Here is a 109,406-nt window from a genome sequence, read left to right as displayed (position 1 = left end):
ACCGCCTGATGAGCCTCCCGTTCGATATCGCGGAAATCGCCGCGAGCTATGCCAGCAAATCCCCACAGGACATCCTGAAGCTTGCCTTCGAGCACTTCGGCGACGAGCTGTGGATTTCCTTCAGCGGCGCCGAGGACGTGGTGCTGGTGGACATGGCCTGGAAGCTCAACAAGAACGTCAAGGTGTTCAGCCTGGACACCGGCCGCCTGCACCCGGAGACCTACCGCTTCATCGAGCAGGTTCGCGAGCACTACGGCATCGCCATCGACGTGATGACTCCGGACCCGCGCCTGCTGGAACCGCTGGTGAAGGAAAAGGGCCTGTTCAGCTTCTACAAGGACGGCCACGGCGAGTGCTGCGGCATCCGCAAGATCGAGCCGCTCAAGCGCAAACTGTCCACCGTCACCGCCTGGGCCACCGGCCAGCGCAAGGACCAGAGCCCCGGCACCCGCAGCCAGGTCGCGGTGGTCGAGGTGGACAGCGCCTTCTCCACGCCGGAGAAACCTCTGGTCAAGTTCAACCCGCTGGCCAACATGAGCAGCGAAGAGGTCTGGGCCTACATCCGTATGCTGGAAATCCCCTACAACAGCCTGCACGAGCGCGGCTTCATCAGCATCGGCTGCGAGCCCTGCACCCGCCCCGTGCTGCCGAACCAGCACGAGCGCGAAGGCCGCTGGTGGTGGGAAGAGGCCACGCAGAAAGAGTGTGGCCTGCACGCCGGCAATTTGATCAGCAAGGCCTGACGCCCTACCCTTGGGCTGACAGAAATTTCCTTGTCAGCCCGCAGTCCAGGTTCGCACGCCTGCCTGCGGCGGAGCCGATCCCATGCGCATCACCCTGGTGAAAAAGGTCCTGGCCGATGGCCAGGACTGTCGCAAGTGCCGCGAAGTCCATGAACGCCTGGAAAAAGGCGGCTACCTGAACCGTATCGACCGCACCCTGGTGGCCGACGAGCGCAATCCCGCCAGCACCGGCTGGCTGGTCGCCGCGCAGTACGGCGTGGACACCGCGCCGTTCTTCGTCGTTCGCCACGATGACGGCCGCGAAGTCGTCTACACGGTGTTCATGAGTTTCCTTCATGAAGTGCTCGAAGGCCGTGGCGAACTTCCGCTGGATTCCCGCGAAGCCCTGGCCGAACTGGCCCGGCGCGACGACCTGGACCGTCTGTAAGCCCCACCCTTGACGCTTTCTTGATGGCAGCTCAGCCAGGCTGCTGTCCTCTCCCCCGCCGCACAAGGAAGCTCCCCCATGGCCGACGGTTCGGACCGCACGCGCCCGCGCATTCCCGGCACCGTCTGGGCGCTGGGCTTCGTCAGCCTGTTCATGGACGTGTCCTCCGAACTGCTGCACAGCCTGCTGCCGCTATTCCTGGTTGGCAGCCTCGGGCTGAGCATGGTCGCGGTCGGGCTGATCGAGGGCATCGCCGAAGCCACCGCGCTGATCGTCAAGGTGTTTTCCGGCGCCATCAGCGACTACCTCGGCCGGCGCAAGGGCCTGGTGCTGTTCGGTTACGGCCTGGCGGCGCTGTCCAAACCGCTGTTCCCGCTGACCACCACGGGCGAGACGATCTTCGCCGCGCGCCTGCTCGATCGCATCGGCAAGGGTATCCGCGGAGCGCCGCGAGACGCGCTGATCGCCGACGTCTCGCCAGCCGAGATCCGCGGCGCCTGCTTTGGCCTGCGCCAGTCGATGGATACCGTTGGCGCCTTCGCCGGCCCGTTGCTGGCCATCGCGCTGATGCTCTGGCTGGGCAACGACCTGCCCCTGGTGTTCTGGTTCGCCTGCATCCCCGCTGCCATCGCGGTGCTGGCCATCGTCTTCTTCGTCAAGGAGCCGGAACAGGCCGAAGGCAGCCACCGCTTCCGTTCGCCGATCCATCGCGAGGCGCTGCGCAGCTTCCCGGCGCGCTACTGGTGGGTGGTCGGCATCGGCGCGGTGTTCACCCTGGCGCGCTTCAGCGAGGCGTTCCTGGTGCTGCGCGCCCAGGCCATCGGCCTGCCCATGGCGTGGACGCCACTGGTGATGGTGGTGATGGCCCTGTTGTTCATGCTCTCCGCCTATCCGGTGGGCTGGTGGTCGGACCGTACCGACCGCACCGGGCTGCTGGCCATCGGCATGCTCCTGCTGGTGGCGGCCGACCTGCTGCTGGCCTGGGCCGACTCCACCGCGCTGATGCTGGTGGGCGTGGCGCTGTGGGGCCTGCACATGGGCTTTACCCAGGGGCTGCTGGCGACACTGATCGCCGATACCACGCCGGCCGACCTCAAGGGCACCGCGTTTGGCGTGTTCAATCTCGCCAGCGGCCTCGCCATGCTGCTGGCCAGCGTACTGGCCGGCTGGCTGTGGCAACGCTTCGGCGCCAGCTGGACCTTTCTCGTTGGCGCAGGGCTGGCCTTCGCCGCCCTGTTGTTGCTGCGCTGGCGCATTCGCTGAGGCACGGCGCCTTTGTAGGAGCGAGCTTGCTCGCGAACCGCCCAACACTGGTGTAGCCGGTGAACCCGTTCGCGAGCAAGCTCGCTCCTACAGGGTGCATTTGCGCCCCACCCTGGAAGCCAAACAAGAACGCCGCGTCTCCTTTCGGGAATCGCGGCGTTTCCTGTGAGCCCAGCGCCGAGAGAGCGGCGCCGTGCGATTAATAGATCGGCAGCTCGATGCCTTCGAACAGCTCGTCCAGCTCGGTCTTGTTGTGGCACTGCACCGCCTTCGACAACAGGTCGCGGGTCAGATGCGGGGCGAACTTCTCGATGAAGTCGCACATGAAGCCACGCAGGAAGGTGCCGCGGCGGAAGCCGATCTTGGTCACGCTGGATTCGAACAGGTGGCTGGCATCCAGCATCACCAGGTCGCTGTCCAGCTTCGGATCGACCGCCATGTGGGCCACGATGCCCACGCCCAGGCCCAGGCGCACATAGGTCTTGATCACGTCGGCGTCGGCGGCGGTGAACACCACCTTCGGCACCAGGCCACGCTGGTTGAACGCCTCGTCGAGCTTGGAACGGCCGGTGAAGCCGAACACGTAGGTGACGATGGGCTGCTCGGCGAGCAGTTCCAGGGTCAGCTTCGGCACCTTGGTCAGCGGGTGGCCCTGGGGCACGATCACGCAACGGTTCCAGCGGTAGCAGGGCATCATGATCAGGTCGCCGAACAGTTCCAGCGCCTCGGTGGCGATGGCGAAGTCGACGGTGCCGTCGGCGGCCATCTCGGCGATCTGCATCGGCGTGCCCTGGTGCATGTGCAGGGAGACGTCCGGGTACTGCTTGATGAAACCGCTGATGACGCCGGGCAGCGCATAGCGCGCCTGGGTGTGGGTGGTGGCGATGGACAGCGTGCCCTTCTTCTCGTTGGAGAATTCCTGGGCGATCTGCTTGATGCTCTCGACCTTGCGCAGGATCTCGCCGGCGGTGGTGATGATACGCTCGCCGGCCGGGGTAACGCGGGTCAGGTGTTTGCCACTGCGGGCAAAGACTTCGACGCCCAGTTCGTCCTCCAGCAGGCGGATCTGCTTGCTGATGCCGGGCTGGGAGGTATAGAGGCTTTGCGCGGTGGCCGAAACGTTCAGATCGTGGTGCGCGACTTCCCAGATATAGCGCAGTTGTTGAAGCTTCATGGACTTTCCTCGAAATGATGTCGCGACCCGCGATCAGGGGCTTGTCGTTTTATAACCATATTAATGGTTTAAGGAATAAAACTAGACGTTTTTTTTTGCCGTGCATGCCATTCGTCTAAAGCCCCACGGAAATTCCGGGCTTCATCGACGTATCGTCACAAAGCGTTCAACGATGCTGCAGCATCGGCACCAGGTACACCGGCACCTCGGCCAGCTGCACCAGGCGCGCGGCGGTGCGCCCCAAAGGCGTGTTCAGCCCGTCCCCATGGCTATGGCTGCCGGCGACGATCAGGTCGACGCCCAGGCGCTTGGCCTCGTCGAGAATCACCATCGGCGCATCCCCCTGCACCACGCGCACCGAGCGGATCAGCTCGGCGTCCGGGCGCGCTTCCCCCAGCTCGTCGCGGAACCCTTCCATCACCCGCTGCTCGATGCTGCCCATGACATTGGTCAGGCCATTGGTGCGCATCTCGTTCAGCGTGCCTTCGTCCAGGTAGGTCTGCAGCACGGACTCGGCGAACAGCCCCAGCGGCTCCACCGCATGCACCACGTACACCTCGGCGGAATACGCACGGGCCAGCGAAAGCGCGTGCTGAAGGACATAGGGGGCGTAAAGACCGAGGTCAGTGGCGTAGAGAATCGTTCGGATCATGCGGCCTCCTCGACTGCCTGCGCGGCGGGGCCTATCCAGCAGCGTAGCAGGAGAACGCGAATTGCTCCGCGAAGCCGGCTGCGGGGCCAGCCGGCTAGCCGGTGACCTTTTTCTCGTTGCTGACGCCGTGGGGAACATGGCCGGTCGCCACCACGTCCCGCGCCTTCTCGCAGTGCAGCGGCTGGTCGTCGAAGAACACGTCGGCGGCGAAGGCTTCGAGGAACGCTGCCTTGTTCAGTCCGCCCAGGAACAGCGACTCGTCGAGGCGGATGTCCCACTCGCGCAGGGTGCGGATCACCCGCTCGTGGGCCGGCGCGGAGCGCGCGGTGACCAGCGCGGTGCGGATCGGGCAGGACTCCTGCGGGAAGGCCTGCTGCACACGGTTCAGCGCCGCCAGGAACGGCTTGAACGGGCCGCCGCCCAACGGCTCGCGGGCGGACTCCCGCTCGTGGGTCTGGAAGGCCTCCAGCCCGCCCTGCTGGTACACCCTCTCGGAGTCATCGGAAAACAGCACCGCATCGCCGTCGAAGGCGAAACGCAGTTCGCCGCTGGCCTCCCGGCGGGTGCCGCCGGAGAGGATGGTCGCCGCGGCAAAGCCGGCGTCCAGGGCGTTGCGCACGTCCTCGATATGGGTGGAGAGGAACAGGTGGCAGTTGAACGCCTTGAGGTACGGATAAGGGCTGCGGCCGCCGACGAAGGCGGCGCGGGAAATGCCCAGGCCATAGTGCTGGATGGAGTTGAACACGCGCAGGCCGGTGTCGGCACTGTTGCGCGAGACGAGGATGACCTCCACCGGCGCACTGTCGGTGCCGCCGTTGAGGGCGAGCAGCTTCTGCACCAGGGCAAAGGCGTCTCCCGGAGGCAGGACGTCGTCCTCGCGGGCGATCTGGTACTGGCGATAGGCTTCGACGCCTTCGCGTTCATAAACCTGATGGCTTTCGCGCAGGTCGAACAACGCCCGCGAGGAAATCGCCACCACCAGCTTGTCGCCCAGCCCTTTCGCCATGCTTCCCCCCGGTGCTCGTCAGCGTGCCTGGTTGCGCGCGTCGATGAAACGCAGCGCGCGATACAGCGCTTCGATCTTCGGCAATTCGCGCCCTGCCCGGCGTGCGGCCTCCAGCGGCGCGGTGTAGATCGCGCCCAGCTCCAGCGGCCGGCGCTGGGCGAAGTCATGGTACATGCTGGGCAGGTAGTCCGGCATGGCGTCGGTGGAGCTGAGCATGGCGCTGACGATGCCCTGGGGCAGCGAGTAGCCGCAGGCGGCGGCGCCGGCGACGACCTCCTCCATCAGCTCCGCCGCCAGGGCGCGGCTGTCGGGGTTGTCCATGATCGCCCGCGTGCCGCTGTCCAGCAGCACCGAGAGACCGTTGTAGGGAATGTTCCAGACCAGCTTCTGCCAGCGCGCCTGGACCAGGTCGGGCATGGCCTTGGAGTCCAGGCCGGCGCTGCGGAACAGCGCAGCGCCCTCTTCCACGATGGCCTGGCGGGCCTCGGCCTCGAGCGCCGGGCCGCTGTGGTAGCCGAGGTTCACCCCGCCCAGGGCCTGGTGTTCGATGACACCCGGCTCGGCGCGGTGCACGCAGATGTAGCACAAGCCACCGAGCACATGCAGATGCTCGGGCAGCAGCGCACGCAGCTGGTCCTCCACGGCAAGACCGTTCTGCAGCAGCACGACCTTGGCGCCCGGCGCGGCGGCGCGCGCGATCAGCGGCGCGAGGTCGGCATTGCTGGTGGCCTTGGCGCCCACCAGCAGCCAATCGCAGGCCGGCATCTTCGCCACGTCGTCGTAGGCGTTCACCGGCGCCAGGCTCAGCGCGCCGTGCACCTGGCTGTTCAGGCGCAGGCCGTTCTGCACCACGGCGGGATATTCGCTGCGCAGCAGGAAGTGAACGTCATGGCCGGCGCGGGCCAGCATCAGACCATAGAAACCGCCAATGGCACCGGTTCCGATGATGCCGATTCGCAGACTCATCAAGGCAACTCCTCAGCAGGGCGCGCCAGGGCAGCGCGCAGGGCGTGAATCAGGGGTTCGGGGCGCAGCGGCGCGTGGACGGCGCCATGAAAATGGCCGTCGCGCACCAGGAACAGGGACGGCAGATGGAAGACTTCGTAGCGCTCGACCAGCCCGCCGCTGTGTCCGGCGTCGATCCAGCACAGACGATCCACCGGCAGGTCGAACTGCGGCAGCGCATCCTTCGCCCAGCGACAGGTGGAGCAGCCCTCGCCGGTGAAAATTAGCAGCGACACCCCCGGCAACTCCAGCAGCCGGCGGTCGGCATCCAGGTCGGTCAGCTCCAGGGCCGGCACTATACTCACAGTGCCACCACGATAAAGATTGCAGTCGGAGCGTTCCGTCATGCGTCAGTTCCTGCGCCACCCGTGCGATTTTCCGGTCGAGCTGGTCATCCGCAAGCAAACCTTCCTGCCGCGCCAGCGGTTGCACAATATCAGCCTCGGCGGCGTTGCGTGCAATTCACCGCGGGGCTTTCGCCGTGGCACCTCCATCGAACTGCGCATTCCCCTGCTGGGCGATGCCGCGCGTTACGCCGGCGTGATCGCCTGGAGCCGCAAGCAGGTGAACGACTACTGGGTGGGCATCGCCTTCATCGACGAAGACACGCTGTTTCGCGCGCGCATGGTCGAGCAGGTCTGCCGGATCGAGCAGTACCGGCGGCAGCGCGAACAGGCCAGCGGCGGCAGCCTGCCGTTCGAGGAGCTGGCGCTGGAATGGATCGCGCAGAACGCCGCGGACTTCCCGATGTTTTGCGCGGTCTGATCGGCGGCGGGCAGAAAGTCGCGCAAATCCCCGTGTTGCGGGCATTTTCCTCAAGCGAGCCATTGTCGAGGCGACGCCTGAACGGTTAAGGTTCGGGTTCCCCTTAGCGACACCAATGCCTGCGCCCCATCGCATGGGGATTTCTGGCGGCCGGCACCCGTGACCTGATTGAGTACCACGATGGCTGATTTACAGATCGACGACCTTAACGTTGCCTCCAACGAGACCCTGATCACGCCGGAGCAGCTCAAGCGCGAAATCCCCCTGACCGACGCCGCCCTGCGCACCGTCGCCCACGGCCGCCAGGTCGTACGCGACATCCTCGACGGCAAGGACCACCGCCTGTTCGTGGTGATCGGCCCCTGCTCGATCCACGACATCAAGGCCGCCCACGAATACGCCGAGCGCCTGAAAGTGCTGGCCGCGGAAGTCTCCGACACCCTGTTCCTGGTGATGCGCGTGTACTTCGAGAAGCCGCGCACCACCGTTGGCTGGAAGGGCCTGATCAACGACCCGTACCTGGATGACTCCTTCAAGATCCAGGACGGCCTGCACATCGGCCGCCAGTTGCTGCGCGACCTCGCCGAGATGGGCCTGCCCACCGCCACCGAGGCGCTCGACCCGATCTCGCCGCAGTACCTGCAGGACCTGATCAGCTGGTCGGCCATCGGCGCGCGCACCACCGAATCCCAGACCCACCGCGAGATGGCGTCCGGCCTGTCGTCGGCGGTCGGCTTCAAGAACGGCACCGACGGCAGCCTGACCGTGGCGATCAACGCGCTGCAGTCGGTTTCCAGCCCGCACCGCTTCCTGGGCATCAACCAGGAAGGCGGCGTCTCCATCGTCACCACCAAGGGCAACGCATACGGCCACGTGGTGCTGCGCGGTGGCAACGGCAAGCCGAACTATGACTCGGTCAGCGTCGCCCTGTGCGAGCAGGAACTGACCAAGGCGAAGATCCCGCTGAACGTGATGGTCGACTGCAGCCACGCCAACTCCAACAAGGACCCGGCCCTGCAGCCGCTGGTGATGGACAACGTCGCCAACCAGATCGCCGAAGGCAACAACTCCATCGTCGGCCTGATGGTGGAAAGCCACCTGGGCTGGGGCAGCCAGCCGATCCCGAAGGACCTGTGCCAGCTCCAATACGGCGTGTCGATCACCGACGCCTGCATCGACTGGGACACCACCGAGAAGGCCGTGCGCAGCATGCGCGCCAAGCTCAAGGACGTGCTGCCCAAGCGTCAGCGCGGCTGAAGCTTCAGGCACGAACGAAAAGCCGGGCAAATGCCCGGCTTTTTCTTTGGCTCTTCGAAGGACCGAGGGGGACGCCTAGTCCTTGCTGGCGAATGGAGTCTCCCACGGCACCGGCCTCAGCGGTTCGCGAGCCAGCTCGCTCCTACCAAAGAGCTGCCCATGAAAAAGCCCCGCATCAGCGGGGCTTTTTCATGTCGTACCTGTCAGAGCGCAGTATCGGTGTGGCGCTGGCGGCGCTCCAGGTAGCGCTCGACGTAGGAGCACGACGGAATGACGCTGTAGCCCTCGCGCTCGGCATACTGCAGCGCATGCTCGGTGAGGGCGGCGGCGATGCCGCGACCGCGCAGGCTGTCAGGAACGAAGGTGCGGTAAATGTCGAGCGTCTGCTTGCCCAGATCCATGTAGGCCAGATAGGCGCGATGACCATCCACCGTCGTGACGAACTGGTGGCTGGTTTCATCATGCTGGATGGACAACGACTCACTCACTTGCTCTCTCCTTCCGGGGGCTTACAACATGACCCGCACCTGATTGATCTTGTTCAGGCGGAGGAACATTTCTGCCGAACCCGTTCCCATCAGGACGGTGATATAGACTCGACCGTTCTCCACCTTGTGCAGCACACCCTGGTAATAGGCACCATCGTACGTGATGAACTGCAGGCGCTTGCCGGTGTACTGGGCAAGGCTTTCAACGTTAACGAACTCATATTGCTGCGTTTTGGCCTGCGACTCAACCGTTTCCGGGGCCGAAACCATTTGATATTGGCTTTCCGGCGTGATTTTTTTCTTCAGCGGGTCGACCCAGGCGAACCCCAGCGGTGTCACCGATTCCTGGTTGACCAGCACGACCGGGCGCAGCATCTGGATCACATCCTTGGGCTCGAAAAACTCCAGGCCGCCCCAGGCCATGCCTTCGGTAGGCGTCAGCTCCACGCGCAGCGAGCGCGGGTCGGCCAGGTAGCGCCCATAGGCATCGAGCAGCGGCTTGTCGAGGGCGATGCGCTGCAGGCGCAGGGCCTTGTCGAATTGCTCCAGCGCCATGGCGGTGTAGGCCTTCTGGTCCACGCCGAGCTTGCTCCGGCAGAACTCGCTGACGCGGCGCTGATACTGGTTGTCGTTCATCTCGACCACGACCTGGGACACACGCGGGGGATTCACGCGCATGTCGCCGGGGCGCTCGGACACGTTCATCAGCGTCATGCTGGTGTGCATGTCGAGCATGTCGCGGGTGTCGCTGCGCAGGTCGAAGGTCAGGGTCTGCGCGCCCGGCTGCAGACGGTAGGAGAACTCGATGTCCGACTCGAGCGTGCGGTAGCCCATCTGCAGGAGCTCGTCGACGCCGATATTGCGCACGCTGCCACAGGCCACTTCGCTCAACGCGGTGAAGGCGCTCTTCTCGGCAGGCTGCGCATACAGCGATTGCATGAACGGGCCGTGAATCTGCAATTCGACGCCCTTGAGGTCCACGGCCATCTGTTCCGGCAGCTTGCCCTCGCCCAGGCGCTCCTTGAAGCTGAGCAGCTCGCGCAGGCCATTGAACTTCAGCTGCGCATGGGCGACCTTCAGGCTGTCGTTGGCCGCCGGCACGCGGATCACCACGTTCTGCAGACCCACCCGGCCGTCGAACGACGAGGAGATGCCGCCATAGGTGATTTCCATGAACGGCGAGACGCGGGCGATGGCGTCATTCACCACGCTGCGAACGGAGAGCCAGAGCGACGCCTTGATGATCAGGGCGATCGCAACGACGGCAAACAGGGACCACTTGAGAAGCTTCGACATGGCAGGCACATCCTGGATTGTGCAAGAGCGGGACGCAGGGATACTGGCAGCTTAACAGTACGCCTCAGACCTCTCCATTGGAGTCGTCGGAATTTGCGTGCACAGCGCACAGAAATTGCCCGATTTCTATGGCATGCGGCTGACTTACCAGTCAGTCAAAACGCTTTACGCCCCGGGCCTGCGCCAGTATGTTCTGGCCCACTTTCAACCCACGGCTTCCAACCCAGGACTCTCTGCCATGAGTGAGCTGATCAGCTACCAATTCGAAGACGGCATCGCCACCCTGACCCTGAACAACGGCAAGGTGAACGCCATCTCCCCGGCGGTCATCGAAGCCTTCAACCAGGCCCTGGACCAGGCGGAGAAAGACCGCGCCATCGTCATCGTCACCGGCCAGCCGGGCATTCTCTCCGGCGGCTACGACCTCAAGGTGATGACCTCCGGCCCGGAAAACGCCGTGAACCTGGTGGCCGCAGGTTCCACCCTCGCCCGCCGCATGCTCTCCCACCCCTTCCCGATCATCGTGGCCTGCACCGGCCATGCGGTGGCCAAGGGCGCCTTCATCCTGCTCTCGGCCGACTACCGCATCGGCGTCGATGGCCCGTTCCAGATCGGCCTCAACGAAGTGGCCATCGGCATGACCATGCACCACGTCGGCATCGAGCTGGCCCGTGACCGCCTGCGCCGTTCCGCCTTCACCCGCTCGGTGGTGAACGCCGAGATGTTCAACCCGCGCGACGCCGTGGACGCCGGCTTCCTCGACAAGGTCGTCCCGGCCGAACAGCTGCACGCAGCCGCCCTGGAAGCCGCGCAGCACCTGAAGAAGCTGAACATGACCGCGCACCGCAACACCAAGCTCAAAGTGCGCAAGCACCTGCTGGAAACCCTCGACAAGTCCATCGAGCTGGACAAGCAACACCTGGCCTGACCGTCCGAACACAAAAAGCCCGGCCATGTGCCGGGCTTTTCTTTTTACGACTGTTACCTAAAGGGCAACACTGATTAAGCCTATTTGCTCTTTTTCGAAAATTATTACGCATTAACCTATGGATGAACCCAAAGCAAACCAACCGGAGGTGTTCATCATGAAACTCAACATCATTGCCGCCAGCGTGCTGGCCGCCGCTACCGCTTTCGCCGCCCAGGCCAGCTTCGCCGAGGAATCCTCGCTGATGCAGGACCGCATGGTTCACATGACCCAGGCCGCTATCGGGCAACAGCAGGCCGAGCAGTCCGCCAGCCAGGTGAACGTCGAAGCCGCCGCCAAGCAGGGCTGAAACCTTCACATCCCAGCCGCCGCCCACCGCAGGTGACGTCATGCAGTCCCGCCCGACGCGAAAAGCCCGGCGTGATGCCGGGCCTTCCAGGGACGATGACGCAGGCTCAGAGTTTTTCGGCGGCCGCTATCCCACGGCGATAGGTCTCATAGACCACCACGTTGATGTCCAACTCGCCCAGGTAGCGCTCCACCAGCGGCTTGACCTCTTTCCAGTCCAGCCCGCCGACACCGGTCGCCAGGCAGGGCAGCGCCACGCTGCCGACACGCTCGCCCTTGAGGTATTTGACCAGCTCCTTCAGGCAGTGGCCGACGTTCTCCAGCGTCGCCCCGGCCGGTTTGGCCGCGCGCCCGTCGCCCTGCATGCCCTGGGTGAGCAGGTTGGCGATGCAGCGAGTCGAGCCATCGGCATCCACGCCCGACCAGATCCAGATCGAGCCCGGCTTCGGCGCGTTGGAATGCGAGGCGTGGCGGTAGTCGCGCACCATCGACGGCCAGCGTTCGCGCAGCTCCAGCGCCAGGCCGCTGTCGAAATGGTCCTGCGGCGCAATGCCGTGCGCGATGACCTGGGCCTTGCTCAGCAGAATGTCGCCTTCAACGTATCGAATCATGGGAAGTTCCTTGCGTTCGGGAAATCCGTGGCAGCCTCGCGCCACCACCTGATTTCCACGCTACGCCGGGCAGTTTCCCCCTCCTTGACGAGGGTCAAGCAGCCATGAAGCCCGCCAGAGTCCCGGAAACATCCGACAGCCTCCCGCTACCGCCCCTGCGCCTGGTCAAGGCGAAGCCATCTATCAATTTGCCTGATACCCGGAAGCAACCGGCATCGTTATTCAATCGAAATGACCAAAGCGACACTGGGCCATCACTTCCCCGGACCCGAGTTGCCAGCATGAACCGTCAAGCCCACCGCTACGCCCGCAATGGCGCCCTCGCCGCCCTGGGGCTCTACACCATCGTCATCCTGGTGGTCACCGCCCTCAGCGCCGGCTTCGACGGTGCGCGCCATGCCCCGGTGGACAACGTCGACCGCAGCGACCTGTTCCAGCGCTTCAACCAGGCGGTCCCCGTTGCGCTGCAAGGGCTGCAGGACGCCCTCACCCCGCACTCCTGATGCGAGCCCCGCTGGCGCGTTGCGCCAGGCTGTCCAACACTGAACCCTGCACCAGGACCCCAGACTCCATCGCCGCAGGGTGGGCTTCGCCATGGGCCGAGTCATCGCTTCCGCCGTCTACAGCAAGGGCCGCAAGGTCTCCGACATCGCGCTGGAGGACGGCTATCGCTGGGCCTGCCAGCCCGACCACTTCGTCTGGACCGGCCTGCAGGAGCCGACGCCAGAGGAAATGTTCAACCTGCAACGGCAGTTCAACCTTCATGAACTGGCCGTCTCCGATGCGCTGGAAAAGCACAGCCGGCCGAAACTGGAGACCTTTGGCGATGCGCTGTTCATCGTCATCTATTCGCCAGTCCGCGCCGATAACCGATTGATGTTCGTCGAAACCCACCTGTTCGCCGGGATCGGCTACATCATCAGCGCGCGTCACGGTTTCTCCCAGTCCTACGCCCAGGTTCGACAACGCTGCGAAGCGCGCCCGCTGCTGCTGGCCCACGGCACCGACTTCGTGCTCTATGCCCTGCTCGACTTCGTGATGAGCAACTACGAACCGGTGGTGGAGGCTATCCGCGGGGAAATCGAGGAGGTGGAGCAACAGGTGCTGCGCAAATCGCTGACCCAGGAGCAGATCGAGAAGATCTACGGCCTGCGCCGCGAGGTACTGCGGCTCAAGCACTACGCCGCCCCGATGGTGGAGATCTGCCAGGAGCTGCAAAGGCTGGACTTCCCCTTCATCGACAAGCAGATGCGCCCGTACTTCCGCGACGTGGCGATCCACGTGAACCGCCTGCTGGAAGACCTCACCACCCTGCGCGACGTGGCCAGCCAGACCATCGAGGTCGGCCTGGCGCTGGAGTCGTCCCGGCAGAGCGTGGTGCAGCGCAAGTTTGCCGCGTGGGCAGCGATCCTCGCCTTCCCCACCGCCGTGGCGGGCATCTATGGGATGAACTTCGAATACATCCCGGAGCTGCACTGGCACTACGGCTACTTCCTGATCATGGGGCTGCTGGCGCTGGGCTGCGTGGGGTTGTACATCAGCTTCAAGCAGGCGGACTGGCTCTGACAGCAACCACTCGAGGAGCCCAGGAACCTCGACGTAGGATGGGCGGAGCGCAGCGATACCCATCGATTTCGTGCACCGACAGCATGGGTATCGCTGCGCTCCACCCATCCTACAAAAGCGCTTTGGCGAGACCGCCTCGCGCAAACGAAAACGCCGCTCCTATGAGCGGCGTTTTCCGTCAGCACGGCAGGAATCAGGCCGCGCTTTTCTTCTTCTCGTCACGCCCTTGCTGGACGAAACGCATCATCCATTCACCCACCGCGGTGCCCTGGTGCGGGCGCGCGAGGCTGTCGATGCCCGACTGGAACACCGGCTCGCTGAAGATGTGCTTGCGCAGCTCGAGGATCGCCTGGGAATAGTCGCTCTGGAACTCCGGGTGGCCCTGGAAGCACAGCACCTGGTCGCCAATGGCGTAGGCGGCGTTGGGGCAGAAGTCGCTGGAAGCGATGCGACGCGCGCCGTGGGGCAGTTCGGTGACCTGGTCCTGGTGGCTGACCAGCAGGGTCAGGCCATCGCCCAGCGACGGGCTCATCCATTCCGGCTGCTCTTCGATGCGGTAGTCGTGGATGCCCACGCCCCACCCCTGGCTGGCGCGCTCGGTCTTGCCGCCCAGCACCAGCGCCAGCAACTGGTGGCCGAAGCACACGCCCAGCAGCTTGTCGCCGCGCTGGTAGAGCTTGAGCACGTAGTCCTTGAGGGTCTGGATCCAGGGATCAGTGCCGAAGGAGTCCGCCTTGCTGCCGGTCACCAGGTACGCATCGAACCTTTCATCGTCGGGCGGGTAATGCCCTTCCACCACGTTGTAGACCTTGAACTCGGCCGGAACGGGTTGCTTGGCGAACAGTTGCTGGAACATCCAGCCATAGCCCTTGTACTGGTCGATGAGTTCGGGGCGGAGGATGTCGGTTTCCAGAATGCAGATGTGCAACGACATGCAGGGGTGATTCCTGGGGGGTTAGCGGCTGATAAGAATGGTTATCCTGACACTGATGAAACGCGCGTGAAAATTACGCCCTATTTTTTCACCACACAAGATGCCAAGGCGAATCTTGCGTAGGAATTTCAGGGGAAATACCGGAAAAATCGACTTCCTTCAATTGCACGGATGCACAGGGGTGACGGCCGGTTGGCAAGGACTCAGCCCAAAGGCAGCCGTTGCCGCAGCGCGTCCGCGGTGAGTACCTGCGCATATTCGCCCTGCAGGTTGGCCAGGGACATGGCGTGGACCTCCTCGGCGCTGCGCTGCACGCCGTTGAAATCGCGCTTGGCGAACGCGAAACAGGCGTCCGCCACCACCTGGGTAGCGAAGCCCAGGTTGCCCGCCGTGCGCGCCGTGGCCTCCACCGAGTTGCTGGTGCTGACGCCGCAGATCACCACGGCCTCGATGCCTCGCACGCGCAGCCAGCGCTCCAGGCTGCTGTTGATGAAGGCGTCAGGGACGTTCTTCTCCACCACGTGCTCGTGCTCCAGCGGCGCCAGGGCGTCCTGGAACTCCGCGCCCGGCTGCCCGGGCCAGAACGGCGAGCCTGGCGTGCGCGAGATGTGGCGGATATGCACCAATGGCCAGCCTTCCCGGCGCCAGGCGGCCAGCAGCTCGCCGATGCGCTGCTCGGCCTGGGGGTTGTTGCGCGGCTCCAGGCTGTCACGCATGCCTTTCTGCTGGTCGATGATCAACAGGGCGGGAGGCGTCATCGGGCATTCCTTGCGGGAAAGAAAGCGCCATCCTACGGCCTGCAACGGCAAGAAAAAACCGGCCACGTGAGCCGGTTCTCCAGAGCGACGATTCTTCTGTAGGAGCGAGCTTGCTCGCGAACAGCCCCGCTGCGGAGCCGGCTTCGCGAGCAAGAACTAGGCGCCCCCTCGCTCCTACAGAAGGGCCCTTCAGAACGTCTCGTTGCGCGCGGCCTTCTCCAGCAGCAGCGCCGGCGGCAGGAAGCGCTCGCCGTACTGCTCGGCCAGGTATTGGGCGCGGGCGACGAAGTCCTTCAGGCCGTACTGGTTGATGAACTGCAGCGCGCCGCCGCTCCAGGCGGCGAAGCCGATGCCGAAGATCGAGCCGATGTTGGCGTCGGCGGTGGAGGTCAGCACGCCCTCCTCCACACAGCGCACCGTCTCGATGGCCTGCACGAAGAGGATGCGGTCACGCACGTCCTCGGCGGAGATCTGCGCGTCAGCCTTCTCGAAGCGCTGCTTCAGCTCCGGCCACAGGTGCTTCCTGCCGCTGGCGGGATAGTCGTAGAAGCCGGCGCCGGCGGCTTTGCCCGGGCGCTTGTACTCGTTGACCATCACGTCCACCACGGCAAAGGCCGGGTGCGCGGGCAACGGCTTGCCCTCGGCCTCCAGGTCCTTGCGGGTCTGCTCGCGGATGTGGGTCATCAGGCTCATGGAGACTTCATCGCTGATCGCCAGCGGGCCCACCGGCATGCCGGCCTGGCGCGCCTGGTTCTCGATCATCGCCGCGGACACGCCCTCGCCCAGCATGGCAAGGCCTTCGTTGGTGAAGGTGCCGAACACGCGGGAGGTAAAGAATCCACGGCTGTCATGGACGACGATCGGCGTCTTCTTGATCTGCAGGACGTAGTCGAAGGCGCGGGCCAGGGTGGGGTCGTCGGTCTTCGCGCCACGGATGATCTCCACCAGCGGCATCTTGTCCACGGGGCTGAAGAAGTGCAGGCCGATGAATTTCTGCGGCTGCGCCACGGCTTCGGCCAGGCCGGTGATCGGCAGGGTCGAGGTGTTGGACGCGATCACCGCCTCGGGCAGCGCGGCGGACTCGGCGGCGGCGCTGACCTTTGCCTTCAGGCCACGGTCCTCGAACACGGCTTCGATGATCAGGTCGCAGCCCTCGAAATCGGCGTCGCTGGCGGTCGGCTTGATCCGCGCGAGGAAGGCGTCGCGCTTCTCGGCAGTCATCTGGCCCTTGCCGACCTTCTTGTCCAGCAGGCCAGCGGAGTAAGCCTTGCCCTTCTCCGCCGCTTCGAGTGAGACGTCCTTGAGCACCACCTCGATGCCGGCGGCGGCTGAGACGTAGGCGATGCCCGCGCCCATCATGCCGGCGCCGATCACCCCGACCTTCTTCGTCTGCTGCGGGGCGATGCCCTGCGGGCGGGACTTGCCGGCGTTGATCTCGTTGAGCTGGAACCAGAAGGTGCCAATCATGTTCTTCGCCACCTGGCCGGTGGTCAGCTCGGTGAAGTAGCGCGCCTCGATCAGCTGCGCGGTGTCGAAGTCCACCTGCGCGCCCTCGACGGCGGCGCACATGATCTTCTCCGGCGCGGGGAAGCAGCCCTTGGTCTTGTCGCGCAGCACGGACGGCGCGATAGCCAGCATCTGTGCCACGGCCGGGCTGGAGGGGGTGCCGCCGGGGATCTTGTAGCCGGCGCTGTCCCACGGCTGCTTGGCGGCCGGGTTGGCGGCGATCCATTCGCGGGCCTTGCTCAGCAGCTCCTCGCGGCTGGAGGCCAGTTGGTGGATAAGGCCCGCCTTGAGCGCCTGGTCCGGGCGCACCTTCTTGCCTTCGGCCAGGTACGGCAGGGCTTTCTCCAGGCCCAGCAGGCGCACCATGCGCACCACGCCGCCTCCGCCGGGCAGCAGGCCGAGGGTGACTTCCGGCAGGCCGAGCTGCACGTGGCTTTCGTCCAGGGCGATGCGGTGATGGCAGGCCAGGCAGATTTCCCAGCCGCCACCCAGCGCCGCGCCGTTGATGGCGGCGACCACCGGCTTGCCGAGGGTTTCCAGGCGGCGCAGCTGGCCCTTGAGCACCAGGATGCCTTCATAAAAAGTCTGGGCGTCGGCCTTGGTCACCTTGATCAGTTCGTTCAGGTCGCCGCCGGCGAAGAAGGTCTTCTTCGCGGAGGTGATCACCACGCCGGCGATCGAGTCCTTCTCGGCTTCCAGGCGCGCCACGGTGGCGGCCATGGCCTCGCGGTACACACCGTTCATGGTGTTGGCGCTCTGGCCGGGCATGTCCATGGTCAGGACGACGATGTTGTCCTGGCCTTTCTCATAACGGATGGCGTCAGTCATGTTGTTCTCTTCCCAGGGTGGGAGACCTGTAGGAGCGAGCTTGCTCGCGAAGCTCTGGGCGGTTCGCGAGCAAGCTCGCTCCTACGAAAAGTCAGATTCGTTCGATGATGGTGGCGATGCCCATGCCGCCGCCCACGCAGAGGGTGGCCAGGCCGTAGCGCAAATTGCGCCGCTCCAGCTCGTCCAGCAGGGTGCCGAGGATCATGCAGCCGGTGGCGCCCAGCGGGTGGCCCATGGCGATGGAGCCGCCGTTGACGTTGACCTTGCTCTCCGGCACGCCCATGTCCTTCATGAACTTCATCACCACCGAGGCGAAGGCTTCGTTGACCTCGAAGAGGTCGATGTCCTCGGCCTTCAGCCCCGCCTTGGCCAGGGCCTTGCGGGTCGCCGGCGCGGGGCCGGTGAGCATGATGGTCGGGTCGGTGCTGGTGACCGCGGTGGCGACAATGCGCCCGCGGGCCTTCAGCCCCAGCTCGCGGCCCTTGGCTTCGGAACCGATGAGCATGGCCGCGGCGCCGTCGACGATCCCGGAGCTGTTGCCCGGCGTGTGCACGTGCTCGATGCGCTCCACCTGGCTGTATTTGCGCAGCGCCGTGGCGTCGAAGCCCATCTGCCCCATCATCTCGAAGCTGGGCTTGAGCGCGCCGAGGCCCTCGAGGGTGGTATCGGCGCGGATGAACTCGTCATGGTCGAGCAGGACGATGCCGTTCTGGTCGGTCACCGGTACCAGCGACCTGGCGAACAGCCCTTCGGCGCGGGCCTTGGCGGCTTTCTGCTGGGAACGCAGGGCGAAGGCATCGACGTCGGCGCGGCTGAAGCCTTCGAGGGTGGCGATCAGGTCGGCACCGATGCCCTGGGGCACGAAACTGGTATGCAGGTTGGTTTCCGGGTCCAGCGCCCAGGCACCGCCGTCGGAGCCCATGGGCACGCGGGACATGGATTCCACGCCGCCGACCACCACCAGGTCCTCGAAGCCAGAACGCACCTTCATGGCGCCCAGGTTGACCGCCTCCAGGCCCGAAGCGCAGAAGCGGTTGATCTGCACGCCGGCCACCTGCTCGTCCCAGTCGGCCACCAGCGCGGCGGTCTTGGCGATGTCCGAGCCCTGGTCGCCCACCGGGGTCACGCAGCCCAGGACGATGTCGTCGACCTGGGCGGTATCGAGCTGGTTGCGCTGCTGCAACGCACGCAGGACACCGGCCATCAGGTTGACCGGCTTGACGCTGTGCAGCGCGCCGTCCTTCTTGCCCTTGCCGCGGGGAGTACGCACCGCGTCGTAAATGAATGCTTCGGTCATGGCGTTCTCTCTTAGAGTTGTCGTCACGCAGGCGTGGCGTGTCGGCCTACCTTAACGGCGTATCGGCCGGGAGCAATGACCGCAGCGCTCAGCGCAATTGACCGCCACGCTCAGCCACCGACCGGCGGCGAACCGCCCGAAGGCTCTGGAAAGGGCCTGTCGGCGCGGCCGGACGAACGGTCGAAATGCTGAACAGAGCTGTCACGGCCCGGTCATATAGAGGGAATATGCCTGGAGCTGCGGGACTTGCTGCCAGATGGTCTAAGCCCGCGCGGCACTAGGCTTAGACTCAATCAGGCAGAGACTGCGAAGAGTGCCGTTGCCGGGTTTTGCCGGCTCGGCTCGAATCACCAGAAGCCAAGGCATGCGCGACACTATCAACAGGCCGTGAGTGAGCCATTGCCAAGAACAAGAAAGGCGGAAGGACATCATGGACAAACAATCGAGAAAATGGCGTCAGGCTAGCCTGATCGTCTTCGCAACCACCGTCGTGCTGATCATCCCCAATCTGAGTCGTCTGGTCGGCTAGGGCCAACCCTCGGTCATCCCGCCGCTGCGTACCGCGTGCCGCCATCCGCGAGCCACGGTCAACGCAGCGCGGGAGCCACCTACCTCCTGCAACGCCCCCGGCTCTGCTAATGTTCCGCGGCCCTCTCCCGCCACGGATGCGACCATGCGCCCACTGCTGCTGACGCTGCTTCTGCTCTGCCCCACCACCTTCGCCGCCACGCTCACCCTGGAGCTGCCCGACGGCAAGCACGACTTCACCACCGAGCAACTGCTGGCCAACCCCAAGGCGCAGGACATCGAGATTCCCGCCGACGTCTCCTACAACCGCAGCATGCACTACCGCGCGGTGCCGCTGGCGGCGCTGCTGCAGGGCGTGAAGCCGGCCGATCACCTGCAGGCCGTGGCGCTGGACGGCTTCGCTGCCGAACTGCCGGCCGCGCCATTGCTGGCCGGGAAAGGCTCGCGCGCCTGGCTGGCCATCGAGGAGCCGAACAAGCCCTGGCCGCCGCTGGCCGAGGGCAAGCCGTCCGCCGGGCCGTTCTACCTGGTGTGGACCGACCCCAAGGCCGCCGGCATCGGCCCGGAGCAATGGCCTTTCCAGGTCGCCAGCATCCGCTACCTGAAGCCACTGGCCGAACGCTTCCCGGCCCTGCTGCCGGCGAAGAATGCGCCCAACGCCGTGCAGCAGGGCTTCGCCCAGTTCCAGAAGAACTGCCTGGCCTGCCACCGCCTCAACGGCGCCGGCGACTCGCAGTTCGGCCCGGACCTGAACCTGCCGCACAACCCCACCGATTACTTCGCGCCGGGGTACCTCAAGCAGTACATCCGCGACCCGCAGAGCCTGCGGCACTGGCCGGAGGCGCGGATGAAGGGCTTCGCCGTCGACGTGGTCAGCGACGCGGAGCTGGACCAGATCGTCGCCTACCTGAAACACATGGCGGGGCGGAAGGTGAAGGCCGGAAGCTGATCTCCCGCCGGAGTGAACCTGTAGGAGCGGGCCATGCCCGCGATTGCGCGCCGGGCGCGCTCCTGCAGGGTGTGGCGACCTTTCGGTCGATGGGAACCGGCAAGACCGGCATGGCGATGGTTCACGAGCAAGCTCGCTCCTACGAAAAGCACGCCCCGAGCACCGAATTCAACCTGTAGGAGCGGGCCATGCCCGCGACCGCGCGCAGGGCGCGCTCCTACAGGGTGCGGCGACCTTTCGCGGTCCGTGGGAACCGGCAAGACCGGCATGGCGACGGTCGCGAGCAAGCTCGCTCCTACGAAAAGCACGCCCCGAGCACCGAACTCAACCTGTAGGAGCGGAGCTTCTCCGCGAAATCCCGGCGCAGCCGGGACATAAGGCGCAGCCGGGACATAAGGCGCAGGCTTGAGCGCCGAGCTGGCGCTCGGCATCGCGGATAAGATCCGCTCCTACGACGAGCACACGCCCTGCCGAACCCGCCCAAGCGCTCCAGCGAGTGCACTGCGCTCCGGAACCTGCCGTCAGTGCCAGTAATCCCCCGGCGGCGCCGGCAGTTCACCCAGCAGTTGGCGCAGCCCGGCGCCCCACTGGTTGCGGATGCCTTCGAAGTACGGGTCGCCCTCCTGGATGCGGTAGCCCGCCGGCACTTCCAGGCTGCCCTCGCGGTACACCAGCAGGTCCAGCGGCATGCCCACCGAGAGGTTGCTGCGGATGGTCGAGTCGAAGCTGATCAGCGCGCAGCGCAGGGCCTGCTCCAGCGGGGTGGAGTAGCTCATGGCGCGGTCGATGATCGGCTTGCCGTACTTGCTCTCGCCGATCTGGAAGTAAGGCGTGTCGCGGGTCGATTCGATGAAGTTGCCCTGCGGGTAGACATTGAACAGGCGCGGCACTTCCGTGCCGACCTGCCCCCCGACGAGGAACGAGCTGCCCAGGTCGACGCCCTGGTTCTGGCCGATGTTCTCGTCGTGGTCGACCACCTCGCGCAGCGTCGAGCCTACCAGCCGGGCGGCTTCGAAGAGGTTTTCCACCGTGCCCAGGTTGGGCCCGTCGCTGCCCATGCGCTGGCGCAGCGTGCTGATCACCGACTGCGAGGTGGCCAGGTTGCCGGCGCTCTGCACCACGATCAGGCGTTCCCCCGGCGTGCCGAAGACATGCAGCTTGCGGAACACGGCGATGTTGTCGACGCCGGCATTGGTGCGCGAATCGGAAACGAAGACCAGGCCCTGGGCGAGGTTCATGGCGACGCAATAGGTCATGGCGATCTCATGCTGGCAGGAACTGGCACCGATCTTAAGCCGGTGCCAGGGCTTGTGCCACGCCTCCTCACTGCTGCGCCTGCTGCATCTGCTGCAGGTGCCCCGGCGCCACGGTGACGCGGGCGTGCATCTGCTCGCCACCGCCGCCCCGGCGCATGCCGCGCACCGGGCAGGCGTCGAGGTAGTCCAGGCCCACCGCCAGCTTCAGGTGGCGCTCGGGGCGGTCCAGCACGTTGGTAACGTCGAAGCTGTACCAGGCGTCGTCCAGCCAGGCCTCGGCCCAGGCGTGGCTGGCCAGGTGTTCCTCGACGTCGGTGTACAGGTAGCCCGAAACATAGCGCGCCGGCACGCCCAGGTAGCGCAGGCAGGCGAGGAAGGCGTGGGCGTGGTCCTGGCAGACGCCCTGCCCGGCCGCGAAAGCTTCGGCGGCGGTGCTGTCCACCTGGGTCGAGCCGGGCACATAGGCGATGCGCTCGTTCAGAGCCTGCATCAGCTTGATCATCGCCTTGCGGTCGCGGCGCTCGGCGCACTGGGCCCGGGCGAACTCCTGCAGGGCGCCGTCGGCCTGGGTCAGGCGGGTGCCGCGCAGGAACGGCAGCGGCGACAGGTGATCGTGCTCGCGCTCGTTCTCCTCGTCGATTTCCACGTGACCGTGGGCGGCGATGACGATGGCCTCGTGGGGCTCGTCCAGGGTCAGCACGTGGAGGATGTTGCCGTAGGCGTCGCGCTGCGGGTGCGCCGGGCGCGGCAGGTGCAGTTGCCAGTCGAGCACGTGCTGGCGCTCGCTTTCCTGCGGGGTCAGGCGCAGGTACTGGATGCTCGCGCGCACCTGGTCTTCGTAGCGGTAGGTGGTGTCGTGGCGGATGGAGAGTTTCATGCGGCCTCCAGGTACGAGCTGTGAATGGCGTTGGCGAGCTGGCGCACCAGCCCGATGTGGTCGGTGATCCAGGGGTGCAGGCCGCTGCCCAGCACTTCGTCGATGCCGGTGTAGCGCACCCGCGCTTCCAGTTCGGCGGCCAGGCGCTGGGCCGGGCGACCGTTGATGCCGGGCAGGCTGGCGAGGATCTGGCGCAGCTCCTCGGCGCAGGCCAGCAGCGAACGCGGTACGTCCTCGCGCAGCAGCAGGAGTTCGGCGATGTTCCGCGCATTGAGGGCGTCGCGGTACAGCTCGGTGTACCCCTCGAACGCCGACAGCGCGCGCAGCAGCGCGGTCCACTGGTAGTAGCCGCGTGCCGAGCCTTCGGCGGGGCCGGCGCTGTGCTCGCCCAGCACCTGATGCCGCGCGTCGAGCAGGCGCAGGGTGTTGTCGGCGCGCTCGATGTAGGTGCCCAGGCGGATGAAGTGGAAGGCGTCGTTGCGCATGCTGGTGCCGAAGGTAGCGCCGCGGAACAGGTGCGAGCGGTCCTTGACCCATTCGCAGAAGTGGCTGATGCCGTAGCGCAGCAGGCCCTGGTGGGCGATGTCACGCATCTCCAGCCAGGTGGCGTTGATGTTCTCCCACATGTCGGTGGTGATCCGCCCGCGCACCGCATGGGCGCCGGCGCGGGCGGCGCCGAAGCAGGAGTAGATGCTCGCCGGGTTCTGCGCATCCAGGGCGAAGAAGTTCAGCAGGCGCTCGGCGTGCAGCTCGCCGTGGCGGGCGAGGTAGGCGTCGAGGTTGCCGGTGATCAACAGCGGCATGGCCAGTTCTTCCAGGCCGTCGCCACGGCCGTCCTGGGGCATCAGCGACAGCGAGTAGGACACGTCGAGCATGCGCGCGAGGTTCTCGGCGCGCTCCAGGTAACGCGACATCCAGTACAGGTCGGAAGCGGTTCTACTGAGCATGCTTAGTCCTCTACTACCCAGGTGTCCTTGGTACCGCCACCCTGTGACGAGTTGACGACCAGCGAGCCTTCGCGCAGCGCCACGCGGGTCAGCCCGCCGGGCACCAGGCGCACGTTGTCCGGCGCGGAGAGCACGAAGGGGCGCAGGTCGATGTGGCGCGGGGCGATGCCGTTCTCGACGAAGGTCGGGCAGGTCGACAGGCTCAGGGTCGGCTGTGCGATATAGGCCTCCGGGCGCGCCATCAGGCGGGCGCGGAAGGCTTCGATCTCGGCGCTGCTGGCGGCCGGGCCGACCAGCATGCCGTAGCCGCCGGAGCCCTGGGCTTCCTTCACCACCAGCTCGGGCAGGTGCGCCAGCACGTGGGACAGGTCCTGCGGCCGGCGGCATTGCCAGGTCGGCACGTTGTGCAGGATCGGTTCCTGGTCGAGGTAGAAGCGGATCATCTCCGGCACGTAGGGGTACACCGACTTGTCGTCGGCCACGCCGGTGCCGATGGCGTTCGCCAGTACCACGTTGCCGGCGCGGTACGCGGCCAGCAGGCCGGGCACGCCGAGCATGGAGTCGGGGTTGAAGGCCAGCGGGTCGAGGAAGTCGTCGTCCACCCGGCGGTAGATCACGTCCACGGGCATCGGGCCGGCGGTGGTGCGCATGTAGACGCGCTCGTCGCGGACGAACAGGTCGGCGCCTTCCACCAGCTCCACGCCCATCTCCCGCGCCAGGAAGGCGTGCTCGAAGTAGGCACTGTTGAAGCGTCCGGGCGTCAGCACCACCACGCAGGGCTGCTCCACCTGGCTGGCCTGGCGCAGGGTGTCGAGCAGCAGGTTCGGGTAGTGGTCGATGGGCGCGATGCGCTGGGCGCCGAACAGCTCGGGGAACAGGCGCATCATCATCTTGCGGTTCTCCAGCATGTAGGAGACGCCGCTGGGGGTGCGCAGGTTGTCCTCGAGGACGTAGTAGGCGCCGTTGCCGTCGCGCACCAGGTCGATGCCGGCGATGTGCGCGTAGACGTTGCCGGGCACGTCCAGGCCCTGCATGGCCAGCTGGTACTGGTCGTTGGCCAGGACCTGCTCGGGCGGGATCAGGCCTTCCTTGAGGATGCGCTGGTCGTGGTAGAGGTCGGCGAGGAACAGGTTGAGAGCCTGCACCCGCTGGATGCAGCCGGCCTCGATGATCTTCCATTCGCTGGCGGGAATGCTGCGCGGGATGGTGTCGAAGGGGATCAGGCGCTCGGTGCCCTGGTCGTCGCCATAGAGGGTGAAGGTGATCCCGGCGCGGTAAAACAGCAGGTCGGCCTCGCGGCGACGCTGCTGCAACTGTTCGCCAGGCATGTCCGCCAGCCAGCGGGCGAACTCCGTGTAGTGCGGTCGGCAGGCGCCAGCGGCGTCATGCATTTCGTCATAGAACACCCGAGCCATCTTCCACTCCTTGTTGCCGCTCTTCCCGGCATGCTCTTCATAGGCAGGAGGGCTGTCGCAAGGCCCGTGCCAGAGGTCGATTTCCTGTCCATTCAATGACTTGCAAAGGCTGTTGGCGCCGGCCGCACTGCCATGGTGCGAAACCGCGGCACACCTCGCGCGGCGCGCCCCGTTTGGGGCCACAGGCCGCGCCAGTGCTGGCTTGTCAGCCTCCGGGGGCAGAACTACGCTGCAAGAGCGTGGCCATTTGCTATGGACCCGCAGCGGTCAACGGAGGTGCCATTTATCTGCGCGCTGGTTCCGCAGTGGCTCCCACAACGAAGAACAACAGGAGTCCGTCCATGTCATCCGTGCATTTGTCTTCAGTGAACGTCGCGGCGCTGACGTTCGCCGCCATCAGCCTGCTCGGCAGCGGCTCGGTGCAGGCCGCCGAGGCACTCAAGCAACTCGGCAACCCCGAAGGGGCGCTGGATATCATTGCCTGGCCGGGCTACATCGAACGTGGCGAGAGCGACAAGAACTACGACTGGGTCACCCAGTTCGAGAAGGACAGCGGCTGCAAGGTGAACGTCAAGACCGCGGCCACCTCCGACGAGATGGTCAGCCTGATGGCCAAGGGCGGCTACGACCTGGTCACCGCCTCCGGCGACGCCTCCCTGCGGCTGGTCTATGGCAAGCGCGTGCAACCGATCAATCTCGCCCTGGTGCCCAACTGGAAGAACGTCGACAAGCGCCTGCAGGACGCGCCCTGGCACACCGTGGACGGCAAGCACTACGGCACGCCCTACCAGTGGGGGCCGAACGTGCTGATGTACAACACCAAGGTCTTCCCCCAGGCGCCGAACAGCTGGAGCGTGGTGTTCAGCGAGCAGAAGCTGCCCGACGGCAAGAGCAACAAGGGCCGCGTGCAGGCCTACGACGGGCCGATCTACATCGCCGACGCGGCGCTGTACCTGAAGACCGCCAATCCCAAGCTGGGCATCCAGGACCCGTACGAACTCAACGAGGAGCAGTACGCCGCCGCCCTCAAGCTGCTGCGCGAGCAGCAGAAGCTGATCCACCGCTACTGGCACGACGCGACGGTGCAGATGAGCGACTTCAAGAACGAAGGCGTGGCTGCCTCCGGCTCCTGGCCCTACCAGGTGAACGCGCTGGTGGGCGAGAAGCAGCCGATCGCCTCGACCATCCCCGGCGAAGGCGTCACCGGTTGGGCCGACACCACCATGATGCATGTGGACGCCAAGCACCCGGTGTGCGCCTACAAATGGCTGAACTGGTCGCTGGAGCCCAAGGTGCAGGGCGACGTCGCCGCCTGGTTCGGCTCGGTGCCGGCCGTGCCCGACGGCTGCACCGGCAGCCAACTGCTGGGCGAGAAAGGTTGCGCCGCCAACGGCTACGACCAGTTCGACCGCATCGCCTTCTGGAAGACCCCGCAGGCCAAGTGCGACCAGGGGCAGTGCGTGCCGTACAGCCGGTGGACGCAGGATTACATCGCGATCATGGGCGGGAGGTGACCAAGCCCCGCTTCACTGCTGACCTGTAGGAGCGAGCTTGCTCGCGAACCCGCCTCCGCTGCGGGGCCATTCGCGAGCAAGCTCGCTCCTACCAAGAGCATGTCCTTCCCGAGCGCCCTTCCCCCCATGCGCTACCTTTTCTGATGCAGCCCCGCCCTTCAGGTAGCCAGCAGCATGACCACAGCCGTCCAGTTCACTGACGTCAGCCGTCACTACGGCGAGGTGCGCGCCGTCGATGCGGTGTCCATCGAGATCCGCGACGGCGAATTCTTCTCCATGCTCGGCCCTTCCGGCTCGGGCAAGACCACCTGCCTGCGGCTGATCGCCGGTTTCGAGCAGCCCACGTCCGGCTCCATCCGTATCCACGGCGCAGAAGCGGCGGGCCTGCCGCCTTACGAGCGCGACGTGAACACGGTGTTCCAGGATTACGCGCTGTTCCCCCACATGAACGTGCTGGACAACGTCGCCTACGGCCTGAAGGTGAAAGGCGTGGCCAAGGCCGAGCGCTACCACCGCGCCGAAGAGGCCCTGGGCATGGTCGCCCTGGCCGGCTACGGCACGCGCAAGCCGGCGCAGCTCTCCGGCGGCCAGCGCCAGCGCGTGGCCCTCGCCCGCGCGCTGGTCAATCGCCCGCGCGTGCTGCTGCTGGACGAACCCCTCGGCGCGCTGGACCTGAAACTGCGCGAGCAGATGCAGGTGGAGCTGAAGAAACTGCAACGCCAGCTCGGCATCACCTTCATCTTCGTCACCCATGACCAGAGCGAAGCGCTGTCCATGTCCGACCGCGTGGCGGTGTTCAACAAGGGCCGCATCGAACAGGTCGACACCCCGGGCAACCTCTACCGCCGTCCGGCCACGCGCTTCGTCGCCGAATTCGTCGGCACCGCCAACGTGCTGCGCGGCGACCTCGCGCAACGCCTGCTGGGCGAGTCGCGCCCGCACTCGCTGCGCCCCGAGCACGTACGCTTCGGCCGCGCCGGAGAGGGCGAACTGGAAGTCAGCGGCACGCTGTTCGACGTGCAGTACATGGGCGCCAGCAGCCGCTACGAGATCGAACTGGACCACGGCGCGCGCCTGGTCGCCGCCCTGCCCAACGGCGAGCGCGAGGAGCAACGGCCGAAACCGGGCGATGCGGTGACTGCCTGCTGGGCCCGCAGCGCGCTGGTGCCGCTGCGCGAGGAGTCGGCGCCGTGAGGGCGATCTCCAGCTTCCTCTACCGGCGCAGCACGCTCTACCTGCTGATGCTGCTGATCCCGCCGCTGCTGTGGTTCGGGGTGATCTACATCGGCTCGCTGTTCGCCCTGCTCTGGCAGAGCTTCTACACCTTCGACGACTTCACCATGGCGGTGACGCCGGACCTGACCCTGGCCAACTACCGGGCGCTGTTCAACCCGGCCAACTACGACATCGTCCTGCGCACCTTCAGCATGGCAATTGCCGTGTCGGTGGCCAGCGCCATCCTCGCCTTCCCCATCGCCTACTACATGGCGCGCTACGCCGGGCCGAAGGAGAAAGCCTTCTTCTACATCGCGGTGATGCTGCCGATGTGGGCCAGCTACATCGTCAAGGCCTACGCCTGGACGGTGATCCTGGCCAAGGGCGGCATCCTCTACTGGGTGATCGAGCGCCTGCACCTGCTGGGCCTGCTGGACCTGTTGCTGGGCGTGCCGGGCGTGGGCGGCAACACCCTGTCCACCTCGCACCTCGGGCGTTTCTGGGTGTTTACCTACATCTGGCTGCCGTTCATGATCCTGCCAATCCAGGCCGCCCTGGAACGCCTGCCGCCGTCGCTGCTGCAAGCCTCGGCGGACCTCGGCGCGCACCCGCGGCAGACCTTCTTCCAGGTCATCCTGCCGCTGGCCTTCCCCGGCGTGGTGGCCGGCTCGATCTTCACCTTCAGCCTGACCCTGGGCGACTTCATCATCCCCCAGTTGGTCGGCCCCAGCGGTCTGTTCATCGGCACCATGGTCTACGTGCAGCAGGGCGCGGTGGGCAACATGCCGCTGGCGGCGGCCTTCACCCTGGTGCCCATCGTGCTGATCGCCGCCTACCTGTCCATCGCCAAGCGGCTGGGGGCCTTCGATGCGCTCTGACGCCCATTCCACCGATCGGCCCTCCTGGTTCCTGCGCCTGGCGGCCTGGGGCGGGCTGGTGTTCCTGCACTTCCCGATCCTGGTGATCCTGCTCTACGCCTTCAACACCGAGGAGTCGGCCTACAGTTTCCCGTTGCAGGGCTTCACCCTGAAGTGGTTCAGCATCGCCTTCGCCCGCGGCGACGTGCTCGATTCCATCTGGCTGTCGGTGAAGATCGCCTGCGTCGCCACGCTGATCGCCATGGTCCTCGGCACCCTGGCCGCCGGCGCGCTGTACCGCCGCGACTTCTTCGGCAAGGAGAGCATCTCGCTGATGCTGATCCTGCCCATCGCCCTGCCCGGGATTATCACCGGCATCGCCCTGCTCTCGGCATTCAAGACCCTCGGCATCGAGCCGGGCTTCCTGACCATCGTCATCGGCCACGCCACCTTCTGCGTGGTGATCGTCTACAACAACGTGATCGCCCGCTTCCGCCGCACGTCCTTCAGCCTGATCGAGGCGAGCATGGACCTGGGCGCCGACGGCTGGCAGACCTTCCGCTACATCATCCTGCCGAACATCGCCACGGCGTTGCTGGCCGGCGGCATGCTGGCCTTCGCCCTGTCGTTCGACGAAATCATCGTCACCACCTTCACCGCCGGCCACGAACGCACCCTGCCGCTGTGGCTGCTCAACCAGCTGACCCGCCCGCGCGACGTGCCGGTGACCAACGTCGTCGCCATGCTGGTGATGCTCGCCACCATGCTGCCGATCCTCGGTGCGTACTACCTGACGCGCGGGACCAGCGATGTGGCGGGGAGTGGCAAGTGACTCCGTGCCAAACGCCCCCTCCCTAGCCCTGGCTGCGCGCCCCGCCCCGAAGGGAGAGGGAACCGGATCGGCGCCGGCTGAAACCGTGGTGTCAGCCGGCACGAACAGCCCCCTCTCCCTCTGGGAGACGACTGCATGGATGCAGGAGTTAGAGCGACGCAGGATGCCAAAGCCGAGGGTTGGGGTGAGGGAAACCCGCTCACGAAGAGGAGCCCGATATGCAAACCAAACTCCTGATCAACGGCCAGTTCGTCGCCGGCGAAGGCGCCGCGCTGGACATCCTCAACCCCGCCACCGGCACGGTGATCGGCCAGGTTGCCGAGGCCAGCGAAGCCCAGGTGGACACCGCCGTGCGCGCGACCGATGCGGCCTTCGACGGCTGGTCGCAGACCGCCCCCAAAGACCGCGCCCTGCTCCTGCTGCGCCTGGCCGACCGCATCGAGGAACACGCCGAGGAGTTGGCCAGGCTTGAGTCGGACAACTGCGGCAAACCCTACGCCGCCGCGCTGAATGACGAAATCCCGGCCATCGCCGACGTGTTCCGCTTCTTCGCCGGCGCCTGCCGCGTGCTGCCCGGCTCCGCCGCCGGCGAGTACCTGCCCGGTTTCACCTCGATGATCCGCCGCGACCCGGTGGGCGTGGTCGCCTCCATCGCGCCCTGGAACTACCCGCTGATGATGGCCGCGTGGAAGCTCGGCCCGGCGCTGGCCGCCGGCAACTGCGTGGTGCTCAAGCCTTCCGAGCAGACACCGCTCACCGCCCTGCGAGTCGCCGAGTTCATCGCCGAGCTGTTCCCCGCCGGCGTCGTCAACCTGGTGTTCGGCCGCGGCCCGAGCGTGGGCGCGCCGCTGGTCAGCCATGACCTGGTGCGCATGGTCTCGCTGACCGGCTCGGTGGGCACCGGCAAGGCCATCATCAAGAGCGCCGCCGACAGCGTGAAGCGCCTGCACATGGAACTGGGCGGCAAGGCCCCGGTGATCGTCTTCGACGACGCCGACCTGGACGACGTGATCGCCGGCATCCGCACCTTCGGTTTCTACAACGCCGGCCAGGACTGCACCGCGGCCTGCCGCATCTATGCGGGCAAGAAGGTCTACGACAACTTCGTCGCCGACCTCGCCAGCGCCGTATCGAGCCTCAAGACAGGTTTGCAGAACGACCCGAACACCGAACTCGGCCCGCTGATCACCGCCGCCCAGCGCGACCGCGTCTCCGGCTTCGTCGAGCGCGCCAAGGCCAGCCCGCACATCCAGATCGCCACGGGTGGCAAGGTGGTCAGCGGCAGCGGCTTCTTCTACGAGCCCACCGTGGTGGCCAACGCCCAGCAGGACGACGAAATCGTCCGCCGCGAAGTGTTTGGCCCGGTAGTATCGGTGACCCCGTTCAGCGACGCGGACGAAGCGGTGCGCTGGGCGAACGACTCGGACTACGGCCTCGCCTCGTCGGTGTGGACGAAGGATGTCGGCCGCGCCTCACGGGTGGCGGCGCGCCTGCAGTACGGCTGCACCTGGGTGAACACCCACTTCATGCTGTGCAGCGAGATGCCCCACGGCGGCTTCAAGCAATCCGGCTACGGCAAGGACCTGTCCATGTATGGCCTGGAGGACTACACCGTGGCGCGGCACATCATGTTCAAGCATTGAGCCGCCGCATCGGCATGTAACCGCGAACGGTTGTATGCCGTACGGTCGAGCCAGCTTGCGCAGCAAAAACTGCCCTCTTCTGAGAACCCGTGCCTGGGCTTTCCCTCTCCCCCGCCCTCTCCCTGAAGGGAGAGGGAGTAGATTGTGCCGGCTGAAGCCACAGTTTCATCCTGCACCGGACGGTACCCTCTCCCTTCAGGGAGAGGGTTAGGGAGAGGGCAGGCCCGCGCGAAGAAATATCTCGTAGGAGCGGACTCCGTCCGCGATGTCCCAACCGCCGCGCCGAGATCGCGGATGAATCCGCCCTTACAGAAGCGAATCACGTCGAGCCGAACACGCGATTGCATGCCGTGATAGGCGCGGCTCAGACCAGCCCCGCCAACTTCAGCCAGTGCTGGTAGAACCCCTCCGCCACCCGGTTCATCGCAGCCACCTTCTGCGGCAGGTCGGCCAGCATCGCCTGGGCGCTTTCCTGGCTCGGCTGGCTGGGATCCTGGTATTCCGGGAAGCCATTGACCCAGCCGCTCACCAGCTCCTCGGTCATCTCCGGATGGCCCTGCAGGCCGAGGATGCGCTCGCCGAAGCTGAAGGCCTGGTTCTCGCACCAGGGGCTGGACAGCAGGCGGGTGGCGCCTGGGGGAATATCGAAGGTATCGCCGTGCCACTGGTAGATCGGGAACTCCTCGGGCAGGTGCGCCAGCCAGGGGCTCTGCCCTTCCTGGCGGCGCATCGGCTGCCAGCCCATTTCGGTATACGGCAGGCGATGGATGTCCGCGCCCAGCGCCTTGGCCAGCAACTGTCCGCCCAGGCAGTGACCGATCATCGGCACGTCGCGCGCGATGAAGCGGCGGATCGCAGCGATCTCATCGCGCAGCCATGGCAGGTCGTCGTTCACGCTCATCGGCCCGCCCATGATGGCGACGGCTTTCGGCCGTTCCAGGTCGTAGCCTTCCAGCTCGCCGAGGTCGGCGCGGCGCACGTCGAATGGCAGTTGCAGTCGGTCGAGCAGCGCGCCCAAGTGGCCGGGCGGGCAGAAATCGACGTGGGTCAGGATCAGGATATCGGTCATGGTCACCTCCGCGCGGCAGTCTGCCGCATCGGGGGCGCTGAAGAAACCTGGCGTGTCCGCAAGCGCGTGGTTGCACGGCTGCCGCCCAGGGCACGCTGCCCAGCGAAGAAAGGCAACGAAGAAAGGCGCGCCGTCACCGCTGGCGACGGCACGCTTTTTCGTGGCTTGCGGGTAAAGACGCGGGTAGAAGATGGGCCGTCCTGCGACAGCTCAACGCTGCGTTGCGCTCAACGCAGGGAGGTGACCTCCTGGGTCACTCCCCAGCCATCGAGAATACCGCCCAGTGGCACCACGACTTCCTCAAGGTCGTGCTCGAAATCGCCGATGGCGGCGTGGGTGGCGAACATCACCTTGCTGATCTGCAGGTTCCAGCCGCCATCATCGCGGGCTTCGACCTGGGTTCTCAGCGACTCTCCGCGAAACTGCCGGGCAGCTTTTCGGGCGTTCTGTTCATCGGAAAAGATGGCGAAAAAATCGATGGGATGAATGCGAGCGAAATCGAAGCCACCTTCCTTCATCCGGCGCAACACGTTGACGCTGATATCCTCCGAGAGGGGCTTTTCCATGGTACGCACCTCCTGTCGAGACGTTCAGAGTGTATTCCCCGCCAACGAACACGCCCTGGGCGGGCATGTTCCGGGCACTTCAGTGTGCCGCCGGGAAACGTCAAATGACGCAACGTCCCCCGAAATGGTGGCCAACTCCGCCGAACGCGCCGAGCGGCGCAACGGAAATTTCCCGGCCACTTCCTCAGAGTAGCGCCTGGCGGCAGCCCGCGCCGCTCCTTACATGCTTCCAACCGTTTGGCGGCGACAGGCGGCAGTCGGGGGAAAGCCTGCGCCACTAGCCGCCCAGCGCGATGCACAGGCCGGTCATGGCGACGCCCAGCGCCGTAAAACCCAGCGCGCCCGGCCAGGGCGAGTCGCCGGACCAGCGGCTGAGCAGCCAGCCCAGGCCGAACAGCATGGCGACGCCGATGCCCTGGGCCAGACGCAGCGCCAGCAGCTCGTCCGGCACCAGCCACAGCGGCAGGATCAGCGGCAGGGTGATGCCGGTCACCAACAACACGATCAGCAGCGCTGCCAGCCAGACCTCGGCTCCGCCATGGCGCAGCGGCCCGGTGCCCAGTTCGGAGCGCATCAGGCGCTGGCGCAGCCGCCAGACCTCGTCCGGCTGCAGCGCGGCCACCAGTCGTGGAGGCAGGAACTCGCCGAGTCCGTCACGGAAATCGCGGTCATCGGATTTGCCGCGCAAAGCGCGCAGGCGACCGTGCTGGTGCACCCGCTCGACCCTCAGACGCACCAGCAGCATCAGCGCATCCACCAGGCCCCAGGCGAGGTTGCAGCCCAGCGCAGCGACGATCAGGTCCTGCCGGCTCGCCCCGCCGCTGGCGGCGGAAATCACCGAGATGATGGTCAGGGTCATGATCACCCCGTAGGTCATCTCGCTGATGCGGTCGAACGGTGAGGTGATGTCCTGCAGCACACGCTGCCAGGCCGATGGCTGAGGTTCCAGGATCTGCTGCATGGGACGGCCTCCTTCGCCGCCCCTGCAGTTTACTCAGGCGCGGCTGAGCCAGGCCATCACCCAGCGGTTGAGCGCCGGCGGCGACAGCTGGCCGGACCAGTACATGGCGCGGAACATGGCGCCGATGGGCCGGTGCACCCCGCTGCTCTGGGCCTGGCGCCAGGCGGCGCGGGCGATGTCCTCCGCCACCAGGGTCACGCCCAGGCGGCGCAACACGGGCGGCTCGAAGGTCTGGCTGGCGACCATCGGCGTGCGCACGAAGGGCGGCATCAGGTCGGCGACGCGAATGCCCAGCTCGCGCCACTCCAGCTCCAGCGCTTCGGTCAATCCGCGGATGGCGAACTTCGACGCCGAGTAGCTGGCCATCTGCGGCACGCCGTACAGCCCCGAGGCGGAGCCCATGTTCAGCACTTGCGCGCCCGGGGTGCGCTTGAGGAACGGCAGCGCGGCATAGCAGCAGTTGAGCACGCCCTGCACGTTGATGGCGATGATGCGGTTGTGCTCGGCGAGGCTGATGTCCTCGAAACGGCCGAAGCGCAGGATGCCCGCGCAGTTGAACAACAAGCGCAGCTGTCCGGCGTTGGCCTCGGCGAACTCGCGCACCGCCGCCGTTACCGCGTCGGCGTCGGTGACATCCAGCGCCCGCTGCCAGGCGCCGTCCAGCTCGGCTGCCAGCGCCGCCAGCGGCTCGGGGTTGAGGTCGAGCAGGCCGACACGCCAGCCACGCTGGTGGAACAGCTTCGCGGTGGCGGCGCCGATGCCCGAGGCCGCCCCGCTGATCAGGATGGTGTTCATCGCGGCGCTCCTTGCGCAGTGGCAGGTTGCACATGGCTGGCAACAAAGCGGGCGACGTCCTGCAGGGCGCGGTCGGCCACGTCCAGCAGGCCGGCGTGGGCCTGGAACACATGCCAGCAACCGGGGAAGCGCTGCAGATGCACGGTGTTGCCATGGCGCCGCGCGGCGTCGGCGAAGCGCAGGCTGTCGTTGCGCAACACCTCGTCCTCGCCGACCTGGATCAGCAACGGCGGCAGCCCGCTGAGGTCGGCATACAGCGGTGACAGCTGCGCATCCGCGCGCGGTAGGCCCGGCGGGCAGAACATCGCCATGGCGCTGTCCATCCAGGCGCGGGTGATCAAGGGGTCGCCCGCCGCCGGCGCGTGCAGGTGTTCGTTGGAAAGATCGGTCACCGGCGAGAAGGTCACCAGCGCCCCCGGCGCCGGCAGGCCCTGGGCCCTGGCCTGGAGCGCGAGTTGCAGGGTCAGGTGGCCGCCGGCGGAATCCCCCGCCACCGCAATGGCGCGGGCCGGGACGCCTTTATCCAGCAATGCCCGGTAGGCCGCCACGGCGTCCTCGCGCTGGGCGGGGAAACGATGCTCCGGCGCCAGGCGGTAGTCGATCACCCAGACCTCGGCCTGGCACAGCCGCGCCAGGTTGGCGGTGATCGCCCGGTGGGTGGCCGGCGAACCGATCAGGTAGGCGCCGCCGTGCAGGTAGAGGATCACCCGGCCCTCGCTCGCGCCCTGCGGCCGCCAGACCTCGGCGGGCACGCCGCCCAGGCTCGTCTGTTCGCGATGCACGCCTCGCGGCGTCAGCGTGGCGGCCGTCAGCCCACGCAGCAGCGCACGCTGCGCCTTCACCGGCAACGGCGGGCCCATCAGCCCGCGGAACAGCAGGTTCAGCGTGCCGCGCAGGGTGGCCGTCAGCAGCTTCTGGCGAGTCGACAGCGGCAGTTGCGGTTCAACGGATGCAGTCATAGTCGGCGAACTCCGGCTGGCGGGTCTGTTGGCGATAACGGAAGGTGAAACCCGGCCAGTTCACGGTGTTGCGTCCACTGGCGGTCTTGTACCAGCTGCTGCAGCCGCGCTCCCAGATGGTGTGTTGCAGGTCGTGCTGCAACTGGCGGTTGAAGCCCTGCTGCACCTGCGGCTTGAGGTCCAGGTATTTCAGGCCGTCGCGCTGGATGCGTTGCAGGCAGCCGAGCACGTAGGGAAACTGGCTTTCCAGCATGTAGATGATGGAGTTGTGCCCCAGGTTGGTGTTGGGCCCGTAGAGGATGAAGAAGTTGGGGAAGCCGCTGACGCTGATGCCCTTGTACGCCTCCGCGCCATCGCTCCACGCCTGGTTCAACTCGCGGCCGGCAAGGCCGGTGACGCGCATCGGGGCGAGGAATTCGGTGGCGGCGAAACCGGTGCCGTAGATGATGGTGTCCACCGGGTGGCACACGCCGTCGCGGGTGACGATGGCGTCCTCGGTAACCTCGCGGATGCCGCTGTCCACCAGCTTCACGTTGCGGCGCGCCAGCGCCGGGTAGTAGTCGTTACTGATCAGGATGCGCTTGCAGCCCATGGGGTAGTCCGGCTCCAGCCGGGCGCGCAGCTGTGGGTCGGCGATGCTCTTGCGCATGTGCCGGTGGAAGCTGATCCGCATGACGTTCATCAGCGGCGGAAACACCGTGAAGGCCAGCGCGCGGGCCTCGTGCTGGATGTACTTCAGGCCCCGGTCCAGGCGCTGCAGCCAGGGCAACCGCGCCTTGAGACGGCGTTCCCAGTCGGCGTAGGGGCGGTCCGGCTTGGGGATGACAAAGGCGGCGCTGCGCTGGAACAGCAGCAACTCGGCCACCTTCGGGGCGATCTGCGGAACGAACTGGATGGCGCTGGCGCCCGTGCCGACCACCGCGACGCGCTTGCCCTCCAGCGGCGCATCATGGTCCCACTGCGCGGAGTGGAAGGCCTTGCCCCGGAAGCGATCGATGCCCGGCAAGGTCGGAATCAGCGGGCGGCTCAACTGGCCGAGGGCGCACACCAGCGACTGGGCGCGAAACTCCTCGCCGTCGGCACAGGTCACGCGCCATTCGCCGGCCGCCTCGTCGAAGCTCGCCTCGCGCACCTCGCAGCGGAAGCGAATGCGCTCGCGCAGGCGGTACTTGTCCGCGCAGTGCCGCGCATAGTCGAGGATTTCCGCCTGGGGCGCGAACTTGCGCGACCAGTCGGCCTTGGGTTCGAAGGAAAAGGAATACAGGTGCGAAGGCACGTCGCAGGCGGCGCCCGGATAGACGTTCTCGCGCCAGCAGCCACCGACGTCGGCGGCCTTCTCGAGGATCAGGAAGTCCTGGATGCCGGCCTTCTGCAAGCGGATTGCCAGGCCCAGGCCGGCGAAGCCGGCACCGATGATCAGCACGCGCGGGGCGGCCGGTCGACGGGAAGGTGTTGTCATTGTTGTGCTCCCGGTTCTGAAGTCCGCACGGCGGCGGATGACGACATCCTAGTGCGACTTCCCACCCAGGGTTATGGCATAGTCGGACATAAAATTGTGACTTTCGGTCACCCCTGATTTTCGGTCACCCTGCCATCCGAGGTCCCGATGCCTGCCACCCCGCCCTGGTCGCCCCGGCGCAGCGCCATCAGCGTGCAGCTCATGACCCAGTTCGGCCTCGACCACGGCATGACCCTGGAGCAGTGCCTGGACGGCACCGGACTGGACATCGGCGTGCTCGCCGACCCCGGCGCCGAGGTGGAAGCCAGCCAGGAGCTGGCGCTGCTGCGCAATATCCAGCGGCAGATCGGCCAGCGCCCCGGCATCGGCCTCAAGGCCGGCCTCCGCTATCACCTCAATACCTATGGCATCTGGGGCTTCGCCCTGCTCAGCAGCTCGACCTTCCTCAGCGCCGCGCACCTGGGCCTGCGCTACCTCGACCTGACCTACGCCTTCCACCGCATGACGCTGGAGGAACACGACGGCGAGGCGCACCTGGTGCTGGACGATTCGGCGGTGCCGGAAGACCTGCGCGACTTTCTCATCGACCGCGACGGCGGCGGCGTGCTGCGCATCCAGCGCGACCTGACCAACCAGCCGCCGCCGATCCGCCAGGCGCTGTTCCGCCGCGAGGCGCCAGCCGACCTTTCGCCCTACATCGAGCACCTGGGGGTAATGCCGCTCTATGGGCAGGCGGAAAACCGCATCGTCTTCGACAGCCGCATCCTCGACATGCCACTGCCCGGCGCCAACCCGGAAGTGGCGCGACGCTGCGAGGAGCAATGCCGCGCCCTGCTCGCCCGGCGTCAGGTGCGCACCGGGCTGTCCGGGCTGATCCGCGATCGTCTGCTGGGCACGCCGGGACGCCTGCCGGACATGGAGCAACTGGCGAACGAGCTGCACATGACCTCGCGCACGCTGCGCCGCCGGCTGGAAGCCGAGGGCAGCAGTTATCGCGCCCTGCTCGATGAGGTGCGCCAGGCGCTGGCCGAGGAGTTGCTGGCCACCGGGGCGATTCGTCTGGAGGAGATTGCCGAGCGGCTCGGCTATGGCGAGGTGTCGAACTTCATCCACGCCTTCCGCCGCTGGAAAGGCGTGACGCCGGGGCGTTTCCGCCGCGGCTGAGCGCTCTGGGAAACCGGCGCTTAGAAGACCAGCTTGTAGCCGATCATGGCCAGCATTACCGCCAGGCACGGGCGCAACACGCCGTCGGGGATGCGGCCGGCCAGATGGCTGCCGATGTAGATGCCCGGCAGCGAGCCCATCAGCAGGTAGCCCAGGAGGCCCCAGTCCATGTTGCCCATGCTGGCGTGGCCGAGGCCGGCGACCAGGGTGAGCGGTACGGCGTGGGCGATCTCGGTGCCCACCAGGCGCCGGGTGGCGAGGAACGGATAGAGGATGAACAGGGCCACGGTGCCCAGCGCGCCGGCGCCGATGGAGGTCAACGCGACCATCGCGCCGAGGATGGCGCCGGTGACGACCGTCAGCGCGTTCAGCTTCGGGCCGCTGAAGTGGAAGCTGTCGCCCGCATGGCGCTGGGCGAAGGCCAGCACCTGCTTCTTGAACAGCACGGCCAGCGCAGTGAGCAGCAGCACGACGCCCAGGGCGTTCTTGATCACCGCGTTCATCGTTGCGGTATCGGCGTGCAGGCTGTGGAGGAACAGCAGCGTCAGCGCCGCCGCCGGAACACTGCCCAGGGCCAGCCAGCCGGTGATGCGCCAGTCGATGTTGTCGTTCTTGCGGTGAACCAGGACGCCGCCGGACTTGGTGATGGCGGCATAGAGCAGGTCGGTGCCCACCGCGGCAGCGGGGTTGATACCGAACCAGAGCAGGATCGGCGTCATCAGCGAGCCGCCGCCGACACCGGTCATTCCAACGATAAAGCCAACGACAAGACCCGCGACTACGAAACCGATATTGCCAACATCCATCTACGCGTCCTGACTGGCGAAACTGATCACCTCGTGGTGTGGGCGGCAGGATAACGAGTTTTCTTATAATTCATTAGATCGATATCGTCTTACTTTATAACTTGCTTTAACCATTTTTTCCGCCGCTCCGCAGCGTCTGGCATGCACCCTGTAGGAGCGGGCCATGCCCGCGAACCGCCGGTAGGACCGGCGTGTGCGCCGATATCAAGGGACAGATTTCCTGCTTCGGCGTGGGTGTCCCAGCGCCGCTTTGGCGTACGAGCGGACTCCATGTTTCGCCCCCTCGGGCGAAATCCTGAGAGCCAGATCTGGAGTGGTGTACAGCGCTGAGGCAGCAGCCCATCGTAGCGAGCTCGCTCAACAACCGTACGGCGCCAATGTGTCGTTGCAAGAACGATACATCAATCAATCCTCGGGAATGAAAAAGGGGCCCGCAGGCCCCTTTTCACTTACCGCTCGATCACTTCACGTCGGGCTTGCCGTCGACCACGCCGGTCTTGTTGTCCAGCAGGGCCTGGGTGGCGGTCTGGATGAAGGATTCCAGGCGGCCCTTCATTTCCGACTGCTCCGGGGTGTCCTGGACGCGAGTCGCGCCGAAGTCCTTGCCGAGCTTGTAGTCATAGACGCGGATGTCGCCTTCCTTGGGCTTGATCAGGATGCGATTGCCATAGACCAGCGCCACGTCCTGGCCACTGCCCGACGGTTTGATCATGCCGAAGCCCTTGTCGCCTTCAGGCAGGTTCAGCAGATCGCGGCCCCAGCACTGGTGGCGGGCCTCGCCGCCCAGGCGGCCCATGATGGTCGGCACGATGTCGATCTGGGTGCCGACGGTGTCGCGGGTAGCACCGAACTTCTCCTGGATGCCGGGAGCGATGATCAGCAGCGGCACGTTGAAGCGGAACAGGTCCATCTCGGTCAGTTGCTCGGGGGTACCGAAGCCGTGGTCGCCGACGACGACGAAGATGGTGTCCTTGTAGTACGGCGACTTCTTGGCCTTCTCGAAGAACTGGCCCAGCGACCAATCGGAGTAGCGCATGGCCGTCAGGTGCTCGTCCAGGCTGCCGTAGCCGGTCACCGGCTGTACCGGCAGATCCTTGGGCAGCGCGTAGGGCACATGGTTGGACAGCGTCTGCAGCAGCGCATAGAACGGCTTGCCGGTGGCGTGCAGCTTGTCCAGTTCTTCGTTGCCGCGGGCGAACATGTCCTGGTCGGACACCCCCCAGGTCGGGTCGGAGAACACCGGATTGACGAAGTCGTTACGGCCGATGAAGGAGGTCATGCCCTGGTTGGCGAAGAAGCCGGACTGGTTGTCCCAGGCGAAGTCGCCGTTATAGACGTAGACGTCCTCGAACTTGCGTGCCGACAGCAACTGCGGCAGGCCGGAGAACTTGTGGCCGCCTTCGGGCGTCTGCATCAGGTACTCGAAGCCCGGCAGGTTGGGGAAGCACGCCATGGTGGCGAACATGCCCTGGTGAGTGTGGGTGCCGTTGGAGAAGTACTGGGTGAACAGCAGCCCCTCCTTCGCCAGCTTGTCGAAGGACGGGGTGATGTTACCCGGAGCGCCCAGCGCGCCGACGTAGTGACCGGCGAAGCTTTCCATCAGGATCACCACGACGTTCTTCACCGGCAGGGTGCCATCGGCCGGCGGCGTGTAGTCGCGGCGAACCGGCGCGTCATCGGCGTCGACCAGCTTGTCGTCCGGCATCACCAGCATCTTGCGCACGGTGGCCAGGGCCTGGTCCTGCGGCAGGGTGGATTTCCAGATGTTGTCGCGGTCTTCGGAGAAGCGGCTCTCGGCGGCCTTGATCAGGCTCAGGGTACCGTTCAGGCCGAGCTGGTTGGCGAACTGCGAGTCGGTGGTGAAGGCATCGCCCCAGCGCAGCGGCGGGCCCTGGCGCAGGGTGCCGCGGGCGGCGACCACGCACAGTGCGATCAGCACCAGCAGCGCCGCCACGCGCAGGTACCAGGCAGCGGCCGACGGACCGCTGGCGGCCGGGCGGGTGGCGCGGTCGATGCCACGGAACAGCAGGTACAGCAGCCAGGTGGCGATGGCCCAGGCCAGCAGGTAGCGGACCACCGGATAGCCGTACCAGATCATGCTCATGACCGTCTTCGGGTCTTCTGACATGTACTGGAACACCAGGCTGTTCAGGCGCTGGTGGAACTCGCGGTAGAAGTCCATCTCCAGCACGCCCAGGAACAGCGTGATGCTCGCGGCGATGGTCAGCCAGGTTTTCCACAGCCAGCGCCAGCCCATGGCGCGCACGCTGACGACCGCGAAGACCAGCGGAGCGACGATGTAGACCACGGCGCGGATGTCGAAGCGCATGCCGGTGAGGAACGCCTCGACGAAGGTGGAGGCCGGGGTGTTGCCGATCAGCTCGCGGTTGTAGATGAACAGCGCAAGGCGCAGCAGGGAGAACATCGCCATCAGCGCGACGACGCTGAGCGCGGTGAACGCCAGGTGGCTGGACACGGTGGGCCGCGTGAGGCTTGCACCGGTCTGGCGGTTGGTCAGGACTTCTGATTGGCCCATGTCTTGGTTCCGTTGTGAACGTTTCGGGTTCGAAGGCGCATCGCCATGGCCGGGCAGCAGGGGTTGCCCGCGCGAGCGCGAAAAGGCTGCGGCATTACACCGCAAAAGCAGCGGCGGCGCATTCTATTGTGTGCCGCTTAAGCAGACCTTAAGCCTGGCCGGGGAATCGTTTCGAGATGATGCGAACGAGAACCGGCGCGGCACTGCACCGCCTGAGGGCGGCCATGGTGCAGGGCGGGGCGTGAAGAAAATGTCGCGGAGCGAGCGAGGGCGCGTGGTGGGCCGCGCCGCCAGGCGACGGCGCGGCGCCCTCCCCCGATCAGTCGTTGGCCGGCTTGCCGATGGCTTGCAGCACGTACTGCGGCAGGGCGAAGGCGCCCTGGTGGATGGCGGGGTTGTAGTAGCGGGTCTGGATGCCGCTGGCGGCAAAACGCTGGGCCAGGGTGCCCACGTCGACCTGGCGCAGCGCCGGGTGGGTCGAGCCCCAGGCGAAGGTCATCGAGCCGCCGATGTAGGTCGGCACGGCCGCCTGGTAGAAGTGCCAGTCGGCGAACAGGCCGTTCATGCGGCCAGCGGTGTTGCGCACGGTGTCCAGCTGCATGAAGGGCGTGCCGTTCTGGGTCACCAGCACGCCGCCGTCGTTCAGGCAGCGATGGCAGGCCTGGTAGAAGTTCTCCGAGAACAGCACCTCGCCCGGGCCGATCGGGTCGGTGGAGTCGGAGATGATGACGTCGAACTTCTCTGTGGTGGTGGCGACGAAGCGCATGCCGTCGTCGATCACCAGGTTCAACCGGGCATCGTCGAAGGCGCCCTGGGAGTGGTTGGGCAGGAACTCCTTGCACATGTCGACCACGGTGCCATCGATCTCCACCATGGTGATGTGCTCGACGCTGGCATGCTTGGCCACTTCACGCAGCATGCCGCCGTCGCCGCCGCCGATGATCAGCACGCGCTTGGCAGCGCCATGGGCGAGGATCGGCACGTGGGTGAGCATCTCGTGGTAGATGAATTCGTCGGCTTCGGTGGTCTGGATGACGCCGTCCAGCGCCATCACCCGGCCCATGCGCGCATTCTCGAAGATCACCAGGTGCTGGTGCTCGGTGCGCACCTCGTGGAGCATCCTGTCGACGCTGAATCGCTGGCCATAGCCGTCGTAGAGGGTTTCCTGGTAATCGTGCATGCAATGGGCTCCCGTCGGGACAAGACACTAGGAGGGGACGGCCGCGCCGCCCCGAAAGAGGCGCGCATTCTACGTGCCGGACGATGACAGGTCGAACCCTGCCGTCGGTGCTTTCCGATAAAGCAGGGTTCCCGCTGGGGTTTGAAAGCCAGACGCGGGACGACAGCCCAGCGCGCAACAGGTAAGGTCGCTGCATGACGAATACTGCCCTCGATTCCCGCCTCATCCGCCTGCCCTACCACGCCCCGTGGGACTGGCAGCAGTTCCACGACCACTTCGCCCTGCGCAGCCTGGCCGGCGTCGAGTGCCTGTCGCCCCGGCGCTACGCCCGCAGCGTGCGGCTGGGCGCGGAGTGCGGCTGGTTCAGCGTTGCACCGCTGGAGGGCAGCGCCGAACTGGAACTCGAACTGCACCTGCCGGCCGCCCATGTCGAGGCGCTGACGGCGCGGGTGCGCAAGATGTTCGACCTGGACAGCAACCCCGCGGTGATCGCCGACCACCTGGGCGACGACGCGGTACTCGGCCCCCTTCTGCAGCAAGCCCCCGGCCTGCGCCTGCCCACCGCCTTCGATCCGTTCGAACAGGCCGTGCGCGCCATCGTCGGCCAGCAGGTCACGGTAAAAGCCGCGGTGACCATCGTCGGGCGGCTGGTGCAGCGCCTGGGCGAAGCGCTGCCGGGCGCGGTGGACGGCCAGCCCACCCGCCTCTTCCCCACACCGGCGGCGCTGGCCGACGCCGACCTCGCCGGCATCGGCATGCCCGGCAAGCGCGTGGAAACCCTGCAGCGCTTCGCCGCCGCCTGCGCCAGCGGCGCGCTGGCGCTGCACGTCGACGACGGCGCCGACGACCTGGTGAAGCGCCTCTGCGCCCTCCCCGGCATCGGCCCGTGGACCGCCGAGTACGTCGCCCTGCGCGCCTTCGGCGATCCGGACGCCTTCCCCGCCGCCGACTTGGGCCTGCTCAAATCGCCGGTCTGGGGCAGCGACGGCATCACCGCCCGCGAGTTGCAACGCCGCGCCGAAGCCTGGCGGCCCTGGCGGGCCTACGCCGCCGTCTATCTCTGGCACGCCTACTCCCAGGCGGGCCGCACCGGAGGATGAGCATGCACTACCGCTACCACGACAGCCCCACCGGGCGCCTGCTGCTGGCCGGCGACGAAGGCGGCCTGCGCATGCTCTACATGGACCTGGAGACCCGCCACTACCCCGAGCCGGACTGGCGCGAGGGCAGCCCGCTGCTGGACGAGGTGGCGCGCCAACTGGACGAGTATTTCGCCGGCAAGCGGCGGCGCTTCGACGTGCGCCTGAACACCGGCGGCACCACGTTCCAGCGTCAGGTCTGGCAGGCGCTGGTGGATATCCCCTATGGCTATACCACCGTCTACGCGGAACTCGCCCGGCGCATCGGCCGGCCCACGGCGATCCGCGCGGTGGGGGCGGCCAACGGCGCCAACCCGATCAGCATCATCGTGCCCTGCCATCGGGTGATCGGCAGCAACGGCAGCCTCACCGGCTATGCCGGCGGATTGCCGCGCAAGGAGCTGCTGCTGCGCCTGGAGGGCGCGCTGGAGCCAGCCTAGAAGTCGAAGGTGGCCTGCGCCGCCTGCGGGTCCTCGTAGCCTTCCAGCGCCAGCATGCGCATTTTCGAGGTACCGCCGCCGGGCGCAGAGAAGCCGCCGGTCTTGCCGCCGCTGGCGAGCACACGGTGACAGGGGATGATCAACGGGATCGGATTACTGCCCATCGCCTGCCCGACCGCGCGGGACAAGCCAACGTCGCCCAGGCGCCGGGCGATCTCGCCATAGGTCGTGGTTTCGCCGCGCCCCAGTTGCAGGATGTCGGCGTAGACGCGACGGTGGAAATCACTGACGGCGGAGAGATCCAGCGGCAGCGTGTCGAAGCACACCGCCTCGCCCCGCGCGTACCCCAGGATCAACTGCCGCGCCTCGTCGATGAACGCCGGCCAGTGCGCGGTTTCGCTGGCGAACCTGTCGAAGCGCTCGCGCAGGCTGTGTACCGGATCGCCCGGCAGGTAGGCGCGCGTGATTCCGTGCGGGCTCCAGGCGAGCCCGAACCAGCCGAGGTCGGTGTCGATCAGGCAGTAATGCATCTGGCGAGTGTCCCCCACGAACACTTATCCGGCAACCCTTTCGGCCTTCAGCACCAGTTCGCACCAGCGTCGCAGCTCCGCGCCGATAACGCCGGCGGGGTCGCCCTGGCGCTCGAAGGCCCACCATATCTGGGCGCCCTGCCACTGGCTGGCCATCAAGCGCCCCAGTATCGGTTGGCGCTGCGGGTCGTCGCTCAATCGCCGCCCCAACGCCTGGGCCAGCGTCACGCCCCACTGCGCACCGCGCTCGCGCAACGCTGCGTCGCGCATGTCCTCGCGCAGGATCAGCAGGCCCTGCGCAAAATCCGTCTCGCCCTCGCCCACCGGGAACATCGCCACCAGCATCTGCACCGCGCCTTCCGGGCTCAGCTCGGCGCTCGCGTCGAGCTGTGCGGTCTGTTCATCCAGCCGATCCCAGGCACGCAACAGCACCGCGCGCAGGAATTCCGCCTTGGTCGCGTGCCGCTGCACCAGCGTGGCGGCGGACAGCCCGACCTCACGCCCTACCGCCGCGAACGTCACTGCCTCCGGCCCTTCGCGCACCATGAGCGCCATGGCGGCGTCGAGTATCGCTTCGTCGCTGACCGTCCGGGTTCGAGCCATGCTGCCCTCTTTTATAAATGAACGTTCATTTATATATTGGCACAGCACTCATCCAGGAGACACCCCATGGCGATTCTCGGCTACATCGCCAGCAGCCTCGACGGCTTCATCGCCACCCCGCAGCACGGTCTGGACTGGCTGTTCAAGCACGACCAGCTGCAATTGGGCGAACACGACTACAACCTGTTCCTTGAGCGCATCCGCACCGTGGTCATGGGCCGCGCGACTTACGACTTCCTCGCTGGCGACCCCAACCCCTGGCCCTACGGCAAGCAGCGGGTGCTGGTGGTGACGTCTCACCCTATCGACGAACCGAAAGGCCCGCTGGAAACCCGCAGCGATCTCGACGCGCTGATCACCGAACTGCGTGCGCTGGACGATGGCGATGTGTGGATGCTCGGCGGCGGCCAACTGCAGATGGCCTTCCTGGAGCGCGGGGCGCTCGATGAGCTGGAGATCTACGTGATGCCGGAGATCATCGGCGGCTGTCATCCGCTGTTCCCCGCCACCGGGCTGCGAGCGTCGCCGACATTGCTGTCGGCCAAGGTCATCGAGCCGGGGTGCGTGCGGATGCATTATCGGTTCGATTGAGCGGCGGCCGGGCGTTGAGGTGCGGTCGGCGGGATTTCGCGGACAAGGTCCGCTCCTACGGGCATGACCATGCCGTGCGGTTCGCGAGCAAGCTCGCTCCTGCAAGAAGCCCATGCCTCCGGTTTGGCTTCGTAAGACTTCCAGAGAAATACCCGCACACTCCGAACGCCCCGTTCAGGAGGCCGAGTGGAAGCGGAGTTTCAGGGATTGAGCGGCATGGATGCCGCGAGAGCTGCGATGGGCCAGGGATGGCCCTTCGCAGCGTGCCCCTGAAACGCCCCTTCAACGAGGGAATTTTTCGCCTAAGCGAAAAACCGGATGTCCGGGGCAAGACCTTTGGTTACTTTGCGTCGTTTGGCAAAGTGACTCGCCCGAGGGGGCGAAACCAGAGATCCCAGCGCACGCCGAAGCAGCGCTGAAATACCCAAGCTGAAGCAGAAAGAACCTCCACCTTTGGAGCCAGGACAAACGCCGCCCTGCCGGGGGATCGCGGGCATGGCCCGCTCCTACAAGGCGTTAGCCCCTCACATTCCCCCGCGGCCCGGCGACGGCCCAGATGATCAGGCCCAGCACCGGCAGGATGACGATCACCAGAATCCAGATGATCTTCAGCCCCATCTCGGCGTTGCTTTTCACCACGTTGATGATCGCCCAGATATCCAGGGCGAAGATGATCAGACTGATCAGGCCACTCAGGGTCGAACCCATGTAGAAAATCCCTTTGGATGATTGAGGTCTGATCAGCATAGCCGCCCGCGCCGCATTGGCACGGGCATGGCTTCAGACCCGCGCCGGGTCGATCACCGCGAAGCTGGCCACAGTGTCGTGACCTTCCAGCACGCCACCCTCGCGAGCCAGGCCAATGGTCTGCAGGCCAGCCTGCTGCGCGGCGTCCAGCTCCTGCACCACATCGGACAGGAAGAGAATCTGCTCCCCCGGCAGACCGATGGCGGCGGCGATGCGCTGGTAGGACGCCGCCTCGCGCTTGGGCCCGCTGGTGGTGTCGAAGTAGCCGGAGAACAGCGGCGACAGGTCGCCAGCCTCGGAACAGCCGAAGATCAGCTTCTGCGCCTGGATCGAGCCGGACGAATAGACGTACAGCTGGTAGCCCTCGGCGTGCCAGTGGCGCAGCGCATCGACGGCATCGGGGTAGACGTGCCCCTTGAGCTGGCCGGCGCGGTAGCCCTGCTCCCAGACCATGCCCTGCAACGCCTTGAGCGGCGTGGCCTTGCGGTCCTCGGCGATCCAGCCCAGGAGGATCTCGATGCAGCGCTCGGTATCGGCATTCGCCTCGCCGCTGTCGGCGCGCACGGCGGCCAGTTGCTCGGCCACGGCGGGCTCGGTGGCGTGCTCGCGCACGTAGTCCGGCAGGTGCGCGGCGGCATAGGGGAAAAGCACGTCGAAGACGAAGCTGACCGCGCTGGTGGTGCCTTCGATGTCGGTGAGAATGGCTTTGATGGGCATGGGAACTCCAAATGCCCGCTGCTGCGGCGAGCGGACGGTGTGACCCTGTAGGAGCGAGCTTGCTCGCGAACCGCTTCCGCTGCGGAGCTTGTTCGCGAGCAAGCTCGCTCCTACGAAGAGCGCAGAGCAAGGGATGCCCTACAGCTGCGTTTCAGTCTTCCAGCAACGGAAACCGCTTGGCGATCTCGTCGCCGGTGAACTTCGCGACCCAGCCCTCGGCGTTGTTGAACAGGCGGATGGCGACGAAGTGCGGGCGCTCGCCCATGTCGAACCAGTGGCGGGTGCCGGCGGGCACCGAGATCAGGTCGTTCTTCTCGCACAGCACGGCATAAACGTGATCCTCGATGTGCAGGGTGAACAGGCCACGGCCGGCGACGAAGAAGCGTACCTCGTCCTCGCCGTGGCGGTGCTCGTCGAGGAATTTCGCGCGCAACTCGTCCTTCTGCGGGTGATCGGCGGTCAGGCTGACCACGTCGACGGTGACGTAGCCCTCCTCTTCCTGCAGGCGGCGGATTTCGTGCTGGTAGGCGGCGATCACTTCTTCCTGGCTGGCGCCGGGGGCGATGGGCGCGTTGGCCGCCCAGCGCTGGAAGCGCACGCCCAGCTCGCCCAGGGTGGAGGCGATGTCCTCGGCGTGGGTCAGCAGCTTCAGCGGCTGCTCGGGGTTGGATTCGTGGTAGACGGTCAGGCTGCTCATGGTCGGTATCCTTCTGGGCTTTATCCGCAAAAGCGGGCCGGATTCGCTCAGCGTGTGCCGCCGCGAAGGCTCAGTACTTTCAGTTCGCATTCGAAAAGGAATTCGAAGGCTTCGATCTGGCGCAGGGCATCGGCCATGCGTGGCCCCCAAGTGTACAGGCCGTGACCACGGATCAGGTACCCGGGGCAATCCGGATGCGCTTCCAGCCAGGGCTGCACCTGCGCGGCCAGGCGGGCGATGTCCTGGTCGTTGTCGAAGATCGGCACGGTGACGCGGCCTTCGTGGGTGGTGACACCGGCGAAGGCCTTCTGCAATTCGTAGTCCTCCAGCTCCAGGCAGTCGCCGGGTGTCAGGCGCGAGAGCACGGTGGCGTTGACCGAGTGGGTGTGCAGCACGGCGCCGATCTCCGGGCGCCAGGCATAGAGCTGGGTGTGCAGCAGGGTTTCCGCGGACGGCTTCTTGCCCGGTTCCAGGCTATTGCCGGCCAGGTCGGTCTCCAGCACGTCGTCCTCGCCGAGCTGGCCCTTGTGCTTGCCGGAGACGGTGAGCAGTGCGCGGTCGGCCGCCAGGCGCGCCGAATAGTTGCTGCTGGTGGCCGGCGACCAGCCGCGGCCGTAGAGGAAACGTCCGGCCTCGATGATCTGCTGGGTCAGTTGTTCACGGTTGGCGTGCATGCGGGTCCTCGTTCAGACGGGTCCAGATGATGAGAGCGGCCGCCAGCGCGGCAAGGCTGGCAATGGCGAAGGTCCAGGCCGGGCCAAGGCTACCCCAGCTGTAGCCGGAGTAAAGCGCGCCGAGTGCGCCGCCGGTGCCGGCCAGCGCGGCGTAGAGCGCCTGCCCCTGGCCCTGCTGGCGCGCCTGGAAGCTGCGCTGGACGAAGTGAATGGCGCCCGCGTGGAAGCTGCCGAAGGTCGCCGCGTGCAGCAGTTGGGCGAACAACAGCACGCCCAGGTGCCCGGCCAGGGTGCCCAGCAGCAGCCAGCGCAAGGCCGCCAGGAGGAAGCTTGCCACCAGCACCTGGCGAAGGGAGAAGCGCGTGAGCAGGCGCGGCATGACCAGGAACAGCAGAACCTCGGCCACCACGCCCAATGCCCAGAGCTGGCCGATCAGCCCGCGGGCGTAGCCGAGCGATTCCAGGTGCAGGGTCAGGAAGGTGTAGTACGGGCCGTGGGACAGCTGCATCAGGCACACGCACAGGTAGAAGGCGAGGACGCCGGGCTTGAGCAGTTGCTGGCGCAAGCCGCCGGCGGTGGCTTCGTCCTGCCGCGCCGGCGGCTGGGCGTTGGGCACCCACCAGCTGGCACCGACGATGCCGAGCATGATCGCCAGCAGCGCCAGCGGGTAGGCATCCAGGCTGGCGAACTCGAACAACCTGCCCAGGCCGACCACGGTGCAGATGAAGCCGATGGAGCCCCACAGGCGAATACGGCTGTAGCGCTCGGTGCGCCCACGCAGGTGCGCCAGGGTGATGACTTCGAACTGCGGCAGCACCGCGTGCCAGAAGAACGCATGCCCGGCCATGACCAGCGCCAGCCACGCATAGCTATGGCCGAGGAAGATGCCGGCGAAGCACAGCGCCGTGCACACCGCGCCAAAGCGCACGATGGCCAGCCGCTGGCCGCTGCGGTCGCCCAGCCAGCCCCACAGGTTCGGCGCCACGCAGCGCATCAGCATGGGAATGGCGACCAGCTCGCCGATGCGCGCGCTGGAAAAGCCCAGGTGATGGAAATACAGCGCAAGGAACGGCGCCGTCCCGCCCAGCAGGCAGAAGTAGAAGAAGTAGAAGCTGGACAGGCGCCAATAAGGAACAGGCATAAGCGGCAAGCGTGAGGCGGCAGGCGAAGAGCCGGGCGGCTCAGCGCTTGCCGCTTCTGGCTCAGAGCTGGCCGAGAATCGGCGTGGTGACCTTCACATCCGCGTTCTGTGCGCGGTGGCGCAGCAGGTGGTCGAGCAGCACGATAGCCATCATCGCCTCGGCGATGGGGGTCGCGCGGATACCCACGCACGGGTCGTGGCGGCCCTTGGTGATCACGTCCACCGGGTTGCCGTCCACGTCGATGGAGCGGCCGGGGGTGGTGATGCTGGAGGTTGGCTTGAGCGCCAGGTGGGCGACGATCGGCTGGCCGGAGGAAATGCCGCCGAGGATGCCGCCAGCGTTGTTGGACAGGAAACCTGCCGGGGTCAGCTCATCGCGGTGCTCGGTGCCGCGCTGGGCGACGCTGGCGAAACCGGCGCCGATTTCCACGCCCTTCACCGCGTTGATGCTCATCAGCGCGTGGGCCAGTTCGGCGTCCAGGCGGTCGAAGATAGGCTCGCCCAGGCCCGGCGGCACGCCTTCGGCGACCACGGTGATCTTCGCGCCCACCGAATCCTGGTCGCGGCGCAGCTGGTCCATGTAGGCCTCCAGCTCAGGCACCTTGTCCGGGTCGGGGCTGAAGAAGGCGTTTTCTTCCACGCTGTCCCAGGTCTTGAACGGGATTTCGATCGGGCCGAGCTGGCTCATGTAGCCGCGCACCGTGATGCCCATGCCCCCCAGCACTTTCTTGGCGATGGCGCCGGCAGCCACGCGCATGGCGGTCTCCCGCGCCGAGGAACGGCCGCCGCCACGGTAGTCGCGGATACCGTACTTGTGGTGGTAGGTGTAGTCGGCGTGGGCCGGGCGGAACAGGTCCTTGATCGCCGAGTAGTCCTTGGACTTCTGGTCGGTGTTGCGGATCAGCAGGCCAATCGGGGTGCCGGTGGTCTTGCCTTCGAACACGCCGGAGAGGATTTCCACCTCGTCGGCTTCCTGGCGCTGGGTGGTGTGGCGGCTGGTACCGGGCTTGCGGCGGTCCAGGTCGCGCTGCAGGTCTTCCAGGGAAATCTCCAGGCCGGGCGGGCAGCCGTCGACGATGGCGACCAGCGCCGGGCCGTGGCTTTCGCCAGCGGTGGTGACGGTGAACAGCTTGCCGTAGGTGTTGCCGGACATGCGAGGCTCCGCGAAAAGACTGGGATTCGAAAAGGCCGAGCAGTATACCTGCGTCAATCCGCCCTGCGAACCTTCGCGCCCCGTTAGGATCAAAGCGCCATCAGCCCTTGCCTGAAGTCCTCGATGCGTCGTCTCGCCCTGCTCTGCCTGTCGTTCATCGCCGCCCTCGCCCAGGCCGCGCCCACCAGCATCCTGCAACGCCCCTATGACCTGGATACCGGCCATGGCGTCCTGCGCGGCACCCTGCTGCTGCCGCAAACCGCCACGCCACCGCCCGTGGCCCTGCTGATCGCCGGTTCCGGCCCCACCGACCGCGACGGCAACAACCCCGAGGGCGGGCAGAACGCCTACCTGCGCAAGCTGGCCGAGGCGCTGGCGGAAAACGGCATCGCCAGCGTGCGCTACGACAAGCGCGGCGTGGCCCGCAGCCTTCCGGCGGCGCCGCGGGAGGAAGAGCTCAGCGTCGAGGCCTACGTCAGCGACGTGGTGGCCTGGAGCGACAGGCTGGCCCACGACCCGCGCTTCGGCCGGCAGATCCTCATCGGCCACAGCGAAGGCGCGCTGATCGCCAGCCTGGCTGCGCCGGACACCCACGCCGAGGCGCTGGTGTCCCTGGCCGGCAGCGCCCGCCCCATCGGCGACGTGCTGCGCGAGCAATTGCAGGGCCGCCTGCCGCCTCCCCTGCTGGCCCAGGCCGACCAACTGATCGACGGCCTGCAGGCCGGGCGCCTGCAACCGCGGGTGCCGGAGCCGCTGAAGGTGCTGTTCCGCCCCAGCGTGCAGCCCTACCTGATCTCGCTGTTCCGCCAGGACCCGGCCCGCGCCTTTGCCGCGCTCAAGCTGCCCACGCAGATCCTGCAGGGCACCAACGACATCCAGGTCGGCGTCGAGGACGCCCAGGCGTTGCAGCGCGCCAAGCCCGACAGCGACTTCCACCTGATCGCCGGGATGAACCACATCCTGCGCATCGTTCCGACCAGCGGTCCGCAGCAACTGGCGTCCTACAACAACCCCAACCTGCCGCTGGCTCGCGAGCTGGTGGAGCGACTCACGGCGTTCATCCGGCACGCGCAGACCCTGCCCGGTGGCACGCTGGCGGAATCTGGAGCGAGCGTCTCAAGAAATTCGCCGCTGCGTCGATAAACCACGGAAGAAGCCTGGTCACGCCCGCCAGGCCCGAGGTGGATCCCCATGACCGAAGCCGAACAGACCGCCGTCGCCGCCGACGAGAGCGCCGCCCGCCCGCATCCCTGGGCGGAGCTGGCGCCGGAACACTATCGCCTGCTGCGCCTGGCGCCGCTGCCCACCGACCGCACTACCGGCGCGCGGCCCTTGCGCTTCGTGCAACTGGGCCGGGTGGAGCGGCACAACGCCGAGCAGAGCCTGCTGCGCCTGAGCGTTCAGGTGCCGGGCCAGGTGTTGCGCAAGGAGGTGAACCTGCTGGAGGTCTGGGCGGACCACCGCAACAAGGAAGTGCGCTTCGGTGCCGACTCGGGCTTCGCCACCGAGCCGCTCAACCGCGGCCTGGGCCGCTTCCTGCTGGCCCAGGGGGTGGCCTGGGCGAAAAAGAAATGGTCGCACTACCGCGTCGAGGGCGGCGCGCTGGCGATGAAGGACGCGCCCAACGAAGAGGCCCGGCAACGCCGCGACCACTTCCTGCGCGCCCAGGGCTTCGATGTGATCTATGAGGACTCGCGGCTATTGAAGGCGCGCTATAGCGTCGGCCGGGTCAGCGAGCTGTACGACGACTGGCACAAGGACAAGGTGCAGATACTGCCGCTGCTGGAAGCCGGCTCGATGCTGGAACAGGCCGACCAGAACCTTGCCAGCCAAGCCAACGAAATCCGCCGGCTGGAGCAACGCATCGAGACCTTCCGCCGCGACGACACCAGCTTGCGCTTCACCATCGCCTGCCTGACGGTGTTCGCTGTGTTCCAGGCGGGATTGCTGATCTGGATCGCCACGCACTGAGCCATCGCCCCGCCGACACATCGGCGGGGCCGCCCGCTTCTACACGAACCACGCGCCACCTGTAGGAGCGTGCCATGCACGCGATCGCGGACGAAGTCCGCTCCTACCCAAAGCTCGCCCTCGCGTAAGAGCAACTGTCTTTATTTGTACCTGCGATTTCCCTCTCCCTGACCCTGGCTACGCGCCCCGCTCCGAAGGGAGAGGGGACTGGATCGGTGCCGGCTGAAACCACAGTGTCAGCCGGCATGGATAGCGCCCTCTTCCTTCAGGGAGAGGGCTGCCCCGCACAGAAATTCGCGTAGGAGCGGACTTCGTCCGCGATTGGCCAAGCCCCGCGCTGAACCCACCCGAAGCCGCTTTTCGTAGGAGCGAGCTTGCTCGCGAACCGCCCAGTCTCGTCGCGGCCGGTGAGCACTGTTCGCGAGCAAGCTCGCTCCTACAGGTTCGGATTCAGGCCTTTACGCGGGACTTGAACAGCGCCTGGTGCTCGCGGCACTGCTGCGCCGAGAGCAGAAACACCCCGTGGCCGCCGTATTCGAAGTCGAGCCAGGTGAAGTCCACTTCCGGATAGAGCGCCGCCACGTGCACCTGGCTGTTGCCCACTTCCACCACCAACGTGCCGCGCTCGCTGAGGTGGTCCGCGGCCTCGGCCAGCATGCGCCGCACCAGGTCCAGCCCATCGTTGCCACAGGCCAGGCCCAGCGCCGGCTCGTGGTGGTACTCGGCGGGCATGTCGGCGAAGTCTTCGGCGTCGACATAGGGCGGGTTCGACACGATCAGGTCGAACCGCTGGCCCGGCAGGCCGGCGAAGCCGTCGCCTTGCACGGTGTAGACGCGCTCGCCCAGTTCATGGCGCTCGATATTGATGTTGGCCACTTCCAGCGCATCGAACGACAAGTCGCCCAGCACCACTTCGGCCTCCGGGAAGGCACTGGCGCAGGCGATGCCGATGCAGCCCGAGCCGGTGCACAGGTCGAGGATGCGTGCCGGGTCCGCCGCGAGCCAGGGCTCGAAGCGGCGTTCGATCAGTTCGGCGATGGGCGAGCGCGGCACCAGTACGCGCTCGTCCACCACGAAGGGCATGCCGCAGAACCAGGCCTCGCCCAGCAGGTAGGCGGTGGGCACGCGCTCCTCGATGCGCCGGCGCAGCAGGTGCATCAGGTACTCGCGCTCCTCGTCCTCGAGGCGGCAGTCCAGGTAGGCATCGGCCATTTCCCAGGGCAGGTGCAGCGCGCCCAGCACCAGTTGGCGGGCTTCGTCCCAGGCGTTGTCGGTACCGTGGCCAAAGAACAGTTCCTCGGCGTGGAAGCGGCTCACGGCCCAGCGGATATGGTCACGCAGGGTCAGCAAACGGGATTCGGTCACGGCAGTGTGTCCTCGCAGCTCGCAAAAAGGGGCGCATTCTAGCTCAGCAGGGAGGCGCTGGGGCGCCTCCAGCCAGTTCCGGGAAAGAATGCCAATACCACTTTGGCGCGAGTTCGCAAAGATTCACAGCAGACGCGTTACGGCCCACAATGAATGAACATGCATTTACAGGAGTCCAGACATGTCCCATCCGCTCAGCATGCTGCAGATCAGTGGGCGCGGATATCCGCCGGCCACCCTGCGCCAGAGCACTCTGTTGATCATCGACGCCCAGGAGGAGTACCGCAGCGGCGTACTCGCGCTGCCTGACCTGGACGCGGCGGTGGCGCAGATTCGCCTGCTGCTGGAGACGGCCCGGGCCATGGGCACTCCCATCGTCCACGTTCACCACCTGGGCGTAGTCGGCGGCCTGCTCGACCCGCAGGGCCCGCGTGGCCGCTTCCTGCCCGAGCTGGCACCGCTGCCGGGCGAGGTGGTGGTGGACAAGCGCCTGCCCAACGCCTTCGCCGGCACCGACCTGCATGACCGCCTGCAGGCCAGCGGCCGCCTGGACCTGATCGTCTGCGGCTTCATGACCCACTCCAGCATCAGCACCACCGTGCGCGCCGCCAAGGACTACGGCTATCGCTGCACCCTGGTGGATGCCGCCTGCGCCACCCGCGACATCCCCACCCCCGAAGGTGGCGTGCTCGCCGCCCGCGACCTGCACCGCGCCGAAATCGCCGCCCTGGGCGACAACTTCGCCGCCGTGGTGGCCCAGGCCCAGGCGCTGGTCTGAGGCCATTCGTCCCGACGGACGGCGGCGACAAGCGCCCGGGGTTAGGCTCAGCTTAGGCGCGAAAGTGTGCGAACCCGCTCACACTGCGGGTTCGCAGTACTTCCCGACCCTGGGGTTGGAACCCCACCCATCCCCACCGGTCATAGCCTCGTTCATATAGATGAGGAAGTCGGGATGAAGATGACGGACAATTTCGATCCACGCAGCCTGCGCCCCAAACGCCCGGGCCGCTGGCGCTGGCGCTTCGCCGCCGCACTCGCCGCGGTGATTGCCACCTTCGGCATCCTCTCCGCCATGGCCGGTGTCGCCGCCCTGCTGCGCCGGCAGCCGGCGGTGGGCGTGATGCACATCGAGCCGGGTGCCGGCGCGGTGCTGCTGGTGATCGGCCTGCTCTGCCTGTGGCTGGGCATCATCTTCTGGCGCGCTGCGCGCCGCCGCGCCCGTGGCCGCGACGGCCTGAGCCTGTCTCCGCGGTTGATGAAGCGCCGCGACTAATCTCCTACAGGCCAGGTGGCGAATTTCCGTAGGACCAGTTCGATCCGTTAAACTGCGCGGCTCTTTCAGGAGGTGCGCATGCAAGACGACGACTTTTCTCAATTCGCCCGCGAGATGCGCGGCGTCAAGCGCATCACCGTGGACCAGGCCGATACCGGCAAGCCCAAGGCCGACCGCAAGCAGCTCAAGGAGCTGCGGCAGAACGCAACCGTGCGCACTGAGAACATTCGCGTCGATGGCCTCTCCGACCAGTTCGTCATCGACGTCGGTCCCGAGGACGAACTCTACTGGGCCCGCGACGGCGTCCAGGAAGGCCAGATGCGCAAGCTCAAGGCTGGCCAGATCGCGTTCGAAGGCAGCCTCGACCTGCACGGCATGAAGATCGAAACCGCCCGTGAAACCCTCTGGGACTTCATCGCCGAGGCCACCCGCTTCGAAATCCGCTGTGTCCGCGTCACGCACGGCAAGGCTGCGCGCATCGACGGCCGCAGCCCCATGGTGAAAAGCCACGTCAACACCTGGCTGCGCCAGCACCCGCAGGTGCTCGGCTTCGCCTCCTGCCTGCCGCGCCACGGCGGCACCGGCGCCATCTACGTGATGCTGCGGCGCACCATGCTCGAAGGCCGCGACGAGTAAATCCGCCGGGGCAGCTGTGGCACGGCGCCTGGCGCCAGAGCGCCCGGCATAACGCGCCAGCCGGCAGCAGGCGCTTGCCAGAGGGGACCGCGCGCCCTACCCTGCGCCACGGTTCTTATTTTTGTCATTGCCACAGGTAGATCATGTCCCTGGAACAAAACTACTCCGCGATCCTCAGCCAGCTCGGTGAGGACGTCACCCGCGAAGGTCTGCTGGATACGCCCAAGCGTGCCGCCAAAGCCATGCAGTACCTCTGCCGCGGCTACCAGCAGACGCTGGAGGAGATCGTCAACGGCGCCCTGTTCAGCTCCGACAACAGCGAAATGGTGCTGGTCAAGGACATCGAGCTCTACTCGCTGTGCGAACACCACCTGCTGCCCTTCATCGGCAAGGCCCACGTCGCCTACATCCCCAACGGCAAGGTGCTGGGCCTGTCCAAGGTCGCGCGCATCGTCGACATGTACGCCCGCCGCCTGCAGATCCAGGAAAACATGTCGCGGCAGATCGCCGAGGCCGTGCAGCAGGTCACCGGCGCGCTGGGCGTGGCTGTGGTGATCGAGGCCAAGCACATGTGCATGATGATGCGCGGCGTGGAGAAGCAGAACTCCTCCATGGTCACCTCGGTGATGCTCGGCGAGTTCCGCGAGAACGCCGCCACCCGCAGCGAGTTCCTCAGCCTGATCCACTGAAGCGAACCGCCGCCATGAAAAAACCGGCCCCAAGGGCCGGTTTTTTTCTGCCTGCGGCACAGGGCTCAGCGGGTGTAGTAGCCCACCGCGACCAGATAGTGTCCGGCCTTGCGCAGGAAGGCGTGCTTGTTTTCCACCTTGCTGGTCACCGGGTTGCGCCACTGGTAGTCGAACTCGGCCTCCCCCTTGGACTTGGCCAGCTCCAGCATGGCGTGGCCCACCGGGTTGCCGCCCGGGTCCTTCAGCGATTCGAAATCGGTGCCGACCATCCGCGTATTGAAGCCGTGGGCGACGAACCTGGACGTATCCAGGTCCACCACGAAGACGTAGAGGTCGTCCTCGATGAAGGACTTGTCCAGCGCATTGATCTTCTTGAAGGTGCCTTGCGGATCGGCCTCGACGGCTTTCACCGCCTTGTCCAGCATCGCCGCCGCCTGCTGCGCCGAGGCGCGCGGGATGTAGTAGCCCACCGCGAGGAAGCGCTCGCCGACGCGCTGGTAGTACACGTGCTTGCGCTCGACCTTGCCGTCCGCCCAGTTCTTCCAGCGGTAGTCGGCCTGTTGCACCTTGCCGGTTTCCGGCGACTTCAGCGCCTTGGCGAACTGTTCCTTGAGCGAGGGATCGAGGGTGGACGAGACATCGCGGTCGATCAGCACTACCGACGGCCCGCCGCTGGCGAGCATGGTGCCCTTGCTGTCCACCACGAAGACGTACAGGTCGCCATCGACGAACTCGCCCTGCCGGCTGAACGCGGCGAACGCCTTGTCACCGTCCTGCTTGTAGGCGGCCACCGCCTTGGCCAGCAGCGCCTTGGCGCGCTGGTCATCCGTCTGGGCGGTGGTGCTCGACTGGGCGGCGAACAACGGGAAGGACGAAAGGAATGAAAGCAGCAGCAGTGACTTCAACAGCGTCTTCATGCGCGAATACCCCCTGGCATTGCTTGTCGTTGTGCACAGAGCATAGTCAGCCAAGGCGGATTCGCGCCGGCATTCACCGCCGAAGTGGCTGAAGATTCAGCCGAAGAATCGCTTCATCGAGCGCGACAGCCAGCCGCCATGGCTCTGGTCGCGGGTCAGCTCGTGCATGGTCGCCTTCACCGCGTCGACGTAGTTGGCGTCGTCGTTGCGGATATGGTTGAACAGCCAGCGGCCGAGCAGGCCCTTGAGCTCCTCGGCAACGTCCTCGCCAGCGTCGAAGCGCAGGTGGTAGTCGGAAACGCGCTTGATGAACAGTTCGTGGACCTTCTTGTGCGCGCGGGTGAACTGGTAGCCGGAGTCCTCCAGCAGGGTTTCCTCGAAGGCGAAATGGGAGATCGTGTAGTCCACCAGTTCCTCGATCACCCCGCCGAGCATGGCTCGGTCGTGCTGGGCCTGGGCCTCGTGCAGTTGGTTGATCATTTCGACGATGCGCTTGTGCTGTGCGTCGATCACTCCGATCCCGGTATCGAGATCCGCCTGCCAGACCAGATAGGCCATCTTTCCCTCCCCATGCCGGACGACGACACTGCCTGCCGCTCGCGTCCGGCCACATCGGTACATCCCGCATGGCAGCGCGATCAAGGGTAGGGAGGGCGGCAAAACGCCGCCATGATGCCGGTCAACCCCATAGCGCCGAAATCCGCAATTTAGAGGGGTTTTTCGGATCTATCTGATAGCAATTTGCCGGTTTTCACCACTCGCCTGGAGAAACTGTGCGTAGGAGCGGACTTCCTCCGCGATCGCTTGCCGACGGCTCCGAGCTGGCCGGTCCCATTGCGGACAGCGTCCGCTCCTCCCGCGATAGCCCTGCGCCGGGCCCAGCCCTCTCCCTCTCCCTGAAGAGAGAGGGCGCCGTTCGGCATGCGCGGTCATCACCGAGCTCATCGGCAGACACGGAAGATCGCTCGGCACGGATATCCCCTCTCCCTTCAGGGAGAGGGTTAGGGAGAGGGGAAAATCGCCAGCACGAGGCTTCAGATAAAGACAGTTGCTCCTACGCCCCCGGCAGCCCAATAAAAAACGCCGCTTCCGGGGAAGCGGCGTTTTCAGGGGCGGGGTTTGAGGATCAGTCCTGCATCCCCACATGCCGCGGATGGTCCGCCACCCGCGCCAGCCAGTCATTGATCGCCGGGAAGTTCGACAGGTCGAAGCCGCCCTGGTGCGCCACGTGGGTGTAGGCGTACAGGGTGATGTCAGCGATGGAGTAGGTATCCCCCACCAGATAAGGCGTCTGCTCCAGCTGTTTCTCCATCACCTTCAGCGCCTTGTAGCCGCCCTTGTGGCAGCGCGCGTACTCCTCGCGGCGCTCCTCCGGCAGGCCCAGGTAGAACTCGATGAAGCGCGCTACCGCCACGTAGGGCTCATGGCTGTACTGCTCGAAGAACTGCCACTGCAGCACCTGGGTGCGCAGGCGCGGCTCGCGGGGCAGCAGCTCGCTGCCATCGGCGAGGAAGTTGAGGATGGCGTTGGACTCCCACAGGCAGGTGCCGTCTTCCAGTTGCAGCACCGGCACCTTGCCGTTGGGGTTCATCGCCAGGAACTCAGCGGTCTGCGTCTCGCCCTTGAGGATGTCGACGTCGCGCCACTGGTACGGCAAGCCGAGCAGGTGCAGGGTCAGCTTGACCTTGTAGCAGTTGCCGGACTGCCGATCGCCATAAACGGTGTACATGCTCATCTCCTCATTGAGCCTGGGCGTCGCGGATCACCGCGGCCAGGCGACGCAAGCCTTCGCCGGCGCGCTCGGGCGCCACGTGGCTGAAGTTAAGCCGCAAATAGCCGGGGTTGGCATCCGGCTCGACGAAGAACGGCTCGCCGGGCATGAACGCCACGTTCTGCGCCAGCGCGGCGTCCAGCAGCGTGCGGGTATCCAGCGGCTGCTTGAGCTTGAGCCAGAAGAACAGCCCGCCCTGGGGCACGTTCCACTCCGCCAGGTCGGCGAAATGTTCCTGCAACTGCGCCTGCATGGCGTCACGGCGCAGGCGATAGAAGTCGCGCAGTTCGGCCAGGTGGCCACGGTAGGCTTCGGTGCCGAACCACTGCAGCGCCTGCCACTGGCCGACGCGGTTGGTGTGCAGGTCGGCGGACTGCTTCAGGCGCAGCAAGTGCGGGAACAGGTCCGGCGTGGCGATCAGGAAGCCCACGCGCAGGCCTGGCAACAGCGTCTTGGACACGGTGCCAGTGTAGATCCAGCTGGACTGTTTCAGGCGGCTGACCAGCGGCGTCGCGGCGCCCGCGTCGAACACCAGCTCGCGGTAGGGTTCGTCCTCGATCAGGGTCACGCCGAACTCATCGAGCACCGCGGCCACTTCATCGCGGCGCTGTTCGCTGTAGCGCACGCCGGACGGGTTCTGGAAAGTCGGGATGAGGTAGGCGAAGGCCGGCTTGCTGGTCTCCAGGCGCTGGCGCAACGCGGCAACGTCCGGCCCCTCGGCGCCCAGCGGCACGGTCAGGCAGTTCGCCCCGAACAACTGGAAGGCCTGCAGCGCGGCGAGATAGGTCGGCGCTTCGAGCAGCACCTCGGTGCCCGGATCGATGAACAGCTTGCTGGCCAGGTCCAGCGTCTGCTGCGAGCCACTGACGATCAGCACCTGGCTCGCCTCGCAAGGTACGCCCAGCGCGCGTGCCTCGGCGGCGATGGCCTCGCGCAGCGCCGGCTCCCCTTCGCTCATGCCGTACTGGCCCATGCTCGCCGGCATGGCGTCCCAGTTCACCTTCGGCAGCATCGGCTCGGCCGGCAGGCCGCCGGCGAAGGACATCACCTCCGGGCGCTGCGCCGCGGCGAGGATTTCACGGATCAGAGAGCTTTTCAGTCGGGCGATGCGTTCGGAGAAGGCCATGGGGTCACCGGTAGCGGGAGCACGGAAGAATGAGTCAAACTGCTTGACCGAAGCTACGACGCCCGAGACGGATACGTCAATATGCCTGACCTAACAAAAACAACCCTGCAACTCCAGGCCATGGAAGCCTTCTTCTACAGCTACCGGGCCTTTACCGCGAAACCCGACGAAATGCTGGCACGCCGCGGCCTGAGCCGCGTGCACCACCGCATCCTGTTCTTCATCGCGCGCAACCCGGGGCTCTCCGTCAGCCAGTTGCTGGCCGCGCTGGGCGTGACCAAGCAGGCGCTGAACGTGCCGCTGCGCCAGTTGCTCGAGCGTGACCTGATCCGCAGCGAAGCCTGCGACAACGACAAGCGTCGGCGCCTGCTGGAGCTGACAGCCGAAGGCGGCAAGCTGGAAAAGGCCCTGCGCCAGGAGCAGGGCCGCCTGCTGCAACGCGCCTTCGACGAGGCCGGGGAAGACGCGGTGCGCGGCTGGTTGGCCGTCAATCAGGCCATCGCCCACTCGCAGGACGAGGGCTAGCGGGCGGAGTCGTCCAGCTCGCGCGCCGCGCGCAGGAACATCAACGCCAGCGGCAGGAGGCTGGCCATCGCCAGGGCGGTGCCGGGCAGGAACAGCACGACGCTGATCAGGCACACGCCGGAGGCCACTTCCAGCCAGCCCATGACCTTCACCGACGGGTACGGCAACTCGATCTTCAGCAGACGGATGCCGTACCACAGGGTGACAACGCCAGTGGGCACGAACAGCCCCATGAAGCCCATCAGCGCGCCGTTGAATTCGCCGCTCAGCTGCTCGTCGAAGATCAGGCTGTACACCTGCATCACCAGCGCGACGGCAATCGACAGGCCAACCGGCCAGGCCAGCCCACGGGCATTGAAGCGGTCTTCGAGAAAGCGCCGGGTGCGCCAGAGCAGGAAGCAGCCGAGCACCGTGCTGAGCACCCCGACCCAGAGTTCGTAGCGTTGCCACGTGCCGGACGCCTGCAGGGCGGTCGCGAAGGACAGGGCGAACAGCACCAGGTTGCACAGCAGCAGCGCCAGGCTCAGCCAGGCGAGCAGGCGCAGCTGGCCCGCACGCCAACGCCCGCCGAGGAACGCGCCGGGAACGCTCTGATCCACCAGCTCGACCTTGGGAGCGGCATAGGGGTTCTGGTCCATGGTGGCGATCTTCCATCAGTTGTACGGCTTCCACGCACCATACCGGCGCACTGCCGCGCATGCCACTGTCGCTCGCACTGTACGGGCCGTTCGGCGACTGGCTGTTATGGGACAGGCCGGAAGCTGGGGGATTAGGCTGGTCCTACTTAAGACTCTGCCTGGGGTGCCCCTCTCCCCCCGCCCTCTCCCTGAAGGGAGAGGGCGCTTCCGTGCCGACTGACGCTTTGGCTTCAGCCTGCACCGCACGGTCCCCTCTCCCTTCAGGGAGAGGGTTAGGGAGAGGGAAAACCCTGGCACAAAGCTCCAGAAAAAGTAGTCCCCCAAAACAAGACCGGTACCCCGCCATGCCCCTCGAACTCCTCGGCGCCTTCGTGCTGTTCGCCTTCGTCACCTCCATCACCCCCGGCCCCAATAACATGATGCTGCTGGCCTCGGGCGTGAACTTCGGCGTGCGCCGCACCCTGCCCCACATGCTCGGCATCAGCATCGGCTTCCTGCTGCTGGTGGTCGCCGTGGGCCTGGGCCTGCATCAGTTGTTCGAGCGCGTGCCGGCCACCTACATCGCGCTGCGCTACGCTGGCGGCGCGTATCTGCTGTACCTGGCCTGGAAGATCGCCCGCTCCGGCGCCCCCGAGGCGAGGGGCGAAAACAGCGCCAGGCCCATGACCTTCCTCCAGGCCGCCGCCTTCCAGTGGGTCAACCCCAAGGCCTGGGTGATGGCCGTGGGCGCCATCGCCACCTACCTGCCGGCCAACAGCTGGATCGGCAACGTGGTGCTGATCGCCACCCTGTTCGCCGTGGTCAACCTGCCCAGTGTGGGCGTCTGGACGGTGCTCGGCAGCCTGCTGCGGCGCTGGCTGGAAGACCCGCTGCGGCTGCGCCTGTTCAACGTCGGCATGGCGGCGCTGCTGGTCGCTTCGCTCTACCCTCTGTTCACCCGCACCTGATGGAAATACGTGCATGACTGACACCACTCCCGCCACCGCGCCGCTGCGCCCGCTGGCCGACTCCTCCCCCGCCGCCATCGTCGCCGGGTTCGTCGCCATGCTCACCGGCTACACCAGCTCGCTGGTGCTGATGTTCCAGGCCGGCCAGGCAGCCGGGCTTTCCACCGCGCAGATTTCCTCGTGGATCTGGGCGCTGTCCATCGGCATGGCCCTGACCACCATCGGCCTGACCCTGCGCTACCGCACGCCCATCGTCATCGCCTGGTCCACCCCCGGCGCGGCGCTGCTGATCAGCAGCCTGCCCGGCGTGCCCTACGGCGAAGCCATCGGCGCGTTCATCGTCTGCGCGGGCCTGATCACCCTCTGCGGCCTCACCGGCAGCTTCGACCGCCTGATGCGCCAGGTACCCGGCGCGCTGGCCTCGGCGCTGCTGGCCGGCGTGCTGTTCCGGATCTGCATCGAGATCTGCAACGCCGCGCAGCAGCAGACGGCGCTGGTGGTGGCCATGTTCGTCAGCTACCTCGTCGCCAAGCGCCTGTCGCCGCGCTACGCGGTATTCGCCGCGCTGCTGGTGGGCGTTGCCCTGGCCGGCGTCCTCGGCCTGCTCAACTTCAGCCACTTCCAGCTGGAAATCGCCCGCCCGGTGTGGACCACGCCGAGCTTCTCCCTGGCCGCCACCATCAGCATCGCCATCCCGCTGTTCATCGTCGCCATGGCTTCGCAGAACATGCCCGGCCTCGCCGTGCTGCGCGCCGACGGCTACCAGGTGCCCGCCTCGCCGCTGATCTCCACCACCGGCATCGCCTCGCTGCTGCTGGCGCCGTTCGGCTCCCACGGCATCAACCTGGCGGCCATCAGCGCGGCTATCTGCACCGGCCCGGAAGCCCATGAAAACCCGCACAAGCGCTACACCGCCGCGCTCTGGTGCGGGCTGTTCTACGGCATCGCCGGCATCTTCGGCGCCACGCTCGCGGCACTGTTCGCCGCGTTGCCCAAGGCGCTGGTGCTGTCCATCGCCGCGCTGGCGCTGCTCGGCTCGATCACCAACGGCCTGACCAACGCCATGGCCGACGCGCGCCAGCGCGAAGCGGCGATGGTCACCTTCCTCGTCACCGCCTCGGGCTTTACCTTGTTCTCCGTGGGCTCGGCCTTCTGGGGCCTGGTAGCCGGCCTGCTGACCCAACTGGTGCTCAACTGGCGCCGCGCTGGTTGAGCGTGCCCCGCTGAACGCCGGCCCAGCCGGCGGGTCGCGGGCGTGGCCGCTCCTACAGGTGGATTCACCTAACCGTGTAGGAGCGGACCTTGTCCGCGACATTCAGGCGGTATTCGCCGCTGCCGAAGGTAAATCCGAACGGCGCCGGACGCCGGCCCGGCCGGCGGATCGCGGGCGTGGCCCGCTCCTACAGGTGGAACACCGCGCGGTGTAGGAGCGGACCTTGTCCGCGAATTCCCCGGCGGCGGATTCCATGCTCAGCGAAAGCAGCGCCCCTGAGCGCGATCAAGCGCAGTGCCGGTGCCTGCGCCGGTTGGCCTGAAGGTCAGGCCGTCGCCTGCTCCGGCGCGGTCTTGGCCACGCCGCGGCTGACCCACCAGCCGAAGAGGCCGGCGGTGAAGAACATCAGCACGCCATAGATGGCCGCGGGGATCGCCATGGTCTGGTTGTTCAGCAACATCGGGCTGAGCGCCAGGGCGATGGCGAGGGTGCCGTTGTGGATACCGATCTCCATGCCGATGGCGATCGATTGCGGCTTGGAAAGTCTCAGCAGGCGCGGGACCCAGTAGCCCACGGCCAGGCTCAGCAGGTTGAAGCACAGCGCCGCCGCGCCGACGATGGGCGCGTAGGTGAGGAAGGTCTGCCAGTCCTTGGTCACGGCCACGCCGATGATCACCGCCAGCAGCAGCGCGGAAAGAATCTTCACCGGCTTCTGCAACACCGCGGCCACGGCGGGCAACAGGCGCCGCACGAGCATGCCGATGGCCACGGGGCCGAGGACGATGATGAACACCTGCACCACCTTGCCGAACTGCAGCGGGATGGTCTGGCCGTCGTTCATGAAGTACAGCAGCGACAGGTTGACGATCAGCGGCATGGTGAGGATGGCGATCACCGAGTTCACCGCGGTGAGCGTGATGTTCAGCGCCACGTCGCCGTGGGCCAGGTGGCTGTAGAGGTTGGCGGTGGTGCCGCCGGGGGACGCGGCCAGCAGCATCATGCCCACGGCCAGCGCCGCTTCCAGGGCAAAGCCCAGGGTGATGAGGAAGCATGCCAGGGGCAGCAGGATGATCTGGCAGACCAGGCCGATCAGCACAGGCTTGGGATAGCGCACCACGCGGGCGAAGTCGGCGAGGGTCAGGGACAGGCCGAGGCCCAGCATGATGATGCCCAGAGCGATGGGCATGAAGAGCGTCAGCAAGGGACCGTTGGTCATTGTCATTATTCTCCAACCGGGGTGGGCCGATTGTTTCGGCCTCTTGGGCGCTTGTAACTGGCCTTGCGGGCCAAAACCACGTCATCCTGTAACAAAATGCGAAAGTCTGTAGCGAACCGGGCGGGATCGTGAGGCGAGCGAGCCACCTTTTGTAGGTCCGAGGGGGACGCCTAGTCCTTGCTCGCGAACCGCCCAGCGCGGATGCGGCCGGAAACTGCGTTCTTCCTGTAGCAGCGAGCGCGCCATGCGCGCGATCGCGGGCATGGCCCGCTCCTACAGGTGGATTAGTACGAGGGCTTACCTTCCCCCTGCGCCATTATTCCTTCGATCAGATCGCCGTGGCGCCGCCATCCACCGGCAGGGCGATGCCGGTGGTGAAGCCGGCGTTGTCGCTGCACAGGTAGAGCACGGCGGAGGCGATCTCCTCGACGCGGCCGACGCGGCCCACCGGGTGCATGGCGGCGGCGAACTCGGCCTTCTTCGGGTCGGCCTCGTAGGCACGGCGGAACATGTCGGTGTCGATGACCGCCGGGCACACGGCGTTGATGCGGATTTTCTTCTTCGCGTACTCGATGGCGGCGGACTTGGTCAGGCCGATCACCGCGTGCTTGGAGGCGGCGTAGATGCTCATCTTCGGCGCGGCGCCCAGGCCGGCAACCGAGGCGGTGTTGACGATGGCGCCACCGCCTTGCGCCAGCATCACCGGAATCTGGTGCTTCATGCACAGCCAGACGCCCTTCACGTTCACGCCGATGATGGCGTCGAACTCGCTTTCCTCGCCGTCGGCCAGCTTGCCCTTCTCGATCTCGATGCCGGCGTTGTTGAAGGCGTAGTCCAGGCGACCGTAGGCGGCCACGGTGCCCTCCACCAGCGCCTTGACCTCGGCGTCGCGGGTCACGTCGCAGCGGATGAAGGTGGCCTCGCCGCCCGCCGCGCGGATCAGCTCGACGGTGGCTTCGCCGCCCTTGGCATCGACGTCGGAAACCACGACCTTCACGCCCTGCTGGGCGAAGGCCTGGGCGGTGGCGCGGCCGATGCCGTTGGCGGCGCCGGTGACCAGGGCAACCTGGCCGGAAAGCAGCTGACTCATGTGTGTTCCTCGAAGGCGTGGGCAAGGGAAAAGGGATAACCGTGGCAGTCTAGCCAGCGCGCTGCGGGCGCGAAGCACTATCAGGCGGCGCGACGTCGCTGCATCCATGCCGATGATGATTACGGCGAAGGAGGATCACTGACGCCGATGGGCGGACATTCCTCCGGCGGACGGAGCTTGCCGCGACGCCCCGCGCGGACTATCACCTAGGCTTTCCCACTGACAGAGTTCACTGCCATGTCCGCCCAGATCAATCGCCAGTTCCAGCTCGCCCAGCGCCCGGTCGGCGCCGCCACCCGCGACACCTTCGCCTATGTGGAAACCCCGGTCGGCGAGCCCGGCCCGGGGCAGATCCTGGTGAAGAACCTGTACCTGTCGCTGGACCCGGCCATGCGCGGCTGGATGAACGACGCCAAGTCCTACATCGCCCCGGTGGCCATCGGCGACGTGATGCGCGCGCTGGGCGTCGGCAAGGTGATCGCCTCGCAACACCCGGACTTCAAGGTCGGCGACGAAGTGAACGGCGCCCTGGGCGTGCAGGATTACTTCCTCGGCGAGCCCAAGGGCTTCTACAAGGTCGACAGCCAGCGCGCGCCGCTGCCGCTGTACCTCTCCGCGCTGGGCATGACCGGCATGACCGCCTACTTCGGCTTCCTCGACGTCGGCCTGCCCCAGGCCGGTGACACCGTGGTGGTCTCCGGCGCCGCCGGCGCGGTGGGCAGCGTGGTCGGGCAGATCGCCAAGATCAAGGGCTGCCGCGTGGTCGGCATCGCCGGCGGCGCCGACAAGTGCCGCTACCTGGTAGAGGAGCTGGGCTTCGATGGCGCCATCGACTACAAGGCCGAGGACGTGCCCGCCGGCCTCAAGCGCGAGTGCCCTAAGGGCGTCAATGTGTTCTTCGACAACGTCGGCGGCGACATCCTCGACGCGGTACTGGGCCGCCTGGCGCCCAAGGCGCGGGTGGTGATCTGCGGTGCGATCAGCCAGTACAACAACAAGGAGGCCGTGCGCGGCCCGGCCAACTACCTGTCGCTGCTGGTCAACCGCGCGCGCATGGAAGGCATGGTGGTGATGGATTACGCCCACCGCTTCCAGGAAGGCTTCAAGGACATGGCGACCTGGATCGCCGAAGGCAAGCTGAAGTCGAAGGAAGACATCGTCGAAGGCCTGGAAACCTTCCCCGAAACCCTGGCCAAGCTGTTCAGCGGCGAGAACTTCGGCAAGCTGGTGCTGAAGGTCTGACGATCGCTGCCGTTGCCGGCATCTTCCGTAGGAGCGGACTCCGTCCGCGATGGCTTCCGGCGCGATGCGGACGGATCGCGGACGAAGTCCGTTCCTACGCTTGGCCCCAGTTCCTGTAGGAGCGAGCTTGCTCGCGAACCGGCCCAGCTCCGCCCCCGTCGGGAGGCACATTCGCGAGCAAGCTCGCTCCCACAGGGCACCTTCCCCACTTCCCTGCTCTAACTCGATGATTTCCGACAAGCCCTGTTGAGTCTTTCCGGCTAGGATTTCCCTTGGTCGATTCCAAGGAAGATCCCTCGATGTTGCTCGCCCGTTGGCTGCCCGGCCTGAACAGCCTGCTGCATTACCGTTCCGACTGGCTGCCGCGCGATATCCAGGCCGGTCTGTCGGTGGCCGCGGTGCAGATTCCCACTGCCATCGCCTATTCGCAGATCATCGGCTTCCCGCCCCAGGTCGGGCTCTACGCCTGCATCCTGCCGATGCTGATCTACGCCATCGTCGGCAGCTCCCGGCAACTGATGGTCGGCCCGGACGCCGCCACCGCCGCCATGGTCGCGGCGGCCATCACGCCCTTGGCCGCCGGCAACCCGGAGCGCCTGCTGCAATTGTCGATGATCGTCGCGGTGATGGTCGGCGCGTTGTCCATCGCCGCCGGTTTCGCCCGCGCCGGCTTCGTTGCCAGCTTCCTCTCGCGGCCGACGCTGGTGGGGTATCTCAACGGCATCGGCCTGAGCCTGATCGCCGGCCAGCTGGGCAAGATCCTCGGCTACCACAGCGAGACCAGCGGCTTCGTCCGTGGCTTGATCGCCCTGGTGCGCAACCTGGCCGACACGCACCTGCCAACCCTGGCGCTGGGCATCGGCACGCTGGCGCTGATGATCCTGCTGCCACGGCGCTACCCGAAGATACCCGGCGCGCTGGTGGGCGTGCTGTTCGCCTCGCTGGTCGCCGCGCTGTTCAGCCTCGACCAGTACGGCATCAAGCTGCTCGGCGAAGTGCCGCAGGGCCTGCCGCACCTGAGCTGGCCGAAGACCAGCGTCGAGGAGCTGGGCAGCCTGTTCCGCGATGCCATGGGCATTACCATCGTCAGCTTCTGCAGTGCCATGCTCACCGCCCGCAGCTTCGCCGCCCGCCATGGCTACAGCGTCGACGCCAACCACGAGTTCATGGCGCTGGGCATGGCCAACATCGGTGCGGGGATTTCCCAGGGCTTCGTCATCAGCGGCGCCGACTCGCGCACGGCGGTGAACGACATGGTCGGCGGCGAGAGCCAGATGGTCGGGGTGGTGGCTGCGCTGGTGATCGGCCTGGTCCTGCTGCTGTTCAGCAAGCCGCTGGGCTGGGTGCCGATGCCGGCGCTGGGCGCGGTGCTGCTGATGGCCGGCTGGGGCCTGATCGACTTCCGCGCGCTGCGCGGCTTCTGGGCCCTGAGCCGGTTCGAGTTCGGCCTGTGCGTGCTGACCACGGTCGGCGTGCTCAGCGTCGGCGTGCTGCCGGGCATCTTCGTCGCTATCATGCTCGCCCTGCTGCGCCTGCTCTACCTCACCTATCGCCCGCACGACGCGGTCATGGGCTGGGTGCACGGCATCGACGGCCAGGTGGAAGTCGAGCAATACCCCACTGCACGCACCCTGCCGGGGCTGGTGATCTACCGCTTCGACGCGCCGATCCTGTTCTTCAATGCCGACTACTTCAAGCAGCGTCTGCTCGACGTGGTGGCGCAGGCGCCGAACGCGCGGGCGGTGCTGCTCAATGCCGAGGGCATCCTCAACCTGGACATCAGCGGCCTGACCACGCTGCGCGAAGTGCAGCAGACGCTCGACGCCCAGGGTGTGCACCTGTCCCTGGCGCGGGTCACCGGCGAAACCCTGGCAATGCTCAGGCGCTCCGGCGCGCTGGGCGAGGTGAAACCGCCGCTGGTGTTCAGCTCGGTGCGCGCCGGGGTCAAAGCCTACCGGCGCTGGCACAGACAGGGCAAGCGCAAGCTGGCCGTCAACGCTCCGCCATCAGAGGCGGAACTGCCCGACCAGCCCCTGTAGTTCGCGGCTGAGCTGCGCCAGCTCGACGCTGGACGACGCGGTGGACTCCATGGCCTGTGCCGACTCGTCGGCGATGCCCCGGATGCTGCTGACGCTGCGGCTGATCTCTTCGGCCACGGCGCTCTGCTGCTCCGACGCGGCGGCGATCTGCTGGTTCATCTGGTGGATCACCGCCACCGCCGAGGCAATGGTGCCGAGCGCGGCCTCGGTCTGCACCGCGTCGCCCACGGTCATCTCCACCAGCGCGTGACTGCGCTGCATGCGCTGCACCGAGGTGCTGGCGCCGCTCTGCAGGGCGGCGATCAGCGTCTCGATCTCGGCGGTGGACTGCTGGGTACGGCGCGCCAGCGCGCGCACCTCGTCCGCCACCACGGCAAAGCCCCTGCCCTGCTCGCCGGCCCGCGCGGCCTCGATGGCGGCGTTGAGCGCCAGCAGGTTGGTCTGCTCGGCGACGTTCTTGATCACGTCCAGCACGCTGCCGATGCTCTGGCTCTCGCGGCCGAGCTGCTCGATGCTGTCGGTGGCCGCGCGCACCGCGTCGGCCAGTTGCTCGATCCGGCCGAGGGTCTGGCGCACCACGTCCTGGCCGCTGGCGACCTTGCCGTCGGCCTGCTCGGCGGAGCTGGCGGCCTCCTCGGCGTTGCGCGCCACGTCGTGGACGGTGGCGGCCATCTGGTTCATCGCCGTGGCGACCTGGTCGGTCTCGGCCTTCTGGCTGTTCACCCCGTGCTGGGTGCGCTCGGTGACGCTGGACAGCGCCTGCGCCGAGGCGGTGATCTGCCCGACCCCGTCGCGCAGGCGGCTGACGATGCCGCGCAGGCTGTCGGCCATGCTGCCCACCGCGCCCATCAACTGGCCCACTTCGTCCTTGCGCTGCACCTCGATGCTCACGCTCAGGTCGCCTTCGGCGATGCGGCTGGCCATGCCGATCACCTGGCGCAGCGGGCGCACGATCATCCAGGTGATCAGCAGCGACGCCAGTGCGCCCACCAGCAGCGCCAGCGCGGCCGAACCGATGATCGACAGAGTGTTGGTGCGCAGATGGCCCTGCATCGCCGCACGCTGGGCGGCATAGGCATCGTCGACCTGCTGCATGACCTGGGCGGCGCGCTCGTTCATCTGCGCGTGGACCTGTTTTTCCTGCTGCAGGCTGGCGGTGTATTCGTCGAGTTTCTCGACGAAGGCGTTGATGTTGGTGATGACGTCCTTGAGCACCGAGACGTAGGTCGGGTCGGTGATGGTTTCCTGCAGCTTGGCGGACAGCTCCAGCGCCTCGGCGGCGGACTTGATGCGGCCGCCCTCGGCCTTCTCCTCGCTGCCGGCCTCCAGGCGCGAGCGCGCTTCGTTCAGGCCCTGCAGCACCAGGCGGTAGAGCTGGCTGACCTGGGCGGCCTGCTGCAGCAGTTCCTCACCCTTCTGGCCCTGGGAGTCCTTGAGTTCATAGGCGCCGTCATCGGCCAGGCTGGATTGCAGGATGTCCAGGCTGTTCGAGGCGCCGTTCACCGACCAGGTGGCAGCGTCCAGCGACAGGCGACGGCTCTTGCTGGATTGCTCGAAGCGGGCGAAGGCGGCGAGGTAGTCGGCCACGCCCTGCTCCACCCGCGCCATCGCCGCGGCCTGGTCGGGCTCGGCCTTGAGCCGCGCGACGGCGTCGTTGAGCGCGCCGGCGTGCTCGCGCAGGCGCTTGGCAGAGGCGTCGCTGGCGTCGATCACGAAGTCCTTCTCGCTCTGGCGCATCTCCAGCAACTCGCGGTTGATGGTCGACATGTCGCCGAGCAGGTCGAAGCGCTGGGAAATCGCCCGCAGCGAGGTGACACCGATCACCGCCACCAGGGCGGTCAGCAACAGCACCAGGCCGAACCCGATGGCCAGTTTCTTCGCCGTTCCCATATCGGCCAGACGACGCTGCACGAAGGCAACCATGGCATCTCCCCCCATCCGCAATGGCGTTGCAGGAAATCCTCGAAGGTCTCCTGATCGTTATCGCTGCTTTTGCGCGGAACATTAGGAGCGCCGATCGCCGGTTGGATAGAGGGCAAGGCGGTGATGGCACGGTGATGCTGCGCAGAGATACGCCGAGGTCGTATCCAGAACACTGATCAGAAGTTTCCAGCGCAACCAAGGACGCTGCCGACAGAATCATCACGTTCTCAACGGGCAGATTCCTGCACCTCTTCTCTCGCCGGAGGTGCACGGATGGGTGCGCGCTATCGACTGATCCTGCAGCGTCCGCTCAATGGCCTGGCGCCGAGCCTGGCGCTGCCGGAGCTGTACCGCGAGCAGCGGCTCATCGACCCGCTGCTGAGCTGGCGCGAGCTGCCGCCGATCCGCCATTTCGTCTGTGCGCTGGACTGCGACGAGCCCACCGGCGAGCGGCTCGATTGCTGGCACGACGCGGAAACCGGGCGGCGGCTGGTGCATGCCATTCTCGGCCTGATCCACAGCGACGCCCTGGCGTTCGGCAACCGCCAGGCGCTGCTGCTGGAACTCTACGACTTCAGCGAACGCATGGAGCGCGCCCGCTTCGGCGACAACCGCTGGCACCTGGGCCTGGAGCTGGCGTTCGACTGACGGGATTACTTCGGGCGGATCATGCTGAAGGTGTCGCGGGTGTAGCTGTACTGGGTGCCGCCCAGGCGACCGACCAGGTCCAGCTTTGCCGGGTCGACGTGGCGAGCGTCCTGCATCACCGCGTCGTCGATATGCGCCAGCAGCACGCGGGCGAAGATCAGCATGCTGGCGGGGTTGTCCGCCGGGTACGGCATGATTTCCGCCAACTGGCATTCGAAGGCCACCGGTGCGCCGGCCACGCGCGGCGGCGCCACGCGCTCGCTGGGCAGGGTGGCGATGCCGGCGTGCTCGATCTCGCTGACGCCGCGGGGCAGCCAGGCGGCGGTGGCGTTCATCTGCTCGGCCTGGGCAGCGCTGACCAGCTGGATAACCAGCTCGCCGGTCTCGCGCACGTTGTGCAGGGTGTCCTTGAGGCTGCCGTCCTCGCGCACGCTGGTGTTGACCAGCAGGGTCGGCGGCGAGTCGCTGACGACCTGGAAGAAGCTGAACGGCGCGAGGTTGCTGGTGCCGTCCGCCGACAGCGTGGTGACCCAGGCGATCGGGCGCGGCGTGACGGTGGATGCCAGCCAGCGGTAGGCCTCGGCCTTGGGCAGTTGGGTGAAGTCGAGTTGCATGGGCTGATCCGGACAGAACGGTGGGAAGACCCGGGCCGCCTGCGCGGCCCGGCGCTGCGCGGCTCAGCGGCCGGCGCGGGATTCCTTGATGTAGAAGCGCGCGCGGCTGGCCTTGTCGGCGCAGCCATCGTACGCCTCGACCTGCTGTTGGGTCTTGGCCGTGGTGAGCAGGCCGAGGGCCTTGGAATAGCTGACGGTCCCGGCGAAGCCTTCGGCCTTGGCCAGGTCCAGCTCGTGCCAGGCGGCGTTCAGCTCGTTGGCGCAGCTGTCGCGGTTCACGGTCTTGCCCGAGCAACCGGCAACGGCCAGCAGCATGGCGATGATCAGGGGAATACGCGGCATGACGAAACTCCTGCAGGTGATAAGGGCAAATCCAGCTTAGAACGCGGCGCAGAGGCCTGCGCGACGGCGCGGCAGTATGCCACCGGACGAATGGCATTTCAGCGACTACTACACTGTTTGCCCACGGGACACCCCGAGAAGGAGAAGGTCATGGAGCACCAGGGCAGCTGCCATTGCGGGCAGATCGCGTTCGAAGTGGAAGGGGACGTCGGCGACGTCGTGTCATGCAACTGCTCGATCTGCCGGCGCAAGGGCTCGCTGCTGTGGTTCGTGCCGCGCGGCAAGCTGAAGCTGACCACTCCTGAGAGTGCGATGAGCACCTATACGTTCAACACCCACCGCATCGAACACCGCTTCTGCCCCACCTGCGGCTGCGCGCCGCTGGCCTACGCCAACGCACCGGACGGCACGCCGATGGCGGCGATCAACGTGCGCTGCCTGCCGGGAGTGGACCTGGCCGGCCTGACGGTGAAGGAGTACGACGGCAAGAGCGTGTAAGCCCCTTGAATCCACTGCCGGCTGGAAACCATCGCGGACGGAGTCCGCTCCTACGCGCCGGCATGACCTTGGGTAGGAGCGGACTCCGTCCGCGATTGGCCCGCCGCCACGGCGGACTCGATCACCGCTCCGCGCGAAAGCGCAGGTACTCCACCACCTCGTCCTGGGTACCGCGGAACTCCACGCGCTCGCCCTTGCTTTCGCGCTGGAAGGCGTACATCGGGTCGTAGTACTCGCCCAGCAGGCCCTCGATCCAGCCGCGGTGCAGATCCACCGCGCCGCTGCGCTTCTGCTCGTCCAGGGCCGCATCCATGATCGCCGCCAGGCGCTGGTAGCGCTCCCCGCCCAGGCGCTTGACGATGCCGGACAGACTCTTGCGCAGGTACGTGGCAAAGGCGTCGAAGCCGCCCTCTTCGCCCACCACCTGCACATGGTCGGCGCACAGGTTCACCACGTAGTCCTTGAGGATGCGCTCCACGCGCTGCTCGAAGCTGTCTTCCAGCCACACCAGCGGGTAGTGCTGCATGCCCTGGTACAGCTCCAGCGGCACCGAGCAACTGCCGACGATGCGGCCCTCGTCCTCCAGCACGAACTGCTCCATGCCGGCATGGCGCTTCTTCAGGATATCGATGGCCAGGCGGTTCTCGAAATCGATCTGCGCCGGCTGCGGCGTGGCGCGGCGGCCGAAGGCGGAGCCGCGATGGTTGGCGTGGCCTTCCAGGTCCAGGCTGTTGGAAAGCTGGGCGATGACCTCGGTCTTGCCGGTGCCGGTCAGGCCCCCCACCAGCACGAACTGGCACTCCTCGACGGCGGCGCGGGTGGTGTCGAAGAGGAAGCCACGCATCGCCTTGTAGCCGCCGACCACGCGGGGGTACTCGATGCCGGCCTCGCTCTTGAGCCACTGCTGGGTGATCTGCGAACGCAGCCCGCCGCGGAAGCAGTACAGGTAGCCCTCCGGGTTGGCCCTGGCGAAGTTCGCCCAGGCCTCGATGCGTGCGGCCTTGAGCTTGCCCATGACCAGCTCGTGGCCCAGGGCGATGGCCGCCTGCTGGCCGTTCTGCTTGTAGCAGGTGCCGACCTTCTGCCGCTCGATGTCGTTCATCAGCGGCAGGTTGGTCACATGGGGGAATGCGCCCTTGTGGAATTCGACCGGGGCGCGCACGTCCATCATCTTCACGTCGCCGAGGAACAGCTCGCGGTAGTGGCGGGTGTTGTCGCGCATCACATCACCTCGACCGCGCGACTCTGTCGCTCGACCAGTTCGCCGATGGGCGCCAGGTCCATCCCCAGTTCCTTGGCCGTGGCGAGGAACTGCGCCTCGCCCGCGGGCTCCACCGCCACCAGCAGGCCGCCGCTGGTCTGCGGATCACACAGCAGCAGCTTGTGCAATTCGGGCAGCGGCGCGATGCGCTCGCCGTAGCTGTCGAAGTTGCGCAGGGTACCGCCCGGCACGCAGCCGGCTTCCAGGTAGTACTCGACGCTGCCCAGGCGCGGCACGGCGTCGTAGCGGATGCGCGCGGTCAGCCCGCTGCCATCGGCCATTTCCACCAGGTGGCCGAGCAGGCCGAAGCCGGTGACATCGGTCATCGCCTTCACCCCGTCGAGCTTGCCGAAGCGCGCGCCGGGCTTGTTCAGGGTGCACATCCAGTCGCGGGCGACGCCCACGTCTTCGGCGCGCAGCTTGGCCTTCTTCTCTGCTGTGGTGAGGATGCCGATGCCCAGCGGCTTGGTCAGGTACAGCTTGCAGCCGACGGTGGCGGTGTCGTTGCGCTTCATGAAGCGCTTCTCCACCAACCCGGTGACCGCCAGGCCGAAGATCGGCTCGGGGGCGTCGATGGAGTGCCCGCCGGCAAGCGGAATGCCGGCTTCGTCGCAGACCTTGCGGCCGCCGGCGATCACCTCGCGGGCGATTTCCGGCGCCAGCACGTTCACCGGCCAGCCGAGGATGGCGATGGCCATCAGCGGGTCGCCGCCCATGGCGTAGATGTCGCTGATGGCGTTGGTGGCGGCAATACGGCCGAAGTCGAAGGGATCGTCGACGATCGGCATGAAGAAATCGGTGGTGGACACCACGCCACGCTCGGCGTCGATTTCATAGACCGCTGCGTCATCGCGCGAGGCGTTGCCGACCCACAGCCTGGGGTCGAGATTCTGCGCACCGCTGCCGGCGAGGATCACCTCCAGGACCTTGGGGGAAATCTTGCAGCCACAGCCGGCACCATGGCTGTACTGGGTCAGGCGGATCGGTTCGCTCATCGGGAGGCTCCGGGCAGGGAAATCAAACGGCGATTCTAGCAAAGCCCGGCTTGGCGCGACCGCTTCCCCCGGCGTATCGTCGCAGGGTTCGTCACGCGGAGTTGCCCCATGTCAAAACAGATCGCGCTGGTACTCGGTTCCGGCGGCGCGCGCGGTTATGCGCATATCGGAGTGATCGAGGAGATCGAACGGCGCGGCTATGAAGTGGTGTGCATCGCCGGCTGCTCCATGGGCGCGGTGATCGGCGGCATCTACGCCGCCGGCAAGCTGGGCGAATACCGCGACTGGGTGGAGAGCCTGGACTACCTCGACGTGCTGCGCCTGCTCGACGTCAGCTTCCGCCTCGGCGCCATCCGGGGCGAACGGGTATTCGGCAAGATCCACGAAATTCTCGGCGAGATCGACATCGAGCAGCTGCCGATCCCCTACACCGCCGTGGCCACCGACCTGACCAACCAGCAGGAGATCTGGTTCCAGGAAGGCTGCCTGCACCAGGCCATGCGCGCCTCGGCGGCGATCCCCAGCCTGTTCACCCCGGTCATGCAGGGCACCCGCATGCTGGTGGATGGCGGCCTGCTCAACCCGCTGCCGATCGTTCCGGTAGTCTCGACCCACGCCGACCTGATCGTCGCGGTCAACCTCAACGCCACCAACCAGCGCCAGTATTCCCTGCCGGTGATCGAGCGCCCGGCGGCGCTCAAGGGCCGTTTCGATTCGGTGATCTCGGGGTTGTCGAACAAGCTGAGCTTCTTCCGCCGCGGCGAAGTCGAGCCGCCACCCGAGTTGATCGCCGACGCCCTGCTCCACCCAATGCCGGCTGCGTCGGAGGAGCCCGCCGAACCGGAAATGCAGCAACCCGCCGCCGCCCCGCTGGCCAAGGGCTCGCCGCGCTCGGCCACCGGCAGCCAGGTGATCGACAGCAGCAGCCCGGCCTCGCTGCTGGAGCTGGTGAACCAGAGCTTCGAGGTGATGCAGACGTCGCTGGCGCAGTACAAGATCGCCGGCTACCCGCCCGACATCCTGATCAACGTGCCCAAGCGCGTGTGTCGCTTCTTCGAGTTCTACAAGGCCCCGGAGCTCATCGCCCTCGGCCGGCAGATCGCCAGCGATACGCTGGATCGGTATGAGGCGGAAAATCCGTACTGAATGAGCTGGCCCCGGGTGCGCGCGATGCGCGCAATCGCGGGCATGGCCCGCTCCTACAGGGGAACAGCAGTGCCATGCGGTTCGCGAGCTAGAACCAGGCATCCCCTCGATCCTACAAAGAGCGTGCGGGGTCCCGCCCGTAGGAGCGGACCTTGTCCGCGAAATCCATCGCGGCGGACATAGCAGTTGCCGGGCTATTCCGTCGAACATCGCCTGCCGGCGATTCGCGGAGAAGCTCCGCTCCTACAAGAGCGTTCGCATCGATCTGGCTTGGGCTCTTGAGGATTCCAGAGAAACATCCGCGCACTCCGAACGGCCCCGTTCAGAAGGCCGAGTGGAAGCGGAGTTTCAGGGGTTGAGCGACATGGATGTCGCGAGAGCGCTGTCGGGCCAGGGATGGCCCGTCAGCGCGTGCCCCTGAAACTTCGCTTCAAGGAGGGTATTTTTCGCCTAAGCGAAAAACCGGATGTCCGGGGCAAGACCTTTGCCTACTTTGGGTGGGGCGGCCATCCGTCGTTTGCCAAAGTAGGTCGCCCGAGGGGGCGAAACGGGGAATCCGCGCGCACGCCGGTGCGGCGCAGAAACACCCAAAGCACAAGCAAGGGCATCGCGTAGAAGCTCCGCTCCTACGAGATCAAAAGCCCCTCACCCTAACCCTCTCCCGCAAGCGGGAGAGGGAACCGTCCAGCACAAAGCGGAACCACGCAGCCAGCCTGCACGACCATCCCGCTAAACAGGGCCTGTCGCCAGTTTCGTAGGGCGCATAACGCGCCAGCGTTATCCGCCGCGGTGGTATCGGCGGATAACCCGTTCCGGGTGATGCGCCCTCCGTGCTGCTCAAAAGGTCAGCCCTCGCGCAAGCGATAACCAACCCCCGCCTCGGTGACGATGAACCGCGGCGTCGCCGGATCGTCCGCGAGCTTCTGCCGCAGATGCCCGACCACCACCCGCAGGTAGTGGGTGTCCTCGGTATGCGTCGGCCCCCAGATGTCCTTGAGCAATTGCTGCTGGGTGACCACCCGGCCGACATGCCGCGCGAGGGTCGAGAGCACCGCGTATTCCTTGCGCGTCAGCGAGACTTCCTCGCCGTCGAGCAGCACGCGGCGGTAGGAGAAATCCACGCTGAGCGGCCCCACCGCGACCACCGCCTCCTGCGTCTCGCCACTGGCGCCCTGGCGCAGCAACACACGGATGCGCGCGAGGAACTCCTGGATGCCGAAAGGCTTGGTCACGTAGTCGTTGGCGCCGCTGTCCAGCGCCAGCACCTTCTCGCTCTCGCTGGCGCGCACCGAGAGCACCAGCACCGGCACCTGCGACCACTCGCGCAGTTCGCGCAGCACGTCCTGGCCGTCCTTGTCCGGCAGGCCGAGGTCGAGCACCACCAGGTCCGGGCGGCCCAGCGCCGCCTGGGCCAGGCCCTCTTCGCCGGTGCCGGCTTCGAGCACCTTGTAGCCGCCGGCGCTGAGGCTGATGCGGAGGAACTTGCGGATCTGCGGTTCGTCGTCGACGACCAGAATGGTGGCGGCGCTGGCGTTCATCGGCAGTACGGGCTGGCTGGGGGCGTCCAGCTTGAGCCTTTCAGACAGCGGCATCAAGCTGCTCCAGGTCCGGCTGCTGCTGAAGCGGCAAGTGCAGCACGAGGGTCGTGCCGCGGCCGTCGATGCCGTCCTCCACGGTGATCCGCCCGCCATGGGCGCCGACCATGCCCTGGCAGATCGCCAGGCCCAGGCCGGTGCCCTGCCCGCCCCGGTCGCCGCGGGCGGCGGTGTAGAACATGTCGAAGATCTTCTCGCGCTCAGCCGGCGGAATGCCGGGGCCTTCATCGCTGACCGAGAAACGCAGCTCGCCCTCGCCCGACTCCACCGCTATCCGCAGGCGACCTTGCGGCGGCGAGAAGCGCGCGGCGTTTTCCAGCACGTTGACCAGCGCCTGTTCGATCAGCGCGGCATGCACGTAGAGCAGCGGCAGATCCGGCGGCACGCGGGTTTCCACGCGATACGGAGCGACCACCGCGCGCAGGCGGTTGAGCGCGCTACCGACGATGTCGCCCGGCGCTACCCAGTCGCGGGACAACTTCAGGCCGCCGTGGCCGAGGCGGGTCATGTCCAGCAGGTTCTGGATGTAGCGATCCAGGCGCTCGGCTTCGTCGCGGGTGCTTTCCAGCAATTCGCGGCGATCCGGTGGCGGAATCGCGTCGCCCAGGGCCAGCAGGCTGTCGATGGCGCCGCGCATGGAGGTCAGCGGCGTGCGCAGGTCGTGGCTGACCGACGCCAGCAGCGCGCTGCGCAGTTGTTCGGTTTCGCCGTGCAGGCGCGCGGCCTCCAGGTCTTCGGCCAGGCGCGCACGGGCCAGGGCTTGCGCCAGCGGCTGGCCGAGGGCGGCGAGCAGGCGACGCCGCGAACCCGGCAGCGGCTGGCCGTCGCGCGGGCTGACGCCGAGCAAGGCCAGCGGGCCGTCCTCGCCGGACAGTGGCCACCACCACCAGCGGCCGCCGGGCAGCGTACCGGTGCCCAGGCCGGCGGGCTGGTCGTGCTGCCAGGCCCAGTCGGCGGCGGCGCGCTCCTGGTCCTCCAGCGCACGATCCAGGCCGCCCTCCACCTTCCACTCGCCATGCACGCGGCCGAGCAGGCAGATATCCAGCCCGTCCCAACCGCCCAGTTGCTGCGCCGCGGCGGCCATCACCGCCTGGCGATCGGTGGCGGCGGTGAGCTTGCGCGAGAGGTCGAGCATCTGGCTGGTTTCTTCCTGCGTCTCGCGCAGCGCCTGCAACTGCCGGCGCTGGCGGGCGGCCAGGTTACCGGTGAGGCCGGCCATGAGCAGGAAGAACAGCAGGGTCAGCACGTCCTCTTCGCGCTGGATGGAGAAGGAGAAGTGCGGCGGGATGAACAGGAAGTCGTAGGCCAGGAACGACACCACCGCGCAGGCCAGCGCCGGGCCGAGGCTGCTGCGCACCGCCACCAGCAGCACGGCGGCGAGGAACACCAGGGAGATGTTCGGCAGCTCCAGCACGCTGGCCACGGCCCAGGCCAGGGCACTGGCGCCGGCGGCGGCCAGCACGGCGAGCAGGTAGTTGCCCCAGGGCCAGGGCGTTGGCGGTCGCGAGGTCGGCGGCGCAAGGTCGGCGTCGCTGTCGAGCACGCTGATTTCCAGCCCGTCGCCCAGGCGCAGCAGGCGCGCCGCGAGGCCGCCGCCGAACAGCCGGCGATGCCAGCGTTGCCGCGAACGGCCCACCAGCAGCAGCGTGGCGCGGCGCTCCTTGGCGTGTTCGACCAGGGTGCGCGCGACTTCGCCGCCGCGCAGTTCCACCACGTCGCCGCCCAGGCGCTCGGCCAGTTGCTGGGCGTTCTGCAACTGCATGCGCGACTCCTCGCTGCGCGCATCGCCGGTGTCCACATGCACCAGCGACCAGGGCAGGTGCCGGCGCTCGGCCACACGGCTGGCGTGGCGCACCAGACGCTCGGCGTTGGGTTCGCCGTCCACGCCGACCAGCAGCCGCCCGCGCACGGCGGGGGCCTCGCCGCCCTGCTGGCGGTAGCGGTGGGCAAGGTCGGCATCCACCCGCGCGGCGGCGGTCTGCATGGCCAGCTCGCGCAGCGCGGTCAGGTTGGTCTGGCTGAAGAAGGCGTCGATGGCGGCACGGGCCTGCTCGGGCACGTAGACCTTGCCCTCGCGCAGGCGCTCCAGCAGCTCGCGCGGCGGCAGGTCGACCAGCAGCAGCTCGTAAGCCTCCTGCAGCACCCAGTCGGGCACGGTTTCACGCACCTGTACGCCGGTGATGTCGCGCACCTGGTCGTTGAGGCTTTCCAGATGCTGCACATTGACCGTGGTGTAGACGTCGATGCCGGCCGAGAGCAGTTCCTGGATGTCCTGCCAGCGCTTGGCGTGGCGGCTGCCGGGGGCGTTGCTGTGGGCGAGCTCATCCACCAGCGCGAGCGTCGGCGGGTCGCCCAGCAGGCCGTCGAGGTCCATTTCCTCCAGGGTGATGCCGCGGTAGACCGAGCGCTTGAGCGCCTGCTGCGGCAAGCCGGCGAGCAGCGATTCGGTCTCGGCGCGGCCGTGAGTCTCGACGATGCCGACGCGCAACTTCACGCCCTGGCGCAGTTGGCTCTGGGCGGCCAGCAGCATGGCGTAGGTCTTGCCGACCCCCGGGGCGGCGCCGAGGAACACCTTGAGACGGCCACGGCCCATGGGGGGCAGGTCGGCCAGCAGGGCGTCGGCGCGGTTGGGGTCGGTCATGGGGTTATCCTCGGGGCGCGTTGGGCGCTCGTTTCAATGAGGGAGCGAGTTCACGAAAACCCTCTCCCCAACCCGCCCCCTGAAGGGAGCGGGAGCCGTCCTCTGCCCCTGGACGGCCCGACGTTTTTCCTCATACCGCGGCAGCTTCGGTATTGGCGCTGGAGTCTAGCGAGGCAGACTGGCCAGGGCCATGTTCAGCGCCAGCACGTTGACCACGGCGGGACCGATCAGCGGGCGCTCGGTGTTGGCCTCCACCAGTTTCTCCAGGCTTGCCACCGGCACCCCACGTTCCAGGGCGATGCGCGGCACCTGGTACAGCGCGGCGGCGGGCGGCAACTGCGGGTCGAGGCCACTGCCGGAGGTGGTGACCAGCGCCAGCGGCACCGGTTGCCCACCGACCTGTTGTGCGGCGGCGTCCTTGGCGATGCGTTCGGCCAGCGCCGGGTTGCCGGGCGCGAGGTTGCTCGCGCTGCTGGAGACGGTGGCGAAATCGCCGGCCGAGGGGCGCGGATGGAACCACTGGGCGCCGTCGAACTTCTGCGCGATCAATGCCGAGCCACGCACGACCCCCTGATCGTCGCGCACCAGGCTGCCGTTGGCCTGGTCATGGAAGGCGACCTGGGCGATGCCGGTGACGGCCAGCGGATAGAGCACGCCGGTGATGGCGCTGAGCAGGACCAGCGAGGCGATGGCGGGGCGGAGTTGGTTGAGCATGTTTCGTGTTCCTCTGTTGGGTTCGGAGCGGGGCATTTGCCCTCTCCCCCGCCCTCTCCCTGAAGGGAGAGGGGGTAGTTCGGCGTGTCCGGCGAGATCGGTGCTTCCCGATCACTCCGGACGGTCCCCTCTCCCTCTGGGAGAGGGTTAGGGTGAGGGGAAAAAACTGGCGCCTCAGGCCAGACCCACGGCCACCAGGATCATGTCGATCACCTTGATCCCCACGAACGGCGCCAGCAGCCCGCCCACGCCGTAGATCAGCAGGTTGCGGCGCAGCAGCTGCGAGGCGTCGCTGGCCTGCACGCGCACGCCGCGCAGGGCCAGGGGGATCAGCGCGACGATGATCAGCGCGTTGAACACGATGGCCGAGAGGATGGCGCTCTGCGGGCTGGCCAGCTTCATCACGTTGAGCACGCCCAGCTGCGGGTAGATGCCGGCGAACAGCGCGGGGAGGATGGCGAAGTACTTGGCCACGTCGTTGGCCACCGAGAAGGTGGTCAGCGCGCCACGGGTCACCAGCAGTTCCTTGCCCACCTGCACCACGTCCAGCAGCTTGGTCGGGTCGCTGTCCAGGTCCACCAGGTTGGCGGCCTCGCGGGCGGCCTGGGTGCCGTCGTTCATGGCCATGCCGACGTCCGCCTGGGCCAGCGCCGGCGCATCGTTGGCGCCGTCGCCGCACATGGCGACCATGCGCCCCTCGCCCTGCTCCTGGCGAATGCGCGCCAGCTTCTTCTCCGGCGTGGCTTCGGCGATCACGTCGTCCACCCCCGCTTCGGCGGCGATGGCCGCGGCGGTCAGCGGGTTGTCGCCGGTCACCATCACGGTGCGGATGCCCATACGGCGCAGCTCGGCGAAGCGCTCGCGGATGCCCGGCTTGACCACGTCCTTGAGGTGGATGGCGCCCAGCAGCTTGCCGTCGGCCACTACCAGCAGCGGCGTGCCGCCGCTCTGGGCGATGCGCTCGATCTCCTTGGACAGGCTCTCGGGCATCTGCGCGCGGGGCAGGCCGACGAAGGCCAGCGCGGCGTCCACCGCGCCCTTGCGGTAGACGTGGCCGTCGACGTCGATCCCCGACAGGCGCGTCTCGGCGCTGAAGGCAATCGGTGTCACGCGGCTGCGGTCAGGCTCGGGCAGGATGACCTGCGCGCGGAGGAACTCCACAATGGACTTGCCCTCGGGCGTGTCGTCGGCCAGCGAGGCGAGGAAGGCGCCCTCCGCCAGCTCCAGCGGCTGCACGCCGGGGGCGGTGTGCAGGGCGCTGCAGCGGCGGTTGCCGAAGGTGATGGTGCCGGTCTTGTCGAGCATCAGCACGTGCACGTCCCCCGCCGCTTCCACGGCGCGGCCGGACTTGGCGATGACGTTCAGGCGCACCAGGCGGTCCATGCCGGCGATGCCGATGGCCGAGAGCAGGCCGCCGATGGTGGTGGGAATCAGGGTGACCAGCAGCGCCACCAGGAACACCAGCGGCAGGTTGCCGCCGACGAACAGGGCGAAGGGTTTCAGGGTGACGACCACCAGCAGGAAGATCAGCGTCAGGCCGATCAGCAGGATATCCAGCGCCACTTCGTTGGGGGTCTTCTGGCGCTTGGCGCCTTCCACCAGGGCGATCATGCGGTCGAGGGTGGACTCGCCGGGGTTGGCGGTGATCTTCACCAACAGCCAGTCGGACACCAACCGGGTGTTGCCGGTCACCGCCGAGCGATCGCCGCCGGACTCGCGGATCACCGGCGCGGATTCACCGGTGATGGCGGCCTCGTTGACCGCCGCCACGCCTTCGATCACCTCGCCGTCGCCGGGGATCAGCTCGCCGGCTTCGACGCGCACCACGTCGCCCTTGCGCAGGCTGCTGGCGGCGACCTTCTCGAAGTTGCCACTGGCGGTGCGGCGCAGGGCCTGCAGACCCTGGGTGCCAGCCTTGAGGCTGTCGGCGCGGGCCTTGCCGCGACCCTCGGCGAGGGCTTCGGCGAAGTTGGCGAAGAGCACGGTGAACCACAGCCACACGGCGATCTGCACGGCAACGAAGGTGGGCACCGAGTCGCCGCCCACGGCGCAGAGCACGGTGGTCAGCACGGCGGTCAGCGCCACCACCAGCATCACCGGCGAGCGTTGCAGCTGGCGCGGGTCGAGCTTGAGGAAGGCCTGCACCAGCGCCGGCTTCCACAGGGCGGACAGCGCGGTGGTCGGGCGTTTCTCGGCGGCCTTGTTGAGGGCCAGTTCCTGGGTATGTGCGTTCATGTCGTGGTCCTTCAGAAACCGAGCGTCAGGTGATCGGCCACCGGGCCCAGCACCAGCGTCGGCAGGAAGTTCAGGCCGCCCACCAGCAGGATGGTGGCGGTCAGCAGGCTGACGAACAGCAGGCCATGGGTCGGGAAGCTGTTGGGGCCGACCGGCGTGGCCTTCTTCGCCGCCAGGCTGCCGGCGATCGCCAGCACCGGCAGGATGTAGCCGAAGCGGCCGATCAGCATGGCCAGGGCGATCATCAGGTTATGGAACGGGGTGTTGGCGCCGAAGCCGCCGAAGGCCGAACCGTTGTTCGCAGTACCCGAGGTGTAGGCGTAGAGCAACTGGCTGAAGCCGTGGGCGCCGGGGTTGCTCACCGACGCGGCCGGGCCCGGCAGGCTGGCGGCGATGGCGCCGAGCACCAGCACGCCGACCGGCATTACCAGCAGGGTCGCCACCAGCAGGCGCACTTCGCGGGCTTCGAGCTTCTTGCCCAGGTATTCCGGGGTGCGCCCGACCATCAGCCCGGCGAGGAACACGGCGACCAGCACGAACAGCAGCATGCCGTAGAGGCCCGCGCCGACGCCGCCGAAGATCACCTCGCCGACCATCATGTTGAGCATCGCGACCATGCCCGACAGCGGGTTGAGGCTGTCATGCATGGCGTTCACCGAGCCGTTGGAAGCCGCCGTGGTGGTCACCGCCCAGAGCACGCTGGCGGTGGTGCCGAAGCGGCTCTCCTTGCCTTCCAGCGGGGCAACCTGCTCCACCGGCAGCGCGCCGAGCGCCGGGTTGGGCTGGTACTCGGCCCACAGCGAGGCACCCAGGCCGAGGGCGAACAGCACCAGCATGCAGCCGAGGATGGCGCGGCTCTGGCGCAGGTCCTTCACGTAGTAGCCGAAGGTGAACACCAGCGCGGCCGGAATCAGGATGATCGACACGACCTCGAACAGGTTGCTCCAGATGGTCGGGTTCTCGAACGGGTGCGCCGAGTTCACGCCGAAGAAGCCGCCGCCGTTGGTGCCCAGCTGCTTGATGGCGATCTGGCTGGCTGCCGGGCCCAGCGGGATGGATTGGTCGGCGCCCTGCACGGTGAGCGCGTGGGCATAGTCGAGGAAGGTCTGCGGCACGCCCTGCCAGACCAGCAGCAGCGCCAGCAGCAGGCACAGCGGGAGCAGCCCGTAGAGGGTGGCGCGGGTCAGGTCGACCCAGAAGTTGCCCAGGTTGTTCGTCGACTTGCGCGCGATGCCGCGCGCCAGTGCCACTAGCACGGCCAGGCCGACGGCAGCGCTGACGAAGTTCTGCACGGTCAGGCCGAGCATCTGGCTCAGGTAGCTCAGCGAGGCTTCGCCGCTGTAGGCCTGCCAGTTGGTGTTGGTGACGAAGCTCACGGCGGTATTGAACGCCAGCGTCCACTCCAGGCCCGGCAGCTTCTGCGGGTTGAGCGGCAGCAGCCCCTGCAGCATGAGGATGGCGAACAGCAGCACCAGGCCCGCCAGGTTGAACGCCAGCAGCGCCAGGGTGTAGCGCTTCCAGTCCTGCTCGTCCTCGGCATGGATGCCGCAGGCGCGGTAGATGGCCCGCTCCACCGGCAGGAACAGCGGGCTGAGGAAGGTGCGCTGGCCCTCCATCACCTTGTAGTAGAAGCGCCCGAGAAACGGCGCCGGCACCAGCACCAGCGCCAGGAAGGCAACGATCAGCAGTACGTCATGGCTGTTCATGGCCACTCCTAGGAACGGTCGGCGCGCAGCAGCGCCACCAGCAGGTAGATGAACAGCCCCGTGGCCAGGACCAGGGATACACCGTCGAGCACGCTCATGCTTACTTTCTCCTCACGCGGGCGATTCCATCGCTTGATGCGGCGCTTGCCGCCTGACGAAAAGTTTCCGCAAGCACAGCGTAAAGGAGCGATTCCCGACCCCGCCGGCCGGCGTAAAGAAGGCGTAAAGACTGCTCTGCGACGACGATCACGATTTGTATCGGCTCTGGTACACAACGGACACGCTGGCGACACCCGTCGGCCCCAGCCTCGCCGACCATGGCCCGCGCACGCGGTGACGGGTTAGCATGCGTCCGTCGCATGCCCCTCGCGGCCCTTGGCCACCCTGCCCTACGTTTTCCTGCGACAGGTCCCCTCATGCACCAGACCCCTTCCGACGACACACGCCGCTGGACGACACGCGCCCTGCTGGTGGACGACGACGAGCCGATCCGCGAGCTGCTCTGTGGCTATCTGGCGCGCTTCAATATCGAGGCACGCGGCGTCGCCGACGGCGTCGAGATGCGGCGCGCGCTGGAGAACGAGAGCTTCGACGTGGTGGTGCTGGACCTGATGCTGCCCGGCGAGGACGGCCTGTCGTTGTGCCGCCACCTGCGCGCCGAATCCGATATCCCCATCCTCATGCTCACCGCGCGCTGCGAGCCGGCGGACCGCATCATCGGCCTGGAGCTGGGCGCCGACGACTACATGGCCAAGCCCTTCGAGCCGCGCGAGCTGGTGGCACGCATCCAGACCATCCTGCGCCGGGTGCGCGGCGCAACGCCCCCCAGCGAGGACGGCGCGCGCGGCGAACCGCGCGCCCAGGTGCGCTTCGACCAGTGGCGCCTGGACAGCGTGCTGCGCCAGCTGCATGCCCCGGACGGCCTGGTGGTGCCACTGTCCAACGCCGAATTCCGCCTGCTCTGGGTGTTCCTCGAACGCCCGCGGCGGGTGCTCAACCGCGAACTGCTGCTGGACGCCGCCCGTGGCCGCGCCATCGAGGCGTTCGACCGCAGCATCGACCTGCTGGTCTCGCGCCTGCGGCAGAAGCTGGGCGACGATCCGCGCTCGCCCCGGCTGATCAAGACCGTGCGTGGCGAGGGGTACCTGTTCGATGTCCGCGATATCGCCTGACGCCGCGCCCGAGCGCGCCCGGGAAAAACCGCTGGAGCGCGCCGACAGCCTGTTCGCCCGGCTGTTCGGCGTGTTCCTGCTGGCCATCGTGGTCGCCCATCTGCTGGCCTTCGCCTGGTTCCACCACTACGGCCCGCACCGGCCCGACATGCCGCCGCCTCCGCCGCCACCGGAGCAAGGTGTCGAGCGCGGCCCGCCGGCGGAAGGTTTCGCGCCCGGCCCCGAGGGCTTTCGTCCCCCGCCGCCGCCACGCCTGCCGTTCTGGAGCGCGCCGTTCGCCTTCCAGCTGCTGGCGCTGATCCTCGCCGCCGGCATCGGCGCCCGCCTGCTGGCCCGCCCGGTGCAGCGCATGGGCGACGCCGCGCTGCGCCTCTCCGAGGACCTGGACAGCCCGCCGCTGCCGGAAACCGGCCCGCGTGAAGCGCGCCAGGCCGCGCACGCCTTCAACCGCATGCGCGAGCGCATCCGCGAGCAGGTGCAACAACGCAGCCGCATGCTGGTGGCGGTCTCCCATGACCTGCGTACCCCGCTGTCACGCCTGCGCCTGCGCGTCGAGGAAATCGACAACCCGCAGCTGCGCACTCGCATCGGCCAGGACATCGCCGAGATGATCGGCATGCTCGATTCCACCCTGCACTATCTGCAGCAGGAGCGCGCCAGCGAGCCGCTGCAATGGTTCGATGTGAAGGCCCTGGCCGACTCGCTGGCCGAGGACGCCTGCGAGCGCGGCGCCGACGTCGGCGTGGAAGGCTACTGCGCGCCCTTGAAAGTCCAGCCCATGGCGCTGCGTTCGTGCCTGAACAACCTGCTGGACAACGCCCTGCGCTATGCCGGCGACGTCAGCATCGAGCTGCGCGACGGCAGCCGCGAGGTGGAAATCCGCGTGCGCGACCACGGTCCCGGCATTCCCGCCGAGCTGCGCGAGCAGGTGTTCGAGCCCTTCTTCCGCCTCGAAGGCTCGCGCAACCGCAACTCCGGCGGCGTCGGCCTTGGCCTTGCCATCGCCCGCGATGCCGCGCGGCGCCAGGGCGGCGACCTGCACTTCGAGGAAACCCCGGGCGGCGGCGCCACCGCCGTGCTGCGCCTGCCCAGAAGCGCCGCCACGTAGCGCCGTTGTAGCCACCGGCAAACAAAGCGCACACACCCGCGACACAGGCGAGCCCGAGGCTGTCACTCGCGGAGAACCCTCCGCGATGGCAACCACGGAGACGCTCTATGATCAGCGGCGTGAGCAGCAGCTATGCGAGCTACTACACCAGCTCGCTCCCCCGAACCCAGACCGCCAGCAGCACCACCGCCACGCCAGGCGGCAGCAGCGGTGGCGCCCAGGGTGCGGCGAAATTCCAGGAAGACCTGTTCAAATCCATCGACAGCGATGGCGACGGCAGCATCAGCAAGGATGAGCTGACCAGCGCGTTGTCCTCCACCGATGAGGCGGACAGCAGCGATATCGACATCGATGCCCTGCTCAGCGAGCTGGACAGCGACGGCAGCGGCGGCGTTTCCCAGGACGAACTGTCCTCGGCCATGCCGCCGCCTCCCCCGCCACCCGGCAACCTCGGCGGCTCCGCCGACGACCTGATCAGCGCGCTGGACAGCGACGGCGACGGCAGCATCAGCAGCGACGAGCTCACCGCCTTGGGCAGCAGCGACGACGACAGCCAGCGCCTGAGCGACCTGTTCAGCCAGCTCGATGCCGATGGCAGCGGCGCCATCAGCAGCGACGAGCTGTCCAGCGCGTTGCAGGCACAGCGTCCCGACGGCCCGCCCCCGCCGCCTTCGGCATTCAGCGGATCGTCCGACGATGCCTCCGGCAGCTCCTCGGTCAGTGCCGCCAGCGCCAGCAGCGCGGCCACCGAGGCCAACACCGGCGCCGCCTACCAGAAGCTGGTGGCCAACCTGCTCAAGCAGTACCAGAGCAGCGACGTCACCGCGCTCCAGGCCACCAGTGGCAGCCTGGTGAACATAGCCGCCTGATTCGCAGGCGTCGACGCCGCCGGAGCGCCCCCCGCTCCGGCGATTTTGTTCCCATTGCCAGCCCCTGGTCGCTGTCCTACTCTTGGCCCACCCAAATTCATCCGATGATTGGATGTTTCCATGCCAAGCCCCCTTCAGAAACGCTCGCTGGTGGACATCGCCCTCGAGCAGATCCGCCTGCGCATCGACGACGGCACCTGGCCGCTGGGCCAGCGCCTGCCGCCGGAACCCGAACTGGCCGAGATTCTCGGCATCAGCCGCAACACCGTGCGCGAAGCAGTGCGCGTGCTGACTTTCTCCGGCGTGCTGGAAGTGCGCCAGGGCGACGGCACCTACGTGCGCGCCTGTGCCAACCCGCTGGACGCCATGCTGGTGCTCGCCCGCAGTTCGGTGGAACAGGCGCTGGAGGCCCGCGGCATCATCGAGGTGGAAGCCAGCCGGCTGGCCGCCGAGCGCCGCAGCGACGCCGACCTCGCCGCCCTGCGCGAGGCCCTGGAAGCCTCGGCCGCCCACCACGGCGGCGCGCTGGACACCTACATCGCCCATGACCTGGCCTTCCACCAGCGCGTGGTGGACAGCGCCCACAACCCGGTGCTCAGCGAGCTGTACCGCTACTTCTCCCAGGTGATCCGCGCCGGCCTGGAGCGCACCATCGGCGACCCGAGCCGGCCGCAACCCAGCTTCGAGCTGCACCGCGAGCTGCTCGATGCCATCGCCCGTGGCGACGCCGAGGCGGCAGCCCGAGCGAACCGCGCGCTGCTGATCTGACTCTGAACGTTCTCTGCCTTGCTGCCCTGGAATGCCCACCATGTCCCTGCCCCATGACCCGAAAGACACCGAGCACAAGGTGTCCTGCCCGCCCGCCGAACTGCTGATCGACGCCGAGGACGACAGCTCACCCGAGGCGGCCCCGCGCCCGCCCCGCACCTGGCTGTTGCTGCTGGGCCTGGTGCTGGTGGCGATGAACCTGCGCCCGGCGCTGTCCAGCCTCGCCCCGTTGCTCAACAGCGTGCGCGAAGGCACGGGCCTGTCCGCGGCGGCCGCGGGCCTGCTGACCACCCTGCCGGTGCTCTGCCTGGGCCTGTTCGCGCCGCTGGCGCCGATGCTCGCGCGGCGCGTCGGCGCCGAGCGTACCGTGCTGCTGATCCTCTTCACCCTTGCCGGCGGGATCGTCCTGCGCAGCCTGTTCCCGGTGGCCGGGCTGTTCATCGGCAGCGTGGTGGCCGGCGCCAGCATCGGCATCATCGGCGTGCTGCTGCCGGGCATCGTCAAGCGCGACTTTCCGCACATCGCCGGCACCATGACCGGCGTCTACACCATGGCCCTGTGCCTGGGCGCCGCCCTCGCCGCGGGTGCCACCGTGCCGCTGGCCGGATTGATGGGCGACAGCTGGCAGCCGGCGCTGGCCTTCTGGGCGATACCGGCGGTGGTCGCCGCGCTGATCTGGCTGCCGCAGACGCGCCAGAACCACCACGCGCACCGCGCGGCGCGCAAGGTCAGCGGCTTGTGGCGCGACCCGCTGGCCTGGCAGGTGACGCTGTACATGGGCCTGCAATCGTCGCTGGCCTACATCGTCTTCGGCTGGGTGCCGTCGATCCTCATCGACCGGGGCCTGAGCGCGGTGGAAGCGGGCCTGGTGCTCTCCGGGTCGGTGATGGTGCAGTTGATCAGCGCCCTGGTCGCGCCCTGGCTGGCGACGCGCGGCAAGGACCAGCGCCTGGCGGTGGTGACCGTCATGGGGCTGACCCTCGCCGGCCTGCTGGGCCTGCTGCTGGCTCCGCTGTCGGGCATCTGGGGCTGGGCCGTGGTGCTCGGCCTGGGCCAGGGCGGCGCCTTCAGCACCGCGCTGGCGCTGATCGTCCTGCGCGCGCCGGACTCCCACGTCGCCTCCAGCCTGTCCGGCATGGCCCAGGGCGTGGGCTACACCCTGGCGGCCTGCGGGCCGTTCCTGGTCGGCGTGGTGCACGACGCCACCGGCGGCTGGGCGGCGACCGGGGTGATCTTCGTGGTGGTGTCGCTGGCGGCCATCGCCTTCGGCCTGGGCGCCGGGCGGGACAAGCTGGTGCAGGTGAGGAGCGAGCACGTCTGAGCTCGCCGGATCGCAAGGCGTACACCCCGTTCCGGGTTACTCGCCCTACGCCGGAGTACTACTGTAGGAGCGAGCTTGCTCGCGAACAGCGCTTGCGATGGACTCCGGAGTGGCCGATTGCACCCTCTCCCTAACCCTCTCCCTGAAGGGAGAGGGGACTGCTCGCAGCGCGTTGAAAGCTCGAATCCAGCCGGCTGAATCCGAAGGACAACCTTGTGCCGAACGGCTCCCTCTCCCTTCAGGGAGAGGGCTGGGGAGAGGGCAGCCCCCGCTCCCACCCATCAAGCCACCGGCGGCGGCGGAGGCCGTTGCGAGCTGGCGACCCAGGCGCTGACCAGGTTGTACACCACCGCCAGCAGCACCGGCCCGAGGAACAGGCCGATGAAGCCGAAGCTCAACAAGCCGCCGAGCACGCCCAGCAGCACCACCACCAGCGGCAGGTTGCCGCCGCGGCTGATCAGGTAGGGCTTGAGGATGTTGTCCACGCCGCTGATCACGAAGAAGCCCCAGATCGCCATGAACACCGCATAGCCATAGCTCTCCTGGTAGAACAGCCAGATCACTGCCGGCCCCCACACCAGCGGCGGCACCATCAGCAGGCTGCAGACGAAGGTCAGCAGGCCAAGCAGGAAGGCCCCCGGAACCCCCGCGATGAAGAACCCCAGGGTGGCCAGCACGGCCTGGGCGGCGGCGGTGCCGATCACGCCGTTGACCACGCGCTGCACGGTGCCGGCGATGATGTCCATGTACTGCTGCGCGGCGGGGCCGATCAGGCGTTCCAGCACGCCATGGGCGAACGCCTGCAGGCGCAGGCCGTCGCGGTAGAAGAAGAAGATCAGCACCAGGCTCAGCACCAGTTCGAAGATGCCCGCGCCCAGCTTGGCGCTGCGCGCCAGGGCCCAGTTGCCCACCTCGCCCATGTACGGCTTGAGCGCGGAGAACATCGCCACGCCCTGCTGGTCGGCCTGGTACCACCAGCCGATCAGCCGGTCGCCGATCAGCGGCACCCGCGCCATCCACGCAGGCGGCGGCGGCAAGCCGGCAACCTGCAGGTTCTTCACCAGTTCGACACCTTCGCGCACCCGGTCCACCAGGCCGAAGCCCAGCCACACCAGCGGCAGCGCCACCAGCACGATCCAGCCGACGGTCAGCACGCCCGCTGCCGCCGCCTGGCGGCCGCCCAGCAGGTGGGTCAGCAGGCGCATCAGCGGCCAGCTGGCAAAAGCCAGCACGGCGGCCCAGAACAGTGCCGACCAGAACGGCAGCAGCACCCAGATACTCGCGCCCAGCAGGCCGAGCAACAGCAGGCGCAGCAACAGGCGATCGTTGTCGAACATTGGAAACCCCAGTCGGCTCGAAAGCCCCAGTGTAGGGCGTTTCGCCTTCGTGCGTAGGGGAATCAGCGCAGCCAGGTCAGATGAAGCCCTTCGCCATCATCCTTGCCCTGCTCCAGGCGCGCGTCGCGCACGCCCTGGGCGGTGAGCGCGGCACGCCAGTCGCCGGCGTGCTGGCCGGCCAGTTCCACACGCACGCCGGTGTCCAGGCGCAGCGTGCGCACCAGCAGGTCCAGCCAGGCGCCGCCCGGCTCCTGCGGCACATGGCTCAGGGTCAACTCGCCGTTGGCCTTGAGCAGGCGCATCAGGGTGGCCGGGCTGGGCAGCAGTTCGCCAAGGGCGGCGGCGCTGTCCAGCTGCTCGGCGTGCAGGTAGGCACGGCGGTTGCCCCGGGTGATGGTGTAGACCGCCAGCAGGCTGTTTTCGTGGGGCGCAGCCAGGCGCACCAGCAGGTAGGCCTGCTGCTCGTCCGGGCCGAACAACTTGGAATTGCCGAACACCGCGTTGGCCAGCAGGTTGCTGGAGCCGCAATCGCGACTTTCGCACCAGAACAGCGGCGTGGCGTCGGCGGCGAGGAGGTCCTTGCGCGCGGCGGCAAAGGCGCTCTGGCTGGAGTCCTCGTCGGGCAGGCGGTAGGTCACGGCGGTGAGGTCGCCGAGGGCGCGCACTTCGCCTTCCATGCGCAGGCGCCCGCTGATGCGGCTGATCGAGCCTTGCGGGTAGATGCGTTCCTGGCTGGCGGCCTGGTTGAAGTCGACGATCTCCGAACGCGGGAAGCGCGGGAGGACCTCCAGGTCATGGCTGTCGGGCAGGTCGGCGGCGCCGGCGAGGCTGGCGAAGCCGAGCAGGCCGCCGGCGAGCAGCGTGCGGAGCAGCCGTGACATCCGGTGCGCGTCGGTCCTGACGAGGTGAGGGTGTTCCGGCCCCTGGCGCGCGGCGGTCTGGATGTCGAGCATGCACAATCTCCCTGAAGCGATCCGTGCAGCGTCGCGGCCGGCCCCGCTTTAGTCAAGCCGCAGGGCGCTACGGGGTGTTTCCCTCAGGCCTTGAGGAAGGGCCGGAAGATTGCCGCGACGGCGTCGGCGCCCGCCTCGTCGTCCAGGTGCAGGTGGTGCCGGCCGGGCAGCTCATGGACCTCGAAGGGCCGGTCCTTGAGCAGTTCGCGGGTCGCCGGCTCGACCATCATCAGCCCTTGCTGCGCCAGCACCAGGCTGGCCGGGCATTGCACGGACTGGACGAATTGTCGCGCATGGGCGCGGGTCAGGCGCAGCGGTGACGGCAGGGTCAGGCGCGCGTCGGTGCGCCAGGTGTAGCCGCCCGGCACCGGCACCAGCCCACGGGAGGCGAGCAGCTCCGCGGCCTCGCGGCTCACGGCGCCCACACCCTTCATGCGCGCTTCCACGGCGCGGTCGATGGCGTCGTACACCGGCTTGCGCTTGTTCGGCAGCGCCAGTTGCGCGCGCAAGGCTTCACCCAGTTTCTGCGGCGCGGTATCCGCCTCGCCGGTGTAGGGCACCAGGCCGTCGATCAGCGCCAGTCGCTCGATGCGCTCGGGCATCGCGCCGGCCAGCAACACCGAGACGATGGCGCCCATGGAATGCCCGAGCAGGGAGAAACGCTCCCAGCCCATCTGGTCGGCCACCATCAGCACGTCCAGCGCGTAGTCCCACAGCAGGTAGCTGGCCCCCGGCGCGCGGTGGCCGGAGTGGCCGTGGCCGGCGAAGTCCAGCGCGAGGATGCGCACGCCGTCGAGCCGGGGCGCCAGGCGGGCGAAGCTCATGGCGTTGTCCAGCCAGCCGTGCAGGGCGATCACCGGGCGCCCATCCTCCGGGCCGAACAGGTGCGCGGCCAGCTCGATGTGCGGCAGGTTCAGGCGGATTTCCTGGACGTGGGCGGTCATGGCGATTCCTTAGGCGTTGGCGCGCTGTTGCCAGCGGGCGAAGACGGTCTTGAGCAGCGCGGCGGTGTCCTGCGGGCGCTCCAGCGGGAACATGTGGCCGCCCGGCAGCGACAGGCTCTCGCCCATGGGGATGCGGCCGATCAGGCGGGCATGGTGCGGCAGCACCACGCGGCTATGGCGGCCGCGCACCATGGTCAGCGGCACGGCCAGTTGCGTTGCGCGGCCCGGCGCGGTGTGCGGCACGTTGCGGTAGATGGAGATTTCGGTGGCCGGGTCGAACTTCAGCCGCAGGCCACGCGCTGGCGACGGTGCCAGCCCATGGCGGACATAGGCCTCCAGGCAGTCGCGGTCGAAGCGCTTGAACAGGGGTTTGCCGGCGAAGTAGTCCAGCGCCTCCTCGAAGTCGCCAAAATCCTCGCGGCGGCCAAGGGTGCGGCCGGCGGGCGTCAGTCGGTCGATGAAACCGAAGCGCTTGGCGACGCGGATCACCAGTTGGTCGGCCAGGGTCAGCAGGGGCGAGTCGAGCATCACCACGCCGCGGTACAGCTCCGGTTTGCGCAGCGCCGCGTGGTAATGCAGCACACCACCCAGGGAATGGCCGACGCCCCACACCGGTTCGTCCAGCGCCTGCAGGTGATGCAGCAGCTCTTCCACCAGGTTTTCCCAGTTGTCGTTCACCGGGAAGCGAGGGTCATGGCCGTGCATGTCCAGCCGATGGACCCGGTAATCCGGCTCCAGGGCATCGAACAACTTGCCGTAGGTCCCCGAGGGGAAGCCATTGGCGTGGGCGAAGAAGACCGCTTGCGACATGCTGCGTGAACTCAGGGAAATGACAGCCTGAATTTTCCGACAGCACCGGGGACGCGGCAATGACCCGCACTCCCGCGAATGACGGCACTACGGCCAAAGTCCATGGCGCTCCGGCGGGTTTGCCCTGATCGCTCCCTTTTTGCGGCGGATAACGCGGCACGCGTTACCCGCCGGCAGCCTCACACCCAATGCGCCGCGTGGTTCACCACGCTGAACAGGATGCCGCCCGCCACCAGCAGGAACACCACGCCGCACGCGCCGTCGATGGCGGGAACGGCACGCAACAACCGCCGCTGCCACAACGGCCGGGTGAGGAGGATGCTGAGCAGGCTGAACCAGGCGAAGCCGATCACGAAGAGCATCACCGCCACCGAAACCTTGCCCGGCGCGGACATGTCCACCGGGATCAGGCTCGTCAGCAGCGCGAGGAAGAACACCAGCGCCTTGGGGTTGAACAGATTGGTCGCCAGCCCACGCAGCCAGGGGCCGAGCCGCGACTCGGCCAACTCCCCATCGATGCGCCCTGCCCCGCCCGGCTTGCGCAACGCGCGCAGCGCGCCGATGCCGAGCCAGCCCAAGTAGGCCGCCCCCACCAGTTGCAGCGCACTGAACAGCAGCGGCGAACGCGCCAGCAGCAGCGACACGCCGGTCAGCACCAGGGTGCCGTGGACCAGGATGCCGCAGGCGAGGCCCAGGGCGCTGAGCACGCCAGCGCGGCGGCCCTGGTGCAACGAGGTGCGCACCACCAGCGCGACGTCCGGGCCGGGGCTGACCAGGGCGACGGCGAACACGGCGGTGAGCATGAGCAAGACGTGAACCTCCTGCATCGCGGGATTCTCCAGTGGGAAAGGAAACGGGGGGTGGATCAGCGCTGACGTAGTCGCGCGGGCGGCAATCCGTAGGTACGGCGGAACAGGCGGCTGAAATGCGCCTGGTCATAGAAGCCCAGGCTCAGGGCGATTTCCGACAACGGCTGGCCCTTGATCACCCGCGGCAGCGCGCGCTCCAGACGCAACTGGGTCAGCCACTGGTGCGGCGGCAACCCACACTGGTGACGGAAGCGGCGCAGCACCTGCCAGGGACTGAGGTCGCAGAACTGGGCGATTTCTTCCAGGGTCGGCGGGGTTTCCAGGCGCGACTCCAGCCACTCGCGAATACGCGCCCAGGTCGGTGCGTCGAAGCCCTGCCCCGGTTCGCGGATGCGCAGGCTGGAGGCGCGCTCCAGCAGCGCGGCCAGGGCCTGCCAGAGCTGGCCTTCCTGCGCCAGCCGTTCGCCGCCCAGCATCAGCCCGTGGGCACGCTGCAACTCGGCCTGCAACAGTGGATCGCGCAACTGCGCAGCGGTCAGGCGCGGCGCACCCTGGCGGTCATCACTGAAGGCGCGGCAGGCGTCGTCCAGCCACTGCGGGTCGATGGACAGCACGCGGATGCGATAGCCGCCCTCGCCCTCGCTGGCGCCGTCGTGGATGCTCTCGGGGCTCATCAGCAGGATGTCGCCGTTCCCGGCCAGCGAACGCTCACCGCGATGGGTGTAGCGCTGGCAGCCGTCGAGCATCAGCCCGACGTGGTAGTCGAGGTGAAAATGCCGGGGAAAGGCGAAACGGCGGTACTCGGCGTCGATGAAACGGACGCCGGGCAGGCCGCTGCTGTGGTGTTCGATGCGTTCCATGGCCCCACTGTACCGACACGGCAACGGCGGGTCTTGGACAAAATTGCGAGGGTGCCGAGCGGCATGGGACCTGTAGGAGCGAGCTTGCTCGCGAACCGCCTGATGTCATGGCTCCCGGCGAGGTTCGCGAGCAAGCTCGCTCCTACGAAGAGCACGTTCACGCGCACAGATGAGCAGGAATCGGTTTATCCGCGAAATTCATCGCGGATGAATCCACTCCTGCAAGGAAATGCGGAACCATGGCGCCCGCGTAGGAGCGGACTCCGTCCGCGATTGACCCGGCGCCGCTCTGTCGCGGGCATGGCCCGCTCCTACAGGGAAATACCGCGCAGGGTCAACGCTCCAGCGGCACCACTGCCATGGTCAGCCGCGAGATGCAGCTCGGCTTGCCGTCGTCCCCGTGCAGGCGGATTTCCCAGACGTGGGTCGAGCGGCCGATGTGCACCGCCTTGGCCACCGCCGTCACCCGCCCGCTGCGCAGGCCGCGCAGGTGGTTGGCGTTCACCTCCAGGCCCACGCAGTAGTACTGGCTGGTGTCCAGGCACAAGTAGCTGGCGGTGGAGCCGACGGTTTCCGCCAGCACCACCGAGGCACCGCCGTGCAGCAGGCCGTAGGGCTGGTGGGTGCGCGAATCCACCACCATGCTGGCGGTCAGGGAGTCGTCGTCGAACGCCTCGAAGCGGATGTCGAGCACTTCACCGATGGTGTTCTTCAGGTTCGCGTTGAGCTTTTCCAGGTCGGGCGTGGTGCGCCAGGTCATTCCGCATTCCTTCTGTCATTCATGCCATTGCACCGCCTCGCGGCGCTCCGCCCATTCATTGAAGCGCTTGCCGTAGGTCCCTTCCACCACGTTGCGCTTGATCTTCAGGGTCGGCGTGAGGAAGCCGTTGTCCACCGTCCAGACGTCCTTGACCAGCACCAGCCCGGCCAGGCGTTCGTGCTTGTCCAGCGCATCGTTCACCTCAGTCAGCAGCGCCTGCAGGCTCTGCTCCAGCTGGCTGCGCGAGCCGTTGGCGGCTTCCTGGCGACCGACTTCGGAGAGCACGCACAGGCCCAGCGGGGCGATCAGGCCGTCGCCGACCACGCAGATCTGCTCGATGCGCGAATGCACGGCCAGGCGGTTCTCGATGGGCGCCGGGGCCACGTACTTGCCCTTGGCGGTCTTGAAGATCTCCTTGATGCGGCCGGTCAGGCGCAGGTTGCCGTGCGCGTCCTGCTCGCCCTTGTCGCCGGTGCGCAGGAAGCCGTCCTCGGTGAGGGTCTCGGCGGTGCGTTCCGGGTCCTTGAAGTAGCCGACCATGGTCGCGCCGCTGCGCACCTGCACCTCACCTTCGTCGCTGATGCGCACTTCCACACCGGGGCTGTTGCGGCCGATCCAGCCGGCCCGCTGTTCGCCGGGGCGGCAGACGTGGGAGTAGCCGCAGTTCTCGGTCATGCCATAGACCTCCAGCACGTTCAGGCCCAGCCGCTGGTACCAGTCCAGCAGCGCCTCCGGCACTGGCGCGGCGCCGCACAGGGCGTAGCGCACGGCGTCCAGGCCGAGGCCGGCGAGCACCTTGCGGCCAACCAATCGGCCGACGATCGGCAGGCGCAGCAGGCGGTCGAGCTTCTGCGCCGGCATCTGCGCGTAGACGCCCATCTGGAATTTGGTCCAGATGCGCGGCACGCCGAAGAACACCGTGGGCCGCGCGCGGCGCATGTCGGCGACGAAGGTGTCCAGGCTCTCGGCGAAGAAGATCGTCTGCCCGGCGTAGATCGACGCCATCTGCACGAACATGCGCTCGGCCACGTGGCACAGCGGCAGGTAGGACAGCAGCCGGTCCTCCTCGCCGACGCCGAACAGGTCGATGGCATGGCTGGCAGCGAAGGCGAAGTTGCCGAAGGTGTGCATCACGCCCTTGGGCGTGCCGGTGGTGCCGGAGGTGTAGATGAGGGTCGCCAGGGTTGCGGCGTCCGGGCGCGGGTCGTCGCTGATCGGCGCCCACTGCTGCAGGTCGCTCCATTGCTGGTCGAAGCGGCCCTGCGGGTGCAGCGGCAGCGCGACGGTGGGCACGCCGTCGGGAATGCCGCCCTCCATCGCCGGCCAGTCGTCCAGCTTGCCGATGAAGGCCACCCGCGCTTCGGAGTGGGTCATCACCTGGCGCACCGAATCGGCGGTGAGGTTGGGATACAGCGGCACGGAGACGTGGCCGGCCATCCAGATGGCGATGTCGGCGACGATCCAGTGCGCGCAGTTCTTCGAAATGATCGCCACCCGGCTGCCGTCGGGCAGCTCCAGGCTGCGCAGCCAGGCAGCGGCGCGGCGGGCCTGCTCGCCCACTTCGCCCCAGGTCAGGGTCTGCACGTCGCCGCCGGTGAGCGGCTGCACCAGGTAGCGTTTGTTCGGATGGCTCTTCTCGCGCTGATAGAACAGGTCGAGTGGTAATCGGACTGCTTTAACCACGTGCCCCTCCTTTGTTCTTGTTGTCAGAGGTGTAGCTCAGGGATATCGCGATGGATCAACCAAGCACTTGCTTGGTCGAATATTCCACGCGATGCCGTGGCAAACAAGGCTGGTCGTGTGAACTTTTGTAGGATTTAACCGAAGGATGGGCGCCAGCCGCTCTGCGACGGGCGTCGCGCGGAAACATTCGGGCAAGAATTGTGTGCGGAGGAAGAGCCCCCTCTCCCTAGCCCTCTCCCGCAAGCGGGAGAGGGGACTGTTCGGCAGGAGGAACAGCCATGGCATCAGCCGGCACGAGCGGCTCCCTCTCCCTTAAGGGAGAGGGCTGGGGAGAGGGATTGCCCCAGGCACAGAACGCCCAGGGGCTTTGCGCGACGTCAGGAATGCCGCGGGTGGTACAGCGACACCAGCTCCATCAAGCCGGCCAGCGGTACTTCGCCTTCCAGCTCGGCCAGGGTGGCGGTGCCGAACGGCACGGCGTCGCTGCGGCTGCCGTGTACCAGCAGGCCGGCCAGCGCGCCCACCAATGGCTGGTGGGTGACCAGCAGCAGGTTCTTTTCGCCGCGGCCGTCGAGGAAGCGCAACACGTCCTTGGGGTCATCGTCGGGGGTCAGCCAGGGCGCAGTGCCCACCGAACCCTCGAAGCCCAGCGCCTCGCGCACCAGCTCGGCGGTTTCCTGGGCACGCACGTAGGGGCTGGCGAGGATGCCGTCCAGCGGTTGACCGGCGAGCTGGGCGGCGCTTTTCAGCACTTCCTTGGTGCCGTGGGCTGTCAAGCGGCGCTCGGCGTCGCGGCGCGCCTGGGGTTCGGCTTCGCCGTGACGGAGCAGCCAGAGCTTCACAGCCTGGGCTCCTCGTCGCGCACCGGGTGCGCTGCCGGCGGCACGTCGTGCGGCGTTTCGCCTTCCGGGGCGCGGGCGCTCGGCCAGTCGGCGAACGGCCAGGGCTTTGCGTCAGTCTGGAAGGTGCCGAAGCGGCCGATCTGCGCGAAATACTGGCTCAGGCTGTCGCCGAAGCCCATCAGGCTGGCGCTGGGCGCACCGTAGATGATGCGGTAGATCAGCTGGATGACGACCACGGCGCCGAGGATCATCTCGGCGACGAACCAGACCAGCGCGAAAACCAGCATCCAGACGACGCGCAGGACCAGGGATTCCTTCTCCTCACGTTCAACAGACATGGCGAAACCTCCTCAGAAACCGGTGGTGGGAATGAAGTCGACGTCGGTCTTCGGCTCGCCGCTCATCAGCGCCTCGATGACCTGTGCCAGGGTGCGGCCGCCGAACAGGATGGCGTTGAGGCCAGCCACCAGCGGCATGTAAACCTGCAGCTCGTCAGCCTTGGCCTTGAGCACCTTGAGGGTGTTCACGCCCTCGGCGGTCTCGCCCATGCGCGCCACGGCGTCTTCCAGGGTCAGGCCTTCGCCCAGGGCGAAGCCCACCTGATAATTGCGGCTCTTGGGTGACGAACAGGTGACGATCAGGTCGCCCACGCCGGCCAGGCCGAGGAAGGTCATGGGGTTGGCGCCGAGCTTGACGGCGAAGCGGGTCATCTCCGCCAGGGCACGGGTGATCAGCATGCCCTTGGTGTTTTCGCCCATGCCCAGCGCGGCGGCCATGCCGGCGATGATGGCGTAGACGTTCTTCAACGCGCCGCCCAGCTCGACGCCGAAGCGGTCGCCACTGGCGTAGACGCGGAAGGTGCGGCCATGCAGGGCCTGCTGCACCTGGGCGCAAAGGTCTTCGTCCTCGCTGGCGACCACGGTGGCGGTCAGCTCGTGCTCGGCGATCTCGCGCGCCAGGTTCGGGCCGGAGATCACCGCAATGCGGGACTTCGGCGCGATCTCTTCGAGCACCTGGCTCATCAGCTTGAAGCTCTGTGCCTCGATGCCCTTGGTCAGGCTGACCAGCATCTTGCCGGCCAGCGCTTCGCTGCGGCCGTCGAGCACCTTGCGCAGCGCGCTGGACGGCACCGCGACGAAAATCATCTCGCATTCGGCCAGGGTCGCCGCCAGGTCCGTGGTCGGCTCCACGCCGGCATGGATGCGCACGCCCTTGAGGTAATTGGGATTCTCGCGGCGGGTGCGGATCGCCTCGGCCTGTTCCTCGTCGCGCATCCACTGGCGAACGCACTGCCCGTTTTCCGCCAGCAGGTTGGCGAAGGCGGTGCCGAAACTGCCCCCACCGAGGACGGCGATCGGTTGCTGCTGTGTCATGTCTGTTCCATTGGTGGCCGCCCGGGAGCGGCGATTGGGGCATTATAAGGCCGCATCGGCGACCGACCAGCCCGGATCGCCGGACTGGTAATCAGCGCAGCCTCGTTTAACATCCCTGTTGTGGAAAACGTCTGGCTGCAGGCGCTGACCGCCCCCAGAAAAAACCGAGAACAAGGCCGTTCCGTGTACCGTCCCGTCCGCGCTCCCCTGCCGCTCTCCCTGCTCGCCGCGCTGCTGGCGGGCAAGGCCGTGGCCGGCGATCTGTTCGTGGACAGCCTCGACGTTCCCGAGGTTCTGACCGCGACGCGGCTGAAACAGTCCCCGGCCGAAGTCCCCGGCAGCATGACGGTGCTCGACCGCGACCTGATCAAGGCCTCCGGCGCTCGCGACATTCCCGAGCTGATGCGCCTGGTGCCGGGCATGATGGTCGGCTACCTGTCGGGCAACCAGGCGACGGTGAACTACCACGGCACCAACGTCACCGAGGCACGGCGCCTGCAGGTGCTGGTGGACGGCCGCTCGGTGTACCGCCCGGGCCTGGCGACGGTGGACTGGAGCGATATCCCGGTGGCCATCGAGGACATCGACCGCATCGAGGTCTTCCGCGGGCCCAACGCCGTGAGCTACGGCGCCAACGCGCTGATGGGCGTGATCAACATCCTCACCCGCCACCCCGCCGACAGCCAGGGCACACGGCTGAAGTACACCGCTGGGCAGAATGGCGTCCGCGACTGGTACGCCAGCCAGGGCCTCCATGACCGCTCCGGCGACTATCGACTGTCGCTCTCCGGCCAGGAAGACGACGGCTTCGACCACGACCAGTTCGACCGCAACTACCGCGACGGCCGCCGCCTGAGCCGCTTCAACCTGGTCGCCAGCCACAGCCTCGACCTGCGCAACAGCCTGGACTGGCAGCTCGCCGCGAAGGAAGGCAGCAACCAGCGGCCCTACGCCTACCAGCCGATCTTCGGCAACATCGCCGCCGGCGACGACAACTCCGACCTGACCGCCCGCGATTACGCCGGCTCCCTGCGTTGGACCTTCGATGTGAACCCCGAGCACAGCCTCTACGTGCAGGGCTACGCCGAGCACTGGGAACGTCTGCAGGATTTCGGCGCGTGCGAGGCGCAGATCGCCTTCAGCCCGCAGCTCGCGCAGCTATGGGAGCTGAACCCGAAATACGTACAGAACTTCGCCGACTCGCTACCGCGCATTCCCCGCGGAACGGCGCAGGAGCGGGCGCTGGCCCAACAGGTGGTCCGGCAACTGGCGGCGGGCGCCTACCTGCCGGTGTGCGGGCAGGTGAACCAGAACATCCGCGAGACCCGCTACGACCTCGAAGTCCAGGACACCCTCAGCCTCGCCGATGGCGTGCGGCTGGTCAGCGGCATGAGCTACCGCCACGACCAGGCCTCCTCGGAAACCTACTTCGACGGCACGGTGAACAACGATATCTGGCGCCTGTTCAGCCAGCTGGAATGGCACCTGACGCCGCACTGGCTGCTGCAGGGCGGCGCGATGGTGGAGGACGACCAGCTCTCCGGCAGCTCGGTCAGCCCGCGCGTGGCCCTCAACTACCTGATCACCCCGCGCCACAGCCTGCGCGCGGTGTATTCCGAGGCCGTGCGCTCGCCGGACATGTACGAGAACGACGTGAACTGGAGCTACCGGGTGCGCAACCTCTCGACGCCCGTGTACGGGCAGTCCAGCGCCTACTACTTCGCCCGCGCCCACGGGCCGGGCGACCTCGACCAGGAGCGCATGCGCTCGCGGGAAATCGGCTACAACGGCCAGTTCGACGAACTCGGCCTGGCGCTGGACATCAAAGCCTACTACGACGAAATCCACGGGCTGATCAGCGATCCCTTGAAGGTCTCCGACTTCGAACCGACCAACGACAACGACATCCGCTTCAGCGGCGCGGAAACCCAGCTGGACTGGCGCCTGACGCGGCAGGACCGCGTGCGCCTGACCTACGCCTACGTCGACTATGACGCCAGCAGCCGTTACGACCAGCGCCTGACCGCGCGCAACAGCGGCTCCGCCGGCTGGATGCGCGACTGGGGCCGCGGCTGGTCCAGCGCCCTCTTCTACTACGGCGACGATGCGCTGAACGAACACCGCTTCGAGCGCGTGGACCTGCGCGTAGCCAAGCGCATTCCCCTGGGCCGCGCGGCGCTGGAGCTGGCCGGCGTTCTGCAGCAGCGTCTGGACGACGAACCGCTGACCTGGCCGGAAAACCGCTACGACAATCGCCACCTGCTCTATTTCAGCGCCGAGGTGGACTTCTAGCATGTCTGCCCGCCGCTCATGGACGAGCCCCGGCCCCCTTCTCACCGCCCTGCTGTTCTGGCTGGCCTGCCTGTTCGCGTTGCCGGCGCAGGCCCGCGAGCTCCTCCTGGTCAGCACCGAGCAGAGCGCCGCCCTGCAGGACTTCGCCGACGCGTTGGCAAAACGCCGTCCCCACGACCAGGTGCGGCTGGAGTCCCCCGAGAACCTGCCCCCGCCTGACAAGCTGGATGGTGAGACACGCCTGTTGCTGCTGGGCAGCGGCGCACTGAACTGGCGCCTGGCCAGCCACGACGCGCCGCCGGCACTGACGTTACTGGTCAGCCGCGTCGAAGCCCGGCAGGTTCTGGGCGGGCGCGACGTGCCGCACCTCACCCTGCTGTGGAGCGATCCGCCACCGGCACGCCAGTTGGCCCTGGCCCTGCAGATGAGCCCACGTCCGCAGCGTATCGGCGTGCTGTTGGGGCCCAGCAGCGAATTCCTCCTGGAGGAGCTGCAGCACACGGCCGAAAAGCTGGGAGTGGAGCTGGTCAGCGAACGGCAGACCCGCGCCGACGACAGCCGGCCGCTGCGCGAATTGCTCGCACGCAGTGACCTGCTGCTCGGGCTGGACGACAAACAGCTTTATAACGCGCAAACCATCAAGGGCATCCTCCTCAGCGCTTACGCTGAGAACCGCGCACTGATCGGCCCCACCGCCGCCTTCGTGAGGGCCGGAAGCCTGGCCAGCACCTACAGCGACCAGAGCGACTGGCTGGAAACCCTCGACAGCCTGCTGGAGCAACCCGCGCAGCAATGGCCGCGCAGCCTCTACCCCAAACGCTTCAAGGTGCAAAGCAACCGCCAGGTGGCGCGTTCGCTCGGCATCGACCTGCCAGTTGACGCGGAACTCGCGCAGCGCCTGGCCGAAGGAGAGAAACCATGAGTTCCCGCAAGAGCTGGAACATCCAGACGCGCATGCTGGCCATCAGCCTCGGCCCGGCGCTGCTGCTGACCGTGCTGCTGACCAGCTATTTCACCTACTCACGCCTGCAGGACCTGCGCCTGGAGTCCAACCATACCGGCCAACTGATCGCCAACCAGCTCGCCCCCGCCGCGGAGTACGGGGTGATCTCCGGCAACCTGCCGGTGCTGCAGAGCCTGTTGCGGGCGACGCTGAGCACTGCCCACGTGCGCTTCATCGAGGTGCGCGATCGGGGCGACAATATCCTCGTGTACGTCGAGCATGCCGCCGATCCCGCCCAGGCGAGCACCAAGGTGGAAATCTTCCACGCCTCGATCCAGCGCGAGAACATCGCCCTCAACGGCAGCGACCTGGCGGGCTCCAGCGACCTGCTGCCGGCCGCGGCGCCGCCCAGTGGTGACTACCTCGGCCGCGTGGTGGTGGGCATGGCCAGCGACGCCTTCAGCGAGCGGCAGCAGGAAATCCTCCTCAAGGCCAGCCTGCTGGCGTTGTTCGCGCTGATCCTCACCTACCTGCTGGCGCGCCGCCTCGCCCGCCGCCTGGCGGCGCCGATCCGCACCATGGGCCGGGCCGTCCAGGCGATCCAGAGCGGGGACTACCACACCACCCTGCCGGTGCCGGATGACGGCGAGGTCGGCGACCTTGCCCGGCACATCAACAACCTCGCCCGCGGCCTGCAGCAGGCCAGCCTGGAACAGGAGCGCAGCATCGCCCAACTGGTGGCGGCACGAGAGGAAGCCGAAGAGGCGAACCGCGCCAAGTCCGACTTCCTGGCGATGATGAGCCATGAGCTGCGCACGCCGATGAACGGTGTGCTGGGCATGCTGCAGTTGCTGGAAACCACCGACCTGAACCAGGAACAGGCGGAATACAGCGCGCTGGCCACCGAATCCACCGAGCACCTGCTCAAGGTGATCAACGACATCCTCGACTTCTCCCGGGTCGAGCGCGGCGCGCTGGAACTCGAGCGCATCCCGTTCAACCTGCTGGAACTGATCCAGAGTTCCATCCAGGTCTTCCAGCACAGCGCCCAGCAGCGCGGCCTGGCGCTGGAAATGAACGTGCAGGACGGACTGGACGACCTGGAGGTACAAGGCGACCCCACACGCATCCGGCAGATTCTGGTCAACCTGCTGGGCAACGCCCTGAAGTTCACCGAAGAGGGCGGCGTGCGCCTGGAAGCCACCTGGCAGGCGCTGGACGACGAAGTGCTGTGGCTCGTCTGCTCGGTGCAGGACAGCGGCATCGGCATCTCCCGCGAGCGCCTGGAGCATATGTTCGAAGCCTTCCAGCAGGCCGACTCGTCCACCTCCAGGCGTTACGGCGGCACCGGGCTGGGCTTGTCCATCGCGCGCACGTTGGCCGAACGGATGGGCGGCACCCTGAGCGCGGTGAGCGAGGAAGGCTGCGGCTCGACCTTCACCCTGGAAATCCCCCTGCCCTTCCGCGCGCGCCAACGTGCCGCAGAGGATGGGCTGAGCAGCGTCGATGCCCTTGCCACTGGTCAGTCCGTCTTGCTGGTGGAGGACAACCCGGTGAATCAAACGGTCATAGAAGCTATGTTGCGCAGCCTGGGCTATCGCGTCACGCTGGTGGGTGATGGCGCCCAGGCAGTGCGCACCTCCGAGCGTGGCGATTTCGCGGCGATTCTGATGGACTGCCGCCTGCCGGTGCTCAACGGCTACGAAGCCACCCGGCAGATCCGCGCCAAACCCGGTGGTGAAGAGGTGCCGATCATCGCCTTGACCGCCAACGCACTGCAGGGCGACCGCGAGGCGTGCCTGGAGGCGGGAATGAACGACTACCTCGCAAAGCCATTCAAACGTGCGGAGTTGCAGCGGATTCTGCAGCGCTGGGTTGCTCCAGGTCGTTGATCCTACGAGCACTTGCCCGCAAACTGCGGACCGGCCCAAGGCCTGCGTCCCGACAGGGAAACCTGGCGTCGGTGAAAAGTGAACAAGCGTTCGCCGATTGCTGTGACTTTCACTCAAAGGCAATAGTCTATGACTAGGCTGCCGCATGACACCGTGACAAGAACAACGGAAGCGGCGCCGCAGGCAGAAGCCAGACAACGCCTGCTATCCAGGATTTTTGAGGAGCTCGCATGACCAAACAAAACGCCTTCACCCGAGAAGACCTGTTGCGCTGCAGCCGCGGCGAGCTCTTCGGCCCGGGTAATGCGCAACTGCCCGCCCCGAACATGCTGATGATCGACCGCATCACCCACATCAGTGATGTCGGCGGCAAGTACGGCAAGGGCGAACTGGTCGCCGAGCTGGATATCAACCCGGACCTGTGGTTCTTCGCCTGCCACTTCGAAGGCGACCCCGTCATGCCGGGCTGCCTGGGCCTTGACGCCATGTGGCAGCTGGTGGGCTTCTACCTCGGCTGGCAGGGCAACCCCGGCCGCGGCCGCGCCCTGGGTTCGGGCGAAGTGAAGTTCTTCGGCCAGGTCCTGCCGACCGCCAAGAAAGTCACCTACAACATTCACATCAAGCGTACGATCAATCGATCGCTCGTTCTGGCCATCGCCGACGGCAGCGTCAGCGTCGATGGCCGCGAAATCTACAGCGCCGAAGGCCTCCGCGTCGGCCTGTTCACCTCCACTGACAGCTTCTAAGGGTATCCCGCATGCGTCGCGTCGTGATCACCGGTCTGGGCATCGTTTCCTGCCTGGGCAATGACAAAGACACCGTCTCCGCCAACCTGCGTGCAGGCCGTGCTGGCATCCGCCACAACCCCAGCTACGCCGAGATGGGCCTGCGCAGCCACGTTTCCGGTTCGGTCAACCTGAACCTGGAAGAGCTGATCGACCGCAAGGTCTTCCGCTTCATGGGCGACGCCGCCGCTTATGCCTACCTGGCAATGGAACAGGCGATCAAGGACTCCGGCCTCACCCCCGAGCAGATCTCCAACCCGCGCACCGGCCTGATCGCCGGCTCCGGTGGCGCTTCCACCCTGAACCAGATGGAAGCCATCGACACCCTGCGCGAGAAGGGCGTCAAGCGCATCGGCCCATACCGCGTCACCCGCACCATGGGCAGCACCGTTTCCGCGTGCCTGGCCACCCCGTTCCAGATCAAGGGCGTGAACTACTCCATCTCCTCGGCCTGCGCCACCAGCGCGCATTGCATCGGCCAGGCCATGGAGCAGATCCAGCTGGGCAAGCAGGACGTCGTCTTCGCTGGCGGCGGTGAGGAAGAACACTGGAGCCAGAGCTGCCTGTTCGACGCCATGGGCGCCCTCTCCACCCAGTACAACGACACTCCGGAGAAAGCCTCCCGCGCCTACGACGCCAAGCGTGACGGTTTCGTCATCGCCGGCGGCGGCGGCATGGTCGTCGTCGAGGAGCTGGAACACGCCCTCAAGCGTGGCGCCAAGATCTACGCCGAAATCGTCGGCTACGGCGCGACCTCCGATGGCTACGACATGGTTGCCCCGAGCGGTGAAGGCGCCATCCGCTGCATGCAGCAGGCCCTGGCGACCGTCGACACCCCGATCGACTACCTGAACACCCACGGCACCTCCACCCCGGTCGGCGACGTCGCTGAAATCCGTGGCGTGCGCGCCGTGTTCGGTGACCAGGCTCCGGCCATCAGCTCCACCAAGAGCCTGTCCGGCCACTCCCTGGGCGCCGCTGGCGTTCACGAAGCGATCTACTGCCTGCTGATGATGGAAGGCAACTTCATTGCCGGTTCCGCGAACATCGACGAACTGGACCCGGAAGTCGCCGACCTGCCGATCCTGCGCGAGACCCGCGAAAACGCGAAGATCGACACCGTCATGAGCAACAGCTTCGGCTTCGGCGGCACCAACGCCACCCTGATCCTGAAACGCCACAACGGCTGATCGGTGATCCCAACAAAAAAGGCGCCCCAGGGCGCCTTTTTTGTTGCCTGCGATTCCGCTCTACCTTCCCGCCGCTAATGCCGTCAGGATGGGCAGACACGATAGCAGGGAGCGTACACCGATGGATTTGCTGATAAGACAGGGCCACAGCGACGACGCCGAGGCCATTAGCCGCATCATCGTAGCGGCCGTGAGGGAGAGCAATGGACAAGACTACCCGCTGAGCGTCATAGAATCGGTGGTGGCGAACTTCTCGCCTGAACGGGTGGTCCAGCTACTCAAGCAACGCCTGGTATTCGTCGCACTACTGGACGAAGAGATCGCGGGCACTGGCGCCCTGGATGGCAATACCGTGCGCAGTCTCTTCATAGCGCCACAGCAGCAGCGCAAAGGCATCGGCCAGGCGCTGATGGCCAGAATCGAGAAAGCCGCCCTGAAGCGCGGCATAGAGGCCCTGCTGGTCCCCTCTTCCCTCACCGCCGAAAGCTTCTACGCCCGCCTGGGCTATCACGTGGTACGAGAGCAACTCCACGGCGAAGAGCGCACCCTCATCATGACCAAGCGCCTCACTCCCTTGTAGGAGCGGGCCATGCCCGCGAAAACCGCATCTGTCATGGCTCCCCGGCTGGCGCCGGACGCAGGACGCAGGACGCAGGACGCAGGATGCACAACGCCTCAAGCGTTATCCGCCATCGCGGCGGATAACCCGTCCCGGGTTACTCGCCCTACGTAAGGTGCCCGCATTTCCCAGCCCCGAAAAAACAAAACCCCCGACCAGCTTTCGCTGATCAGGGGCTTTGGAATTAGGAGCTTGACGATGACCTACTCTCACATGGAGAAACTCCACACTACCATCGGCGATGCATCGTTTCACTACTGAGTTCGGGATGGGATCAGGTGGTTCCAA

At 67.0% G+C, this 109,406-nt stretch carries 107 protein-coding genes, 1 rRNA gene and 1 pseudogene; 44 read left to right on the top strand and 65 right to left on the bottom strand.

Annotated elements, in window-relative coordinates; translation table 11 throughout:
• Window positions 1-8: 8 nt before the first annotated feature.
• The 3 genes from ACNFIA_RS20425 (at window position 9) to ACNFIA_RS20415 (ending at window position 2,433) form a co-directional block, all read left to right on the top strand.
• On the top strand, window positions 9-743 hold the full coding sequence (locus ACNFIA_RS20425) for a phosphoadenylyl-sulfate reductase (RefSeq protein WP_416788170.1): 735 nt from the start codon (window positions 9-11) through the stop codon (window positions 741-743).
• An 82-nt stretch (window positions 744-825) separates the two neighbouring features.
• Complete coding sequence (locus ACNFIA_RS20420; protein ID WP_259754147.1) at window positions 826-1,170, top strand: hypothetical protein; 345 nt, start codon at window positions 826-828, stop codon at window positions 1,168-1,170.
• Window positions 1,171-1,248: 78 nt separating this feature from the next.
• Window positions 1,249-2,433, top strand: a complete 1,185-nt coding sequence (locus ACNFIA_RS20415; RefSeq protein WP_416788168.1) for an MFS transporter — start codon at window positions 1,249-1,251, stop codon at window positions 2,431-2,433.
• A 199-nt stretch (window positions 2,434-2,632) separates the two neighbouring features.
• Here the strand turns inward: ACNFIA_RS20415 and cysB are convergent, their stop codons facing one another.
• From cysB to ACNFIA_RS20390, 5 genes are all read right to left on the bottom strand, one after another.
• Window positions 2,633-3,607 (bottom strand): HTH-type transcriptional regulator CysB, encoded by a 975-nt coding sequence (gene cysB, locus ACNFIA_RS20410; protein WP_259754144.1) that lies wholly within the window; start codon window positions 3,605-3,607, stop codon window positions 2,633-2,635.
• Between the two features lie 166 nt (window positions 3,608-3,773).
• Window positions 3,774-4,259, bottom strand: a complete 486-nt coding sequence (locus tag ACNFIA_RS20405; RefSeq protein WP_259754143.1) for a universal stress protein — start codon at window positions 4,257-4,259, stop codon at window positions 3,774-3,776.
• Between the two features lie 94 nt (window positions 4,260-4,353).
• A complete protein-coding gene (locus ACNFIA_RS20400) occupies window positions 4,354-5,265 on the bottom strand; it encodes a 5'-nucleotidase (protein ID WP_416788165.1) in 912 nt (303 codons plus the stop codon).
• Window positions 5,266-5,283: 18 nt separating this feature from the next.
• Window positions 5,284-6,231, bottom strand: coding sequence for a putative 2-dehydropantoate 2-reductase (locus ACNFIA_RS20395; RefSeq protein ID WP_416788163.1), 948 nt, complete (start codon window positions 6,229-6,231; stop codon window positions 5,284-5,286).
• Window positions 6,231-6,617 carry a thioredoxin gene (locus tag ACNFIA_RS20390; protein WP_259754139.1) on the bottom strand — a complete coding sequence of 129 codons (387 nt, stop codon included), beginning with the start codon at window positions 6,615-6,617 and terminating at the stop codon, window positions 6,231-6,233. The genes ACNFIA_RS20395 and ACNFIA_RS20390 overlap by 1 nt, the downstream gene beginning before the upstream one ends.
• Between ACNFIA_RS20390 and ACNFIA_RS20385 the strand changes: the two genes are divergently transcribed.
• Both ACNFIA_RS20385 and ACNFIA_RS20380 read left to right on the top strand, forming a co-directional pair.
• The gene (locus ACNFIA_RS20385) at window positions 6,616-7,035 is read left to right on the top strand and encodes a PilZ domain-containing protein (protein ID WP_259754137.1); all 420 of its coding nucleotides are present in this window, start codon (window positions 6,616-6,618) and stop codon (window positions 7,033-7,035) included. The two genes, ACNFIA_RS20390 and ACNFIA_RS20385, sit on opposite strands and share 2 nt — an antisense overlap.
• A gap of 180 nt (window positions 7,036-7,215) precedes the next feature.
• Window positions 7,216-8,292, top strand: coding sequence for a 3-deoxy-7-phosphoheptulonate synthase (locus tag ACNFIA_RS20380; protein WP_259754136.1), 1,077 nt, complete (start codon window positions 7,216-7,218; stop codon window positions 8,290-8,292).
• Between the two features lie 203 nt (window positions 8,293-8,495).
• Here ACNFIA_RS20380 and ACNFIA_RS20375 read toward each other — a convergent pair whose 3' ends face one another.
• Both ACNFIA_RS20375 and ACNFIA_RS20370 read right to left on the bottom strand, forming a co-directional pair.
• Window positions 8,496-8,780, bottom strand: a complete 285-nt coding sequence (locus tag ACNFIA_RS20375; RefSeq protein WP_259754135.1) for a GNAT family N-acetyltransferase — start codon at window positions 8,778-8,780, stop codon at window positions 8,496-8,498.
• A 21-nt stretch (window positions 8,781-8,801) separates the two neighbouring features.
• Window positions 8,802-10,076 carry a hypothetical protein gene (locus ACNFIA_RS20370; protein ID WP_259754134.1) on the bottom strand — a complete coding sequence of 425 codons (1,275 nt, stop codon included), beginning with the start codon at window positions 10,074-10,076 and terminating at the stop codon, window positions 8,802-8,804.
• Window positions 10,077-10,314: 238 nt separating this feature from the next.
• Here ACNFIA_RS20370 and ACNFIA_RS20365 point away from each other — a divergent pair, with 238 nt between their 5' ends.
• Both ACNFIA_RS20365 and ACNFIA_RS20360 read left to right on the top strand, forming a co-directional pair.
• Window positions 10,315-11,004 (top strand): crotonase/enoyl-CoA hydratase family protein, encoded by a 690-nt coding sequence (locus ACNFIA_RS20365; RefSeq protein WP_416788160.1) that lies wholly within the window; start codon window positions 10,315-10,317, stop codon window positions 11,002-11,004.
• Window positions 11,005-11,161: 157 nt separating this feature from the next.
• Window positions 11,162-11,353 carry a hypothetical protein gene (locus ACNFIA_RS20360; RefSeq protein ID WP_259754132.1) on the top strand — a complete coding sequence of 64 codons (192 nt, stop codon included), beginning with the start codon at window positions 11,162-11,164 and terminating at the stop codon, window positions 11,351-11,353.
• A gap of 106 nt (window positions 11,354-11,459) precedes the next feature.
• Here ACNFIA_RS20360 and ACNFIA_RS20355 read toward each other — a convergent pair whose 3' ends face one another.
• Window positions 11,460-11,963: a macro domain-containing protein gene (locus ACNFIA_RS20355; protein ID WP_259754131.1), complete on the bottom strand. Its 504-nt coding sequence runs from the start codon at window positions 11,961-11,963 to the stop codon at window positions 11,460-11,462.
• Between the two features lie 281 nt (window positions 11,964-12,244).
• Here ACNFIA_RS20355 and ACNFIA_RS20350 point away from each other — a divergent pair, with 281 nt between their 5' ends.
• Both ACNFIA_RS20350 and ACNFIA_RS20345 read left to right on the top strand, forming a co-directional pair.
• Window positions 12,245-12,466, top strand: coding sequence for a hypothetical protein (locus ACNFIA_RS20350; protein WP_416788158.1), 222 nt, complete (start codon window positions 12,245-12,247; stop codon window positions 12,464-12,466).
• 91 nt (window positions 12,467-12,557) lie between these two features.
• On the top strand, window positions 12,558-13,529 hold the full coding sequence (locus ACNFIA_RS20345) for a magnesium and cobalt transport protein CorA (RefSeq protein ID WP_416788155.1): 972 nt from the start codon (window positions 12,558-12,560) through the stop codon (window positions 13,527-13,529).
• Window positions 13,530-13,722: 193 nt separating this feature from the next.
• Here ACNFIA_RS20345 and ACNFIA_RS20340 read toward each other — a convergent pair whose 3' ends face one another.
• From ACNFIA_RS20340 to ACNFIA_RS20325, 4 genes are all read right to left on the bottom strand, one after another.
• Complete coding sequence (locus ACNFIA_RS20340; RefSeq protein ID WP_416788153.1) at window positions 13,723-14,463, bottom strand: amidotransferase; 741 nt, start codon at window positions 14,461-14,463, stop codon at window positions 13,723-13,725.
• Between the two features lie 203 nt (window positions 14,464-14,666).
• Window positions 14,667-15,221 (bottom strand): cysteine hydrolase family protein, encoded by a 555-nt coding sequence (locus ACNFIA_RS20335; protein ID WP_416788151.1) that lies wholly within the window; start codon window positions 15,219-15,221, stop codon window positions 14,667-14,669.
• Between the two features lie 189 nt (window positions 15,222-15,410).
• Entirely contained in the window at window positions 15,411-17,555 is a 2,145-nt protein-coding gene (locus ACNFIA_RS20330) for a 3-hydroxyacyl-CoA dehydrogenase NAD-binding domain-containing protein (protein ID WP_416788149.1), read from the bottom strand.
• Window positions 17,556-17,646: 91 nt separating this feature from the next.
• Window positions 17,647-18,852, bottom strand: coding sequence for an acetyl-CoA C-acetyltransferase (locus ACNFIA_RS20325; RefSeq protein WP_416788147.1), 1,206 nt, complete (start codon window positions 18,850-18,852; stop codon window positions 17,647-17,649).
• Window positions 18,853-19,525: 673 nt separating this feature from the next.
• Between ACNFIA_RS20325 and ACNFIA_RS20320 the strand changes: the two genes are divergently transcribed.
• On the top strand, window positions 19,526-20,329 hold the full coding sequence (locus tag ACNFIA_RS20320) for a c-type cytochrome (protein ID WP_416788145.1): 804 nt from the start codon (window positions 19,526-19,528) through the stop codon (window positions 20,327-20,329).
• Between the two features lie 521 nt (window positions 20,330-20,850).
• Here ACNFIA_RS20320 and ACNFIA_RS20315 read toward each other — a convergent pair.
• The 4 genes from ACNFIA_RS20315 to ACNFIA_RS20300 form a co-directional block, all read right to left on the bottom strand.
• Window positions 20,851-21,585, bottom strand: coding sequence for a peptidase (locus tag ACNFIA_RS20315; RefSeq protein ID WP_416788143.1), 735 nt, complete (start codon window positions 21,583-21,585; stop codon window positions 20,851-20,853).
• 67 nt (window positions 21,586-21,652) lie between these two features.
• The gene (locus tag ACNFIA_RS20310) at window positions 21,653-22,462 is read right to left on the bottom strand and encodes a transglutaminase family protein (RefSeq protein WP_259754121.1); all 810 of its coding nucleotides are present in this window, start codon (window positions 22,460-22,462) and stop codon (window positions 21,653-21,655) included.
• Window positions 22,459-23,409, bottom strand: coding sequence for an alpha-E domain-containing protein (locus ACNFIA_RS20305; protein ID WP_259754120.1), 951 nt, complete (start codon window positions 23,407-23,409; stop codon window positions 22,459-22,461). Before ACNFIA_RS20305 ends, ACNFIA_RS20310 begins: the two co-directional genes overlap by 4 nt.
• Before the next feature lie 2 nt (window positions 23,410-23,411).
• The gene (locus ACNFIA_RS20300; RefSeq protein ID WP_259754119.1) at window positions 23,412-24,824 is read right to left on the bottom strand and encodes a circularly permuted type 2 ATP-grasp protein; all 1,413 of its coding nucleotides are present in this window, start codon (window positions 24,822-24,824) and stop codon (window positions 23,412-23,414) included.
• 341 nt (window positions 24,825-25,165) lie between these two features.
• On the opposite strand from ACNFIA_RS20300, the gene ydcS reads away from it, so the two are divergent.
• The 5 genes from ydcS to ACNFIA_RS20275 all read left to right on the top strand — a co-directional run bounded on the left by ydcS (window position 25,166) and on the right by ACNFIA_RS20275 (window position 30,885).
• Window positions 25,166-26,338, top strand: a complete 1,173-nt coding sequence (gene ydcS, locus ACNFIA_RS20295; RefSeq protein WP_259754118.1) for a putative ABC transporter substrate-binding protein YdcS — start codon at window positions 25,166-25,168, stop codon at window positions 26,336-26,338.
• A gap of 174 nt (window positions 26,339-26,512) precedes the next feature.
• The gene (locus ACNFIA_RS20290; RefSeq protein ID WP_416788140.1) at window positions 26,513-27,532 is read left to right on the top strand and encodes an ABC transporter ATP-binding protein; all 1,020 of its coding nucleotides are present in this window, start codon (window positions 26,513-26,515) and stop codon (window positions 27,530-27,532) included.
• Window positions 27,533-27,579: 47 nt separating this feature from the next.
• Window positions 27,580-28,431 carry an ABC transporter permease gene (locus ACNFIA_RS20285; protein ID WP_416788377.1) on the top strand — a complete coding sequence of 284 codons (852 nt, stop codon included), beginning with the start codon at window positions 27,580-27,582 and terminating at the stop codon, window positions 28,429-28,431.
• A complete protein-coding gene (locus ACNFIA_RS20280; RefSeq protein WP_259754116.1) occupies window positions 28,421-29,242 on the top strand; it encodes an ABC transporter permease in 822 nt (273 codons plus the stop codon). The genes ACNFIA_RS20285 and ACNFIA_RS20280 overlap by 11 nt, the downstream gene beginning before the upstream one ends.
• A gap of 218 nt (window positions 29,243-29,460) precedes the next feature.
• Window positions 29,461-30,885, top strand: a complete 1,425-nt coding sequence (locus ACNFIA_RS20275; RefSeq protein ID WP_416788138.1) for a gamma-aminobutyraldehyde dehydrogenase — start codon at window positions 29,461-29,463, stop codon at window positions 30,883-30,885.
• Between the two features lie 364 nt (window positions 30,886-31,249).
• On the opposite strand, the gene ACNFIA_RS20270 is transcribed toward ACNFIA_RS20275, so the two are convergent.
• From ACNFIA_RS20270 to ACNFIA_RS20245, 6 genes are all read right to left on the bottom strand, one after another.
• Window positions 31,250-31,954, bottom strand: coding sequence for a type 1 glutamine amidotransferase (locus ACNFIA_RS20270; protein ID WP_416788136.1), 705 nt, complete (start codon window positions 31,952-31,954; stop codon window positions 31,250-31,252).
• Between the two features lie 227 nt (window positions 31,955-32,181).
• Complete coding sequence (locus ACNFIA_RS20265) at window positions 32,182-32,520, bottom strand: ribonuclease E inhibitor RraB (RefSeq protein WP_259754112.1); 339 nt, start codon at window positions 32,518-32,520, stop codon at window positions 32,182-32,184.
• A gap of 277 nt (window positions 32,521-32,797) precedes the next feature.
• Window positions 32,798-33,481 carry a VIT1/CCC1 transporter family protein gene (locus tag ACNFIA_RS20260; protein ID WP_416788134.1) on the bottom strand — a complete coding sequence of 228 codons (684 nt, stop codon included), beginning with the start codon at window positions 33,479-33,481 and terminating at the stop codon, window positions 32,798-32,800.
• 33 nt (window positions 33,482-33,514) lie between these two features.
• Entirely contained in the window at window positions 33,515-34,276 is a 762-nt protein-coding gene (locus tag ACNFIA_RS20255; protein WP_259754109.1) for an SDR family oxidoreductase, read from the bottom strand.
• Window positions 34,273-35,235, bottom strand: coding sequence for an alpha/beta hydrolase (locus ACNFIA_RS20250; RefSeq protein ID WP_416788131.1), 963 nt, complete (start codon window positions 35,233-35,235; stop codon window positions 34,273-34,275). The genes ACNFIA_RS20255 and ACNFIA_RS20250 overlap by 4 nt, the downstream gene beginning before the upstream one ends.
• Entirely contained in the window at window positions 35,219-36,694 is a 1,476-nt protein-coding gene (locus ACNFIA_RS20245) for a flavin-containing monooxygenase (protein ID WP_416788129.1), read from the bottom strand. The genes ACNFIA_RS20250 and ACNFIA_RS20245 overlap by 17 nt, the downstream gene beginning before the upstream one ends.
• Window positions 36,695-36,841: 147 nt before the next feature.
• Between ACNFIA_RS20245 and ACNFIA_RS20240 the strand changes: the two genes are divergently transcribed.
• Entirely contained in the window at window positions 36,842-37,858 is a 1,017-nt protein-coding gene (locus tag ACNFIA_RS20240; protein WP_416788127.1) for an AraC family transcriptional regulator, read from the top strand.
• Between the two features lie 20 nt (window positions 37,859-37,878).
• Here ACNFIA_RS20240 and ACNFIA_RS20235 read toward each other — a convergent pair whose 3' ends face one another.
• From ACNFIA_RS20235 to speE, 3 genes are all read right to left on the bottom strand, one after another.
• A complete protein-coding gene (locus ACNFIA_RS20235) occupies window positions 37,879-38,664 on the bottom strand; it encodes a sulfite exporter TauE/SafE family protein (protein ID WP_259754104.1) in 786 nt (261 codons plus the stop codon).
• A gap of 460 nt (window positions 38,665-39,124) precedes the next feature.
• Complete coding sequence (locus ACNFIA_RS20230) at window positions 39,125-41,200, bottom strand: LTA synthase family protein (protein ID WP_416788125.1); 2,076 nt, start codon at window positions 41,198-41,200, stop codon at window positions 39,125-39,127.
• A 319-nt stretch (window positions 41,201-41,519) separates the two neighbouring features.
• Complete coding sequence (speE, locus tag ACNFIA_RS20225; protein ID WP_416788123.1) at window positions 41,520-42,380, bottom strand: polyamine aminopropyltransferase; 861 nt, start codon at window positions 42,378-42,380, stop codon at window positions 41,520-41,522.
• Window positions 42,381-42,574: 194 nt separating this feature from the next.
• On the opposite strand from speE, the gene ACNFIA_RS20220 reads away from it, so the two are divergent.
• On the top strand, window positions 42,575-43,480 hold the full coding sequence (locus tag ACNFIA_RS20220) for a DNA-3-methyladenine glycosylase family protein (RefSeq protein WP_416788121.1): 906 nt from the start codon (window positions 42,575-42,577) through the stop codon (window positions 43,478-43,480).
• A 2-nt stretch (window positions 43,481-43,482) separates the two neighbouring features.
• Window positions 43,483-43,959, top strand: a complete 477-nt coding sequence (locus ACNFIA_RS20215) for a methylated-DNA--[protein]-cysteine S-methyltransferase (protein ID WP_416788119.1) — start codon at window positions 43,483-43,485, stop codon at window positions 43,957-43,959.
• Here ACNFIA_RS20215 and ACNFIA_RS20210 read toward each other — a convergent pair.
• Both ACNFIA_RS20210 and ACNFIA_RS20205 read right to left on the bottom strand, forming a co-directional pair.
• On the bottom strand, window positions 43,956-44,507 hold the full coding sequence (locus ACNFIA_RS20210) for a methylated-DNA--[protein]-cysteine S-methyltransferase (protein WP_416788117.1): 552 nt from the start codon (window positions 44,505-44,507) through the stop codon (window positions 43,956-43,958). The genes ACNFIA_RS20215 and ACNFIA_RS20210 overlap by 4 nt on opposite strands.
• A gap of 6 nt (window positions 44,508-44,513) precedes the next feature.
• Window positions 44,514-45,092 (bottom strand): TetR/AcrR family transcriptional regulator, encoded by a 579-nt coding sequence (locus ACNFIA_RS20205; protein ID WP_416788115.1) that lies wholly within the window; start codon window positions 45,090-45,092, stop codon window positions 44,514-44,516.
• A gap of 66 nt (window positions 45,093-45,158) precedes the next feature.
• On the opposite strand from ACNFIA_RS20205, the gene ACNFIA_RS20200 reads away from it, so the two are divergent.
• Complete coding sequence (locus ACNFIA_RS20200; RefSeq protein ID WP_416788113.1) at window positions 45,159-45,683, top strand: dihydrofolate reductase family protein; 525 nt, start codon at window positions 45,159-45,161, stop codon at window positions 45,681-45,683.
• A 516-nt stretch (window positions 45,684-46,199) separates the two neighbouring features.
• Here ACNFIA_RS20200 and ACNFIA_RS20195 read toward each other — a convergent pair.
• The 6 genes from ACNFIA_RS20195 to aroC form a co-directional block, all read right to left on the bottom strand.
• Window positions 46,200-46,391 (bottom strand): PLDc N-terminal domain-containing protein, encoded by a 192-nt coding sequence (locus tag ACNFIA_RS20195; RefSeq protein ID WP_416788111.1) that lies wholly within the window; start codon window positions 46,389-46,391, stop codon window positions 46,200-46,202.
• Between the two features lie 72 nt (window positions 46,392-46,463).
• On the bottom strand, window positions 46,464-47,147 hold the full coding sequence (gene mtnC / locus ACNFIA_RS20190; protein ID WP_416788109.1) for an acireductone synthase: 684 nt from the start codon (window positions 47,145-47,147) through the stop codon (window positions 46,464-46,466).
• 151 nt (window positions 47,148-47,298) lie between these two features.
• Window positions 47,299-47,844 (bottom strand): 1,2-dihydroxy-3-keto-5-methylthiopentene dioxygenase, encoded by a 546-nt coding sequence (locus ACNFIA_RS20185; protein WP_416788107.1) that lies wholly within the window; start codon window positions 47,842-47,844, stop codon window positions 47,299-47,301.
• 47 nt (window positions 47,845-47,891) lie between these two features.
• Window positions 47,892-48,518: a methylthioribulose 1-phosphate dehydratase gene (locus ACNFIA_RS20180; RefSeq protein ID WP_416788105.1), complete on the bottom strand. Its 627-nt coding sequence runs from the start codon at window positions 48,516-48,518 to the stop codon at window positions 47,892-47,894.
• Window positions 48,502-49,659 (bottom strand): MFS transporter, encoded by a 1,158-nt coding sequence (locus ACNFIA_RS20175; RefSeq protein WP_416788103.1) that lies wholly within the window; start codon window positions 49,657-49,659, stop codon window positions 48,502-48,504. Before ACNFIA_RS20175 ends, ACNFIA_RS20180 begins: the two co-directional genes overlap by 17 nt.
• Window positions 49,660-49,720: 61 nt before the next feature.
• On the bottom strand, window positions 49,721-50,812 hold the full coding sequence (gene aroC, locus ACNFIA_RS20170) for a chorismate synthase (protein ID WP_416788102.1): 1,092 nt from the start codon (window positions 50,810-50,812) through the stop codon (window positions 49,721-49,723).
• Between the two features lie 123 nt (window positions 50,813-50,935).
• On the opposite strand from aroC, the gene ACNFIA_RS20165 reads away from it, so the two are divergent.
• Both ACNFIA_RS20165 and ACNFIA_RS20160 read left to right on the top strand, forming a co-directional pair.
• On the top strand, window positions 50,936-51,955 hold the full coding sequence (locus tag ACNFIA_RS20165; RefSeq protein ID WP_416788100.1) for an alpha/beta hydrolase: 1,020 nt from the start codon (window positions 50,936-50,938) through the stop codon (window positions 51,953-51,955).
• Window positions 51,956-52,003: 48 nt separating this feature from the next.
• A complete protein-coding gene (locus tag ACNFIA_RS20160; protein WP_259754087.1) occupies window positions 52,004-52,783 on the top strand; it encodes a hypothetical protein in 780 nt (259 codons plus the stop codon).
• Between the two features lie 450 nt (window positions 52,784-53,233).
• Here the strand turns inward: ACNFIA_RS20160 and prmB are convergent, their stop codons facing one another.
• Window positions 53,234-54,148 carry a 50S ribosomal protein L3 N(5)-glutamine methyltransferase gene (gene prmB, locus ACNFIA_RS20155; RefSeq protein ID WP_416788098.1) on the bottom strand — a complete coding sequence of 305 codons (915 nt, stop codon included), beginning with the start codon at window positions 54,146-54,148 and terminating at the stop codon, window positions 53,234-53,236.
• Between the two features lie 181 nt (window positions 54,149-54,329).
• Here prmB and ACNFIA_RS20150 point away from each other — a divergent pair, with 181 nt between their 5' ends.
• The 4 genes from ACNFIA_RS20150 to folE all read left to right on the top strand — a co-directional run bounded on the left by ACNFIA_RS20150 (window position 54,330) and on the right by folE (window position 56,746).
• The gene (locus ACNFIA_RS20150; protein ID WP_259754085.1) at window positions 54,330-54,926 is read left to right on the top strand and encodes a cysteine hydrolase family protein; all 597 of its coding nucleotides are present in this window, start codon (window positions 54,330-54,332) and stop codon (window positions 54,924-54,926) included.
• 174 nt (window positions 54,927-55,100) lie between these two features.
• Window positions 55,101-55,421: a hypothetical protein gene (locus ACNFIA_RS20145; RefSeq protein ID WP_259754084.1), complete on the top strand. Its 321-nt coding sequence runs from the start codon at window positions 55,101-55,103 to the stop codon at window positions 55,419-55,421.
• Window positions 55,422-55,499: 78 nt separating this feature from the next.
• A complete protein-coding gene (locus ACNFIA_RS20140; RefSeq protein ID WP_259754083.1) occupies window positions 55,500-56,057 on the top strand; it encodes a Smr/MutS family protein in 558 nt (185 codons plus the stop codon).
• Between the two features lie 143 nt (window positions 56,058-56,200).
• Entirely contained in the window at window positions 56,201-56,746 is a 546-nt protein-coding gene (folE, locus tag ACNFIA_RS20135) for a GTP cyclohydrolase I FolE (protein ID WP_259754081.1), read from the top strand.
• A 65-nt stretch (window positions 56,747-56,811) separates the two neighbouring features.
• On the opposite strand, the gene ACNFIA_RS20130 is transcribed toward folE, so the two are convergent.
• The 4 genes from ACNFIA_RS20130 to ACNFIA_RS20115 form a co-directional block, all read right to left on the bottom strand.
• On the bottom strand, window positions 56,812-57,663 hold the full coding sequence (locus ACNFIA_RS20130) for a cache domain-containing protein (protein WP_416788094.1): 852 nt from the start codon (window positions 57,661-57,663) through the stop codon (window positions 56,812-56,814).
• A gap of 96 nt (window positions 57,664-57,759) precedes the next feature.
• Window positions 57,760-58,221 (bottom strand): bacteriohemerythrin, encoded by a 462-nt coding sequence (locus ACNFIA_RS20125; RefSeq protein WP_259754077.1) that lies wholly within the window; start codon window positions 58,219-58,221, stop codon window positions 57,760-57,762.
• Between the two features lie 568 nt (window positions 58,222-58,789).
• On the bottom strand, window positions 58,790-59,392 hold the full coding sequence (locus ACNFIA_RS20120) for a glutathione S-transferase family protein (protein WP_416788092.1): 603 nt from the start codon (window positions 59,390-59,392) through the stop codon (window positions 58,790-58,792).
• Window positions 59,393-59,402: 10 nt separating this feature from the next.
• On the bottom strand, window positions 59,403-60,560 hold the full coding sequence (locus ACNFIA_RS20115; RefSeq protein ID WP_259754074.1) for a PLP-dependent aminotransferase family protein: 1,158 nt from the start codon (window positions 60,558-60,560) through the stop codon (window positions 59,403-59,405).
• An 81-nt stretch (window positions 60,561-60,641) separates the two neighbouring features.
• On the opposite strand from ACNFIA_RS20115, the gene ACNFIA_RS20110 reads away from it, so the two are divergent.
• A complete protein-coding gene (locus ACNFIA_RS20110; RefSeq protein WP_416788090.1) occupies window positions 60,642-61,085 on the top strand; it encodes a MarR family winged helix-turn-helix transcriptional regulator in 444 nt (147 codons plus the stop codon).
• On the opposite strand, the gene ACNFIA_RS20105 is transcribed toward ACNFIA_RS20110, so the two are convergent.
• Window positions 61,082-61,723: a hypothetical protein gene (locus tag ACNFIA_RS20105; RefSeq protein WP_416788088.1), complete on the bottom strand. Its 642-nt coding sequence runs from the start codon at window positions 61,721-61,723 to the stop codon at window positions 61,082-61,084. The genes ACNFIA_RS20110 and ACNFIA_RS20105 overlap by 4 nt on opposite strands.
• Before the next feature lie 344 nt (window positions 61,724-62,067).
• Between ACNFIA_RS20105 and ACNFIA_RS20100 the strand changes: the two genes are divergently transcribed.
• The gene (locus tag ACNFIA_RS20100; protein ID WP_416788086.1) at window positions 62,068-62,670 is read left to right on the top strand and encodes a LysE family translocator; all 603 of its coding nucleotides are present in this window, start codon (window positions 62,068-62,070) and stop codon (window positions 62,668-62,670) included.
• Between the two features lie 13 nt (window positions 62,671-62,683).
• Window positions 62,684-63,883, top strand: coding sequence for a benzoate/H(+) symporter BenE family transporter (locus ACNFIA_RS20095; protein WP_416788084.1), 1,200 nt, complete (start codon window positions 62,684-62,686; stop codon window positions 63,881-63,883).
• 325 nt (window positions 63,884-64,208) lie between these two features.
• Here ACNFIA_RS20095 and ACNFIA_RS20090 read toward each other — a convergent pair whose 3' ends face one another.
• Window positions 64,209-65,099, bottom strand: a complete 891-nt coding sequence (locus ACNFIA_RS20090) for a bile acid:sodium symporter family protein (protein WP_416788082.1) — start codon at window positions 65,097-65,099, stop codon at window positions 64,209-64,211.
• Window positions 65,100-65,427: 328 nt separating this feature from the next.
• On the bottom strand, window positions 65,428-66,189 hold the full coding sequence (locus tag ACNFIA_RS20085; RefSeq protein ID WP_259754066.1) for an SDR family oxidoreductase: 762 nt from the start codon (window positions 66,187-66,189) through the stop codon (window positions 65,428-65,430).
• Between the two features lie 237 nt (window positions 66,190-66,426).
• Here ACNFIA_RS20085 and ACNFIA_RS20080 point away from each other — a divergent pair, with 237 nt between their 5' ends.
• Together ACNFIA_RS20080 and ACNFIA_RS20075 are read left to right on the top strand one after the other, a co-directional pair.
• Window positions 66,427-67,431, top strand: coding sequence for an NADP-dependent oxidoreductase (locus ACNFIA_RS20080; RefSeq protein ID WP_259754065.1), 1,005 nt, complete (start codon window positions 66,427-66,429; stop codon window positions 67,429-67,431).
• Window positions 67,432-67,730: 299 nt separating this feature from the next.
• Entirely contained in the window at window positions 67,731-69,470 is a 1,740-nt protein-coding gene (locus ACNFIA_RS20075) for a SulP family inorganic anion transporter (RefSeq protein WP_416788080.1), read from the top strand.
• Here ACNFIA_RS20075 and ACNFIA_RS20070 read toward each other — a convergent pair.
• Both ACNFIA_RS20070 and ACNFIA_RS20065 read right to left on the bottom strand, forming a co-directional pair.
• A complete protein-coding gene (locus ACNFIA_RS20070) occupies window positions 69,438-70,301 on the bottom strand; it encodes a methyl-accepting chemotaxis protein (RefSeq protein WP_416788374.1) in 864 nt (287 codons plus the stop codon). The two genes, ACNFIA_RS20075 and ACNFIA_RS20070, sit on opposite strands and share 33 nt — an antisense overlap.
• Window positions 70,296-70,427 (bottom strand): annotated as a pseudogene (locus ACNFIA_RS20065) (HAMP domain-containing protein); the annotation flags it as partial. The pseudogene ACNFIA_RS20065 and the gene ACNFIA_RS20070, both read right to left, overlap by 6 nt.
• Before the next feature lie 1,239 nt (window positions 70,428-71,666).
• Between ACNFIA_RS20065 and ACNFIA_RS20060 the strand changes: the two are divergent.
• Complete coding sequence (locus tag ACNFIA_RS20060; protein WP_416788077.1) at window positions 71,667-72,041, top strand: hypothetical protein; 375 nt, start codon at window positions 71,667-71,669, stop codon at window positions 72,039-72,041.
• Between the two features lie 5 nt (window positions 72,042-72,046).
• On the opposite strand, the gene ACNFIA_RS20055 is transcribed toward ACNFIA_RS20060, so the two are convergent.
• Both ACNFIA_RS20055 and ACNFIA_RS20050 read right to left on the bottom strand, forming a co-directional pair.
• Window positions 72,047-72,655: a flavin reductase family protein gene (locus ACNFIA_RS20055; protein ID WP_259754059.1), complete on the bottom strand. Its 609-nt coding sequence runs from the start codon at window positions 72,653-72,655 to the stop codon at window positions 72,047-72,049.
• A 63-nt stretch (window positions 72,656-72,718) separates the two neighbouring features.
• Entirely contained in the window at window positions 72,719-72,997 is a 279-nt protein-coding gene (locus ACNFIA_RS20050; RefSeq protein WP_259754058.1) for a hypothetical protein, read from the bottom strand.
• Between the two features lie 150 nt (window positions 72,998-73,147).
• Between ACNFIA_RS20050 and ACNFIA_RS20045 the strand changes: the two genes are divergently transcribed.
• A complete protein-coding gene (locus tag ACNFIA_RS20045; protein WP_416788075.1) occupies window positions 73,148-73,495 on the top strand; it encodes a GFA family protein in 348 nt (115 codons plus the stop codon).
• A gap of 121 nt (window positions 73,496-73,616) precedes the next feature.
• On the opposite strand, the gene mnmH is transcribed toward ACNFIA_RS20045, so the two are convergent.
• Together mnmH and selD are read right to left on the bottom strand one after the other, a co-directional pair.
• A complete protein-coding gene (gene mnmH, locus ACNFIA_RS20040) occupies window positions 73,617-74,717 on the bottom strand; it encodes a tRNA 2-selenouridine(34) synthase MnmH (RefSeq protein ID WP_259754054.1) in 1,101 nt (366 codons plus the stop codon).
• Entirely contained in the window at window positions 74,717-75,751 is a 1,035-nt protein-coding gene (gene selD, locus ACNFIA_RS20035) for a selenide, water dikinase SelD (protein WP_416788072.1), read from the bottom strand. Before selD ends, mnmH begins: the two co-directional genes overlap by 1 nt.
• 108 nt (window positions 75,752-75,859) lie before the next feature.
• Here selD and ACNFIA_RS20030 point away from each other — a divergent pair, with 108 nt between their 5' ends.
• On the top strand, window positions 75,860-76,897 hold the full coding sequence (locus ACNFIA_RS20030) for a patatin-like phospholipase family protein (protein WP_259754051.1): 1,038 nt from the start codon (window positions 75,860-75,862) through the stop codon (window positions 76,895-76,897).
• Window positions 76,898-77,742: 845 nt separating this feature from the next.
• Here the strand turns inward: ACNFIA_RS20030 and ACNFIA_RS20025 are convergent.
• The 6 genes from ACNFIA_RS20025 to kdpF form a co-directional block, all read right to left on the bottom strand.
• Window positions 77,743-78,435 (bottom strand): response regulator, encoded by a 693-nt coding sequence (locus tag ACNFIA_RS20025; RefSeq protein ID WP_138216460.1) that lies wholly within the window; start codon window positions 78,433-78,435, stop codon window positions 77,743-77,745.
• Window positions 78,436-78,475: 40 nt separating this feature from the next.
• Window positions 78,476-81,133, bottom strand: coding sequence for an ATP-binding protein (locus tag ACNFIA_RS20020; RefSeq protein ID WP_416788070.1), 2,658 nt, complete (start codon window positions 81,131-81,133; stop codon window positions 78,476-78,478).
• A 165-nt stretch (window positions 81,134-81,298) separates the two neighbouring features.
• Window positions 81,299-81,847 (bottom strand): potassium-transporting ATPase subunit KdpC, encoded by a 549-nt coding sequence (gene kdpC, locus ACNFIA_RS20015; protein ID WP_416788068.1) that lies wholly within the window; start codon window positions 81,845-81,847, stop codon window positions 81,299-81,301.
• A 174-nt stretch (window positions 81,848-82,021) separates the two neighbouring features.
• The gene (gene kdpB / locus ACNFIA_RS20010; protein WP_416788066.1) at window positions 82,022-84,082 is read right to left on the bottom strand and encodes a potassium-transporting ATPase subunit KdpB; all 2,061 of its coding nucleotides are present in this window, start codon (window positions 84,080-84,082) and stop codon (window positions 82,022-82,024) included.
• Between the two features lie 11 nt (window positions 84,083-84,093).
• Window positions 84,094-85,788, bottom strand: coding sequence for a potassium-transporting ATPase subunit KdpA (gene kdpA, locus ACNFIA_RS20005; RefSeq protein ID WP_416788063.1), 1,695 nt, complete (start codon window positions 85,786-85,788; stop codon window positions 84,094-84,096).
• Between the two features lie 8 nt (window positions 85,789-85,796).
• On the bottom strand, window positions 85,797-85,886 hold the full coding sequence (gene kdpF / locus ACNFIA_RS20000; RefSeq protein WP_009618573.1) for a K(+)-transporting ATPase subunit F: 90 nt from the start codon (window positions 85,884-85,886) through the stop codon (window positions 85,797-85,799).
• Between the two features lie 318 nt (window positions 85,887-86,204).
• Here kdpF and ACNFIA_RS19995 point away from each other — a divergent pair, with 318 nt between their 5' ends.
• The 5 genes from ACNFIA_RS19995 (at window position 86,205) to ACNFIA_RS19975 (ending at window position 91,026) form a co-directional block, all read left to right on the top strand.
• The gene (locus ACNFIA_RS19995; protein ID WP_416788060.1) at window positions 86,205-86,960 is read left to right on the top strand and encodes a response regulator; all 756 of its coding nucleotides are present in this window, start codon (window positions 86,205-86,207) and stop codon (window positions 86,958-86,960) included.
• Window positions 86,941-88,068, top strand: coding sequence for a sensor histidine kinase (locus tag ACNFIA_RS19990; RefSeq protein ID WP_416788057.1), 1,128 nt, complete (start codon window positions 86,941-86,943; stop codon window positions 88,066-88,068). The genes ACNFIA_RS19995 and ACNFIA_RS19990 overlap by 20 nt, the downstream gene beginning before the upstream one ends.
• Before the next feature lie 107 nt (window positions 88,069-88,175).
• Window positions 88,176-88,937, top strand: a complete 762-nt coding sequence (gene xopAW / locus ACNFIA_RS19985) for a XopAW family type III secretion system calcium-binding effector (RefSeq protein WP_416788054.1) — start codon at window positions 88,176-88,178, stop codon at window positions 88,935-88,937.
• A 120-nt stretch (window positions 88,938-89,057) separates the two neighbouring features.
• Window positions 89,058-89,705, top strand: a complete 648-nt coding sequence (locus ACNFIA_RS19980) for a FadR/GntR family transcriptional regulator (RefSeq protein WP_416788051.1) — start codon at window positions 89,058-89,060, stop codon at window positions 89,703-89,705.
• 40 nt (window positions 89,706-89,745) lie between these two features.
• Entirely contained in the window at window positions 89,746-91,026 is a 1,281-nt protein-coding gene (locus ACNFIA_RS19975) for a CynX/NimT family MFS transporter (protein WP_416788049.1), read from the top strand.
• Between the two features lie 281 nt (window positions 91,027-91,307).
• Here ACNFIA_RS19975 and ACNFIA_RS19970 read toward each other — a convergent pair whose 3' ends face one another.
• The 11 genes from ACNFIA_RS19970 to ACNFIA_RS19920 form a co-directional block, all read right to left on the bottom strand.
• Entirely contained in the window at window positions 91,308-92,363 is a 1,056-nt protein-coding gene (locus ACNFIA_RS19970) for an AI-2E family transporter (RefSeq protein WP_416788047.1), read from the bottom strand.
• A gap of 62 nt (window positions 92,364-92,425) precedes the next feature.
• Window positions 92,426-93,316, bottom strand: coding sequence for a DUF4892 domain-containing protein (locus ACNFIA_RS19965; protein WP_416788044.1), 891 nt, complete (start codon window positions 93,314-93,316; stop codon window positions 92,426-92,428).
• An 83-nt stretch (window positions 93,317-93,399) separates the two neighbouring features.
• Window positions 93,400-94,260: an alpha/beta fold hydrolase gene (locus ACNFIA_RS19960; RefSeq protein ID WP_416788042.1), complete on the bottom strand. Its 861-nt coding sequence runs from the start codon at window positions 94,258-94,260 to the stop codon at window positions 93,400-93,402.
• Window positions 94,261-94,269: 9 nt separating this feature from the next.
• The gene (locus ACNFIA_RS19955; protein ID WP_416788040.1) at window positions 94,270-95,070 is read right to left on the bottom strand and encodes an alpha/beta fold hydrolase; all 801 of its coding nucleotides are present in this window, start codon (window positions 95,068-95,070) and stop codon (window positions 94,270-94,272) included.
• A gap of 179 nt (window positions 95,071-95,249) precedes the next feature.
• Window positions 95,250-95,897, bottom strand: a complete 648-nt coding sequence (locus ACNFIA_RS19950) for a LysE family translocator (protein WP_416788038.1) — start codon at window positions 95,895-95,897, stop codon at window positions 95,250-95,252.
• Between the two features lie 38 nt (window positions 95,898-95,935).
• A complete protein-coding gene (locus tag ACNFIA_RS19945) occupies window positions 95,936-96,739 on the bottom strand; it encodes an AraC family ligand binding domain-containing protein (RefSeq protein ID WP_416788036.1) in 804 nt (267 codons plus the stop codon).
• 334 nt (window positions 96,740-97,073) lie between these two features.
• On the bottom strand, window positions 97,074-97,499 hold the full coding sequence (locus ACNFIA_RS19940) for a hotdog fold thioesterase (protein ID WP_416788034.1): 426 nt from the start codon (window positions 97,497-97,499) through the stop codon (window positions 97,074-97,076).
• A 15-nt stretch (window positions 97,500-97,514) separates the two neighbouring features.
• Complete coding sequence (locus ACNFIA_RS19935; RefSeq protein WP_416788032.1) at window positions 97,515-99,182, bottom strand: AMP-binding protein; 1,668 nt, start codon at window positions 99,180-99,182, stop codon at window positions 97,515-97,517.
• Between the two features lie 377 nt (window positions 99,183-99,559).
• A complete protein-coding gene (sixA, locus tag ACNFIA_RS19930) occupies window positions 99,560-100,024 on the bottom strand; it encodes a phosphohistidine phosphatase SixA (RefSeq protein WP_259754031.1) in 465 nt (154 codons plus the stop codon).
• Window positions 100,021-100,362 (bottom strand): DUF4389 domain-containing protein, encoded by a 342-nt coding sequence (locus ACNFIA_RS19925; RefSeq protein ID WP_416788030.1) that lies wholly within the window; start codon window positions 100,360-100,362, stop codon window positions 100,021-100,023. Before ACNFIA_RS19925 ends, sixA begins: the two co-directional genes overlap by 4 nt.
• A gap of 12 nt (window positions 100,363-100,374) precedes the next feature.
• Complete coding sequence (locus tag ACNFIA_RS19920) at window positions 100,375-101,397, bottom strand: NAD(P)H-dependent glycerol-3-phosphate dehydrogenase (protein WP_416788028.1); 1,023 nt, start codon at window positions 101,395-101,397, stop codon at window positions 100,375-100,377.
• A gap of 183 nt (window positions 101,398-101,580) precedes the next feature.
• Between ACNFIA_RS19920 and ACNFIA_RS19915 the strand changes: the two genes are divergently transcribed.
• The 6 genes from ACNFIA_RS19915 (at window position 101,581) to ACNFIA_RS19890 (ending at window position 109,079) form a co-directional block, all read left to right on the top strand.
• Complete coding sequence (locus tag ACNFIA_RS19915; RefSeq protein WP_416788026.1) at window positions 101,581-103,689, top strand: TonB-dependent receptor plug domain-containing protein; 2,109 nt, start codon at window positions 101,581-101,583, stop codon at window positions 103,687-103,689.
• A 1-nt stretch (window position 103,690) separates the two neighbouring features.
• Window positions 103,691-104,611, top strand: a complete 921-nt coding sequence (locus tag ACNFIA_RS19910) for an ABC transporter substrate-binding protein (RefSeq protein ID WP_416788024.1) — start codon at window positions 103,691-103,693, stop codon at window positions 104,609-104,611.
• Window positions 104,608-106,524 carry an ATP-binding protein gene (locus ACNFIA_RS19905; RefSeq protein WP_259754023.1) on the top strand — a complete coding sequence of 639 codons (1,917 nt, stop codon included), beginning with the start codon at window positions 104,608-104,610 and terminating at the stop codon, window positions 106,522-106,524. Before ACNFIA_RS19910 ends, ACNFIA_RS19905 begins: the two co-directional genes overlap by 4 nt.
• A 230-nt stretch (window positions 106,525-106,754) precedes the next feature.
• Window positions 106,755-107,270 (top strand): 3-hydroxyacyl-[acyl-carrier-protein] dehydratase FabA, encoded by a 516-nt coding sequence (fabA, locus tag ACNFIA_RS19900; RefSeq protein ID WP_043250924.1) that lies wholly within the window; start codon window positions 106,755-106,757, stop codon window positions 107,268-107,270.
• Window positions 107,271-107,281: 11 nt separating this feature from the next.
• Window positions 107,282-108,499 (top strand): beta-ketoacyl-ACP synthase I, encoded by a 1,218-nt coding sequence (gene fabB / locus ACNFIA_RS19895; RefSeq protein ID WP_416788021.1) that lies wholly within the window; start codon window positions 107,282-107,284, stop codon window positions 108,497-108,499.
• Window positions 108,500-108,620: 121 nt separating this feature from the next.
• The gene (locus ACNFIA_RS19890; protein ID WP_416788019.1) at window positions 108,621-109,079 is read left to right on the top strand and encodes a GNAT family N-acetyltransferase; all 459 of its coding nucleotides are present in this window, start codon (window positions 108,621-108,623) and stop codon (window positions 109,077-109,079) included.
• A 229-nt stretch (window positions 109,080-109,308) separates the two neighbouring features.
• On the opposite strand, the gene rrf is transcribed toward ACNFIA_RS19890, so the two are convergent.
• Window positions 109,309-109,406 (bottom strand): 5S ribosomal RNA (rrf, locus tag ACNFIA_RS19885); the annotation flags it as partial.

Source organism: Pseudomonas sp. NY15437 (assembly GCF_048068435.1).
Taxonomy (GTDB): domain Bacteria; phylum Pseudomonadota; class Gammaproteobacteria; order Pseudomonadales; family Pseudomonadaceae; genus Pseudomonas; species Pseudomonas nitroreducens_B.
The sequence above is the reverse complement of the archived record's forward strand: the minus strand, read 5'-3'. Positions and strand labels throughout refer to the sequence as shown.

What these genes read in the sequence shown, in the direction of transcription:
- fabB (WP_416788021.1), top strand. Translation starts at nt 107,282, where the DNA reads ATGCGTCGCGTCGTGATCACCGGTCTGGGCATCGTTTCCTGCCTGGGC.
- ACNFIA_RS20260 (WP_416788134.1), bottom strand. Translation starts at nt 33,481, where the DNA reads ATGCAGCAGATCCTGGAACCTCAGCCATCGGCCTGGCAGCGTGTGCTG.
- aroC (WP_416788102.1), bottom strand. Translation starts at nt 50,812, where the DNA reads ATGTCCGGCAACACCTACGGCAAGCTGTTCACCGTCACCACCGCTGGC.
- ACNFIA_RS20330 (WP_416788149.1), bottom strand. Translation starts at nt 17,555, where the DNA reads ATGACTGACGCCATCCGTTATGAGAAAGGCCAGGACAACATCGTCGTC.
- ACNFIA_RS20105 (WP_416788088.1), bottom strand. Translation starts at nt 61,723, where the DNA reads ATGGACCAGAACCCCTATGCCGCTCCCAAGGTCGAGCTGGTGGATCAG.
- ACNFIA_RS20165 (WP_416788100.1), top strand. Translation starts at nt 50,936, where the DNA reads ATGCGTCGTCTCGCCCTGCTCTGCCTGTCGTTCATCGCCGCCCTCGCC.
- ACNFIA_RS20200 (WP_416788113.1), top strand. Translation starts at nt 45,159, where the DNA reads ATGGCGATTCTCGGCTACATCGCCAGCAGCCTCGACGGCTTCATCGCC.
- ACNFIA_RS20400 (WP_416788165.1), bottom strand. Translation starts at nt 5,265, where the DNA reads ATGGCGAAAGGGCTGGGCGACAAGCTGGTGGTGGCGATTTCCTCGCGG.
- ACNFIA_RS20205 (WP_416788115.1), bottom strand. Translation starts at nt 45,092, where the DNA reads ATGGCTCGAACCCGGACGGTCAGCGACGAAGCGATACTCGACGCCGCC.
- ACNFIA_RS20360 (WP_259754132.1), top strand. Translation starts at nt 11,162, where the DNA reads ATGAAACTCAACATCATTGCCGCCAGCGTGCTGGCCGCCGCTACCGCT.
- ACNFIA_RS20150 (WP_259754085.1), top strand. Translation starts at nt 54,330, where the DNA reads ATGTCCCATCCGCTCAGCATGCTGCAGATCAGTGGGCGCGGATATCCG.
- ACNFIA_RS20060 (WP_416788077.1), top strand. Translation starts at nt 71,667, where the DNA reads ATGGGTGCGCGCTATCGACTGATCCTGCAGCGTCCGCTCAATGGCCTG.
- kdpF (WP_009618573.1), bottom strand. Translation starts at nt 85,886, where the DNA reads ATGAGCGTGCTCGACGGTGTATCCCTGGTCCTGGCCACGGGGCTGTTC.
- ACNFIA_RS19990 (WP_416788057.1), top strand. Translation starts at nt 86,941, where the DNA reads ATGTCCGCGATATCGCCTGACGCCGCGCCCGAGCGCGCCCGGGAAAAA.
- ACNFIA_RS20340 (WP_416788153.1), bottom strand. Translation starts at nt 14,463, where the DNA reads ATGTCGTTGCACATCTGCATTCTGGAAACCGACATCCTCCGCCCCGAA.
- ACNFIA_RS20050 (WP_259754058.1), bottom strand. Translation starts at nt 72,997, where the DNA reads ATGCCGCGTATTCCCCTGATCATCGCCATGCTGCTGGCCGTTGCCGGT.
- ACNFIA_RS20415 (WP_416788168.1), top strand. Translation starts at nt 1,249, where the DNA reads ATGGCCGACGGTTCGGACCGCACGCGCCCGCGCATTCCCGGCACCGTC.
- mtnC (WP_416788109.1), bottom strand. Translation starts at nt 47,147, where the DNA reads ATGCCCATCAAAGCCATTCTCACCGACATCGAAGGCACCACCAGCGCG.
- ACNFIA_RS20115 (WP_259754074.1), bottom strand. Translation starts at nt 60,560, where the DNA reads ATGGCCTTCTCCGAACGCATCGCCCGACTGAAAAGCTCTCTGATCCGT.
- ACNFIA_RS19955 (WP_416788040.1), bottom strand. Translation starts at nt 95,070, where the DNA reads ATGTCGCAAGCGGTCTTCTTCGCCCACGCCAATGGCTTCCCCTCGGGG.
- ACNFIA_RS20140 (WP_259754083.1), top strand. Translation starts at nt 55,500, where the DNA reads ATGCAAGACGACGACTTTTCTCAATTCGCCCGCGAGATGCGCGGCGTC.
- ACNFIA_RS20110 (WP_416788090.1), top strand. Translation starts at nt 60,642, where the DNA reads ATGCCTGACCTAACAAAAACAACCCTGCAACTCCAGGCCATGGAAGCC.
- ACNFIA_RS20230 (WP_416788125.1), bottom strand. Translation starts at nt 41,200, where the DNA reads ATGGGCCAATCAGAAGTCCTGACCAACCGCCAGACCGGTGCAAGCCTC.
- ACNFIA_RS19920 (WP_416788028.1), bottom strand. Translation starts at nt 101,397, where the DNA reads ATGACACAGCAGCAACCGATCGCCGTCCTCGGTGGGGGCAGTTTCGGC.
- ACNFIA_RS20420 (WP_259754147.1), top strand. Translation starts at nt 826, where the DNA reads ATGCGCATCACCCTGGTGAAAAAGGTCCTGGCCGATGGCCAGGACTGT.
- ACNFIA_RS19940 (WP_416788034.1), bottom strand. Translation starts at nt 97,499, where the DNA reads ATGACCTGGCGCACCACGCCCGACCTGGAAAAGCTCAACGCGAACCTG.
- ACNFIA_RS20250 (WP_416788131.1), bottom strand. Translation starts at nt 35,235, where the DNA reads ATGACTGCATCCGTTGAACCGCAACTGCCGCTGTCGACTCGCCAGAAG.
- ACNFIA_RS20265 (WP_259754112.1), bottom strand. Translation starts at nt 32,520, where the DNA reads ATGGAAAAGCCCCTCTCGGAGGATATCAGCGTCAACGTGTTGCGCCGG.
- ACNFIA_RS19950 (WP_416788038.1), bottom strand. Translation starts at nt 95,897, where the DNA reads ATGCAGGAGGTTCACGTCTTGCTCATGCTCACCGCCGTGTTCGCCGTC.
- ACNFIA_RS20220 (WP_416788121.1), top strand. Translation starts at nt 42,575, where the DNA reads ATGACGAATACTGCCCTCGATTCCCGCCTCATCCGCCTGCCCTACCAC.
- ACNFIA_RS20130 (WP_416788094.1), bottom strand. Translation starts at nt 57,663, where the DNA reads ATGAAGACGCTGTTGAAGTCACTGCTGCTGCTTTCATTCCTTTCGTCC.
- ACNFIA_RS20335 (WP_416788151.1), bottom strand. Translation starts at nt 15,221, where the DNA reads ATGACGCCTCCCGCCCTGTTGATCATCGACCAGCAGAAAGGCATGCGT.
- fabA (WP_043250924.1), top strand. Translation starts at nt 106,755, where the DNA reads ATGACCAAACAAAACGCCTTCACCCGAGAAGACCTGTTGCGCTGCAGC.
- ACNFIA_RS20245 (WP_416788129.1), bottom strand. Translation starts at nt 36,694, where the DNA reads ATGACAACACCTTCCCGTCGACCGGCCGCCCCGCGCGTGCTGATCATC.
- kdpA (WP_416788063.1), bottom strand. Translation starts at nt 85,788, where the DNA reads ATGAACAGCCATGACGTACTGCTGATCGTTGCCTTCCTGGCGCTGGTG.
- kdpC (WP_416788068.1), bottom strand. Translation starts at nt 81,847, where the DNA reads ATGCTCAACCAACTCCGCCCCGCCATCGCCTCGCTGGTCCTGCTCAGC.
- ACNFIA_RS20030 (WP_259754051.1), top strand. Translation starts at nt 75,860, where the DNA reads ATGTCAAAACAGATCGCGCTGGTACTCGGTTCCGGCGGCGCGCGCGGT.
- ACNFIA_RS20370 (WP_259754134.1), bottom strand. Translation starts at nt 10,076, where the DNA reads ATGTCGAAGCTTCTCAAGTGGTCCCTGTTTGCCGTCGTTGCGATCGCC.
- ACNFIA_RS19910 (WP_416788024.1), top strand. Translation starts at nt 103,691, where the DNA reads ATGTCTGCCCGCCGCTCATGGACGAGCCCCGGCCCCCTTCTCACCGCC.
- selD (WP_416788072.1), bottom strand. Translation starts at nt 75,751, where the DNA reads ATGAGCGAACCGATCCGCCTGACCCAGTACAGCCATGGTGCCGGCTGT.
- ACNFIA_RS20145 (WP_259754084.1), top strand. Translation starts at nt 55,101, where the DNA reads ATGAAGATGACGGACAATTTCGATCCACGCAGCCTGCGCCCCAAACGC.
- ACNFIA_RS20215 (WP_416788119.1), top strand. Translation starts at nt 43,483, where the DNA reads ATGCACTACCGCTACCACGACAGCCCCACCGGGCGCCTGCTGCTGGCC.
- kdpB (WP_416788066.1), bottom strand. Translation starts at nt 84,082, where the DNA reads ATGAACGCACATACCCAGGAACTGGCCCTCAACAAGGCCGCCGAGAAA.
- ACNFIA_RS19925 (WP_416788030.1), bottom strand. Translation starts at nt 100,362, where the DNA reads ATGTCTGTTGAACGTGAGGAGAAGGAATCCCTGGTCCTGCGCGTCGTC.
- ACNFIA_RS20395 (WP_416788163.1), bottom strand. Translation starts at nt 6,231, where the DNA reads ATGAGTCTGCGAATCGGCATCATCGGAACCGGTGCCATTGGCGGTTTC.
- ACNFIA_RS20025 (WP_138216460.1), bottom strand. Translation starts at nt 78,435, where the DNA reads ATGAACGCCAGCGCCGCCACCATTCTGGTCGTCGACGACGAACCGCAG.
- xopAW (WP_416788054.1), top strand. Translation starts at nt 88,176, where the DNA reads ATGATCAGCGGCGTGAGCAGCAGCTATGCGAGCTACTACACCAGCTCG.
- ACNFIA_RS20350 (WP_416788158.1), top strand. Translation starts at nt 12,245, where the DNA reads ATGAACCGTCAAGCCCACCGCTACGCCCGCAATGGCGCCCTCGCCGCC.
- ACNFIA_RS20285 (WP_416788377.1), top strand. Translation starts at nt 27,580, where the DNA reads ATGCTGCTGATCCCGCCGCTGCTGTGGTTCGGGGTGATCTACATCGGC.
- ACNFIA_RS20080 (WP_259754065.1), top strand. Translation starts at nt 66,427, where the DNA reads ATGTCCGCCCAGATCAATCGCCAGTTCCAGCTCGCCCAGCGCCCGGTC.
- cysB (WP_259754144.1), bottom strand. Translation starts at nt 3,607, where the DNA reads ATGAAGCTTCAACAACTGCGCTATATCTGGGAAGTCGCGCACCACGAT.
- ACNFIA_RS20310 (WP_259754121.1), bottom strand. Translation starts at nt 22,462, where the DNA reads ATGAAACTCTCCATCCGCCACGACACCACCTACCGCTACGAAGACCAG.
- ACNFIA_RS19890 (WP_416788019.1), top strand. Translation starts at nt 108,621, where the DNA reads ATGGATTTGCTGATAAGACAGGGCCACAGCGACGACGCCGAGGCCATT.
- ACNFIA_RS20405 (WP_259754143.1), bottom strand. Translation starts at nt 4,259, where the DNA reads ATGATCCGAACGATTCTCTACGCCACTGACCTCGGTCTTTACGCCCCC.
- ACNFIA_RS20090 (WP_416788082.1), bottom strand. Translation starts at nt 65,099, where the DNA reads ATGACCAACGGTCCCTTGCTGACGCTCTTCATGCCCATCGCTCTGGGC.
- ACNFIA_RS20020 (WP_416788070.1), bottom strand. Translation starts at nt 81,133, where the DNA reads ATGACCGACCCCAACCGCGCCGACGCCCTGCTGGCCGACCTGCCCCCC.
- ACNFIA_RS20280 (WP_259754116.1), top strand. Translation starts at nt 28,421, where the DNA reads ATGCGCTCTGACGCCCATTCCACCGATCGGCCCTCCTGGTTCCTGCGC.
- ACNFIA_RS19960 (WP_416788042.1), bottom strand. Translation starts at nt 94,260, where the DNA reads ATGACCGCCCACGTCCAGGAAATCCGCCTGAACCTGCCGCACATCGAG.
- ACNFIA_RS20315 (WP_416788143.1), bottom strand. Translation starts at nt 21,585, where the DNA reads ATGACCTATTGCGTCGCCATGAACCTCGCCCAGGGCCTGGTCTTCGTT.
- ACNFIA_RS20355 (WP_259754131.1), bottom strand. Translation starts at nt 11,963, where the DNA reads ATGATTCGATACGTTGAAGGCGACATTCTGCTGAGCAAGGCCCAGGTC.
- ACNFIA_RS20185 (WP_416788107.1), bottom strand. Translation starts at nt 47,844, where the DNA reads ATGAGCAGCCTGACCGTCTACCACGAATCCAACCCCGAGCAGCCGCTG.
- ACNFIA_RS20180 (WP_416788105.1), bottom strand. Translation starts at nt 48,518, where the DNA reads ATGCACGCCAACCGTGAACAACTGACCCAGCAGATCATCGAGGCCGGA.
- ACNFIA_RS20160 (WP_259754087.1), top strand. Translation starts at nt 52,004, where the DNA reads ATGACCGAAGCCGAACAGACCGCCGTCGCCGCCGACGAGAGCGCCGCC.
- ACNFIA_RS20240 (WP_416788127.1), top strand. Translation starts at nt 36,842, where the DNA reads ATGCCTGCCACCCCGCCCTGGTCGCCCCGGCGCAGCGCCATCAGCGTG.
- ACNFIA_RS19905 (WP_259754023.1), top strand. Translation starts at nt 104,608, where the DNA reads ATGAGTTCCCGCAAGAGCTGGAACATCCAGACGCGCATGCTGGCCATC.
- ACNFIA_RS20100 (WP_416788086.1), top strand. Translation starts at nt 62,068, where the DNA reads ATGCCCCTCGAACTCCTCGGCGCCTTCGTGCTGTTCGCCTTCGTCACC.
- ACNFIA_RS20270 (WP_416788136.1), bottom strand. Translation starts at nt 31,954, where the DNA reads ATGACCGATATCCTGATCCTGACCCACGTCGATTTCTGCCCGCCCGGC.
- ACNFIA_RS20235 (WP_259754104.1), bottom strand. Translation starts at nt 38,664, where the DNA reads ATGGATGTTGGCAATATCGGTTTCGTAGTCGCGGGTCTTGTCGTTGGC.
- ACNFIA_RS20305 (WP_259754120.1), bottom strand. Translation starts at nt 23,409, where the DNA reads ATGCTCAGTAGAACCGCTTCCGACCTGTACTGGATGTCGCGTTACCTG.
- speE (WP_416788123.1), bottom strand. Translation starts at nt 42,380, where the DNA reads ATGCACGATTACCAGGAAACCCTCTACGACGGCTATGGCCAGCGATTC.
- ACNFIA_RS20075 (WP_416788080.1), top strand. Translation starts at nt 67,731, where the DNA reads ATGTTGCTCGCCCGTTGGCTGCCCGGCCTGAACAGCCTGCTGCATTAC.
- ACNFIA_RS20385 (WP_259754137.1), top strand. Translation starts at nt 6,616, where the DNA reads ATGCGTCAGTTCCTGCGCCACCCGTGCGATTTTCCGGTCGAGCTGGTC.
- mnmH (WP_259754054.1), bottom strand. Translation starts at nt 74,717, where the DNA reads ATGCGCGACAACACCCGCCACTACCGCGAGCTGTTCCTCGGCGACGTG.
- folE (WP_259754081.1), top strand. Translation starts at nt 56,201, where the DNA reads ATGTCCCTGGAACAAAACTACTCCGCGATCCTCAGCCAGCTCGGTGAG.
- ACNFIA_RS19980 (WP_416788051.1), top strand. Translation starts at nt 89,058, where the DNA reads ATGCCAAGCCCCCTTCAGAAACGCTCGCTGGTGGACATCGCCCTCGAG.
- ACNFIA_RS20195 (WP_416788111.1), bottom strand. Translation starts at nt 46,391, where the DNA reads ATGGGTTCGACCCTGAGTGGCCTGATCAGTCTGATCATCTTCGCCCTG.
- ACNFIA_RS20325 (WP_416788147.1), bottom strand. Translation starts at nt 18,852, where the DNA reads ATGACCGAAGCATTCATTTACGACGCGGTGCGTACTCCCCGCGGCAAG.
- ACNFIA_RS20120 (WP_416788092.1), bottom strand. Translation starts at nt 59,392, where the DNA reads ATGTACACCGTTTATGGCGATCGGCAGTCCGGCAACTGCTACAAGGTC.
- ACNFIA_RS20125 (WP_259754077.1), bottom strand. Translation starts at nt 58,221, where the DNA reads ATGGCCTATCTGGTCTGGCAGGCGGATCTCGATACCGGGATCGGAGTG.
- ACNFIA_RS20320 (WP_416788145.1), top strand. Translation starts at nt 19,526, where the DNA reads ATGCGCCCACTGCTGCTGACGCTGCTTCTGCTCTGCCCCACCACCTTC.
- ACNFIA_RS20380 (WP_259754136.1), top strand. Translation starts at nt 7,216, where the DNA reads ATGGCTGATTTACAGATCGACGACCTTAACGTTGCCTCCAACGAGACC.
- ACNFIA_RS20255 (WP_259754109.1), bottom strand. Translation starts at nt 34,276, where the DNA reads ATGAACACCATCCTGATCAGCGGGGCGGCCTCGGGCATCGGCGCCGCC.
- ACNFIA_RS19945 (WP_416788036.1), bottom strand. Translation starts at nt 96,739, where the DNA reads ATGGAACGCATCGAACACCACAGCAGCGGCCTGCCCGGCGTCCGTTTC.
- ACNFIA_RS19970 (WP_416788047.1), bottom strand. Translation starts at nt 92,363, where the DNA reads ATGTTCGACAACGATCGCCTGTTGCTGCGCCTGCTGTTGCTCGGCCTG.
- ACNFIA_RS20300 (WP_259754119.1), bottom strand. Translation starts at nt 24,824, where the DNA reads ATGGCTCGGGTGTTCTATGACGAAATGCATGACGCCGCTGGCGCCTGC.
- ACNFIA_RS20275 (WP_416788138.1), top strand. Translation starts at nt 29,461, where the DNA reads ATGCAAACCAAACTCCTGATCAACGGCCAGTTCGTCGCCGGCGAAGGC.
- ACNFIA_RS20055 (WP_259754059.1), bottom strand. Translation starts at nt 72,655, where the DNA reads ATGCAACTCGACTTCACCCAACTGCCCAAGGCCGAGGCCTACCGCTGG.
- ACNFIA_RS19995 (WP_416788060.1), top strand. Translation starts at nt 86,205, where the DNA reads ATGCACCAGACCCCTTCCGACGACACACGCCGCTGGACGACACGCGCC.
- ACNFIA_RS20085 (WP_259754066.1), bottom strand. Translation starts at nt 66,189, where the DNA reads ATGAGTCAGCTGCTTTCCGGCCAGGTTGCCCTGGTCACCGGCGCCGCC.
- ACNFIA_RS20095 (WP_416788084.1), top strand. Translation starts at nt 62,684, where the DNA reads ATGACTGACACCACTCCCGCCACCGCGCCGCTGCGCCCGCTGGCCGAC.
- ydcS (WP_259754118.1), top strand. Translation starts at nt 25,166, where the DNA reads ATGTCATCCGTGCATTTGTCTTCAGTGAACGTCGCGGCGCTGACGTTC.
- ACNFIA_RS19975 (WP_416788049.1), top strand. Translation starts at nt 89,746, where the DNA reads ATGTCCCTGCCCCATGACCCGAAAGACACCGAGCACAAGGTGTCCTGC.
- ACNFIA_RS20175 (WP_416788103.1), bottom strand. Translation starts at nt 49,659, where the DNA reads ATGCCTGTTCCTTATTGGCGCCTGTCCAGCTTCTACTTCTTCTACTTC.
- ACNFIA_RS19965 (WP_416788044.1), bottom strand. Translation starts at nt 93,316, where the DNA reads ATGCTCGACATCCAGACCGCCGCGCGCCAGGGGCCGGAACACCCTCAC.
- ACNFIA_RS20045 (WP_416788075.1), top strand. Translation starts at nt 73,148, where the DNA reads ATGGAGCACCAGGGCAGCTGCCATTGCGGGCAGATCGCGTTCGAAGTG.
- ACNFIA_RS20365 (WP_416788160.1), top strand. Translation starts at nt 10,315, where the DNA reads ATGAGTGAGCTGATCAGCTACCAATTCGAAGACGGCATCGCCACCCTG.
- ACNFIA_RS20390 (WP_259754139.1), bottom strand. Translation starts at nt 6,617, where the DNA reads ATGACGGAACGCTCCGACTGCAATCTTTATCGTGGTGGCACTGTGAGT.
- ACNFIA_RS20425 (WP_416788170.1), top strand. Translation starts at nt 9, where the DNA reads ATGAGCCTCCCGTTCGATATCGCGGAAATCGCCGCGAGCTATGCCAGC.
- ACNFIA_RS20070 (WP_416788374.1), bottom strand. Translation starts at nt 70,301, where the DNA reads ATGGCCGACAGCCTGCGCGGCATCGTCAGCCGCCTGCGCGACGGGGTC.
- ACNFIA_RS20345 (WP_416788155.1), top strand. Translation starts at nt 12,558, where the DNA reads ATGGGCCGAGTCATCGCTTCCGCCGTCTACAGCAAGGGCCGCAAGGTC.
- ACNFIA_RS20290 (WP_416788140.1), top strand. Translation starts at nt 26,513, where the DNA reads ATGACCACAGCCGTCCAGTTCACTGACGTCAGCCGTCACTACGGCGAG.